At 46.5% G+C, this 111,018-nt stretch carries 124 protein-coding genes and 2 tRNA genes (1 of these 126 cut by a window edge); 23 read left to right on the top strand and 103 right to left on the bottom strand.

Annotated elements, in window-relative coordinates:
* The 9 genes from KNO76_RS04945 to KNO76_RS04985 all read right to left on the bottom strand — a co-directional run.
* Window positions 1-387, bottom strand: the start of a protein-coding gene (locus KNO76_RS04945; protein WP_214883180.1) for an NAD(P)/FAD-dependent oxidoreductase. 540 nt of this gene lie to the left of the window's left edge; the window shows 387 of its 927 coding nt (coding positions 1-387); the start codon lies at window positions 385-387; its stop codon lies beyond the left edge, outside the window.
* The gene (locus KNO76_RS04950) at window positions 384-965 is read right to left on the bottom strand and encodes a CDP-alcohol phosphatidyltransferase family protein (RefSeq protein ID WP_026825803.1); all 582 of its coding nucleotides are present in this window, start codon (window positions 963-965) and stop codon (window positions 384-386) included. Before KNO76_RS04950 ends, KNO76_RS04945 begins: the two co-directional genes overlap by 4 nt.
* Window position 966: 1 nt before the next feature.
* The gene (locus tag KNO76_RS04955) at window positions 967-1,845 is read right to left on the bottom strand and encodes an ABC transporter ATP-binding protein (RefSeq protein ID WP_214701905.1); all 879 of its coding nucleotides are present in this window, start codon (window positions 1,843-1,845) and stop codon (window positions 967-969) included.
* Window positions 1,842-2,549, bottom strand: coding sequence for an ABC transporter permease subunit (locus KNO76_RS04960; RefSeq protein ID WP_214883183.1), 708 nt, complete (start codon window positions 2,547-2,549; stop codon window positions 1,842-1,844). Before KNO76_RS04960 ends, KNO76_RS04955 begins: the two co-directional genes overlap by 4 nt.
* The gene (locus tag KNO76_RS04965) at window positions 2,546-3,319 is read right to left on the bottom strand and encodes an ABC transporter permease (RefSeq protein ID WP_214883186.1); all 774 of its coding nucleotides are present in this window, start codon (window positions 3,317-3,319) and stop codon (window positions 2,546-2,548) included. Before KNO76_RS04965 ends, KNO76_RS04960 begins: the two co-directional genes overlap by 4 nt.
* On the bottom strand, window positions 3,306-4,481 hold the full coding sequence (locus tag KNO76_RS04970; protein ID WP_214883187.1) for an ABC transporter substrate-binding protein: 1,176 nt from the start codon (window positions 4,479-4,481) through the stop codon (window positions 3,306-3,308). The genes KNO76_RS04965 and KNO76_RS04970 overlap by 14 nt, the downstream gene beginning before the upstream one ends.
* Before the next feature lie 14 nt (window positions 4,482-4,495).
* Window positions 4,496-5,239, bottom strand: coding sequence for an SDR family NAD(P)-dependent oxidoreductase (locus tag KNO76_RS04975; RefSeq protein WP_214883189.1), 744 nt, complete (start codon window positions 5,237-5,239; stop codon window positions 4,496-4,498).
* Window positions 5,236-6,210 carry an MBL fold metallo-hydrolase gene (locus KNO76_RS04980; RefSeq protein WP_214883193.1) on the bottom strand — a complete coding sequence of 325 codons (975 nt, stop codon included), beginning with the start codon at window positions 6,208-6,210 and terminating at the stop codon, window positions 5,236-5,238. Before KNO76_RS04980 ends, KNO76_RS04975 begins: the two co-directional genes overlap by 4 nt.
* A gap of 108 nt (window positions 6,211-6,318) precedes the next feature.
* Window positions 6,319-7,755 (bottom strand): NADP-dependent glyceraldehyde-3-phosphate dehydrogenase, encoded by a 1,437-nt coding sequence (locus KNO76_RS04985; protein WP_214883194.1) that lies wholly within the window; start codon window positions 7,753-7,755, stop codon window positions 6,319-6,321.
* 222 nt (window positions 7,756-7,977) lie between these two features.
* On the opposite strand from KNO76_RS04985, the gene KNO76_RS04990 reads away from it, so the two are divergent.
* Window positions 7,978-8,859, top strand: coding sequence for a chemotaxis protein CheV (locus KNO76_RS04990; RefSeq protein WP_214883196.1), 882 nt, complete (start codon window positions 7,978-7,980; stop codon window positions 8,857-8,859).
* A gap of 38 nt (window positions 8,860-8,897) precedes the next feature.
* On the opposite strand, the gene KNO76_RS04995 is transcribed toward KNO76_RS04990, so the two are convergent.
* Window positions 8,898-9,260 (bottom strand): Hpt domain-containing protein, encoded by a 363-nt coding sequence (locus tag KNO76_RS04995; protein ID WP_214883396.1) that lies wholly within the window; start codon window positions 9,258-9,260, stop codon window positions 8,898-8,900.
* A gap of 156 nt (window positions 9,261-9,416) precedes the next feature.
* On the opposite strand from KNO76_RS04995, the gene KNO76_RS05000 reads away from it, so the two are divergent.
* Window positions 9,417-10,352 (top strand): magnesium transporter CorA family protein, encoded by a 936-nt coding sequence (locus KNO76_RS05000; RefSeq protein ID WP_214883199.1) that lies wholly within the window; start codon window positions 9,417-9,419, stop codon window positions 10,350-10,352.
* A 37-nt stretch (window positions 10,353-10,389) separates the two neighbouring features.
* Here KNO76_RS05000 and KNO76_RS05005 read toward each other — a convergent pair whose 3' ends face one another.
* Window positions 10,390-11,502: a PP2C family protein-serine/threonine phosphatase gene (locus KNO76_RS05005; protein WP_214883201.1), complete on the bottom strand. Its 1,113-nt coding sequence runs from the start codon at window positions 11,500-11,502 to the stop codon at window positions 10,390-10,392.
* A gap of 144 nt (window positions 11,503-11,646) precedes the next feature.
* Between KNO76_RS05005 and ytzI the strand changes: the two genes are divergently transcribed.
* A complete protein-coding gene (gene ytzI / locus KNO76_RS05010; RefSeq protein WP_214883204.1) occupies window positions 11,647-11,838 on the top strand; it encodes a YtzI protein in 192 nt (63 codons plus the stop codon).
* A gap of 66 nt (window positions 11,839-11,904) precedes the next feature.
* Here ytzI and KNO76_RS05015 read toward each other — a convergent pair whose 3' ends face one another.
* From KNO76_RS05015 to KNO76_RS05025, 3 genes are all read right to left on the bottom strand, one after another.
* Window positions 11,905-14,031 carry a DNA topoisomerase III gene (locus KNO76_RS05015; RefSeq protein ID WP_214883207.1) on the bottom strand — a complete coding sequence of 709 codons (2,127 nt, stop codon included), beginning with the start codon at window positions 14,029-14,031 and terminating at the stop codon, window positions 11,905-11,907.
* Window positions 14,032-14,342: 311 nt separating this feature from the next.
* Window positions 14,343-14,816: a hypothetical protein gene (locus KNO76_RS05020; protein WP_214883210.1), complete on the bottom strand. Its 474-nt coding sequence runs from the start codon at window positions 14,814-14,816 to the stop codon at window positions 14,343-14,345.
* 123 nt (window positions 14,817-14,939) lie between these two features.
* Window positions 14,940-15,353, bottom strand: coding sequence for a hypothetical protein (locus KNO76_RS05025; protein WP_214883213.1), 414 nt, complete (start codon window positions 15,351-15,353; stop codon window positions 14,940-14,942).
* A 196-nt stretch (window positions 15,354-15,549) separates the two neighbouring features.
* On the opposite strand from KNO76_RS05025, the gene KNO76_RS05030 reads away from it, so the two are divergent.
* Window positions 15,550-16,413, top strand: coding sequence for a DMT family transporter (locus KNO76_RS05030; protein ID WP_214883215.1), 864 nt, complete (start codon window positions 15,550-15,552; stop codon window positions 16,411-16,413).
* On the opposite strand, the gene KNO76_RS05035 is transcribed toward KNO76_RS05030, so the two are convergent.
* The 3 genes from KNO76_RS05035 to KNO76_RS05045 form a co-directional block, all read right to left on the bottom strand.
* Window positions 16,414-17,811 (bottom strand): MATE family efflux transporter, encoded by a 1,398-nt coding sequence (locus KNO76_RS05035; protein WP_214698898.1) that lies wholly within the window; start codon window positions 17,809-17,811, stop codon window positions 16,414-16,416.
* A gap of 78 nt (window positions 17,812-17,889) precedes the next feature.
* Entirely contained in the window at window positions 17,890-19,131 is a 1,242-nt protein-coding gene (locus KNO76_RS05040; protein WP_214698900.1) for a peptidase U32 family protein, read from the bottom strand.
* A gap of 9 nt (window positions 19,132-19,140) precedes the next feature.
* Window positions 19,141-20,037 carry a peptidase U32 family protein gene (locus KNO76_RS05045; protein ID WP_353047875.1) on the bottom strand — a complete coding sequence of 299 codons (897 nt, stop codon included), beginning with the start codon at window positions 20,035-20,037 and terminating at the stop codon, window positions 19,141-19,143.
* Window positions 20,038-20,188: 151 nt separating this feature from the next.
* On the opposite strand from KNO76_RS05045, the gene KNO76_RS05050 reads away from it, so the two are divergent.
* On the top strand, window positions 20,189-20,983 hold the full coding sequence (locus tag KNO76_RS05050) for an SDR family NAD(P)-dependent oxidoreductase (RefSeq protein ID WP_214883221.1): 795 nt from the start codon (window positions 20,189-20,191) through the stop codon (window positions 20,981-20,983).
* A 30-nt stretch (window positions 20,984-21,013) separates the two neighbouring features.
* Here the strand turns inward: KNO76_RS05050 and KNO76_RS05055 are convergent, their stop codons facing one another.
* Genes KNO76_RS05055 through rnz form a run of 7 tightly spaced genes read right to left on the bottom strand, consistent with a single transcriptional unit; the run spans window position 21,014 to window position 25,675 of the window.
* Window positions 21,014-21,346 (bottom strand): hypothetical protein, encoded by a 333-nt coding sequence (locus KNO76_RS05055; protein WP_026825782.1) that lies wholly within the window; start codon window positions 21,344-21,346, stop codon window positions 21,014-21,016.
* A 41-nt stretch (window positions 21,347-21,387) separates the two neighbouring features.
* Window positions 21,388-21,933, bottom strand: coding sequence for a hypothetical protein (locus KNO76_RS05060; RefSeq protein WP_214883224.1), 546 nt, complete (start codon window positions 21,931-21,933; stop codon window positions 21,388-21,390).
* Window positions 21,906-22,862 carry an ATP-binding cassette domain-containing protein gene (locus KNO76_RS05065; RefSeq protein ID WP_214883227.1) on the bottom strand — a complete coding sequence of 319 codons (957 nt, stop codon included), beginning with the start codon at window positions 22,860-22,862 and terminating at the stop codon, window positions 21,906-21,908. Before KNO76_RS05065 ends, KNO76_RS05060 begins: the two co-directional genes overlap by 28 nt.
* Window positions 22,840-23,526 carry a hypothetical protein gene (locus KNO76_RS05070; protein ID WP_251127894.1) on the bottom strand — a complete coding sequence of 229 codons (687 nt, stop codon included), beginning with the start codon at window positions 23,524-23,526 and terminating at the stop codon, window positions 22,840-22,842. The genes KNO76_RS05065 and KNO76_RS05070 overlap by 23 nt, the downstream gene beginning before the upstream one ends.
* Window positions 23,477-23,887, bottom strand: a complete 411-nt coding sequence (locus tag KNO76_RS05075) for a DUF4430 domain-containing protein (RefSeq protein ID WP_026825778.1) — start codon at window positions 23,885-23,887, stop codon at window positions 23,477-23,479. The genes KNO76_RS05070 and KNO76_RS05075 overlap by 50 nt, the downstream gene beginning before the upstream one ends.
* Window positions 23,884-24,768, bottom strand: a complete 885-nt coding sequence (locus tag KNO76_RS05080) for a hypothetical protein (protein WP_214883229.1) — start codon at window positions 24,766-24,768, stop codon at window positions 23,884-23,886. Before KNO76_RS05080 ends, KNO76_RS05075 begins: the two co-directional genes overlap by 4 nt.
* 1 nt (window position 24,769) lies before the next feature.
* A complete protein-coding gene (rnz, locus tag KNO76_RS05085; protein ID WP_214883231.1) occupies window positions 24,770-25,675 on the bottom strand; it encodes a ribonuclease Z in 906 nt (301 codons plus the stop codon).
* 72 nt (window positions 25,676-25,747) lie between these two features.
* Here rnz and KNO76_RS05090 point away from each other — a divergent pair, with 72 nt between their 5' ends.
* Entirely contained in the window at window positions 25,748-25,921 is a 174-nt protein-coding gene (locus tag KNO76_RS05090) for a hypothetical protein (RefSeq protein ID WP_167330581.1), read from the top strand.
* A 45-nt stretch (window positions 25,922-25,966) separates the two neighbouring features.
* On the opposite strand, the gene KNO76_RS05095 is transcribed toward KNO76_RS05090, so the two are convergent.
* Together KNO76_RS05095 and KNO76_RS05100 are read right to left on the bottom strand one after the other, a co-directional pair.
* Window positions 25,967-27,094 (bottom strand): M20/M25/M40 family metallo-hydrolase, encoded by a 1,128-nt coding sequence (locus KNO76_RS05095; RefSeq protein WP_214883403.1) that lies wholly within the window; start codon window positions 27,092-27,094, stop codon window positions 25,967-25,969.
* 173 nt (window positions 27,095-27,267) lie between these two features.
* Window positions 27,268-28,266, bottom strand: a complete 999-nt coding sequence (locus KNO76_RS05100; RefSeq protein ID WP_214883233.1) for an aromatic acid exporter family protein — start codon at window positions 28,264-28,266, stop codon at window positions 27,268-27,270.
* Window positions 28,267-28,343: 77 nt separating this feature from the next.
* Here KNO76_RS05100 and KNO76_RS05105 point away from each other — a divergent pair, with 77 nt between their 5' ends.
* Entirely contained in the window at window positions 28,344-29,414 is a 1,071-nt protein-coding gene (locus KNO76_RS05105) for an N-acetylglucosaminidase (RefSeq protein WP_251127895.1), read from the top strand.
* Window positions 29,415-29,461: 47 nt separating this feature from the next.
* Here the strand turns inward: KNO76_RS05105 and KNO76_RS05110 are convergent, their stop codons facing one another.
* Window positions 29,462-30,091, bottom strand: coding sequence for a hypothetical protein (locus KNO76_RS05110; protein WP_214883235.1), 630 nt, complete (start codon window positions 30,089-30,091; stop codon window positions 29,462-29,464).
* A 180-nt stretch (window positions 30,092-30,271) separates the two neighbouring features.
* Here KNO76_RS05110 and fadH point away from each other — a divergent pair, with 180 nt between their 5' ends.
* On the top strand, window positions 30,272-31,036 hold the full coding sequence (gene fadH, locus KNO76_RS05115) for a 2,4-dienoyl-CoA reductase (protein ID WP_214883237.1): 765 nt from the start codon (window positions 30,272-30,274) through the stop codon (window positions 31,034-31,036).
* Window positions 31,037-31,074: 38 nt separating this feature from the next.
* Here fadH and KNO76_RS05120 read toward each other — a convergent pair whose 3' ends face one another.
* The 8 genes from KNO76_RS05120 to KNO76_RS05155 form a co-directional block, all read right to left on the bottom strand.
* Window positions 31,075-31,650 (bottom strand): HD domain-containing protein, encoded by a 576-nt coding sequence (locus tag KNO76_RS05120; protein WP_214883239.1) that lies wholly within the window; start codon window positions 31,648-31,650, stop codon window positions 31,075-31,077.
* A gap of 2 nt (window positions 31,651-31,652) precedes the next feature.
* Window positions 31,653-32,327, bottom strand: coding sequence for a metal-dependent hydrolase (locus KNO76_RS05125; RefSeq protein ID WP_214883242.1), 675 nt, complete (start codon window positions 32,325-32,327; stop codon window positions 31,653-31,655).
* A 30-nt stretch (window positions 32,328-32,357) separates the two neighbouring features.
* Window positions 32,358-33,080, bottom strand: a complete 723-nt coding sequence (locus tag KNO76_RS05130) for an amino acid ABC transporter ATP-binding protein (RefSeq protein ID WP_026825768.1) — start codon at window positions 33,078-33,080, stop codon at window positions 32,358-32,360.
* Window positions 33,077-33,736: an amino acid ABC transporter permease gene (locus KNO76_RS05135; RefSeq protein ID WP_026825767.1), complete on the bottom strand. Its 660-nt coding sequence runs from the start codon at window positions 33,734-33,736 to the stop codon at window positions 33,077-33,079. The genes KNO76_RS05130 and KNO76_RS05135 overlap by 4 nt, the downstream gene beginning before the upstream one ends.
* Window positions 33,737-33,795: 59 nt before the next feature.
* Window positions 33,796-34,587: a transporter substrate-binding domain-containing protein gene (locus KNO76_RS05140; protein ID WP_026825766.1), complete on the bottom strand. Its 792-nt coding sequence runs from the start codon at window positions 34,585-34,587 to the stop codon at window positions 33,796-33,798.
* Window positions 34,588-34,771: 184 nt separating this feature from the next.
* Window positions 34,772-35,113, bottom strand: coding sequence for a DUF952 domain-containing protein (locus tag KNO76_RS05145; protein WP_214883244.1), 342 nt, complete (start codon window positions 35,111-35,113; stop codon window positions 34,772-34,774).
* A 56-nt stretch (window positions 35,114-35,169) separates the two neighbouring features.
* Window positions 35,170-35,598, bottom strand: coding sequence for a BrxA/BrxB family bacilliredoxin (locus KNO76_RS05150; RefSeq protein ID WP_026825764.1), 429 nt, complete (start codon window positions 35,596-35,598; stop codon window positions 35,170-35,172).
* A 34-nt stretch (window positions 35,599-35,632) separates the two neighbouring features.
* The gene (locus KNO76_RS05155; protein WP_214883246.1) at window positions 35,633-36,817 is read right to left on the bottom strand and encodes a class I SAM-dependent methyltransferase; all 1,185 of its coding nucleotides are present in this window, start codon (window positions 36,815-36,817) and stop codon (window positions 35,633-35,635) included.
* A gap of 99 nt (window positions 36,818-36,916) precedes the next feature.
* On the opposite strand from KNO76_RS05155, the gene KNO76_RS05160 reads away from it, so the two are divergent.
* The 3 genes from KNO76_RS05160 to KNO76_RS05170 all read left to right on the top strand — a co-directional run bounded on the left by KNO76_RS05160 (window position 36,917) and on the right by KNO76_RS05170 (window position 38,422).
* Window positions 36,917-37,690 (top strand): sporulation protein, encoded by a 774-nt coding sequence (locus KNO76_RS05160; protein WP_214883248.1) that lies wholly within the window; start codon window positions 36,917-36,919, stop codon window positions 37,688-37,690.
* A gap of 119 nt (window positions 37,691-37,809) precedes the next feature.
* Entirely contained in the window at window positions 37,810-38,190 is a 381-nt protein-coding gene (locus KNO76_RS05165) for a hypothetical protein (RefSeq protein WP_214883250.1), read from the top strand.
* A gap of 16 nt (window positions 38,191-38,206) precedes the next feature.
* Window positions 38,207-38,422 (top strand): hypothetical protein, encoded by a 216-nt coding sequence (locus tag KNO76_RS05170; protein ID WP_214883251.1) that lies wholly within the window; start codon window positions 38,207-38,209, stop codon window positions 38,420-38,422.
* Window positions 38,423-38,462: 40 nt separating this feature from the next.
* On the opposite strand, the gene KNO76_RS05175 is transcribed toward KNO76_RS05170, so the two are convergent.
* The 8 genes from KNO76_RS05175 to KNO76_RS05210 form a co-directional block, all read right to left on the bottom strand.
* Window positions 38,463-39,782, bottom strand: coding sequence for a dihydrolipoamide acetyltransferase family protein (locus KNO76_RS05175; RefSeq protein WP_251127896.1), 1,320 nt, complete (start codon window positions 39,780-39,782; stop codon window positions 38,463-38,465).
* Window positions 39,783-39,794: 12 nt separating this feature from the next.
* Window positions 39,795-40,772 carry an alpha-ketoacid dehydrogenase subunit beta gene (locus KNO76_RS05180; protein WP_214698947.1) on the bottom strand — a complete coding sequence of 326 codons (978 nt, stop codon included), beginning with the start codon at window positions 40,770-40,772 and terminating at the stop codon, window positions 39,795-39,797.
* Window positions 40,772-41,779: a thiamine pyrophosphate-dependent dehydrogenase E1 component subunit alpha gene (locus tag KNO76_RS05185; protein ID WP_483297385.1), complete on the bottom strand. Its 1,008-nt coding sequence runs from the start codon at window positions 41,777-41,779 to the stop codon at window positions 40,772-40,774. The genes KNO76_RS05180 and KNO76_RS05185 overlap by 1 nt, the downstream gene beginning before the upstream one ends.
* Before the next feature lie 12 nt (window positions 41,780-41,791).
* Window positions 41,792-43,201, bottom strand: a complete 1,410-nt coding sequence (gene lpdA / locus KNO76_RS05190) for a dihydrolipoyl dehydrogenase (RefSeq protein WP_214883253.1) — start codon at window positions 43,199-43,201, stop codon at window positions 41,792-41,794.
* Complete coding sequence (gene buk, locus KNO76_RS05195) at window positions 43,185-44,276, bottom strand: butyrate kinase (protein ID WP_214883255.1); 1,092 nt, start codon at window positions 44,274-44,276, stop codon at window positions 43,185-43,187. Before buk ends, lpdA begins: the two co-directional genes overlap by 17 nt.
* 1 nt (window position 44,277) lies before the next feature.
* Window positions 44,278-45,399: a Glu/Leu/Phe/Val family dehydrogenase gene (locus KNO76_RS05200; RefSeq protein ID WP_026825754.1), complete on the bottom strand. Its 1,122-nt coding sequence runs from the start codon at window positions 45,397-45,399 to the stop codon at window positions 44,278-44,280.
* 25 nt (window positions 45,400-45,424) lie between these two features.
* Entirely contained in the window at window positions 45,425-46,321 is an 897-nt protein-coding gene (gene yqiS, locus KNO76_RS05205) for a phosphate butyryltransferase (RefSeq protein ID WP_214883257.1), read from the bottom strand.
* A 121-nt stretch (window positions 46,322-46,442) separates the two neighbouring features.
* Window positions 46,443-48,080: a sigma 54-interacting transcriptional regulator gene (locus KNO76_RS05210; RefSeq protein ID WP_214883260.1), complete on the bottom strand. Its 1,638-nt coding sequence runs from the start codon at window positions 48,078-48,080 to the stop codon at window positions 46,443-46,445.
* Between the two features lie 134 nt (window positions 48,081-48,214).
* Between KNO76_RS05210 and KNO76_RS05215 the strand changes: the two genes are divergently transcribed.
* Complete coding sequence (locus tag KNO76_RS05215) at window positions 48,215-48,463, top strand: DUF2627 family protein (RefSeq protein WP_026825751.1); 249 nt, start codon at window positions 48,215-48,217, stop codon at window positions 48,461-48,463.
* 631 nt (window positions 48,464-49,094) lie between these two features.
* Here the strand turns inward: KNO76_RS05215 and spo0A are convergent.
* The 15 genes from spo0A to aroQ all read right to left on the bottom strand — a co-directional run bounded on the left by spo0A (window position 49,095) and on the right by aroQ (window position 62,798).
* The gene (gene spo0A / locus KNO76_RS05220) at window positions 49,095-49,826 is read right to left on the bottom strand and encodes a sporulation transcription factor Spo0A (RefSeq protein ID WP_214883263.1); all 732 of its coding nucleotides are present in this window, start codon (window positions 49,824-49,826) and stop codon (window positions 49,095-49,097) included.
* The gene (recN, locus tag KNO76_RS05225; protein WP_214883266.1) at window positions 49,827-51,524 is read right to left on the bottom strand and encodes a DNA repair protein RecN; all 1,698 of its coding nucleotides are present in this window, start codon (window positions 51,522-51,524) and stop codon (window positions 49,827-49,829) included. It abuts the gene before it with no gap.
* A gap of 13 nt (window positions 51,525-51,537) precedes the next feature.
* The gene (ahrC, locus tag KNO76_RS05230) at window positions 51,538-51,987 is read right to left on the bottom strand and encodes a transcriptional regulator AhrC/ArgR (protein WP_026825748.1); all 450 of its coding nucleotides are present in this window, start codon (window positions 51,985-51,987) and stop codon (window positions 51,538-51,540) included.
* A gap of 155 nt (window positions 51,988-52,142) precedes the next feature.
* Window positions 52,143-52,958 carry a TlyA family RNA methyltransferase gene (locus KNO76_RS05235; protein ID WP_214883269.1) on the bottom strand — a complete coding sequence of 272 codons (816 nt, stop codon included), beginning with the start codon at window positions 52,956-52,958 and terminating at the stop codon, window positions 52,143-52,145.
* Window positions 52,959-52,964: 6 nt separating this feature from the next.
* Window positions 52,965-54,857, bottom strand: coding sequence for a 1-deoxy-D-xylulose-5-phosphate synthase (dxs, locus tag KNO76_RS05240; RefSeq protein ID WP_214883272.1), 1,893 nt, complete (start codon window positions 54,855-54,857; stop codon window positions 52,965-52,967).
* A gap of 123 nt (window positions 54,858-54,980) precedes the next feature.
* Window positions 54,981-55,859, bottom strand: coding sequence for a polyprenyl synthetase family protein (locus tag KNO76_RS05245; protein WP_214883274.1), 879 nt, complete (start codon window positions 55,857-55,859; stop codon window positions 54,981-54,983).
* A complete protein-coding gene (gene xseB / locus KNO76_RS05250; RefSeq protein ID WP_026825744.1) occupies window positions 55,856-56,080 on the bottom strand; it encodes an exodeoxyribonuclease VII small subunit in 225 nt (74 codons plus the stop codon). Before xseB ends, KNO76_RS05245 begins: the two co-directional genes overlap by 4 nt.
* Entirely contained in the window at window positions 56,055-57,401 is a 1,347-nt protein-coding gene (gene xseA / locus KNO76_RS05255) for an exodeoxyribonuclease VII large subunit (protein ID WP_214883277.1), read from the bottom strand. The genes xseB and xseA overlap by 26 nt, the downstream gene beginning before the upstream one ends.
* Window positions 57,394-58,230 carry a bifunctional methylenetetrahydrofolate dehydrogenase/methenyltetrahydrofolate cyclohydrolase FolD gene (gene folD / locus KNO76_RS05260; RefSeq protein WP_214883280.1) on the bottom strand — a complete coding sequence of 279 codons (837 nt, stop codon included), beginning with the start codon at window positions 58,228-58,230 and terminating at the stop codon, window positions 57,394-57,396. The genes xseA and folD overlap by 8 nt, the downstream gene beginning before the upstream one ends.
* Before the next feature lie 61 nt (window positions 58,231-58,291).
* A complete protein-coding gene (gene nusB / locus KNO76_RS05265) occupies window positions 58,292-58,678 on the bottom strand; it encodes a transcription antitermination factor NusB (protein ID WP_214883293.1) in 387 nt (128 codons plus the stop codon).
* 112 nt (window positions 58,679-58,790) lie between these two features.
* The gene (gene accC, locus KNO76_RS05270; protein ID WP_214883295.1) at window positions 58,791-60,134 is read right to left on the bottom strand and encodes an acetyl-CoA carboxylase biotin carboxylase subunit; all 1,344 of its coding nucleotides are present in this window, start codon (window positions 60,132-60,134) and stop codon (window positions 58,791-58,793) included.
* A gap of 7 nt (window positions 60,135-60,141) precedes the next feature.
* Window positions 60,142-60,585: an acetyl-CoA carboxylase biotin carboxyl carrier protein gene (gene accB, locus KNO76_RS05275; protein ID WP_214883298.1), complete on the bottom strand. Its 444-nt coding sequence runs from the start codon at window positions 60,583-60,585 to the stop codon at window positions 60,142-60,144.
* A gap of 116 nt (window positions 60,586-60,701) precedes the next feature.
* Window positions 60,702-61,268 carry an elongation factor P gene (gene efp / locus KNO76_RS05280; RefSeq protein ID WP_026825738.1) on the bottom strand — a complete coding sequence of 189 codons (567 nt, stop codon included), beginning with the start codon at window positions 61,266-61,268 and terminating at the stop codon, window positions 60,702-60,704.
* A gap of 29 nt (window positions 61,269-61,297) precedes the next feature.
* The gene (locus KNO76_RS05285) at window positions 61,298-62,365 is read right to left on the bottom strand and encodes a M24 family metallopeptidase (protein ID WP_026825737.1); all 1,068 of its coding nucleotides are present in this window, start codon (window positions 62,363-62,365) and stop codon (window positions 61,298-61,300) included.
* Window positions 62,361-62,798 carry a type II 3-dehydroquinate dehydratase gene (gene aroQ / locus KNO76_RS05290; RefSeq protein ID WP_214698972.1) on the bottom strand — a complete coding sequence of 146 codons (438 nt, stop codon included), beginning with the start codon at window positions 62,796-62,798 and terminating at the stop codon, window positions 62,361-62,363. The genes KNO76_RS05285 and aroQ overlap by 5 nt, the downstream gene beginning before the upstream one ends.
* A gap of 141 nt (window positions 62,799-62,939) precedes the next feature.
* Here aroQ and KNO76_RS05295 point away from each other — a divergent pair, with 141 nt between their 5' ends.
* Both KNO76_RS05295 and KNO76_RS05300 read left to right on the top strand, forming a co-directional pair.
* Window positions 62,940-63,881: a DUF1385 domain-containing protein gene (locus KNO76_RS05295; protein WP_214883300.1), complete on the top strand. Its 942-nt coding sequence runs from the start codon at window positions 62,940-62,942 to the stop codon at window positions 63,879-63,881.
* A 14-nt stretch (window positions 63,882-63,895) separates the two neighbouring features.
* Entirely contained in the window at window positions 63,896-64,306 is a 411-nt protein-coding gene (locus KNO76_RS05300; RefSeq protein WP_026825734.1) for an SA1362 family protein, read from the top strand.
* 23 nt (window positions 64,307-64,329) lie between these two features.
* On the opposite strand, the gene hpt is transcribed toward KNO76_RS05300, so the two are convergent.
* Both hpt and mntR read right to left on the bottom strand, forming a co-directional pair.
* Window positions 64,330-64,857 (bottom strand): hypoxanthine phosphoribosyltransferase, encoded by a 528-nt coding sequence (hpt, locus tag KNO76_RS05305; RefSeq protein ID WP_026825733.1) that lies wholly within the window; start codon window positions 64,855-64,857, stop codon window positions 64,330-64,332.
* Between the two features lie 172 nt (window positions 64,858-65,029).
* Window positions 65,030-65,458 carry a transcriptional regulator MntR gene (gene mntR, locus KNO76_RS05310; RefSeq protein WP_026825732.1) on the bottom strand — a complete coding sequence of 143 codons (429 nt, stop codon included), beginning with the start codon at window positions 65,456-65,458 and terminating at the stop codon, window positions 65,030-65,032.
* Between the two features lie 163 nt (window positions 65,459-65,621).
* Between mntR and KNO76_RS05315 the strand changes: the two genes are divergently transcribed.
* Window positions 65,622-66,002, top strand: a complete 381-nt coding sequence (locus KNO76_RS05315) for a rhodanese-like domain-containing protein (protein ID WP_026825731.1) — start codon at window positions 65,622-65,624, stop codon at window positions 66,000-66,002.
* A gap of 35 nt (window positions 66,003-66,037) precedes the next feature.
* On the opposite strand, the gene gcvPB is transcribed toward KNO76_RS05315, so the two are convergent.
* From gcvPB to KNO76_RS05375, 12 genes are all read right to left on the bottom strand, one after another.
* Window positions 66,038-67,513, bottom strand: coding sequence for an aminomethyl-transferring glycine dehydrogenase subunit GcvPB (gene gcvPB, locus KNO76_RS05320; RefSeq protein WP_371742741.1), 1,476 nt, complete (start codon window positions 67,511-67,513; stop codon window positions 66,038-66,040).
* Window positions 67,513-68,850 (bottom strand): aminomethyl-transferring glycine dehydrogenase subunit GcvPA, encoded by a 1,338-nt coding sequence (gcvPA, locus tag KNO76_RS05325; protein WP_214883417.1) that lies wholly within the window; start codon window positions 68,848-68,850, stop codon window positions 67,513-67,515. Before gcvPA ends, gcvPB begins: the two co-directional genes overlap by 1 nt.
* Before the next feature lie 25 nt (window positions 68,851-68,875).
* The gene (gcvT, locus tag KNO76_RS05330) at window positions 68,876-69,952 is read right to left on the bottom strand and encodes a glycine cleavage system aminomethyltransferase GcvT (RefSeq protein WP_214883304.1); all 1,077 of its coding nucleotides are present in this window, start codon (window positions 69,950-69,952) and stop codon (window positions 68,876-68,878) included.
* Between the two features lie 147 nt (window positions 69,953-70,099).
* On the bottom strand, window positions 70,100-70,438 hold the full coding sequence (locus tag KNO76_RS05335) for a hypothetical protein (protein WP_214883307.1): 339 nt from the start codon (window positions 70,436-70,438) through the stop codon (window positions 70,100-70,102).
* Window positions 70,435-70,923, bottom strand: a complete 489-nt coding sequence (locus tag KNO76_RS05340; RefSeq protein WP_214883310.1) for a shikimate kinase — start codon at window positions 70,921-70,923, stop codon at window positions 70,435-70,437. The genes KNO76_RS05335 and KNO76_RS05340 overlap by 4 nt, the downstream gene beginning before the upstream one ends.
* Window positions 70,916-71,215 (bottom strand): hypothetical protein, encoded by a 300-nt coding sequence (locus tag KNO76_RS05345; RefSeq protein ID WP_214797933.1) that lies wholly within the window; start codon window positions 71,213-71,215, stop codon window positions 70,916-70,918. Before KNO76_RS05345 ends, KNO76_RS05340 begins: the two co-directional genes overlap by 8 nt.
* Window positions 71,179-71,640 carry a prepilin-type N-terminal cleavage/methylation domain-containing protein gene (locus KNO76_RS05350; protein WP_353047876.1) on the bottom strand — a complete coding sequence of 154 codons (462 nt, stop codon included), beginning with the start codon at window positions 71,638-71,640 and terminating at the stop codon, window positions 71,179-71,181. Before KNO76_RS05350 ends, KNO76_RS05345 begins: the two co-directional genes overlap by 37 nt.
* Window positions 71,609-71,845, bottom strand: a complete 237-nt coding sequence (locus KNO76_RS05355) for a hypothetical protein (protein WP_214883316.1) — start codon at window positions 71,843-71,845, stop codon at window positions 71,609-71,611. The genes KNO76_RS05350 and KNO76_RS05355 overlap by 32 nt, the downstream gene beginning before the upstream one ends.
* Window positions 71,846-72,259: 414 nt before the next feature.
* Window positions 72,260-72,562, bottom strand: coding sequence for a prepilin-type N-terminal cleavage/methylation domain-containing protein (locus KNO76_RS05360; RefSeq protein ID WP_034770995.1), 303 nt, complete (start codon window positions 72,560-72,562; stop codon window positions 72,260-72,262).
* Between the two features lie 14 nt (window positions 72,563-72,576).
* Window positions 72,577-73,554 carry a type II secretion system F family protein gene (locus KNO76_RS05365; RefSeq protein WP_214883319.1) on the bottom strand — a complete coding sequence of 326 codons (978 nt, stop codon included), beginning with the start codon at window positions 73,552-73,554 and terminating at the stop codon, window positions 72,577-72,579.
* Window positions 73,536-74,348: an ATPase, T2SS/T4P/T4SS family gene (locus KNO76_RS05370; RefSeq protein WP_214883322.1), complete on the bottom strand. Its 813-nt coding sequence runs from the start codon at window positions 74,346-74,348 to the stop codon at window positions 73,536-73,538. Before KNO76_RS05370 ends, KNO76_RS05365 begins: the two co-directional genes overlap by 19 nt.
* Before the next feature lie 59 nt (window positions 74,349-74,407).
* Window positions 74,408-74,794, bottom strand: coding sequence for a Spx/MgsR family RNA polymerase-binding regulatory protein (locus tag KNO76_RS05375; RefSeq protein ID WP_034770992.1), 387 nt, complete (start codon window positions 74,792-74,794; stop codon window positions 74,408-74,410).
* A gap of 248 nt (window positions 74,795-75,042) precedes the next feature.
* Between KNO76_RS05375 and KNO76_RS05380 the strand changes: the two genes are divergently transcribed.
* Window positions 75,043-75,306, top strand: a complete 264-nt coding sequence (locus KNO76_RS05380; protein WP_012726597.1) for a DUF2626 domain-containing protein — start codon at window positions 75,043-75,045, stop codon at window positions 75,304-75,306.
* Window positions 75,307-75,338: 32 nt separating this feature from the next.
* On the opposite strand, the gene KNO76_RS05385 is transcribed toward KNO76_RS05380, so the two are convergent.
* Window positions 75,339-75,959 carry an MBL fold metallo-hydrolase gene (locus tag KNO76_RS05385; RefSeq protein WP_214883325.1) on the bottom strand — a complete coding sequence of 207 codons (621 nt, stop codon included), beginning with the start codon at window positions 75,957-75,959 and terminating at the stop codon, window positions 75,339-75,341.
* 157 nt (window positions 75,960-76,116) lie between these two features.
* On the opposite strand from KNO76_RS05385, the gene KNO76_RS05390 reads away from it, so the two are divergent.
* Window positions 76,117-76,296, top strand: coding sequence for a DUF2759 domain-containing protein (locus KNO76_RS05390; RefSeq protein ID WP_026825717.1), 180 nt, complete (start codon window positions 76,117-76,119; stop codon window positions 76,294-76,296).
* 181 nt (window positions 76,297-76,477) lie between these two features.
* Here KNO76_RS05390 and KNO76_RS05395 read toward each other — a convergent pair whose 3' ends face one another.
* The 22 genes from KNO76_RS05395 to KNO76_RS05500 all read right to left on the bottom strand — a co-directional run bounded on the left by KNO76_RS05395 (window position 76,478) and on the right by KNO76_RS05500 (window position 98,890).
* A complete protein-coding gene (locus KNO76_RS05395; protein ID WP_214883328.1) occupies window positions 76,478-78,394 on the bottom strand; it encodes an LTA synthase family protein in 1,917 nt (638 codons plus the stop codon).
* A 226-nt stretch (window positions 78,395-78,620) separates the two neighbouring features.
* Window positions 78,621-79,583, bottom strand: a complete 963-nt coding sequence (locus tag KNO76_RS05400) for an ROK family glucokinase (protein ID WP_214883331.1) — start codon at window positions 79,581-79,583, stop codon at window positions 78,621-78,623.
* Window positions 79,584-79,676: 93 nt separating this feature from the next.
* Window positions 79,677-79,871, bottom strand: a complete 195-nt coding sequence (locus KNO76_RS05405) for a YqgQ family protein (RefSeq protein WP_026825714.1) — start codon at window positions 79,869-79,871, stop codon at window positions 79,677-79,679.
* A complete protein-coding gene (locus tag KNO76_RS05410) occupies window positions 79,868-80,890 on the bottom strand; it encodes a M42 family metallopeptidase (RefSeq protein ID WP_214883334.1) in 1,023 nt (340 codons plus the stop codon). The genes KNO76_RS05405 and KNO76_RS05410 overlap by 4 nt, the downstream gene beginning before the upstream one ends.
* A 12-nt stretch (window positions 80,891-80,902) precedes the next feature.
* On the bottom strand, window positions 80,903-81,955 hold the full coding sequence (locus tag KNO76_RS05415; protein WP_214883350.1) for a rhomboid family intramembrane serine protease: 1,053 nt from the start codon (window positions 81,953-81,955) through the stop codon (window positions 80,903-80,905).
* 132 nt (window positions 81,956-82,087) lie between these two features.
* The gene (locus tag KNO76_RS05420; protein WP_214883353.1) at window positions 82,088-83,044 is read right to left on the bottom strand and encodes an L-lactate dehydrogenase; all 957 of its coding nucleotides are present in this window, start codon (window positions 83,042-83,044) and stop codon (window positions 82,088-82,090) included.
* Window positions 83,045-83,213: 169 nt separating this feature from the next.
* Window positions 83,214-83,984: a DUF92 domain-containing protein gene (locus KNO76_RS05425; RefSeq protein ID WP_214883355.1), complete on the bottom strand. Its 771-nt coding sequence runs from the start codon at window positions 83,982-83,984 to the stop codon at window positions 83,214-83,216.
* Window positions 83,963-84,517: a 5-formyltetrahydrofolate cyclo-ligase gene (locus KNO76_RS05430; RefSeq protein ID WP_026825709.1), complete on the bottom strand. Its 555-nt coding sequence runs from the start codon at window positions 84,515-84,517 to the stop codon at window positions 83,963-83,965. Before KNO76_RS05430 ends, KNO76_RS05425 begins: the two co-directional genes overlap by 22 nt.
* A 54-nt stretch (window positions 84,518-84,571) precedes the next feature.
* The gene (rpmG, locus tag KNO76_RS05435; protein ID WP_255313299.1) at window positions 84,572-84,736 is read right to left on the bottom strand and encodes a 50S ribosomal protein L33; all 165 of its coding nucleotides are present in this window, start codon (window positions 84,734-84,736) and stop codon (window positions 84,572-84,574) included.
* An 84-nt stretch (window positions 84,737-84,820) separates the two neighbouring features.
* Window positions 84,821-87,022, bottom strand: coding sequence for a 1,4-alpha-glucan branching protein domain-containing protein (locus tag KNO76_RS05440; protein WP_214701851.1), 2,202 nt, complete (start codon window positions 87,020-87,022; stop codon window positions 84,821-84,823).
* A 14-nt stretch (window positions 87,023-87,036) separates the two neighbouring features.
* Window positions 87,037-87,786 carry a DUF4912 domain-containing protein gene (locus KNO76_RS05445; RefSeq protein WP_214883358.1) on the bottom strand — a complete coding sequence of 250 codons (750 nt, stop codon included), beginning with the start codon at window positions 87,784-87,786 and terminating at the stop codon, window positions 87,037-87,039.
* Window positions 87,787-87,901: 115 nt separating this feature from the next.
* Window positions 87,902-88,564, bottom strand: a complete 663-nt coding sequence (gene phoU / locus KNO76_RS05450) for a phosphate signaling complex protein PhoU (protein ID WP_034770988.1) — start codon at window positions 88,562-88,564, stop codon at window positions 87,902-87,904.
* 16 nt (window positions 88,565-88,580) lie between these two features.
* Window positions 88,581-89,351 (bottom strand): phosphate ABC transporter ATP-binding protein PstB, encoded by a 771-nt coding sequence (gene pstB / locus KNO76_RS05455; protein ID WP_235181876.1) that lies wholly within the window; start codon window positions 89,349-89,351, stop codon window positions 88,581-88,583.
* A gap of 101 nt (window positions 89,352-89,452) precedes the next feature.
* Window positions 89,453-90,364 carry a phosphate ABC transporter permease PstA gene (pstA, locus tag KNO76_RS05460; protein ID WP_034770985.1) on the bottom strand — a complete coding sequence of 304 codons (912 nt, stop codon included), beginning with the start codon at window positions 90,362-90,364 and terminating at the stop codon, window positions 89,453-89,455.
* Between the two features lies 1 nt (window position 90,365).
* Entirely contained in the window at window positions 90,366-91,310 is a 945-nt protein-coding gene (pstC, locus tag KNO76_RS05465; RefSeq protein WP_214699012.1) for a phosphate ABC transporter permease subunit PstC, read from the bottom strand.
* An 84-nt stretch (window positions 91,311-91,394) separates the two neighbouring features.
* Entirely contained in the window at window positions 91,395-92,330 is a 936-nt protein-coding gene (locus KNO76_RS05470) for a PstS family phosphate ABC transporter substrate-binding protein (protein ID WP_034770981.1), read from the bottom strand.
* Between the two features lie 153 nt (window positions 92,331-92,483).
* Window positions 92,484-94,547, bottom strand: a complete 2,064-nt coding sequence (locus KNO76_RS05475) for a peptidoglycan D,D-transpeptidase FtsI family protein (protein WP_214883361.1) — start codon at window positions 94,545-94,547, stop codon at window positions 92,484-92,486.
* Between the two features lie 157 nt (window positions 94,548-94,704).
* The gene (locus KNO76_RS05480) at window positions 94,705-95,313 is read right to left on the bottom strand and encodes a superoxide dismutase (protein ID WP_026825700.1); all 609 of its coding nucleotides are present in this window, start codon (window positions 95,311-95,313) and stop codon (window positions 94,705-94,707) included.
* Window positions 95,314-95,397: 84 nt separating this feature from the next.
* Window positions 95,398-96,870: an alpha-amylase gene (locus KNO76_RS05485; protein ID WP_214883365.1), complete on the bottom strand. Its 1,473-nt coding sequence runs from the start codon at window positions 96,868-96,870 to the stop codon at window positions 95,398-95,400.
* A gap of 114 nt (window positions 96,871-96,984) precedes the next feature.
* A tRNA-Ile gene (locus KNO76_RS05490) sits at window positions 96,985-97,058 on the bottom strand.
* Window positions 97,059-97,065: 7 nt separating this feature from the next.
* Window positions 97,066-97,139, bottom strand: a tRNA-Met gene (locus KNO76_RS05495).
* 107 nt (window positions 97,140-97,246) lie between these two features.
* Complete coding sequence (locus KNO76_RS05500) at window positions 97,247-98,890, bottom strand: Na/Pi cotransporter family protein (RefSeq protein ID WP_214701844.1); 1,644 nt, start codon at window positions 98,888-98,890, stop codon at window positions 97,247-97,249.
* Window positions 98,891-99,069: 179 nt separating this feature from the next.
* On the opposite strand from KNO76_RS05500, the gene KNO76_RS05505 reads away from it, so the two are divergent.
* Window positions 99,070-99,528: a hypothetical protein gene (locus KNO76_RS05505; protein WP_214701842.1), complete on the top strand. Its 459-nt coding sequence runs from the start codon at window positions 99,070-99,072 to the stop codon at window positions 99,526-99,528.
* Window positions 99,529-99,542: 14 nt separating this feature from the next.
* On the opposite strand, the gene KNO76_RS14000 is transcribed toward KNO76_RS05505, so the two are convergent.
* The 4 genes from KNO76_RS14000 to KNO76_RS14015 all read right to left on the bottom strand — a co-directional run bounded on the left by KNO76_RS14000 (window position 99,543) and on the right by KNO76_RS14015 (window position 101,200).
* Window positions 99,543-99,722 (bottom strand): hypothetical protein, encoded by a 180-nt coding sequence (locus KNO76_RS14000; protein WP_251129035.1) that lies wholly within the window; start codon window positions 99,720-99,722, stop codon window positions 99,543-99,545.
* Window positions 99,722-100,516: a methyl-accepting chemotaxis protein gene (locus KNO76_RS14005; RefSeq protein WP_251127899.1), complete on the bottom strand. Its 795-nt coding sequence runs from the start codon at window positions 100,514-100,516 to the stop codon at window positions 99,722-99,724. The genes KNO76_RS14000 and KNO76_RS14005 overlap by 1 nt, the downstream gene beginning before the upstream one ends.
* 48 nt (window positions 100,517-100,564) lie before the next feature.
* On the bottom strand, window positions 100,565-100,951 hold the full coding sequence (locus tag KNO76_RS14010; RefSeq protein ID WP_251127900.1) for a hypothetical protein: 387 nt from the start codon (window positions 100,949-100,951) through the stop codon (window positions 100,565-100,567).
* 63 nt (window positions 100,952-101,014) lie between these two features.
* Window positions 101,015-101,200, bottom strand: a complete 186-nt coding sequence (locus tag KNO76_RS14015) for a hypothetical protein (RefSeq protein ID WP_251127901.1) — start codon at window positions 101,198-101,200, stop codon at window positions 101,015-101,017.
* Between the two features lie 255 nt (window positions 101,201-101,455).
* Here KNO76_RS14015 and ispG point away from each other — a divergent pair, with 255 nt between their 5' ends.
* Together ispG and KNO76_RS05520 are read left to right on the top strand one after the other, a co-directional pair.
* Window positions 101,456-102,577: a flavodoxin-dependent (E)-4-hydroxy-3-methylbut-2-enyl-diphosphate synthase gene (ispG, locus tag KNO76_RS05515; protein ID WP_026825695.1), complete on the top strand. Its 1,122-nt coding sequence runs from the start codon at window positions 101,456-101,458 to the stop codon at window positions 102,575-102,577.
* Between the two features lie 75 nt (window positions 102,578-102,652).
* On the top strand, window positions 102,653-103,237 hold the full coding sequence (locus tag KNO76_RS05520; protein WP_026825694.1) for a hypothetical protein: 585 nt from the start codon (window positions 102,653-102,655) through the stop codon (window positions 103,235-103,237).
* Window positions 103,238-103,269: 32 nt separating this feature from the next.
* Here KNO76_RS05520 and KNO76_RS05525 read toward each other — a convergent pair whose 3' ends face one another.
* Genes KNO76_RS05525 through KNO76_RS05540 form a run of 4 tightly spaced genes read right to left on the bottom strand, consistent with a single transcriptional unit; the run spans window position 103,270 to window position 106,728 of the window.
* Window positions 103,270-104,658: an NAD(P)H-hydrate dehydratase gene (locus KNO76_RS05525; RefSeq protein ID WP_214883368.1), complete on the bottom strand. Its 1,389-nt coding sequence runs from the start codon at window positions 104,656-104,658 to the stop codon at window positions 103,270-103,272.
* A gap of 36 nt (window positions 104,659-104,694) precedes the next feature.
* Window positions 104,695-105,120, bottom strand: coding sequence for a Fur family transcriptional regulator (locus KNO76_RS05530; protein WP_214883371.1), 426 nt, complete (start codon window positions 105,118-105,120; stop codon window positions 104,695-104,697).
* A complete protein-coding gene (locus KNO76_RS05535; RefSeq protein WP_214883374.1) occupies window positions 105,113-105,970 on the bottom strand; it encodes a metal ABC transporter permease in 858 nt (285 codons plus the stop codon). The genes KNO76_RS05530 and KNO76_RS05535 overlap by 8 nt, the downstream gene beginning before the upstream one ends.
* Window positions 105,967-106,728, bottom strand: a complete 762-nt coding sequence (locus tag KNO76_RS05540) for a metal ABC transporter ATP-binding protein (RefSeq protein ID WP_026825690.1) — start codon at window positions 106,726-106,728, stop codon at window positions 105,967-105,969. The genes KNO76_RS05535 and KNO76_RS05540 overlap by 4 nt, the downstream gene beginning before the upstream one ends.
* 187 nt (window positions 106,729-106,915) lie before the next feature.
* Between KNO76_RS05540 and KNO76_RS05545 the strand changes: the two genes are divergently transcribed.
* From KNO76_RS05545 to KNO76_RS05555, 3 genes are all read left to right on the top strand, one after another.
* A complete protein-coding gene (locus KNO76_RS05545) occupies window positions 106,916-108,445 on the top strand; it encodes a Ppx/GppA family phosphatase (RefSeq protein WP_214883377.1) in 1,530 nt (509 codons plus the stop codon).
* Window positions 108,446-108,447: 2 nt separating this feature from the next.
* Window positions 108,448-110,613, top strand: a complete 2,166-nt coding sequence (locus KNO76_RS05550; RefSeq protein ID WP_214883380.1) for an RNA degradosome polyphosphate kinase — start codon at window positions 108,448-108,450, stop codon at window positions 110,611-110,613.
* A gap of 93 nt (window positions 110,614-110,706) precedes the next feature.
* Window positions 110,707-110,877: a DUF1427 family protein gene (locus tag KNO76_RS05555; RefSeq protein WP_034770979.1), complete on the top strand. Its 171-nt coding sequence runs from the start codon at window positions 110,707-110,709 to the stop codon at window positions 110,875-110,877.
* Window positions 110,878-111,018: the final 141 nt, after the last annotated feature.

A 111,018-nucleotide genomic window follows, 5' to 3' on the forward strand; every position in this document is an offset into this window, starting at 1 on the left:
TCCACCGCCGACGATGGTTACTTGTGAACTCGAATCGATGCGGTCAAGTAAAGCTTGTGACATCGGTTTAAGCGGGGTCCCGATTCCTCGGCTCACTGCACCAGTTGCCAGCACAAGTCGGTCGTAATGAAACGGTCCCTTTTCTGTTTGAACGGTCTGTAAATGAGGATCGATCGCGAGAATCCGTTCTGCGGCCGGTTCAAGTTGAGGCAGTCGGACCGTTGCGGAATTCATGAGTCCGGCGACCACTTGCGGAAACGCTCCTGTGTACACCGTCTGACATTTTCCAATAAAGAGAACTTCATAATGTTCACGAATCTCCTCAATCCGATCGAGAATTTCAAGCTGACCATGACCGAGCCCGGCCAATACCAATGTCGGTTTCATCGCAAAATCCTCCGCGCCTCAATGAATCGTTGTGTAATCGTCATCACTTCGAGTAGGAGAAAAATGAGGGCAATCCCACCGACCCAGTTCGGGAAGAGAATCATCAAGGTAAATAGGATGAAACATTCCGTCCGTTCAATGATTCCAGGTTGGTAATAAAACGTCTTTTCCGACCGCCTCGAACTACTCGCTCCTACTGCGAGGAATAGCGTCATTGCGATCACAAAAGAAGCGATCAGAATGAGAAAGATCGGCATATATTCCGGATATCGAAGTGCAAGCGCAATCACTACAGACAACTCGACGAATCGATCGAGCACAAGATCAAGCACTGTCCCAAACCCACTCGTTTTCGACTTTCTAGCCATCGTTCCATCTAAGACGTCAAATAGTCCGGAAATCCACAGTAGAATCACGGCTGTCCAGTGCATATCGTTGTAAATAAAGATGCCTGTTGAAATTCCAATAATTCCCCCTAGTATTGTTACTTCGTTCGGTGTGAAATTCCACTTGAGCAATCGGTCTGCTCCTCGTTCAATGACCGGTTTGACGTATCGACTTCCATAAGTATCGAGCATGTTATCCCTCCTTTCGTTTAATTCGGTACATCGTCCCGACTTGGAATGATTCGTGCGTCGGTAACATGACCGAACGTCCATCCTCGAAATGATATTCACCAAAACTTTGACCGAACCGATAGATTTTTTTCATCAATCGTACGGGCTCACCGACCGCTTCTGACACCATGACGTCGGACAGTGGCCGCAATTCCCCATCAATCATGAGAAAGTCACCAAACCCTGGCGCGCTTTCATACAACTCTTTCGCCGTCCCTGTTGATGTTACTTTACCTGACTCAAGTAGTGTCACTCGGTCAGCCATCAGCATCGCCTCTTCACGGTCATGTGTGACCAAAACCGCCGTGAGGTCGAGCTCCTTGACCAAATCACGAATGAACCGTTGCAGGTCGAACTTCAGGTTTGGATCGAGGTTCGTGAACGGTTCGTCCAATAAAAGGACTTCCGGCTCAGCAGCCAGCGCACGTGCGAGACTGACGCGTTGTTGCTCACCACCTGATAATTCGTGAACTTCCGCATCGTAACGGTCACCGAGACGGACAACGTTCAACCACCTCTCTGCCTGTTCCCGGGAACGCGAACGGGTCGCGAGTGTGACATTCTCACCCACTGTCAAATGCGGAAACAATAAAGCGGACTGGGACAACATCGTCACACGCCGCTTGTGTGCAGGAACCTTTAACAAAGAACGGTGATTCCAGAACACTTCTCCTTCATCACTCGTATCAAGTCCTGCAATGATTCGTAGAATGGTTGACTTCCCAGAGCCGCTGACTCCAACGATGGCGTGGATGTCATGTGGAATGACTTCAAAATCAATACCATCTAACACTTGTCTCGTTCCATACCGTTTACGTAATGCTTGTACTTTCAAACTCATTGAAGACGTCCTTTCAGGAAGCGCACCGTCCACTGACTCAATCCTGAGAGCAGGAAATAGAGGAGAACAGGGATAATGATGAGCATCCAAGTGTTCGAGAGCGCGAGGTTTCGGTTATTCCCCGCATAAGATTGATACAGTTCAGTCGTTACCGTCGGAATCAATCCTGCACCAATCAATTGGACTAACGCGAATTGACTGAGCAGAATGACCGTCGTAAATAATACGATAGTTCGCATCGTTTGTGAGAAAAGCGGAAATAGTACATAAACGAGACGACGCTTTACCGTCAAAAGCCGCGCCTGTTCTAAGAGTGGACGACCGATGACCGCCATCCCGTTATAAGCGAGACGGATTGAATACGGCAATGTCGCGATAAGTAAGGCAATCACGACACCGATATACGTCCCAATCAAATCCGCTTCCGCCAAGATCAAGTAAAGACCGAACAGCATCGCGAGCATTGGGATGAACAGTGGTAAAAAAACGAGCCACTCTAGAACGTGACGCCATCTCGATTCTGTCCAAAGAAGCCACCAGGCGAATGCCATTGATAACCACACGTTGACCGCGGATAAGATGACCGTCAACCCGATCGTATTTAGCATCGTCATATCGTTCCCGATTTCATCTGTCGGTACCGCTTGGAATAGGGTGATGAACGGAATCAAGATGAAACAGATGATGATAAGCTGACGAATCATCGTTTCACCCCGCGTTCAATTCGACGACGAATGGAAGAGGTCAGCCAATATGAAACACACACACCGCATCCGACAACCCATGTCCAGACAAGCGCCACAGCATACGGGTCACTCGCTTCCAGATAGAGCCCTGTCGACAGCCGTTCATATGCGAGTACTCCAAGTAGTTTTGGATAGGTCACTCCGAGGAGGGCAGGTACTTCATACGCGAACGAAACGAACGCAATCATAATCCAAGTCGCATCAAGCAGTGGTTTAATCAAAAATGGAAATTCTGCATGCTTGAATTGTTCGACTGGGGAGAGTTGGAGCGTCTTCGCCGTCTCTAAATATCCCCGATTCAATTGTTCATACGTACCGAGCATCATCAAAAAGACAAACGGGGTCTCCTTCCATATGTATGTCAGGATGACCGTCACATAGTCTCTTTCATTCGCCTCGATCCAGCCACTGCCGAACGGTCCACTGAATAATAATAAGATCAAATAGGCAGCGGCAATATGCGGGACGAACATCGGGATTCGGATGACCGACGACGTGATGCGCCACTTCTGTTGAACGGCGGTCCTCGCTAGCCATGTCCCGATGATGAGCGACAGGATGGTCGATACACTGACGACGTATAGCGTCATGAACAGACTATCCCGCCACGTCTCATCCGTCAGAAGCGATGCCCAATCTGTACCAACCGCTTCCATTCCCAAAAAGACGATGGATACGAGTGATAAAAGTGATAGGACAATCGTCAATGCGACACTACTTCGCAACACGTGACCATTCCTCACGTACGGCATCAATCACGTCCGGTCCATAGTCTGGAATGGAACGTTCCTGTAACTGCTCTGTGTCCGGATACGTCTTGCCATCTCCAAGTGCTTCGAATGCTTGTTGGTCCGCTTCATCCAATTTGGTCAAGTCAAGCGATGTCCCGTCTCCCCAATAGTCAGGCCCTTGTTTCACGAGTTGAGCTTCCGGTGATAGCAGTTCTTCGATGAGGACGATCGCTCCGTCCGGATTCGGCGCATTGAACGGTATCGCTAAGAAGTGTGTCGATGCGATCGAGTGATCGAGGACGAGGGCACGTGTCTCTTTTGGGAAGATGCCATTAGCCACCTCTGCTTCGGCTCGGCGTTCATTAAATCCCATCGTCATCCACACATCCCCCGAAGCGTAGAGCTGATCGAGCTGCTCAAGCGTTTTTGGATATGTCTGTCCTTCTTTCCATAAATTCGGGGACCACGTTTTCAAGTCGTCCCAGAACGACTCTTCAATGGTCACATTCTCTTCTAATTCAGCACCGTAGCGTTCAAATAAAAGATGACGAATAAATGCATTACCGGTGAAATCAGTGACTTCAGGATACGTGAAACGACCCGGATTGTCTTCGGTCCAGCGACGTAATTCCTCAAACGATTGTGGGGGATTGTCGACTTTCGCTGCGTCGTAATGCAAGATGAATTGAACATTTCCCCAAGCAAGTTCCATATCATCCGTAGGGGTGCCGGCATCTGATTGTTGAGCCGTCTCATTCAACAACTTGGCGTTCGGGATACGTTCCATCAATCCATTACGGAGTAATTCAGCTTCTTTTGCATTTCGGAAATTGTCACCATTGATCCAAACGACATCAATCGTCCCAACTTGTCTATCTGCTTTTTGATCGAGTGACAGCTGGCGCACGAATTCGGCCGCATCCATGGCGACCCGGTTCAACTCAACCTCGTACGATTCCTCGAGTCGTGGTGCCACATAGTCATCAATATAGCTGTTGATCCCCTCGTCTCCACCCCACATATATAGGTTGACGGTCGATCCTTTTGCCGACTCAGTCGCAGCATCGAATGAATCCGAGAACTCAACCGCCTGTTCGTTCCCACATGCTGCAACAAAGATCAGTAAAGCTGTCGTTATAAATAGTTTGATTGCCTTCATCGTTCTCCCCCTTTTTACTTTTTCTCAAATCCCCGTTTCGCGAGCATCTCGAACATGTTTGGACAGATTGCATACACATTCGCCCCGATATTCATCCACCATGGGGCATTGATTTCTCGTTTACGCTTGTGACTTCCTTTGACAATCGCGTCAGCCAATCGCTTCGGGTCAAGCATAATTCCCTGAACACTTTCGGCATATGTACCACTTTTATCGGCCCGATCGAAGAATGGTGTAGCAATCGGTCCCGGATTGACCGTCATGACGTGGATCCCACGTGGTTTCAACTCTAATCGTAGAGCATTCGAGAACTGTAAGAGCGCTGCCTTTGACCCCGCATAGACGGCAGTCTTCGGTGTCGGTACTTTAGCTGCTTGCGAACATATATTGACGATGACATCTCCTTGTTTCATGATGCGGGCACAATCTCTTGATAAAAGCATCGGGGCGACTGCATTTATCTGCATCGTCTCTTCCATCACATCAGTCGATTGATCGGTGACCGAGTCGAATTCGGCCATGCCGGCATTATTGATCCATATGTCAAACGTCCCAAATTGCTTCAACACATTTTCAACTAGGATATCTGAATTCGCAACATCCGCGCACATCCAGTCGCCACCGCACGTTTCCGCAATCTTCTTCAATCGTTCTTCATTTCGTCCAATCAACAATACGTTGTAACCAGATTCATAAAAAGAATGCGCCAATGCGGCCCCGAGCCCACTTGACGCACCTGTAATGACTACCCGTTTCATAACATCGCTTCTTTCTTTACGTAGATCCATTTATTGTCATCGCGGCGTCTCTCGATTTCGCCTCGCTCTTCGAGTAAGCTGAGGCGCGCAAACACCTCACTGAAGACGAGCGGCATCCCTCGTCGCATCTTTCTTCCATATAACTTCATCGACCAATCAAACACGCTAAGTCCGTCTTCCCAATCCACGAGCAATTGCTCACTACGCTCATACCGTTGACGAATCCGGCTCTCAATTAAATCGTTCGGGTGGTGAATTGGTTCACCGTGTCCACTGACGACAAGTTTCAAATCGACACCCTGCAATTTTTTGAGCGAGTCGATATAGAGAATGACGGGTGAGGCGAAACCTTCATCTTCATACGGTTGCTCGATAAGAGGATTTGGTTCAACTTTGTCAATCAAATGATCACCCGCAATCAAGACACCCCCAGGTCCAATCAATCCAAGTTGATCACTCGCATGTCCAGGCAGATGAATTGTCTGCCACGCCCCATCCGACGTCAAATCTTGCCCGTCATCGAACGTCATCGTGACAGTCGTCGGTCCAATCCAGCGAAGTGCTTCGCGATAGTCTGGTAATTTTTCCACAAGTGGAGCCGGTGCCCCGAACGAGACGGCCAATTCATGCAAAAAGTGGTTGCCCCGCTTCAAAAAGTTTGGGGTTTGCTCTAAGTAGCGAACGAGCTTTTCATGTCCGTACACAGGAATGGATGCGTCGCGAAGACGCCATGCTTGTCCGGCATGATCCGCATGATGATGCGTCAAAAATAAAAAGTCGATGTCAGACAACGAGAGTTCAAGCTCTTCAAGTTGCAGATTCAACGCGGTCCATGCTTCTTCTGTATCCGGTCCACAGTCGACCATGAAAAATCGGTTCATATGTTCGACGATATAGACGTTCACGTTCCCTACTTCGAACGGTGTCGGAATATCGAGTCTTGCCAGTTGACTTGAAATCCAGTCTGCCACGTCATCACCACCCCTTCTTCCTGTCTTTCTCCATTATACCCGTCTGAAAGATTCGTTTTCAATCAAACAAAAAAAGAGGGGGACATCTCCCCCTCACAAAAATGATTCTTATAAGTTGATGACCGTCACTTTATCTCGCGTCATCGTCTCGAGGCTACGTCCGATTCCTTGAACGCCGAGCCCTGATTGTTTAACTCCGATGAACGGGAAGTGGTCTGGACCACGTTCCGTACGTCCATTCACTTGAACCGTACCGACTTCTAACTTGTCAGCGACTGTGAAGGCGCTATTCACGTTTTGTGTGAATACGCTCGCTTGGAGACCAAACTCTGATTCATTCGTGAGCGCGACCATCTCGTCGAGCGATTTCACACGAATCACTGGAAGGACTGGTCCGAACGGTTCCTCCCATGCGACGCGCATGTCTGTCGTCACGTTGTCAAGTAGCGTCGGGTGAATCAAGTTTCCGACACGTTTATTGCCGTTTATGACGGTTGCGTTTTTGCTGACCGCATCGTCAATCAAACCTTGGACATAATCCGCTGATTTTTCGTCGACCAACGGCACGATGAAACTGTTGTCTTCCGGTGAGCCGACTGAGAGTTTCTCGACACGTTCTTTCAACATGCCAACGAGCTCATCTGCTTGGTCTTCGAGCACGAAGACGCGCTTGATTGCCGTACAACGTTGACCCGAGTATGAGAATGCACCACTGATGATTTGCTCTGCAGCCAACGTCAAATCCGCATCCTCTAAGACTAGGGCTGGGTCTTTCCCACCAAGTTCGAGCACGACCGGTACCATCGACGCTTGTTGCGACAAGTGTTGACCCGTACCTGTCCCACCTGTGAACGTGATCATGTCGATACCAGGGTGTGAAGTCAAGTAATCTCCAATGACCGAACCACGTCCTGTCACAAGGTTCAAGAGACCTTTCGGAAGACCTGCATCATGTAATGCCTCGACCATCTTGATTCCACTGATTGCACCTTGAGTCGCTGGTTTGAAGACGACCGCATTTCCTGTGACGAGCGCAGGTGCAATCTTCGCAGCCGCTAAGTTCACCGGATAGTTGAACGGTGAAATCGCGAGAACGACACCGAGTGCCTCTTTTTTGATGATGGCCATCTTGTTTTTCGAGCCACCAGGGAATGAATCCCCTTGCATGAATCCACCGTTGAAGCGAATTCCTTCTTCTGCCGTGTAACGAATGATTTCAGCTGTACGAACGACTTCTTTCTTCGCGTCGTTCAAGTTTTTCCCGACCTCCTGCATGATGATTTGACCGATCTCATCAACGCGTTCTTCGAGTTTTTCTGCCCATGCATACAACAGTTCAGCGCGCTTGTTGACCGGAAGCGCAGCCCATTCCTGTTGTGCGCGTTTGGCGCCATGGATGGCTTCGTCTACTTCGTCACGTGACATCGCTTGAACGCGACCTACGACTTCATCTTTATATGGTGAAACGAGTTCAATCGTTTCCTGACTTGAAGATTCCTGCCATTGACCATTCAATAAATAAGGATACGTGTTCATACTCATCATCTCTATCTGCCTCCTGAGTAAGCTGTAATATCTCGTTGCCAACCTCATTGTATGCAGATTTTTTTGCGTTGGACAACTATAACGATTCAGTTTATAAGATGTAAACGGTTACTATGAAACTTTTTGTGAATTCTGACGTGAGTTCGACATATTTTTACTGTAGATTTGATGATTCGAAACCGATAGTAAAGAAGAGAGTACGTGAAATAGGAGGGACTACCATTGAACAATGATCATAATATTTTACTTGAAGCAGGAACGAACGAACTTGAGATCGTGATTTTCCAAGCTGGCCCATTCTTATTCGGCATCAATGTCATGAAAGTACGCGAAATCATTACGATGCTCCCACTGACTCCGCTCCCAGGTACACCGGAGGCCATTATGGGTCTCATCGAGTTACGTGGAGAAGTCATGACCGTCATCGACCTTCCCATGGTCATCAGTCATCCGCGTGAAGTCGGCAGTGACGACCGCTTGATTGTCTGCGAGTTCAACGGTGAGAAATCGGTTCTTCGAGTCGACCAAGTGACCGAGATTAAACGCATCTCATGGGAACAGATTGACACGCCTTCAGATCTCGCCCGCGGTGTCCAAGGTATCACGAACGGTGTCGTCAAAACAGGTGATCAGATGATTATCTTACTTGACTATGAGCGCATCGCGTTAGAACTTTCTCGTAAAGACATCATGGCGCGTGAGTCAGTGAAACGTCTCGGTGCTCGTGAACGTTCGAACAAAAACATCTGGATTGCCGAGGATTCGGAGATGCTTCGGACACTTATTCTCGAAACGTTAGATGATGCAGGCTACTTCAACACGACCGTTTTTAATAACGGTAAAGAGGCGCTTGATGCATTTGAACAGGATGGTGTCGAATGTGATCTTCTCATCACGGATATTGAGATGCCACAGATGGACGGACTCCATTTAACGAAGCGTCTTCGCGAGATGGAGCGCTACGCAACACTTCCGATTATCATCTTCTCGTCACTCATCTCGGACGACTTGAAACATAAAGGTGAAGCGGTCGGAGCGAACGCCCAAATTACGAAACCAGAAATCGGTCTCCTGATTGCGACACTTGACGAATTTGTAGGCTAATAAAAAAAGTTTGCTCCCAAACTGGGTGCAAACTTTTTTTACGTCAACTGTTCGAAGTGGTTGGTCCATTCGGCTAAAAAGCGCTTACTGTGCGACTCAATTGTCGCCAACGTCTCGTCTGCTCCGTCCAGATGGGCGTTCTCGCCTGCGACTTCAAGATCGTGGAAAAGAAGGGCAGTCTGTTCTAAGCCGACCGAATACGAGGCCCCTTTTAATAGGTGGGCGAGCTGTTCGATCCGCTCATAATCCTTCAATTCGACAGCTGCTTTTAGTTCGGGATATTTCGTCTCGAACTGCTGAATATATGTGGTTGCAATTTTATTTAAAAAATCCATGTTTCCATTTGCGATTTGGTGGAGCTCCGTTAACTTATCTTCATTGAACAGAGCGTCCTCGGGCATTCTTGTCAATATAACCCCTCCTCAATAAACGATCATCCAATCATTCCCTCTCACTGTAACACGTTTTCGAGAGAAAACAAAAAAACTCCTGCTTTGGATTGCACTCTAAGTTTTGGCTACCTATAATAAGATTGAGTTAAGGTAGGAGGAAGATGCATGCTGACGATTTACCGTACTGACGCATCGGGCCATGTGGATGAAATCGAAGACTTTGATAAAGGGAGCTGGATTCAACTCGTGAATCCGACAAAAGATGAGGCCGATCAAGTCATCGAGGCGTCCGGCATTCCAGAAGACTTTGTTTATGACCCACTTGATGTCGAAGAAAAACCGCGTTTTGAAAAAGATGATGAAGGGCTTCTCATGATCATCGACGTTCCATATGTAGAAGAAGATGACACAGGTCGTGCCTATAATACAATCCCGCTTGGTATCATCGTGACCGGAAGACATTTCATCACCGTCTGCTCACGTGACCTTGATGTCTTGAATCTATTCGCTAACGGGAAGGCACGGTTGTTCCGAACAAACTATCGGAGCCGTTTCGTCTTTCAGATTTTACACCGGGTGAGTATGACGTATTTGCGCTTCTTGCGCCAAATCGACCGAAGAATGGATGAGCTCGAGCAAGAGTTGCAGCGTTCGATGCGAAACCAAGAGATTTTTCAATTGATGAATCTGCAAAAGTCGCTCGTCTACTTCATGACTTCCTTGAAAGCGAACGACAGTGTCCTTGACCGAATCGTCAAGACGCCGAGTTTGGAGAAACATGAAGAGGACGAGGAGCTATTAGAGGACGTCTTCGTCGAGCATCGGCAGGCGATGGAAATGGCATCGATTTATAATGACATCATCAGCATCAAGATGGAGGCGTTCGGGTCGATCATCTCAAACAACGTCAACTTCGTCATGAAGTTTTTGGCATCGATCACGATCGTCCTGAGCATCCCGACGATGATTTCCGGTATCTTTGGGATGAACGTCCAAATCCCATGGGAAGGGGATCCGTTCGGATTCATCATGGCGATTGCGATGATGATTGGATTTTCCGGTCTCGCCTTTTATATCCTTTGGCGAAAACGATATTTTTAACGAACAAGAGCCTGACGCACGGTGCGTCAGGCTCTTGTCATGTGATTTTGACGGTGACGAGACACAGGTCGTCATCGATTTCAATTTTAGGTACGAGTTGTTCGGCAACATGACGACTATAGTCAAGCCCGTATGTGGCGACATCTTTTTCAAGCCATCGAATCCCGTCATCGATATCTTTGCTGTAACATTCCATAAGCCCATCTGTATACATATGTAGCTTCATATCTCGTGTGATGGCAATCTCTTTCGACTCATAGTTCGGTTCATCGAACATGCCGACCGGCACCCCTGTCGTCTCAAGTCGGCAATTCCCCGCTTCAGACGTCACGATGACCGGCGGATGACCTGCATTCACATATTCGATTCGACGCTTCGTCGTATCGATGTAGCAATAGACCGCCGTAAAGTAGCTATGCATATCGTCACCCGAGAACAGGAACGTCATCTGACGGTTCAACTCGGTCATGACGTCTACCGGATATTGCACGTTTCCGACAAGACCCGGAAGAATCGACCGGATTCCCATCGTGATGAGTGCCGATGAGACCCCGTGTCCCATGACGTCAAAGATGATGACCCCGTAACGGTCCGGGGCGACCTGGAACCAGGCGTACATGTCCCCTGCCAATTTTTTTGATGGCAAATAAAGGGCGCGAACATCAATCTCTTCGTTACTGATTGGAGGGGTGAGCGCACTCTGCTGAATTTTTTGAGCCAAGTCCAAATCATATTGGAGACGGGCCTCGTAAGTCTTCCGCTCGTCGACCGCCGCCTTGTAGCGGAGCGCAGAACGAATTCGGGCCAAGAGCTCCGTCACTTTAATCGGTTTGGTCGTATAGTCAGATGCTCCTGCGTCAAGTCCTTCAGCAATTTGCTTCTCATCTGTACGTCCGGAGACCATGATGACCGGCAACTCTTCATATTCTGCCATCTGTCGAATCCGTTTACACGTCTCAATCCCTGAAATCCCGGGCATCTCAACATCCAATAGGACGAGATCATACAGCGATGCGGCTTGTGGTGCCATCAGTAAATCGAGCGCTTCTTCCCCACTTGAGACCGAAATCGTCTCATAGTCGTGTTGGTGAAGCAGTTGCTCGAGTACGAGCGTATTGACCGGTTCGTCGTCCACAATCAAAATCGCCATAACTATCCCTTCCTTCTCTACGTAGTAATCTATATCGTATTGTACCATATCTTTTCGATGTCACACGACATAACCGTCTATTCATTCCAGTTGATGAACCGGCTCACCTTTTGGCATACTTAAATTAGAAAGTGGGGGATTCTTATGGCCTGGATCTTCGCCGTCAGCGGCTTGATTATTTTACTCGTCCTTATCGCGTCCATCGTCGTCATCCAAAAAGGGTACGCGTATAAAGACAATAAAGATGATATCGTCCTCGACTACGACGAAATCAATCGTCGGATCGAGTCCGAAAAAGCACAAGAAAAGACAGATCAGTCAGAAGGACCACGCTGAACTTCCTCCATAAAAGTTGGATTGTCACGTCCGACTTTTATGGAGTGTTCACTAAGACCCTTCTTTTTATTTGAACTCGAATCGGAGCTCACCTTTTTCTAAATATAACGAAGCGTTAAACGTTTTCTCGCCTTTTTTAAACGTATGGACGTTCGATTGCCCCCCGTTGATCATCTGTCTCAACTCATCCTTGACGAGTCCGACGCCGAGCACCTGCTTCGAGACGGTGAAACGACAGCCTTCACGATATCCACTACAGCCGATGAATTTAGGATGTTCGACAAGTCCTTTGCCACAGCTCGGACAGACCCCGAACGACGCTTTCGGCCGTGCCGCCCCTTTCTTCCCATATCGCTTCGCTTCAATCGTATATCCTTCAGGATTCGCCGCCTCTACCCTTGATTTTGCCTCCTCGACCAAATGAATCGACATTTTTTTGGCTTGTTCAATAAATTCTGCGGCAGATGCGGACGCCTGTCCGATCTCATGGAGTCGCTTCTCCCATTTCGCAGTCATGACGGGCGAGGCCAAAATGCTGTCTCCGAGTACATCGATTAAAAGACGACCCTTGTCTGTCGGGACGAGCTCTTTTTTCTGAAGCTGGACATATCCGCGCTTTTTCAACCCGTCAATGATATTGGCGCGTGTCGCCTCGGTCCCGAGACCCTCTACTTCTTTCATGATGTGAATCAACGCCTCATCATCAAGCTGTTTCCCGGCGACTTTCATCGCCATGATGAGTGCCCCTTCTGTATAGCGTTTGGGCGGTTCCGTCTGTTTCGACAGCACATCGACAGTCTTCTCCTTCAACACTTCCCCGATGGTCAGTAAAGGGAGCTCGACGTCTTTGGATTTCATCTCGACGACATCCCGATAGCCTGGACGTACGACGACGGTCCCTTTCGCCCGATAGAGATCCGTTCCATCTAACAGGTCGACCGTCGTCTTTTCAAGCGTCGCAGCAGGTGCGAACGCCGCGAGGAAACGCCGAATGATGAGATCATACAGTTTTGCCTCATCCCCAGCGAGCCGATTGACATCGCCACATGCTTCCGTCGGGATGATCGCATAGTGGTCACTCACTTTTTTTGAGTTGACGTAACGACGATTTTTGGACGGGTCCTCGGTCAACAGCTCACGGAGTCCGCCGTAGGCATCGGACTTTAACAGCCTCGCCTTCGTTTGAGGGAACAGAGTCGCTTCGTCCTGTGTGACAAATCCAGAATCGGTCCGCGGGTAGCTGATCCATCCTTTTGTATATAACTTTTGCGCGATATCGAGCGTTTTTTTCGCCCCGAAACCGAAGCGTTTCCCCGCTTCTGCCTGCAATCCGGATAGACTGAACCAAAATGGAGGTTGTTCGATTTTTTCTTCTTTGTCGATCGCTTGGACTGTAGCGGTGCCGGAAGCGCGCCTGACGACCGCATCTGCCTCATCGCGCGTCTTCAGTTTCGTCGTCTTTCCGATGGTGTACTTCGCCTTGAACGTGCTTCGACCTTTAAGTAACGTCGCCTCGACTTCGAAGTACGGTTCCGGTACGAACTGTTTGATTTCCCGTTCGCGATTGACGATTAGGGCAAGTGTCGGTGTCTGCACACGACCGAGCGAGAAGACATCTTCGATTCCGATCGTCTTCAATAAGGTCGTATAAGCGCGTGAGGCATTCATCCCGACGAGCCAATCGGCACAGGCGCGGCTCATCGCCTCATGGTAATACGGGACCGTCTGCTCACCCGGCAGTAGTTCCGAGAACCCACGGTCGACCGCTTGTTCCGTCAAGCTTGAAATCCATAGCCGAGCGAGCGGTTTTTTGTTTCCCGCGAGCCTTAAAATCAGACGGACAATCGCCTCCCCTTCACGTTCGGCATCCGAGGCGATGATGACATCTGTGATGGAGCGATCGTGCAACCATTTTTTGATTGCATAAAAAGGCTTTGATTTGCCTTTTGAGATACGGTAGTCGAACCGCTCGGGTACGATCGGGAGCGCATCATATTTCCATGACCTCCACTCCGGTCGATAGTGCGACGGTTCCTGAAGCTCACAAAGGTGACCGACCGCCCATACGACGATCGCCCCTTCAGGAAAACGGGGGCACGGAGAGATTTCGATCTCCTCTTTTCGCTTTTTAGATGGATAGGGAGCGGCCAGTTTTTGTGCTTGTGATGGCTTTTCCGCGATGATTAGTCTCATAATAAGAACTCCTTACTTCGCCTCTTAATTCGAGTCAAGACGTACCTGATTCGATTGCGTCTTCAATATATTTTACTATATCAAGTCATAGATGGACATATCGAGAAAGGATTCGAGCGGATCGAAAACGCGAGACTGACCTACAACATGTCCCGGGTCGGACGTTGTCTCGAGTTCGACTCATTCGAGGCTTTTGAGATACCCTGAAAGTGGAGATGTACAACTTGCTTGAGCTCTAAGCCTCTAGCGGACTCACATCGTCCTTCGAGACCTACGTATCGCTTTACATCCACGACCGTTTCTAGAAATGACTAAACGCCGTAATGGCCGACATAGCGATACGGGTTTTCTTCTGCCACCTCTTGACCGAGAGGCGCCAGACCCTCAAGCGCAATCAAATTCCCCCACTCGTCATAACTGTAGCGGGCAATCACTTCCTGAATCTCGTTCGTGATTGCAACAACGTCACCACGTTGGTTGAAGACGTAGTCGAAAGTCGTCCCTTTATACTCAAAGTTAAGGAGCTTACCACTTGCATCTCGATAGAAATTCATCGTGTTCTCAAGCAAATCGTCTCCCGTTTTGCGTGATACAGAGAAGAGATCCCCGTTTGAATCGTAATAGTAGAACTCAAAACGGTCGCCTTCAGCGTTCGTCACTTTCTTCGAAGAACGATTGTCCTCGCTGTCGTACGTATACTCGATGCGTTCAGTGACTTTACGTCCTTGCTTCGTTGTGACGCTCATCAACAGGTTGAACGAAGAATAGTAATATTCTTTCACCACATCGACCGCAGCCTGTTTCGCGCTACTCGATGTGCTTGACGGTTTACGAATCGTTTCTTTTGCTAATGATCCATTCTCTCTAAAATCACAGCTGATGTGGCGATAAGTGTTCGTCTCTTTGTCCTACTGAATTGAAGTATCGATACGGTTTCCTTGTAGGTACTTATTTTCAGAGATCAATTTGCCGGACTGGTCTTCTGATTTCAGCATATTCCCGCTCAAGTCATACGTATAGTCTATCGTGTCGCTCCCTCGAGTGACAGATTGCAAGAACCCTTCCTTCGTATAGGTATATGTTTTTTGCCCGGAATCATTGTTCGTCGCCTTGATGATTTGCTCATCTTTGTTATATTCATACGTTTCAGAGAAAATGACCGTCTCCGTGTCCTTCTTATTCGTCTGGATCTGGGTCATCTTCTCATTCGGACCATAATTCATCTCATGAGTCAGTCTCGGTCCCCTGATTTTTTTGATTAACTCCGACGTGGTATAGGAGAACTGGAACTCTTCATTGCACGGTGTAATGATTTTCTTCACTAAATCATTTTCATTATAGTATATCGTTGCCTGACCGAGAGCAGATTGAATGATTTCGGCATTCTCGTCATCTTTATACGTTAAGCTAACAATCCTATTTTCATTCTTCTCTCATGTATACGAAATATGAAATTCCCGTATATACTATTTTCCGCTATCATTAGACTAAGAAATACATAAGTGAAGGAGTGTCGCCATGTCTTATCTCATTTTGTTCGCCGCTGTCTTTTTCTTGTCGACGAGCGTCCTATTCGTCAAATGGACGTCCGCTCCTGCCGAGACGGCCGCCTTTTACCGCATGCTGATCACGTGTCTGATGCTGTTGCCATTCGTCGACTTCAAATCACTCATCGGAACACGTCTCATGACCCGGTATGCCTTACTCCTTAGCGGGACGCTTCTCGCGTTTCACTTTTGGCTCTGGTTTTTATCGCTCGATTATACGACAGTCGCCAGTTCGACTCTTTTCGTCACATCGAGCCCAATCTTTGTCTTGATTGGAAATGCCGTCATCTTCAAAAAAAATCCGACCAAACAAGGACTCACTTACGCACTCGTCGCTGTCCTCGGGGGCATGCTCGTCGCCGCAGGGGATGTTCAACTCGGTCGTGAAGCGCTCTTTGGGGACATGCTCGCCTTGCTCGCCGCTCTCCTCATCGCCGGATATTGGCTCGTCGGACAACACGTCCGTACCGAGATGAAGACGAACACGTATTCATTTAGCGTCTACCTCGTCGCGACGGTCGTTCTTTGCTTCATGTTGCTCGTACGCGGCACGTCGTTCACGGCATTCGAATCGGTCAACTGGTGGTACTTCCTCGCACTCGCATTCTTCCCGACGATCCTCGGGCATAATTTGTTCAACTATGCGCTCGCACGGGTCAGTGCGACAGTCGTCAGCATCACGATTCTCGGTGAGGCACTATGGGGAATGCTGTTCGGGTACGCCTTTTTCGGAGAACGGCTCAGTCCGTTGCAGTGGACCGGTGCCATCATCCTCCTCGCAGGGATCTATCTGTTCCTAAAAGAAGACGCCCGCTCGACTCGAGCGGACGTCTGATTATAGATTCGTAGCTTTCGGGTCCCCCGGACGATCTTCTGCATCCTCTTCTGAAGGACGGAACAACAGCTTACGGTCCCAAAACGCCAGAGCGACCGCCGTCAAAAACGTCATCGCATCGGCAATCGGGAATGCGAGCCAGACGCCGAACACCCCGAGAAACGATGGTAGGATGAAGACGAGCGGAATCGTATAGAGCGTCTGACGGGAAAGCGAGAGGAACATGGCGACTCGCGCCTTTCCGAGCGACTGATAAATCCCGTTGACGAGCATCTGCACGCTCGGTAAGAAGGAGACCGCGAACAGGATGTGAATCGCGGTCACGCCTCCTGCGATTAATGCATCATCCGTCGAGAACCATCCCATGAGCGTATGCGGGAACAACTGCAAGACGAGCCAGATGACCACGGCGATTGCAATTCCGGCACGCATTGCCGTCCAAATCGTCTCACGCATGCGATCAAACTGGGCGGCTCCATAGTTGTACCCGACGATCGGTTGCATCCCTTGGACAATACCCATGATCGGCATACCGACGAGCGCCATGAACTTATTGATGATGGCGAAAGTCGCCAACTCATCCGTCCCACCGTACGTCCCAAGCATCACGTTGACGCCGACGAACAGAATCGATTGGGATACCATCATGATGAACGAGGACGAACCGATTGCCATGATTTCCTTGATCTCATCAAACCGAATCCGGAACTGTCGCCATTTGAAGCGCAGTTCCGTTTTTGGTTTACGGGCAAAAAAGAAGCGAAGCATCAATATGGAACCGACGACTTGTGCGAGTGCCGTCGAAATGGCTGCCCCGTACATTCCCCACCCAAAGGTGAAGATAAAAAGAGGGGTCGTCACAAGATTGACGAGGACGGTCGTCAACATGACCTTCATTTGATACGGCGCCTGTCCTTCAGCACGTACCATCGCACTTGAAGCAAGCGTGAACATAAAGAAGGGTGAACTGATCAATACGACCGATAAGTATTGTCGGCTAAGTTCCATGATTTCGGATGTCGCCCCGAACACCATTAATATCTCATCTAGCATAAAGAAGGCAGAACTGACCGCGAACGCCGCAAACAGACCGACGAGGACGAGCACGTTTAAAAACGTGACAGCCGCACCGGCATCGTCCCCGCGCCCGAGCTTCCTCGAACTGATGGACGCCCCGCCGAGCCCGACCGCACTGGACACGGCCATCAAGATCATCTGAATCGGAAACGCAATCCCGATGGCGGCGACGGCTGACGCGCCGATCCCACGGGCGACAAAAATCGTATCAATGATGTTATAGAGCGCCGTCACGAGCATCCCAATCATCGCCGGAAGCGATAATTTGAAGAGGAGTCGGCCGATGGGCTCAGTCCGTAATTGCTCTGTGTTTTGGTTCATCCTTCCATCCCTCCGTCTCTACCTCTTAGGGTAGCAGGAATGGACGATCCGGGCGACTATGTTGGCTCGAAGGATGTGTCAGACGACTACGCGTGCGGGTACGCTTTTTCGCTTGCGCATAATAAAATCGGTCGCGACCGGTTCATCTACTTTCACGCGAATCGTCATCATCGCTTGATTAGCTGACTCGAGCGGCTGTCCGTCCACATTTTCAATCGACTCGATGACTTGCGAGAAGCGTTTAAATCCGGGCCCAAAAAATTCGACCTCTTCCCCGACCGAGAAATGGTTTCGTTGCTCTAGTGTCGCCATCCCGCTCGTCGGGTCGTATGAGATGACCCGTGCGGCAAAGGCGTACTGCGGAATCGAACGCGGTTTCCCGAACAACTGCTCTTTTTCGGTTGGAATGCCATAATAGAATCCACTCGCCAGTTCACGTTGGGCCGCTTTCCAAATCTCTTCTTCCCATGCCGGGTCGAAGACAAAATTCTCCGGGTCCTCACAGTACGCGTCAATCACTTGACGATAGACGTTACATACGGTCGCGACGTAATGAATCGACTTCATCCGCCCCTCGACTTTCAAACTGTCGACTCCCGCGTCCACGAGGTCAGGAATATGCCGCACCATCGATAAGTCGACCGAACTCATTGTGAACGGTTCTTCGTCGCGCGCTTCCATCTCTTCTGTCAACAGTTCACCCTCTTCGAAGAATCCATATTTCCAGCGGCATGATTGGGCGCAGCCTCCACGATTGGCATCACGTAGTGTCATGTGGTTAGACAACGTACAGCGACCGGAATAAGAGATGCACATCGCTCCATGGACGAACGTCTCAATCTCGACATCGACTTCCTGTTTCATTTTCACGATTTCATCCATCGATACTTCACGAGCCAAGACGACCCGTTCAAGGCCTTCGTCTTTCCAAAAGCGAAGTGTCTCATAATTGGTCGCCGAGGCTTGAGTCGATAGATGGACCGGCAGTCCTTCAGCTTCCGTGAGACATGTCTCGATCATCGCCGGATCGGAGACGATGACCGCGTCAATCCCGATATCACGCAGTGTCTGAAAGAATTCACCGGCACCTTCGATATCGCCTTCATGCGTCACCATGTTCGCGGCGACGTATACTTTCGCATTACGAGCATGGGCGAACGCCACACCTTCTCGCATCTCCTCATAACTAAAGTTACCGGCACGTGAACGCAGACCAAATTGCTGTCCGCCGATATAGACCGCGTCGGCCCCGTAGTGAATCGCCATCTTCAATTTTTCTAAGTTACCTGCTGGCGCTAATAATTCTGGACGTCGTTTCATGTTTATCCCTCACTTGATTTCTTCTGGCTTGCGTAGCAACAATCCCGTTCCGAGACGGAATCCTTCCGGTTGCAGGTCGTTGAGACGAGCTTCCATCTCAACACGGTCAAATCGACCGTTCAATAGATTCGCACGGGCGAACGTAAACAATTTAACGATTTCGACAAACTGGTCGCCCGCATGCCATCCGTCAAGTTTCCACGTATGAAGCCCGTGTTTGACTAGCGTTGGCAGCTGCCCCATGAGTGTCAGATCTTCAGAGAAAATATGCGTCCCGTTCTCGTCTTCATAAATCGGGTACCGGCTAGATGCATCAGCAGGCTCGCTCATGTAAAACTCGCGTTGTTTCGCCTCTTCAGATGGGCGACCGAGTTCGTTGAAATAGTTCGTCACGAGCGGACGCTTGGAGTGATGGATACAAGTCGGACCATACACCTGTACTTCTACCGGCAGTCCGATTTGTTGCTGGATGAGAGCGAGTTCCTCGAGCGTCACTTCGCGTGCGACGACCGCTCCGATTGCCTCCCGTTTGCCCCAAAACTGAATTTGTTTGGCGGACGTGACGAGCGTTTGGGCATCGTACCAATAAGGAATCTTCGCTTGTCGAATCAGACGGATCGCTCCAGGGTCTCCAGCCGTCACATCATCGACTCCGATCGCCCTCAGTTCCTGTAAATATTCGGGCAACTCATCAATCTGGTCGTTATGCATCAAATTATTGACGGCCACCGTCACTTCTTTCCCGTATCGATGGGCAAGTTGTGTGACTTCCCTCACAGCATCGATAGTCCACTCTCCTTTTTGTCGTAACCCGAACCGTGAATTCCCGATATACAGTCGGTCAGCGCCCGCTTTAATTAACGCTTCTGCTTGATCGACGCTTTGTGCCGTAGTGACGAGCTGAATCATCATGATTGTTTTTCTCCTTACTTTGTGAGTCTAATCACATTTTCTTGCTATACTTTAGCATACGTTTCAATGTGTAAACGAGGCAGGATTTTAACAACTCGTGAAGAATTAAGTAACAATGTATGACTTTTCATCAAAGGAGTGGATCATGTTGTCAAAGACAGCTTTAATCACCGGTGCCTCGATGGGCATCGGTTTAGACTTGGCCGTACTCGCCGCACGAGATGGTTACGACTGTATCCTCGTATCTCGAAACGAGCCGCGCTTACACGAATTGAAAAAAGTACTGGAGACGAGATATCGCATCAACGTCCATGTCTTCGCGCTTGATTTGGCAAAGCATGATGCCGCAGCCCGATTGACTAGTATGATCGCCGAGGCGGGACTTTCCGTCGACTTTTTAATCAACAATGCCGGTTTTGGTACATCCGGCGCATTCGCCGACCTCGATGCCGAGACGGAGGCGGACGAGGTCCGATTGAACGTCAACACGTTGACCGAACTGACGAAAGCCTATCTACCTGGCATGCTCGAGCGTGACCACGGTCATGTATTAAATGTCGCCTCCGTCGCCGCGTTCCAACCAGGACCGTATATGGCCGTCTATTACGCGACGAAGGCATACGTCCTTTCCTTCACCGAGGCGATCCATGCCGAAGTGAAAGGAAGCGGTGTTCACGTCAGTGTCCTCTGCCCTGGTCCGACTGACACGAACTTCTTCGATCGCGCCGGAAGTGAATTATCATTCTCAAAAATGCCATCTCACCTCGTCGCCTTTTTCGGATATAAAGGTGTCATGAACAACAAACGGGTGATTGTACCTGGCCTCTCGAACCAGCTGTTGGTCGGTTTGGCTAAGTTGATGCCACGGGCTCTCAGTCTCGAAGTATTACGTCGTGTTCAAAAGCCAACAGACGGTAAAGCCGCTGAATCGACGACATGAAAAAGGAGCGACCCGCGTAGGTCGCTCCTTTTATAATTCAGAATGCAATCGAGACACAGTCACAAGCCGATGAAGAAAGACTCCTGCTGGAATCATCGTCATGAGCGCAGTCGAGAGGACGACCGCCCACGCGATCACAGCGTTTAACGTCCATTCTCCCGAAGTGAGTTGATCCATCACATTCAGTTGATTTACCGAAAGAACAATCATGAGTGCCGGCCACACGCTTGTTGCCAGAATACTTAGCATTGCAAAACGGGCTCTCGTGTAACGCTTCGCTAAAAGAACAAGGTTTAACACGATAAACAATAACCCTACGAGTAGAAACATACCGACTTCCGTGACATTGACATAAGCATCCATCCGTCGTTCACCTCACTCAATATGATAGGAATATTGTATATTTACCCGAGTTGACGAAGGAATATGCGCTCAAATAACGGACGAATCAATAGGAGGAAGACGACGTTAGAAATGCCGTGGACGAAATCAAATGGGAAACTAAGCAAAAGTAATTTCAAAAAGTCTGCACCAATCACTTCGATAAACGCGACGTTCGTCGTCCATCCGTATAAAAAACCAGATAGAAATCCTAGTACGAGGAAGAGTACGGACGACTTTAATAAAAGCGGTCGAAACAGGCTGACGAGCAATACGACAAGGAGCCACCCTAAAAATTGATAAAGGACGAACGGTCCAATCCCAAGCAAGAGTCCTGACAAGATCGGCACGAAGAGCGCAAGGATGGCTGCACCGTTCAAGCTGACGAGTAGAGCGGTCAACATCAAAATCGCCGTCGTCGGTTGAACGTTCGGGATTGTCATAAAGAGCCAACGACCAATCACCGCGAGCGCTAAAAGTTGGACAAGTGGTTGAATCGGAATCGAGGATTTCTCGAATCGATACAAGACGGCGATGGCAATCAAAATGGCGAGGACGTAAGTGACCATAACGTACTCCGTTCTTGGAAGAGTGAACGTGTCCCTTGAAAGACGATCTGACCGCTCGCAAGGTAAATAACATCTGTCGATCGGTCAATCAGCTCCATGTCGTGCGTCGCACAAACGACCCTTGCCGTCTCAGCCTTCTGTCGTACTGCTTCAACGAATGCTTCACGTTCCTGCCCCGTTAAATCTACAGTCGGTTCATCGAGCAAAAGGACGCTCGACGGATCATGAAGCACGCCTTGCAGTTGCGCGACCCGTCGTCTTTCTTCCTTCTGGCTTGGACCGTATTTTGGTTCGGCAGAAAGATAGACGGCTCGTTCGCCTCGCTTCACCCGTCCTTTGAGCGGTCGTCTGCTTCGGGCCAACAATTCGAGCAAGGTCGACTTCCCGCTCCCGTTCGTCCCGATACAGACCGTGAGTCCTGGCTTATTCAACTGGATGGTCACATCCTCGATCGCATACACCGCTTGAAGCGGATGCCGATAGGATACATCTTGCGCATCGATTATTGGTGCTCTATTCGATTCGGTGAATGTGAACGTCACGTCTCCTGACTGCTCACGCGCCCTTTCCGTATAGCCAATTTGAACACCGAGCCCGGAGATACGGCGGAGCAACATCTCAAGGTGTTCTTTACGAAATTGATCAAGATGCCGAAACGGTTCGATGAGAACGATTGATTCTGGTCGGTCCACTAGTGCAAAGGCAACACGAACAATCTGTTGTTCACCACTCGAACATGTGTCGAACCGCTTCGGATAGAGTGCATCGATTTGTAACAGTGTAGCAAGCTCTGCCCCTCGAAACGGGTCCCCATTCGATAATAAATGCCCGACTTTCCCTGAGAACGGTTGGTTCATCTCGATGACGCGTGGTCGGTAGCGTTCGACATATTCTTCGAACGTCCCGTCAGCGGTAGAGAGCCATTGCATCACGCAAACCTCCTTTCGTAACATACGGATAAATGAGCCAAAGTATAATTGTCCACTGGAGCGCTACCCAGCAAGTCATTACAATCAAGATAATCTGAAGAGCATCCTCTACTCGAAAGTGACGCATCGGTTCAGAGGCAAATCTCGGCTCCTGTTGCTGACTCTCGATTCCAATCCGTACCCCTTCTCGCCATAATTTTTTCGGATGACTCCTAATCGATTGGCGCACTGCTTGTTCCATCGATGGGATGAGTGCCCACGCTCCATACAATAGCGACGATGATCTAGGCCACTTGGATAACAGTGGAAGCAGGCGCTCCAGACGAATAATGCGAGCGATCCACAACATGCCTAGTAAAAAGGCGGCCAAGCTCACTAGTTGACGCCATATGTACGAGAGTGAAATGTCCCATCCGAATAATCCAGGCAGTACCGAGACCAATCCGAAAGCAATCAATACCCCTAACATCGCCCAAGGAAAACGGCGTTCGAGAATAAGTAGAATGACAAGGGCGATGACAAAAATAATGATGTCATCGACATTCGTCAGCACGTATAGGTGGCTAAGGAGAAAGAAAAAGAGCGTGACAGGATGTCTCCGCTCCCAATCTGCCTCATTCGAAGAAAGCAATCGCATCTTCTTCGAACCGCCACTGAATGACATCGGTCGATTCTACTTCTTTCGCACCGGCACCTTCATCTCCCGGAGCACCGTTAAAAGCAAATACCCATCCTGACGATTGTCCTTCTGATTTTTCTTCGATTCCCTCGATTGCCGTCACGTATGACATGTCACCGCTTCCTGTCACTTCGAGGTCAAGTCCAGTCGCCTTCAACGCATCGAGCACGGTCGCGTCCTCTTCAAGGCAGACGCTTTTTTCTTGATAGATCGTCTCTTCGGTCGCTGCATTGTATACTGAGATGGTCGGACTTACATCACATGCCTCACGTTGCGCTTCTTCACCGCCACATCCGACAAGGAGTGCAGTCGTTAATAGAGAAATGCTTATATATGGTTTTATCATTCTGTCAAATCCTCTCGTTGATGTATCGAATAATTATATAGAATAGCATAACGTTCCCCAGAACTACGCCCTTCTTGTGTCAGTCCAACGAGTTGAATGCTGTTGGCAAGGACTGGTTCCCGCTGTAGCCAGAACTTGACGAGCTCATCGTCCCGATTGAGCATGAGCATCGACTCGTTTTCGAACGTGTACATATCGTACAATCCATCATAAGAGAGTTGTAAGATTGGCGCAACTACAACTTCAGTGTATTCCTCCCATGACGGTTCTCGTAAAGTCGACAACATATGGTCAAATTCCACGAGTTTTTCAAAGAACGCCTGTCCAGATTCTTTTCGTAGTTCATCAACCTGCTCATAGGCGAGTTGTCCAGACTCGTATGTCACACGAATCTGTTGGAACGACTCGGCTCTCTCCACCATCAGTAAGTATTCAATGGACTTGACGTTTCCTACCCGGTCAATTTGTAGCTTGCCCCGGTCTAATTTAATCGAATCACTGTTGATCCGCTGCAATAATTTCTCTGTCATGTCGTCAAATGATTCGTCCGCGACGGAGACGGCACCAATCTGTTGAGATTCGGCTCGGAATCCAGATTGATCAAACAACGGGACAAAGAGTAAGACGATAAAGAAGAAGAAGCCTATTAGCGCCCCATACCATTTATAGCGGCTGTTCTGCTTTGGAAAGAATAAAAAAGACAATAAGAATCCGATCGGGATGTGAAAACCGCCGATTGGAAAGGAGACGATTCCAAGCAAAGAATAAAACAAGAACTTCGGAAAGAAATTGGCTTCCGGTTCTTTTAACTGATTCAATCGAATCCCTAACAGAATGCTGATTGCTAAAAACGCGGCCCATACATAGAGTTGAATGGTCACATCAATCCCCCACTGTATATTCTAAAAAGTCGGTCGCAACTAAACTCGACGGAAAATCCGATACGACTTCTCGTTCAAACTCTTCTTCTCGTCCGACGTAGCGAGCGGAGATGTGCGTGACGATCAGCTTGCCGACGGAACACGCTTTCGCGAGCGCTGTCGCTTCACGTGTCGTCGAGTGCCCATATTTGCGTGCGAGCGGCTGTTCATTTTCCATAAATGTCGCCTCATGAACGAGAAGGTCCGCACCTTCTGCTAAGATTCGAGCGTTCTCACAAGGGGTCGTATCACCGAGAATTGCAACGACTTTACCCAGAATCGGTTCAGTGACATATTCTTTAGAATCATACCATTTTCCTTCATATTCAAACCGTTCTTCTTCTTTGATTGTTTTATAGATGGGTCCACTCGGGATTCCAAGCTCCCTCACCTTGTCAACGCGTAACGTTCCACGTTTTTCTGGACCGTTGATGCGAAAGCCGTATGATGGAAAACGATGCTCTAATTTTCTCACAGTGACGAGATGACCGTCTTGTTCGAATGTATCTCCATCCGTGAACTCGACAACGTTTAACTCATAACCGAGATGAGAACCCGTGATACGAAATGTCGCTTCAAGCCATTTTTTCAATCCTTTCGGCCCATAAACAGTCACAGCGTCCGTTCCATCTAAGGCAGAGCGGGTCGATAAGAATCCAGGTAAGCCGAAAACATGGTCTCCGTGGAGATGGGTCACCCATACCGCCGTCACTTTCCTCGGTTTGATCTTCGTATAGAGCATTTGATGTTGTGTCCCTTCACCACAGTCAATCAACCAGGTGACTTTTGGAAGGTCGATCGCGAGTCCCGACACATTGCGTTGTTTCGATGGCATCCCTGAACCAGTTCCTAAAAACTGTAACTTCATAAATATTTTAGTCCTTTCTCCAAGCCGTTCCATGCTATAATAAAGTAATCGCTGAAAAGGATGTGATTTGTGATGACCAAGGCAGAACAAACCGAATCGATCTATGAAACGATTCGAGAACGTGCAGCTTTGATGAATCGCTTGCACCAAAAAGAACAAGGCACCTCTATCCGCATTCACGACATAGCGATCGAACTTCATTGCACAGACGAATTGATTTTAGAATCATTGGAGTTCGCAGCATAACGAGTACGAACACATGCGAAGAGCCGACGAATGGTCGGCTCTTTTTTATTGCTCGGTTGATGCGACTTCTTCGACGATTGTCACGACATATTCGATAAGTTTGTACAACTCTTCGAGCGGCATCCGTTCGTTCGTCGTATGAATCTCTTCATAGCCGACCGCTAAGTTGACCGTTGGGATTCCGCCACCCGCAATCACGTTGGCATCCGATCCGCCACCTGAATGTAAGATACGTGTCGGGCGTCCGATTGCTTGAGCCGCGCGTTTCGCGACTTCAACGACCTCGTCGCCTTCTTCAAACTTGAATCCAGGATACATGATGTGGATGTCGACCTCAGCACGAGCACCAAACGACTCAGCGACTTCAATGTAGGCCTGCTTCATCGTTTCTGCCTGCTTCTCCATCTTCTCGTGGATGAGCGAGCGTGCCTCTGCGAGTACTTCGACGTAGTCACACACGATGTTTGTCGCGCGTCCGCCTTCGAAGCGTCCGATATTCGCAGTCGTCTCTTCATCGATTCGGCCGAGAGGCATCTTCGCGATGGCTTTAGCTGCGATTTGAATCGCCGAGATGCCTTTCTCTGGCGCGACACCCGCATGAGCCGTTTTTCCGTAAATCTTCGCGTTTACTTTCGCTTGTGTCGGTGCCGCAACGATGATGTCACCGACCGGGCCATCCGAGTCAAGCGCAAAGCCGAACTTCGCCTCGATCTTCGACAAGTCCAACACTTTCGCACCGACGAGACCTGATTCTTCTCCGACCGTAATCACGAATTGGATTTGGCCATGTGGAATCTGTTTTTCTTTCAACACACGAACGAGTTCAATCATTGCCGTGAGTCCCGTCTTATCATCTGCTCCGAGAATGGTCGTGCCATCTGTGACGACATACCCATCTTTAATACTCGTCTTGATTCCTTTACCTGGTGTCACAGTGTCCATGTGAGCCGTGAAGTAAATCGGATCGATATTTTCTTTCGTTGCAGGCAACGTGATGATCAAGTTATTACCAGAGTGCGCCGTCTTCGTTGATGCGTCATCCTCATAGACGTCGCAACCAAGCTCAGTGAAGACACCTTTCAAGTGTTCACAGATGACCGCTTCTTCCTTCGTTTCTGAATCGATGCCGACCAACCCTAAGAAAGTGTCGAGCACACGTGTCTCGTTTACCATAAACAACATCCCTCCATCCAAACATTTCTTGACCATTATAACAAACTCCCTTAGATTGCACGAATCTTTTCCATTCTGTACAATGATGGCAAACACGTTTATGGAGGCAAGCCATGAAGAAAAAACAGAAAAAACGACAACGCATCATTCAAATCGGCGTCGTCGTCATCGTCTCAATCTTTTTGATCAGCACGTTTCTCTCGAGCATGACCATGTTCTTTTAAGAGCAGGATATATCGCTCTTTTAAGATTAAGTAACTTTTCACATCAGATAAAATATTCAATAAGGATGAGCGTACCTCAAATTCCTCACGAGTCGTGGGGAGGGGTACGTTTTTTCGATAGTGCTCAATCATCTCTTCAAGTTCTTGCAGGAAGACCGAGGCGTCCGCCTGTTCGTTCACGTGGTCTCCGACCCGACGCAAAAACGTCGCAACTGGTTTTGCTTCATTGACGACCATCGTGATCTCTCTTGCGTTATCGGCGACGCGCTTCAAAATATCATATTGTCGCTCACGCATCCGGAAGTATAAATAATCCATGTCTTCGTTACGCTTCCCAATCGAGTTACCCATACGTCGAAGGGATAAGTCCTTCCCTTCCTTCAGATAATCTCGCGTCTTGATGAGCATCATCGAATGATGGTTATACACACCGGTTTCGACACACGCCGCCACATCGTAAAACAGTACCGCGAGCGAGCGGTCGATACTATCTTTGATGCGCTCGATTTCCTGGTCGAGCGTCGGCATATACATGTTGACGACGAGCCCGACACCGACACCGATGACGATCAGTAAAAGCTCGTTAATGAACAGCTCTACTGAAAATTGTGCTTCGGTATAAAGATGCGTCAAGATGACGACACTCGTGATCAATCCGTCCTGCAGTTTCAATTGTTGTACGAGCGGAATGAAGATGACAAAATAAAGAGTAAGTGTTACTGGCGAATAACCAAGTAATGTGAACATCGCCGCGCCCATTCCGATAGCGAGGAGACTCGCCATGACGCGCTCATAGGAGGCTCGAATCGATTTTTTTCGTGTTTCTTGAATACTCAAGATGGCAATAATGGCTGCGAATACAAAAAAATCAAGATGGATCGTCTCGGAAATGAGCATCGCGATACCCGCTGCGACCGCGGTCTTCAACGTCCGCGTTCCAATTTTCATATTCATTTCCCCCTTCTTCATCAAATTGTTGACTAAATTAACTCGTTTGGCAATTCAAAAGTTTGGAAGTGATCTAATTGAAACGAAAGAGAAAACGTACAATATGGCCGATGGTCGCGACACTAAGTCTCGTAGTCGCCGCATTTTTATGGATTCAATCCGGACATGAAGACATGTATACCGTCGAGACCATGACGAATGGCGATCGCGTCACGCGGTCATTCGAATCTCTCGATGAAGCGAAACGATACATGACTTCTGGTAAGAACCGCACCCTGTTCTCTCCTTCCGGTGAAGTCCTCGATTTCACGGGTACCGGGATCGTCGTCACCCCAAGTGATGCGATCACAAATTTATATGAAGATGAGGCGTTTAAAAAGCGACAATCATATGTCGCCGGCGGCACACGACTTCAGTTAATCGAACGAGGAAACGGTCATTTAAAAGTTCGCATCTCAGGAGCTGACGTCTATGTCAAACCTGATCAAATGACATTGTTTCCTGAAGCTGTGGTCGAAAGACGGGGATATTATGAAATTCAAGATGGGGACGTCTACCATTCGGTCGAAGCGAACGGTCATCTCGCCGGCAAGTTCCTCGTCGGACCAACGAAAAAGCGCTCGGATGATCGTTACTATACGGAACGCGTCCAAGACGTCTTCGACTCTCCTTATCAATTTGCATCGATTCGTTCGTCCTCTCCGTATACCACGAAAGAGTTTGATCAATATTTACGGTCCATCGATTCTCCGCTCGCAGGGGAAGGAAAGGCCTTTAAACGGGCAGAGGATACTTACGGAATCAATGCTCTGTTCTTACTTGCGGTTGCCGGGCATGAGTCAAGATTTGGAACGTCCGACATCGCACGGGAAAAACGAAACCTATTTGGATTCCGGGCGACGGACGACAACCCGAGTGAGAATGCCACAATGTTTAAAACAATCGATGCAAGCGTTCAGGCTGCTGCAGAACTGTTTGCGACTAAATATGTCAAAGGTCCATACGCTCGCGGAGATTACCCCGGTAACAAACAGGAAGGCATCAATATCTTCTATGCTTCGGACCCATACTGGGGCGAGAAGGTCGCCGGTACGATGTATACGATTGATCGTGAGCTCGGTTTGAAACAGTTGAAGCAAATCCAATGAATAGTAGCCCGGCTCATATGAGTCGGGCTACTTGACGTTTCGTTCGATTATAACGTGTTTTCCACCTCTTGCTCGTACAATTCGATGAGTTGATTGTTGTCGAGCACTTGCTCACTTGACGCTTCGTACCGTTCTGTGACGAGCGGAATCAAATCTTCCCATACGACCCATTTGACGTATTGATCGCGATAATAATCATGATTGAGCTCATACACGCTCATCTCTTTTGCCTCGGCATATCGTCTTTGTGACTCGACTACCGTCGCATCCGGTCCTTTTTCAATCCATTCATCGACTTCGTCACCCGTTACGGCGATGCCATAGTCACTTTTCGCATGGTCCAACCATGCACGTTCAAAATTAGCTTGGTCTTTAGCGCGGATTAGAAGTTGCTTCACATCGATGGTTTCATCAAACATCTTCATCTCCACGTACATCCGTTCTGCCAACTTTCGTTCGAAATCGTTATTGATTCGCGGAGCCACATCGTTTTGAAACGCAGCAAGCATCTCCTTCAGTTCTTCGACCGTCGACTCAGGATAAACCTTCGTCTCCGTTTGGGTGAACATCTTATTTTCGATCTGTTCAGATATTTTCTTTGAATCAGACCGATCGATGAGTACAAATATTCCGACAATGATAAGAATGAATAGGGTCAATCCTGTAATGGGCTTCATATTCCATCATCTCCTATTGTAGATACACGTCATGGTTTTGAATATCAATCGTTACATCTTGTGTATACGTCTCGAGTTAAAAGAATGTTTCAACATCGAATGACACTTTATTGAAGGAGTTTTACATCATTAGACGAATATGTAAAATGAACGACCATTCATTTTTGAGGGGGGAACAGGATGAAAACGATTTGGATTACCGGGGGATCGTCCGGTATGGGGAAAGCCATGGCATTGAAATTTAAACAAGAAGGGTGGAGCGTGGCCATCAGCGGTCGAAACGAGGAGCGACTGAAAGATGCGATGAACGACCTGAACGCCATCGACGCGGGTCAGGCGATGAGTGTTCAACATGATGTTCGTGATTATGAAGGATGCGCGCAAGCACTCGCTGACATCGTGTCCGCATACGGTCCAGTCCACGCGCTCGTTAACAACGCTGCCGGCAACTTCGTCTGCCCGACACTCGATTTGTCTCCAAACGGTTGGGCGAGCGTGATCGATATCGTCTTGAACGGGACGTTCAACTGCACCCATGTTCTCGGGAAACATTGGGAAGCAAAAGAACTCCGTGGCGGGTCAATCATCAACATGGTCGCCTCGTATGCGTGGCAGGCCGGCCCCGGTGTCGCACCGAGTGCTGCAGCGAAAGCGGGGGTCTTGAACTTAACACGAACGCTCGCAGTCGAATGGGGCTATCAGTTCGGCGCGCGCGTTAACGCGATCAGTCCTGGACCGATTGAACGGACAGGCGGTGCCGAAAAACTCGTCTCCCACGTGAAAGAAGTGGAGCGCATTCGCCGTAACGTCCCACTCGGACGGTTTGGAACACCGGAAGAAATCGCGGACCTGGCTTATTGGATGGCATCAGACGAGATGCGCTATTTAAACGGGGATTGCATCTCTCTTGACGGTGGACATTGGCTCAACAAACATCCATTCTAATCAAAAGGACGACCGAGACATTTATCTCGGTCGTCCTTTTATTGATCGATTCCATCCCACTCTTCGTGAAACTGTTCTAAAAACTGCTCCATGAACGCATGACGGGACATCGCCAATTGTTGTGCTTTAGCGGTATGCATACTAGACGACAGCTTCAACAACTTATCTTGAAAATGTTGGACGGCACTCGTCTCTGCCAAATCAAGCGGCGTACCGAGAGAACCTGCGTATTGGAATGTCCTCGCAATTCCGATAGCACCAATCGCATCAAGACGGTCGGCGTCTTGCAAGATTTCGCTTTCCCGGGTCGTCGGCGTCTTTCCTTTTGAGAATGAGACCTCATCAATCACCGCCATCACTAAATTCGCTTGCTCCTCAGTGATATCAATTGAGGACAGATGCTGTTTGACGAGACCCTTCGGACGACCGAGCTTATGATCTTCCACGTCGTGTAAATATGCCGAGAGGAGGAGAACTGTCCGATTGACCGGTTCATTCTCCATTAAACGCTCCACCAATCGAACGACACGCTCAACGTGAGCGACGTCATGACCCGAAGAATCACTTGCATGAATCGTTTCGATGAACTGCTTCGTCTCTTGAATCACATTCATGATTAAATCTCGATGGTCGTATTCGGTTCAATCAAGAGACCGCGACGGTGCAGTTGGTCACAAAACGCCTGAGCATCCTGTTTAATCGGTGGAAACGTATCAAAGTGGATCGGGACGACACGTTTCGCTTGTAGCCACTGTGCCGCATCTAATGCGTCTATAGGTCCCATTGTGAAATTATCCCCGATCGGAAGGAAGGCGACATCGATTTCAAAACGTTCACCATACATCTTCATATCTGAGAAGAGACTCGTGTCTCCTGCGTGATAAAGCGTCAACCCATTCGTTTCGATGATGAATCCAGCTGGCATCCCCATGTAGACCGGCGTGTCTCCCATATCCAAACTTGAACTGTGGAAGGCTTGAGTCATCGTGACGCGGCCGAACGGGAAATCGTGTCCGCCGCCGATATTCATACCGTGTACAGAATACCCTTTCTTCTCATAGTAGCTCGCAAGCTCATGCGTCGCCACAATCGTCGCACCCGTCTCTTTCGCAATCAATTCGACATCTTCGATATGATCAAAATGAGCATGCGTGAGCAACAAATAATCGGGCCGCAGTGTAGAAGGGTCTACTTCGGTATGAGGATTACTCGTCAAGAATGGGTCAATCAACACGTTCACACCATCTATCTCAAATCCTACTGTCGCATGTCCATAATACGTGATTTTCATGTGCATTCATCCTTCCCTCGTGAGATCAGATTACAACACTTTCTCCAAGAAGCGTTTTGCCCGGTCTGTTTGCGGGTTTAACAACAGGTCAGCCGGCTTGCCCTCTTCCATGAGGATCCCTTCGTCGAGGAAGAGCACGCGGTCCGCCACTTCACGAGCGAAGCCCATTTCATGTGTGACGACGACCATCGTCATTCCCGTCTCAACCAAGCCTTTCATGACATCGAGTACTTCGTTAACCATTTCCGGGTCAAGTGCTGACGTCGGTTCATCGAACAACATGACGTTCGGTTCCATCGCCAAGGCACGAGCAATCGCGACACGTTGTTTTTGTCCACCTGAAAGTTGGCTCGGATAGGCATCGATTTTCTCAGAAAGTCCGACGCGTTCAAGTAATTTTTTCGCACGTTCGAGTGCTTCAGCTTTACTCACCTTCAACACATTGACCGGCGCATACGTCAAATTATCCAATACGCTCATATGTGGGAACAGGTTGAATTGTTGAAACACCATCCCGATATTTTGACGAGCCTTGGCGACGTTCGCACCTTTTTTCGTTAGCTCGAACCCGTCGACACTGACCGTCCCGCTCGTTGGAATCTCAAGCATGTTCAAGCAACGTAGAAATGTCGATTTACCAGACCCGGACGGTCCGATGACAGCGACCACTTCACCACGTTCGATTGTCGTCGTGATTCCTTTCAATACTTCTAAGTCACCAAATTGTTTGTATAGGTCTTTTACCTCAATCATCTTCCATCACTCTTTCTTAACCGTTTTTCAAGACGTTGTCCAAGATACGTCAAGATCATCACTATTGTAAAGTATATCACACCGGCAAATAGAAGCGGTTCGAAGTAGATTGCCTTCTGCCCACCGACGATTTGTGCGCGGCGCATGATGTCAAGCACTCCGACCGTCGAGACGAGGGCAGACTCTTTCGTCAACGTGATCATCTCGTTCACTAAAGCAGGCAAGATATTCTTGAATGCCTGCGGCAAGATGATGGAACGTAATTGTTTCACATAAGGGACACCGAGGGCATCCGATGCTTCCCATTGACCTTTGTCGACTGCTTGGATACCGGCACGGATGATTTCTGAAATATACGCCCCCGAGTTCAGTGAGAAGGCGATAACCGCCGACTGATAAGGTGTCGTGATATAGCCGGTCAGTTGCGGCAATCCGAAGTGGATGATGGCGAGTTGTAAGATGAGCGGTGTTCCACGAAACACGGCCGTATAAGCATGACCGAGGAAGTTAATCAAGCGGTTCGGCACAATCTTCAACGTAGCAACAACAATCCCAAGCGTGATCCCGATCAATGCCGAGACGATGACGACTTGGAACATGACTGGAATCCCTTCGAGTATGTAAGGGATAGAATCATAAATCCGACTAAAATCCATTGTAAGTTCCTCCTAAAAAAGGCTGACCGAGTTCTCTTCAGTCAGCCCCGTACGATTCATTATTCGGCTGGTGCAGCCTCTTCTTCAAACCATTTTTGTGCTAACTCGTCAATGTCTCCATTGTCGATCATCTTCTTCAACTCTTCATTGAATTGATCACGGAGCTCATCGTCTTTACGGAAGGCAGCAGCAGAACCCGCTTCTTCTTCGTCCACGATTTCAAATGTTGTCAACTCACTGTCTTGATCGAGGTATTTCTTCGCGACCGTGTCTTCAATGACCATCGCGTCAATACGTCCCGTCTTGATTTCTTGAATAATCTCAGGAATCTTGTTCAACGATACGATTTCTGCGTCTTGAATCTGGTCTTGTGCGATTCCTTCTTGAATCGAACCGAGTTGGACACCAATCTTTTTGCCTTTCAAGTCTTCAAGAGATTGAAGTGAGTCATCTTTCGATAAGATTAAGTTCACCGCAGTGAAATAAATATCCGAGAAATCAGCATTCTCTTTACGCTCTTCAGTCGGTGTCATCCCAGCCATGACGAAATCGACACGCCCTGCATTGAGTGCTCCAAGTAAACTACCAAAATCCATATCTTCAATTTTCAATTCATATCCCATGTTTTCCGCCACTTTTTTGGCAATATCGATATCAAATCCAACGATGTCGTCGCCATTCGCCGTATCGACGAACTCATATGGGAAGTAATCGGCACTCGTTCCCATGACAATGACTTTGTCATCTTCCCCATCGGTCGATGACGATCCTCCTTCGTTCTCGTCTGTCCCACATGCGACCGAAAACGCGGCTAGTCCTGCTAAACATAATGCTAGAAAACCTTTTTTCATCTCCATCTTCCTTTCGTAGTTAAATGACAATTATCAGAACTTTAAAAAAATTATGACATATGTGTCATTGCAGCTCAACTGTTTAATGACACATCAGTTGTCCAACTTGTATCTTCAACCACTATATACACATAATTATTAATTGTAAAGTATATTCATGCATTTTATTTTAAAAAAAAGAAGGTCACATCCGCTCGAAAGCGAAATATGTGACCGTTCCATTGTCGCGAGACCCGTATGGTTGAACCTGTTTAACAGAAGACATAGGGATGGCACTATACACGTGCGGATAGCGCTCCCCGTCTTCATCTAGTTCATAATGTAACAGCTGTCCTAGTCGGTTAACGTGGAGCGAGACGAGCACGATCGACTCTCCAAAAAAAGATTGTTTTACCACTTTTCCTATTTGCTGCGGTGTACAACATTTGATTGTCCCTTCGGATTGAAGTGATGGTTCATTGATTTCACCGCGTGACAGGGCAATCATATATTCTGCCTCCGTCATGATTTTGATGACTGGTTCCATATGCATTGCCCCTTTTTGCAAAAACGCAAAGGCAGGGCCTTTGCGCCGATGTGTGATTATGAGAAATAGATGTCAAACAATGTTTGCAACTGATCGACGAGTTCTTCAGCAGTAGCTGACTCGATTTCACTGCGTTCTACCATCGTCACGATGTTGCCATCCTCAAGAAGAGCAATTGACGGTGAAGACGGTGCATATCCTTCAAAATACTCCCGTGCACGGTCAGTCGCTTCACGGTCTTGACCGGCAAACACAGTAACGAAGTGGTCAGGTTTTACACCTTCCATCTTGTTCACGTACGCAGCGGCCGGACGCGCGATGCCGCCTGCACAGCCACATACCGAGTTGACGAGGACGAGTGTCTTCCCTTCTTTTTTGAGTGCCCCGTCCACCTCTTCCGGTGTCGTGAGCTCTGTGTATCCTGCAGCACGTACTTCGTTACGCGCTTGTTCGACTACATCTTGAAAATATAATTGAAAATCCATGTTGTTTCCCCTTTCGACATTCGTCTATACTCTCCTATTTTACGTCTTGTTCCACCTCGAGGACAAGTCTATCGCTCAATTCTCGTTCTAAGAACGGATCGGCATGTATCATTTGCTTGAAGGCGAGATAACGCGCTTTCGTTTCAGCGGTTGCCACGCGGTTCGTCAAGTAAGCACGAATCATAATATTTTTTGGTGTGTGTTCGAGATCGATAAATTCGAGCAGTTGTGCATCATACCCGACAAGTCCAAGCAGTTCTGCCCGAATCGAATCTGTCGCGAGGGAGGCGAACCGTTCTTTGATCAATCCATGTTGGAGCATCACGTCCAAGTTCGGTGCTTGAATTTGACGATTCAATTCTTTTTGACAACAAGGGACGCTCAAGATGACTTTCGCGCCCCAACGGACAGCACGTGCCAATGCCATATCGGTCGCCACGTCACATGCATGAAGGGTCACGACCATGTCAACAGCTGTTTCCCCTTCATATTCATTAATGTCTCCGACTAAAAACTCCAGCCGTTCATAGCCAAGATCTTTCGCGATGGATGCACACTCTTCGATGACTTCTTTCTTCAAATCGAGTCCCGTGATGTGGATGTCATACCCTTTCATCTCATGTAAGAAGTGATAGAGAGCGAACGTCAAATACGATTTGCCCGAACCGAAATCGAGAATACGGACAGTGCGATCCGTAGGTAAATGTTTGAGTGAATCCTCGATGAACTCGAGGAAGCGGTTGATTTGTTTGAACTTGTCGTACTTTTGACGCTTCACTTTCCCGTCCGCTGACTGAATGCCGAGTCGTATGAGAAACGGAACCGGCTCGTCGAGCGGGAGCACATATTGCTTTTCCCGATTGTGACTCAGTTGAACTTCTTTTTGAGCCGTCTGCTTTTCTTTTAATGTCACTTTGAACTTTTTCGATAATTGGAACTGGAGATCGGAATCTTTTAACTGAAACTGTCCTTGTCGGAACGTTTCGAGAAGCTCGATCATTTCCGATACGGCCTCATCTGGTGTCAAGTTTTTATGGTTCATCACCCGCTCATACTGATACTCGAACTGGATATGATATGCATTCCGAATCAGGACCGGTTTCAATTTGACCCGTCTTAAATCACTTGATTTTTGGCGGGGTTGACTGATGGTCGCTGACACGAGATGATTTGATTGAATAACGTCTTCGAGACGTTCTAATAATGCTGTATATTCCAATGGATTCAATCCTTTTTAAGAAATTTTGAAACATATCGTTTCACCTGTCCGTACATACTATTACACGAAGACGGCGTTACGTCAAAGGAGGACACACATATGTTTAAAAAGATTTTATCTTCAATCGGAATCGGTGCCGCAAAAGTTGATACGCGCCTGAATGAAAGCCACTGTACGCCCGGCGGGGAATTGAACGGGGTCGTCCATATCGAAGGCGGTTCTGTCGAACAATCGGTTGATAGTATCTATCTGTTTTTCAACACGTTATATAAACATGAAGTGAACGACAAAATCACACACTCGACGTTTACGATTGAAAAGATTTTATTGAATGAGGCGCCGTTTATGATTGGACCAGGGGAAGTGAAAGAAATCCAATTCACAGTCAACGTCCCGTTCAACACACCTCTTTCTGTCAGCCAATCGAAATCATGGATTGAGACGGGGCTAGATATCGCCCAAGCCGTCGATCCGAAAGATGAGGATGCGATCACCGTACAACCGAATGCGGCTCAACAAGTCATTTTAGATGCGATGGACGAGCTCGGATTCCGTTTGAAAAAAGCCGACACGGAAATGCTTCCGGCACGCCATCGTTCAGGGCGCCTCCCGATTGCACAAGAACTCGAGTATTCAGCGAACGGTTCGCGTTTCGGTCGCCAGCTAGATGAAGTAGAAATTGTGATTTTACAAGACGAGGACACGATTGAACTTCTCATTCAAGTCGACCGCAGTGTCCACGACCTCGGAAGCCTTTTCGCCGATTTGACGGGTTCAGACGAATCAACGCACCGTGTACGATATGACGTCGCACATTTATCAGTAGCCGAAGTCCGTCGCGACATCGAATCGATGATTGAACAATCGATTTAAGGAACTAGCCGACACGTCATTCATAGGAATGGCGTGTTTTTTTAGTGGGACGTTGAGTTTTTACATCCAATATCTTACAATTATTATAAGGAGTCAAATTTTCAGGAGGTGACTACATCTTGTTCGCTTTAATAATGATTGGGAGTTTCGGCCTTGCGCCATTTGCCTTACCCATTCTAGAGACTAGTTTCACTGATTCACTCGCTTTCTTCACGCTTGGTGGGCTCGAAGTGCTGATTGGTTTGATTGCGATGGTTTTAATGCGTAATCCGTCGACAAATGCCTTATCATTCCTGAAGTTCGTACCTTATCTTGTACTCTTCCTCCATTTCCCGGCCTCACTCGTTCTTCTTTGGATTTCCTCAGTCAGACATGATGGGATTCCTGCGTTTGCAATAAACTATATATTCGTATATTGGGTGCTCCTTCTCATTTTAGTTCTGATTACCAGATTAACGTACCGTGTCCATCAACGACGATTTCAGAAGGCGCTTGATTAGAAAGGATGATTCAACGTTGCATTTACTTCAGTTACTAAAAGACCGAGCAATCCCGCTTACACTATTCGCGACGTTCGTCATATTCAGTCTCGTGTTTGCGTTCGCACTCTATAAATCCAAACCACGACTCTCCAAAGGACTCGTCACAATGGGCATGTCCTTGTCGTTCCTTCTCTTACTGATCTCAGCCGCAAGCTTCGTCTTCACGGTATTCCTTGGCTATAACTCATGAAAAATGGAGGCGCCCCACTGGGAGCGCCTCCATTTTTTAATCAATATACGGTATATGTGTTCGGATCGATCGACTCGAGCGATTGTTTGATTGCTTGCAAGAACTGACCTGCGACGAGACCGTCAAGGACGCGATGGTCGACCGACATGCAAAGGTTGACCATATCGCGTGCCGCAAACATTCCATTCATCCATACCGGACGCTTCACGATCGACTCGACTGATAGGATGGCAGCTTGTGGGTAATTCAAAATCGGTGCCGACTGAATTGAGCCGAACGCACCTGTGTTGTTGATGGTGAACGTCCCGCCACGCATCTCTTCTGCCTTCAAACGGTTCTCACGCGCTCGCGTTGCCACGTCTTGAAGTGTAACAGCAAGTCCTTTGATGTTCTTCTCATCCGCTTGACGAATGACCGGTACATAAAGGGCGTTGTTTGCCGCGACGGCCACCGAAAGATGGATGTCTTGGTGAACTTTGATATGATCGCCCGCCCACTCCGAGTTCATCATCGGATATTTCTTCAATGCCTCGATCGCCGCTTTCATGAAGAACGGCATGAATGTCAATTTGACACCTTCCCGTTTCATGAACTCGTCTTTCAGTTTTGCCCGGGCGTCGACGAGATTCGTCACGTCGACTTCAATCATGAGCCATGCGTGCGGCGCCTCGTGTTTTGAGCGGACCATATTGTTCGCAATCGCTTGACGTACACCTGCTGTCGGAATGGATTCATAGCGTCCAGAAGAAGGGGATGTCGATGCGACCGGTTGCGACGGTTCGACGACAGGACGTGGTGCCTCAGTCGGAACGTCCATCTTTGTTTGTACCATCGTCTCTTGGACAGGTGCTTGTGTCGCTTTCTCAGGAGTCGATGCCGGACGTCCTTCTGATAAGTAACGAAGAATATCTTTCCGCGTGATCCGACCGCCTAAACCGCTTCCGCTCAGTTCACTCAAATCGATATCATTCTCGTTGGCGAGTCGGATGACAGCAGGTGAGTATCGACCGTTTCCACTCTGTTTTTTCGGAGTAGTGGCGACCGCTTGCTTAGAGACGGGTTCTGCAGGTGTCGTTTCTGCAATCGGTTCGGTCTTCGTCTCAACTACAGCTTCCTCCGCACTTTCAACTTCCATCGTCAATACCGGTGTCCCGACGCTGACCGTCTCCCCTTCTGGAATGAGGAATTCTTTCACGACTCCCGCACTAGTCGCCGGAATCTCGGCCGTCACTTTATCCGTCATGACTTCCGCGAGTGGTTCATACTCTTCCACACGGTCGCCCGGTTTGACGAGATAAGTCGTGATCGTGCCTTCTGTCACACTCTCCCCAAGTTGGGGCATGGTAATCGTTTGTTCCATGGAGATGCCTCCTTAAAACGCCGCGAGCTGACGCGCCCGCTCGGCAATTTTTTCTGGGGATACGATAAAGAATTTTTCCATCGGTGGTGCATACGGCATTGCCGGCACATCAGGGCCAGCCAAACGCTCAATCGGCGCATCGAGTTCGAAGAGCGCCTTCTCCGCGATAATCGCCGCTACTTCTCCGATGATACTTCCTTCTTTGTTGTCCTCTGTCACGAGTAGCACTTTACCTGTCTTCTTGACTGACTCGATGATCGCTTCTTGGTCGAGCGGGTAGACGGTACGAAGATCGAGGATGTGCGTGCTGATCCCTTCTTCTTCGAGCGTTTTCGCTGCTTCTTGTGCCATGTGTACACAGAGACCGTATGTGATGATTGTGATGTCATCGCCTTCACGTTTGACTGCCGCCTTACCGATTTCGACCGTATATTCGTCCGTCGGCAAATCTGCCTTCAAAAGACGATAGGCACGCTTATGTTCAAAGAAGAGCACCGGGTCGTTTGAACGAATCGCCTCTTTCAATAATCCTTTCGCATCGACCGGGTCTGATGGAATGACGACTTTAAGACCTGGCGTCGAACTAAACATCGCCTCGACCGATTGCGAATGATAGAGGGCCCCGTGGATCCCTCCACCAAAAGGCGCACGGATGACCATCGGACATGTCCAATCGTTATTCGAGCGGTAACGAATTTTCGCAGCTTCCGATACGATTTGGTTCACTGCTGGCATGATGAAGTCTGCAAACTGCATTTCTGCGATCGGTCGCATCCCATACATCGCAGCTCCGACACCGACACCCGCAATCGCACTCTCGGCGAGCGGTGCATCGATGACACGACCTTCCCCGTACTTCTCAATCAACCCTTGTGTGGCACGGAATACCCCGCCGCGAACGCCGACGTCTTCTCCGACGACGAAGACGTTTTCGTCGCGCTCCATTTCCTCATGAATCGCTTCATTGATCGCTTCGATAAACGTTTTCATCATTTTTCCTCCTCGTAGACGTAATCCATTGCAGATTCAGGCGCAGCGTACGGTGCCTTATCCGCATATGTCGTCGCTTCGTTCACTTCTAAATCAATCTTCTCGTCAATTTCCGAGAGCGCATCAGACGTAGCGACCTCCTCGTTAATGAGTCGTTGACGGAACAGTTTTATGCCGTCCCGTTCTTTCAATCCAGCCAATTCTTCCGCTGAGCGGTAGGCTTTGTCATCGTCATCTGATGAGTGAGGTACGAGGCGTTCCACTTCTGCTTCGATGAGTGTCGGTCCCTCTCCGCGCAGAGCACGTTCACGCGCTTCTTTCACGACCGCATAAACGGCAATCGGGTCGGTCCCGTCGACTGTCACGCCTGGCATCCCGTAACCTTTCGCCCGGTCAGATACTCTTTTACATGCCAACTGCTTCGTGAGTGGTACCGAGATTGCATATTTGTTGTTCTCACAGAATAAGATGACCGGAAGTTTGTGGACACCGGCAAAGTTTGCACCTTCGTGGAAATCTCCTTGGTTGGAAGACCCTTCACCGAACGAGACAAACGTGACGAGCTCTTCTTTTTTCATCTTCGCTGCGAGTGCGATTCCGACAGCATGAGGGACTTGTGTCGTGACCGGAGATGAACCCGTCACGATGCGATGCTCTTTCGAGCCGAAGTGTCCAGGCATCTGACGACCGCCCGAGTTCGGATCTTCCGCTTTCGCGAACGCCGACAGCATCAAGTCTCTTGAAGTTTGACCGAAGTGTAGGACGACCGCCACATCACGATAGTAAGGGAGGACATAGTCGATTCCTTTTTCGAGTGCGAACGCCGCCCCGACCTGCGCTGCCTCTTGACCTTGACACGAAACGACGAACGGGATTTTCCCGGCGCGGTTCAACTTCCACATCCGTTCATCAATTTTACGCGCACGCACCATCGTTTCGTACATCGCCAATAAATCTTGTTTTGTTAAGCCGAGCTCTTCATATGAGTTTACAGTCATCTGTTCCATCCTTGTTCCTCCTTAGGCGTGAATCGGTAATCCATCGACGGCGAGCGCCGCTTCCTGGAAGGCCTCACTTAGTGCAGGGTGTGGGTGAACGAGTTGCCCCATTTCCCAAGCGGTCGCGTTCAAGACGAGTGCGAGCCCGCCTTCAGTGATGAGTTCAGTCGCTTTCGGTCCGACGATATGGACACCGAGCAGGTCATCTGTCTCTTTGTCCGAAACGAGTTTGACGAATCCGTCGGCTTGCCCTTCAATGCGCGCTTTCCCGAGGCCGTTGAAGCGATACGTCCCTGTCTTCACGTCATGTCCCGCATCTTTTGCTGCTTCTTCTGTCAGACCGACCGAGGCGACTTCAGGGACACTGTATACACAGCGTGGGATGAGCATATAATCGAGTGGTGTCGGCTCAAGACCAAGAATCGTCTCGACGGCCTTCACTCCTTCTGCTGAAGCGACGTGGGCGAGTTGTAGCTTCCCGATACAGTCACCGATTGCGAAGATATGACGTTCTTTCGTCCGATACTGGCTATCGACTTGAATGATCCCGTTCTCGACGACGATGGACGTATTTTGTAGCCCCAGGTCTTCTGTATTAGCGACACGACCCACTGAGACGAGGACACAGTCAACGTTCAACATGTCTTCCCCAACAGCAAGCTCCACCGCTTCTTCATGAATCAATGTCCGTTCCGCATCGACTGTCACACTTTTCTTCACACGAACACCGCGCTTCTTCAATAACCGCTCCACTTCACGAGAGACCGCCTTGTCCTCGAGCGGGAGTAAACGATCGCCTACTTCAATCAACGTCACATTCACATCCAAATCGACGAGCATCGATGCCCATTCGACTCCGATCACACCGCCACCGACAATCGCAATCGATTCAGGTAGTGTCTCGAAATTGAGCAAGTCGTCTGAGTTTAAAATACGCTCGTGATCGAACGGTAACCCAGGAAGCTCACGTGGAATCGATCCTGTGGCGATAATCAATTGGTTCGGCAAGATGAGCTCCGACTCACCGCTTTCATCTTCAACCGATACGGTCCCTGGTTGTGGTGAGAAGATACTTGGTCCAAGAATGGAGGCTTTCCCCCGAAACACTTCAATCTTTCCTTGTTTCATCAAATGCTCGATTCCCTTTTCTAGGCCAGCGACGAGATCGCGCTTATACGTTTGGGCCCGTTCCATGTTGAACGTCACGTCTCCCGTTTCCACACCATACGTCGCACTCTGTTTCGCCGTTTGATAAACGTGTGCCGCTTTTAAGAGCGCCTTCGTCGGGATGCATCCTCTATGTAAGCAGGTTCCGCCTAACTTCTTCGCCTCGACGATTGCGACAGATTTTCCTGCCTGGGCCGCTTTAATCGCGGCCACATATCCTCCTGGTCCTCCACCGATGACGACAACATCAAATTCTTGTGCCATGTGTATCCCCCTCATAAACTCGTGCGGTCTCTTCCTTCTCGATGATGCGAAGCGCACCTTCAGCCAACGCTTTTAGTTCATCTTCACCCGGATAAATATGTACCGGCGCGAGATAAGTGACACGCTCCTTAATCTTGTCAGTCAGCCAGTCGGAATATGCGATCCCGCCCGTCAGTAAGATGGCATCTACACGACCACATAATGTCGCCCCATGTTTAGAAATCTCTTGAGCGACGCGATAAGCCATCGTCTCATACAAAAGTCTCGCCTCATCGTCACCTGTTTCTAAGCGTTGTTCAATCTCAATCGCATCGTATGTTCCGAGGTGAGCGAACAGTCCGCCCTGACCAACAATTTTCTTCTTCATTTCCGATTCTTTATACCTGGTACTATAACATAGTTCTACTACCTGTCCAACAGGAATTGAACCAGCACGCTCTGGTGCAAGCGGACCGTCCCCGTCCAGTCCATTGTTCACATCAATGACGCGGCCAGCCACATGTGCACCGACAGTGATTCCGCCACCGAGATGCGCAACAATGAGATTCAGATCGTTGTAATCGCTTCCAATTTCAGATGCGAATCGCTTCGCAACGGCCTTTTGGTTAAGAGCATGGAAAATACTCCGACGATCAATCTCTGATATACCCGTCTTACGGGCCAACTCATGCATCTCATCGACGACGACTGGATCGACAATGAAACTCGGGACTCCTTCGTGCTCACCAATTTTAGAAGCAATCAATCCACCAAGGTTGGATGCGTGCATACCGAAACGACCGCTCGTCAAATCCTCACGCATGAGTTCATTGACGGTATATGTTCCCGATGTCATTGGCGCAAGTAAGCCACCACGACCGACGACCGCGGTCAAATCGTTGACCGCGATGCCAGTCTCTTCTAACAAGGCACGTACTTCTTGCTCACGATGAGGCAATTGCTCCGGAAGAGTGAGGCCGGTCACGTCAATCTCATGACGAACCGTGCGAGTCATCACTTCTTCCTTCCCATCAAACAATCCAACTTTCGTCGAGGTCGACCCTGGGTTGATTGCAAGAATTAGCCGTTTCGTCATCTTAGCGTCTCCCTAGAATGCTTTTTTCGACTTTTAGGAATTGACTGCGTGAACGCGACATCATCTGAATACGTTCTTCAGCCATCTTATCGGCCGCGACGTGTGTCGGTACACCGTCACGTTCTGCGATTTCAAAGACGCGCATCATGTTGTCATAAATGAGTTCGACTTTTTTCATCGCGCGTTCTCGGTTGTATCCTTCGAGTTCGTCGGCGACGTTGATGACACCTCCAGCGTTGATGACGAAATCTGGTGAATAGAGGATACCGTTCTCGTCGAGCACATCACCGTGACGATCTTCTGCCAATTGGTTGTTCGCAGCACCTGCGACGATTTGAGCTTTTAACTGTGGAATCGTTTGATCGTTGATGACCGCACCGAGTGCACATGGGGCAAAAATGTCACATTCGACAGAGTAAATTTCATCCGGCTTGACGACAGTCGCACCAAAGTCAGTCTCCGCACGTTTGAGTGCTTCCTCGTTAATATCTGTCACGATCAAATGCGCACCTTCTTCGTGGAGGTGGCGGCATAAATTATAGGCGACGTTTCCGACACCTTGTACAGCAACCGTCTTCCCAGCGAGCGAGTCGGTACCAAACTTCCATTTAGCAGCCGCTTTCATCCCACGATACACACCGTATGCTGTTACAGGTGAAGGGTTACCACTCGAGCCGAATGCTGGGCTAACGCCTGTTACGTAGTCTGTCTCCATATGAATGAAATCCATATCTGAAACTGTCGTGTTGACATCTTCAGCCGTGATGTAGCGTCCGCTAAGTGACTGTACGTAACGACCGAACGCACGGAAGAGCGCTTCTGACTTATCCGTCTTCGCATTTCCGATGATGACAGCTTTTCCGCCTCCAAGGTTGAGACCGGCTGCCGCATTTTTATACGTCATTCCTTTTGCAAGGCGCAAGACGTCTGTGAGTGCTTCTTGTTCTGATTCATAGTTCCACATGCGAAGTCCACCGAGCGCTGGACCGAGTGTCGTATCGTGAATCGCGATGATTGCTTTTAGTCCTGAAGTTTGGTCCTGACAAAATACGATTTGTTCATAGTCCTCAGATTGTAAAACATCAAAAATACGGAAGCGTGGTTCTGTGTTTGTTTCCATCATGGTTAATTCCTCCTATTAAATATGATTAATTTTTGGCATGTAACAAAGCGAATGCGAGTGAATATAGTTTCGCTTCTGCAGTATCGGCACGACTCGTCAACACGACAGGGGCTGATGCGCCGACGACAATCGCCGCTACGCTCGCCTCTGCAAAATACATGATTGATTTATAAAGGACGTTGCCGACCTCTATGTATGGTACGACTAATAAGTCAGCTTTACCGGCTACTTCACTGTTGATTCCTTTTTGCTTGGCCGCAATCATATCGACCGCATTATCGAGTGCGAGTGGTCCGTCTACGATACAGCCTTTGATTTGACCCCTACGATTCATTTGACTGAGTAACGCGGCATCGAGTGTCGCATTCATCTGTGGATTGACAACTTCGACCGCTCCGATTGCTGCAACTTTTGGTGATGCGTAACCAATGTCATGCATCGCCTCGACAGCATTGTGGATGATTTCAACTTTTTCTTCAAGCGTCGGCGCAATATGAATCGCAGCATCAGTCACACCGATCAGCTTCTCTCGATTCGGAATTTGAAATAAAGCCACATGACTGAGCGTTCGTTTCGTCCGAAGACCAGCCTCTCGATTGAGGACGGCTTTCATGAAAGTAGATGTCGACACCATTCCTTTCATGAGTACATCCGCTTCTTTGTTTTTCACGGCTAGCGCGGCGCGGCGTGCAATCTCTACATCACCTTTCGCATGTAAAATATCGACGTTTGACTCATCGATCTCATGCTGCTCACATAACTTCCGGATTTCTCTAGCTTCGCCGAACAAAATGAAGCGAGACAAGCCATGATCCGTAGCAAGTTTTACGGCCCGAATAACTTCTTCGTCCGCTGCACCCGCAATGGACACGGTACAACCTTCTAGTTGTTTCGCGTTCGTCAGCATCCGTTCAAAATTCATCATTGTCCCCCCTTGACCTCTACACTATATCATAAGCAAGTTTAATTCCAAAAATGTAAGCGCTTTATAATGCGGGTGACCATGCATATTGATGCTTACCATGCAGAAATATTCATGCAGATTAATGCGTGGTGTCTAGTTTGTTATATAATGTTCGAATCGAAATCTTTAATCGGCGGGCTGCTTCTGATTTGTTCCCACCGGCTTCTTCAATCGTTCGTTCAATCAAATCTCGCTCATATTTCGCTACGGCCTCATGGAATGTCCCGGACTCAACTACTTTTTGACTTGTAGACCGATTTGATAATTGTAAGTGGTGAGGCGCGATCCACTGGTCGGTGCTCGCCATGTAAATCATCGCCCGCCCAATCACGTTCTCAAGTTCTCGGACGTTCCCTTTCCAATGCTGACTTTTCAGTAGAATCAACGCATCTTCGTCTACCCCACGTACACTACGACCATATTCCTGATTCAACTTCCGTACGATTCGGTCACACAGTGCTTCGAGTTCATTCAACCGTTCACGTAAAGGTGGTATGTGGATTGGCATACGATTGATCCGGTAATACAAATCTTCACGGAAGGACCCATCCCCCACTTTTTGCTCAAGATCGGCATTCGTTGCGGCAATGATGCGGACATCGATTGGGATCGCCGTTGTCCCTCCAACTCGCACGATTTCATTTTCCTGTAGGACACGTAACAGTTTCACTTGGACATCGAGCGGCAATTCACCAATTTCGTCTAAAAAGAGTGAACCACCGTCCGCTTCCTCGAAATAACCCGTTTTCCCGCCTCGTTTGGCACCGCTGAACGCGCCATCCTCATAGCCGAACAACTCACTCTCAAGAAGCGTTGGCGAGATGGCGGCACAGTTGACCCGAATGAACTTCTTATATTTCCGGGGGGACTCCCCGTGAATGGCATGGGCGAACAATTCTTTCCCAGTTCCCGATTCTCCACGAATCAATACTGTCACAGGGGTCACCGCAGCAAGTTTTGCCTGCTCAATGACAAATCGCATCGCATCACTCGTCGCGATGATATCGGCAAACTGATACTTCGCCTCTAGATTCCGAATGCGTGTTTTCGCTTCCTGTAATTCATCTCGAAGCGCACGGATTTGAGACACATCTCGGATGACCCCGACCGAGCCGCGTAATTTACCTTCCACGATGATTGGTTCCGCGTTCACGAGAATGTCCCGTCGAGTCGCACCGATTTGCATTCTGATGTCCCTGACGCCTTGTCCGGTAGACAATACTTTCAAATGGACACTTTCTTGCATTCCAATGTCAGCCGTTGCCGGCTTATCGACAACGTCTTCTTTTTTAAATCCCGTCAAACGAGTGTATGATGGGTTGATCAATATCGTGTTCCCATGATGGTCGGCTACCGAAATGGCTTCACTCGTACATTCAATGATTGCTTCAAGCATTTGTTGATTCTGCTTCAACCGCTCGACAACGATACGAATAAACTCTCCTGGTAACACGACCGCCTCTTTAAAATGGTCTTTCAACTCTTCGAACGTTTGATGCTGTCCGGTTGTTTCGATGACAAAGTCTAGCTTAGCTTCAGCATATTTTGTCCAATCATCTGTCACAGCGATGCCGTAACTTTTCGCAAGAGCGATTCCTTCAGCCGATACATCAGAGTCAACGACTGCCACAATAGTCGCAAGTGGTGAATCCATCAACATATGAAGGACCTCTGACCCGCCTTTTCCGGCCCCGACAATCATCAATCGTTTATTCATACTTATTCCCCCATCATCTCTCTTCTCTTCTTCATGCTACTGAATCCTATGTTGATTCGCAAGTCGCCTAAAAATAGACAGTGTCGAGCGAAATGATTTCTGTTAAAATAATGTATGGTAAAGGAGGAGATTGCATGCGTTTCATCGCACTTCTAATCTTAATCATCCCCGGACTACTAGGTGTCTACGGAATCAAATTGCTCCGCGACAGCTTCTTTTTGAAGACGAGCACACCCTTCACATGGATTGATTCACTCGCTGCCGCCTCTATGTTGCAGGGGACCTTTGGACTTCTGCTCGCCATGGGTGGGATCGGATTTGTAGCTGGCTATATTTTTAACCGCGACAAGAAATCAGGAAAAGTTCAACGATTCGACTCATAAGTACACAAAAAAAAGGTTCCCTAACTTGACTTCATTTCAAGTGCGGAACCTTTTATTCGTATTGAATTGTGATCACTACGGATGATCTCCTTTCTAACTACTTTGCTTGCTTTGACATGATATCCAACGTCTTCTTAATGAAGAAGTATGAAAGAATTTTAGTAACTGCCGTCTTGCGTGAACGGAACGCTTCCATTCGAGTTACTAACTTTTTGATTATCGGATCATGTCCAACCATCCATTGTGAAGTCGAGCGCTTGCCATAAACTGTTCAACGGTTGACAACACTCCTTTTGGTTAACTGAACGATTCGTTTTCCCTATACCAACCCCTAGCTTCGAGCTGATGATAGAATCGCCTCGCAAATGAGCGACTGTCGCGACCTCACGTCGGGACATTAACGACTTGAGGTGTCGTCCCCACCTCTGAGCTATAATCGGATAGCGAACCGAGATGATTATATTTCTTCAAACATGCTCCGGAACAAGTTTGAAAAGCGTTCATCTGACGCTTGTCCAAGTAACTTGGTACACATTTATTATAACAAAGAACGAGTATTTTGCAAGCGCTTTCTTTCTTAAACTGAATAAAAAAGGACTAAGCCGATCATGACTCAGTCCAAATCGAGTTTTTAATTGTTCTTAAACGATAAATACGTGACGAAGTAAGAGATGAACTCCGAGTTTTTCGGGCTTCGCTCACGCTCCGGTCGTCCTTCAAACATTTCATGGTCCTGCATCCCGTTACCCCAGGCCGTCTTAATCGCGTGGCGCATAGCCCGCTCCACACGCGACGAAGTCGTCTCATGTTCTTTCGCAACCATTGGATATAACTCTTTCGTGATTAGACCGAGCAAGTCTTGACGCTCCTTCACATAGATGACCGCTTGACGGATGTACTTGAATCCTTTGATTCGTGGAGAAATGCCCATTTGTTGCAGTAAGAGTGAAATCTCGATCTCTTCGGGTGTCATCCCTTCAAACTCCCGATTCGTCCCATCCGACAATTCTCGAATCTTCGTTAACAACTGTTGGATATTGAATGGCTTGACGAGAAAATAAGAGGCACCGAGTTGAACCGCTTGTTTCGTCACTTCATCTTTCCCGAACGCACTGAGCATGATCACTTCCGGCTTCTCGTCACCGAACTCTTCATTAAGACGTTGCAATACTCCAATTCCATCCAAATGCGGCATGATAATATCGAGTAAGAGTACATCCGGTTGGTGTGTCTTGACGACATCCAAGCACGTTTCACCATCGTGCGCCGTTCCCACGACACGAAGATCAGGCTCAGATTCTAGTTGTCGGCTCAACAAATCGACGATTTCTCGATTGTCGTCCGCAATACATAATGTAATCACTTATGACACTCCTTTGATGAACTTCTGTTTTACTTGCTGTGACATCTCAAGTAACTCTTCAACGTGTTGTTTCGTCAAGTTCGTCATTTGAGCTCCAGCAATCATTCGACCCAATTCGTCGATTCGGCTCTCATGATTGAGAGAGTCGACATTCGTTTTCGTTCGGTCATCCGTTTCTGTTTTCGTAATGTAAAGGTGTTGATCTGCCATCGCGGCGACTTGTGCCAAGTGAGTGATACACAGCACCTGTGACCCGACAGATAGACGGAAAATCTTCTCCCCCATCGCTTGGGCGACACGGCCGGACACACCTGTATCGACTTCATCAAAAATAATCGAGGCCACTCCGACGGTTCTCGAAAAGATGGACTTGAGTGCGAGCATAACGCGGGAAAGCTCACCGCCTGAAGCGACTTTCGCAAGCGGTTTAAACGGTTCACCGACATTTGTCATCATGTAAAACTCTACATCATCTAATCCGTCTTGTTTTAGAGACGTTGAGCGGAAACGAACTTCAAATGCTGTTTTTTCCATGTACAGTTCTTTTAATTCACGATGTATCGCCTGCTCCAGCGACTTTGCTGCAACTTTGCGGGCTGTAGACAGTTTTATTCCAGTCTCTTTTGCAGCCTTCTCTAATCGAACAAGCACATCTGACAACGTCTGCAAATGTTCTTCTCGATTCGTCATCGATTTAAGTTCCTCGGAAGCTCGTTCCCCATATGCGATGACTTCTTCGATTGTCGTTCCATACTTTCGTTTTAGCTGCTGGAAAAGGGCTAATCTCGACTCGATCTCATCCAATCGAATCGGATCAAACTCTAGCGAATCTAATTGATCGCGCAATTGAAATTTCGCGTCTTCTAGCAGATAGTATGCGTTGGAGATTGTCTCGGATACAGAAGCAAGAGAGGTGGAAAGCTGTGATGCCTCGCCCATTTCACGCATCGCAACGCCAATTTGGTCAAGTCCGTTCGAGTCCTCGGCAACCGCCTCATAAGAAAGACGGATATGTTGATGGATGCGCTCAAAGTTGGCTAATTCATCACGTTCTTCCGTCAGCGCCTGTTCTTCACCCGGCTTTAATTCTGCCGCCTCGATCTCTTTTGTCTGGAACGACAACAAATCCATCCGCTGCGCGAGTTCTTGCTCACTTTGGCTGAGGCGCTTCAGTTCATCGGCGATTTTTTTCCAAGCTGCATATGCTGCTTGATATTCCTCTAATAGAGGGCCTACTTCCTTCTCGGCAAAGTGATCGAGAATTCCTAAGTGAAATTCCGCTTCCATCAGATGTTGATGCTCATGTTGCCCATGAATATCGACGAGAAGTCGCCCGAATTCACGCAACGTCGAGAGCGTCATCATTTTCCCGTTCACCCGACAGACACTTTTTCCACTACTATGTAAGTCTCGACGTAGTATGACAGTCCCGTCCTCAACATCAATTCCATATTGATTGGCCGCTTCAATGACGGGATGATTTGGTTCAATCATGAATAACCCTTCGATTTCGGCCTTGTCCTGACCGTAGCGAACAAACTCACTAGAGCCTCGTCCTCCAACAAGCAACCCAATCGCATCTAACAAAATTGATTTACCGGCACCCGTTTCACCCGTGAGAACGGTCATACCTCGATTAAACGTAATGTTTAACTCGTCGATAATCGCAAACTGTTTGATTGATAGTTCTGCTAACATACGTACTTTCACCTCATAACATTCCGATTAATCGATCGATAATCTGCTTCGCTTTATCTTCATCGCGCGCAATCATTAAAATCGTATCGTCGCCACAAACCGTCCCAATCAATTCATCCCATGACAAATGGTCGATTAAGACGCCGATTGCATCAGCATTTCCCGGAAGCACTTTCATGACGACCAAATTTTGAGCAGAATCGACCGAGACGAAGCTGTCGCTAAGGATTCGCTTCATTTTACCGTATGGGTTAAAGCGCTGATCCGCAGGCAAGCTGTATTTATATCGTCCGTCGTTTAACGGCACTTTGACTAAATGTAACTCCTTAATATCCCGAGACACAGTTGCCTGTGTGACCGGATATCCGGAGCGACGTAGTTCATCTACCAGTTCATCTTGCGTTTCGATTTCACGATTCGTCACGATGTCTCGAATTTTAATCAATCGCTGTCCTTTGTTCATAAGCGCTGACACCTCATTTTTCGTTTCACATACACATTATCATTCTAAAGTATTGTCGAAAAAAGGTCTAGCATTCCAGTGGGTATTTCCACCATTCCCCATCTCTTCTTCATCGATAAGAAAAAGCTACAGACAAATCTGTCTGTAGCCATTGCTTATCCCTTTAGTTTGGTACGTGCCGCATCCACCACGTCTTCGACTCGTAGGGATGGTTCGACTCCACCTATCCCCGTATAACGGGCGAATAAGAGGAATTCAATATTTCCGTCTCCACCCGTGATTGGGGAGTAATCCAATCCTTCGACGAAGAACCCTTCCGATGCAAAATAGTGAACCATATCGCTCGCCACACGCTCATGTACGTCACGGTCTCGTACAATCCCTTTTTTCCCGACATCGGCTTTACCGGCTTCAAATTGAGGTTTAACGAGTGCCATAACGACACCGTCCTGCTTTAAAATAGTTTTGAGCGGCGGCACCATAAGGCGTAGTGAGATGAACGAGACATCAATCGTCGCAAAGTCTGGTTTGATCGGGAATTGATCGGCCGTCGCATGACGAAAATTCATCCGTTCCATGACGACAACGCGATCATCGCTCCGAAGTTTCCAGGCAAGCTGGTTGTACCCGACATCGACCGCATACATTTGGCTCGCACCGTTTTGAAGCGCACAGTCAGTAAACCCTCCCGTTGAAGACCCGATGTCGATTCCGACACGTCCGTTTACGTCAAACGGGAATACTTCGAGCGCTTTCTCGAGCTTCAAGCCCCCCCGGCCGACATACGGTAGGGCTTGTCCCTTCAGTTCGAGAGGGATATCATCAAACACTTTATCGCCCGCCTTGTCTAGGCGTTCGGTCCCACTATAGACGAGACCGGCCATGACAGACCGCTTCGCCTTTTCTCGTGTTTCAGCGAGTCCACGTTCGACGAGCAATACATCTAATCTAGTTTTCGTTCTTTTTTCCATAATCCCTCACACATTCTGTCGATTTGTTTCCATGACGAAGCGTTCAATCGATTCCGCCATTTGGATAGGTCGAAGTCCAATCTCTTCTAAGAGTTGGTTGACCCCTCCATGTTCGATATAGCGATCCGGAATACCGAGACGTTGAATCCGCGGGAAAGTTCCAGCTTCATTCGCATGCTCTAACACACTACTTCCAAAACCACCGGCAAGTGCCGCTTCTTCGAGTGTCACGAGCGGGATGCCTTCTGCATATAATGAAGCAAGCATGGCCTCATCGAGCGGTTTAATCGTACGGCAGTTGATGACCCGAACGCTGAGCGTGCCTTCTAACAAAGACCGTACTTCAAGAGCGTCTTGAACTTGTGGACCGAACGTCAAAATCGCGACATCTGTTCCTTCCGCCTCGACTTCCCAATCATCAAGTGAAATCTCCTGAAGCGTGTCACTCATCGGAACACCGATTCCTTCACCACGTGGGAACCGAATCGCAATCGGCCCGCCATCGTAACGAAGAGCAGAATAAACGAGTCGTTGTAACTCTTCTTCGTCTTTAGCCATCAAGATGCGAATGTTTGGGACATGACGCATAAAGGCGATGTCAAACACACCTTGGTGCGTCTCTCCATCCGCCCCTACGAGTCCGGACCGGTCAATCGTGAACACGACGTTCAGGTTTTGACGACAAATGTCATGGACGAGTTGGTCATACGCACGTTGGAAGAACGTCGAATAAATCGAGACGACGGGTTTTAATCCTTGTGTCGCTTGTCCACCAGCGAGCGTGACCGCGTGCTGCTCAGCGATCCCGACATCAAACATGCGTTCCGGGAATTTTTTAGTGAAGCAGTCAAGTTTTGATCCGACGCTCATTGCCGGCGTGATCAACGTGACCCGTTCATCAGACTCCGCAACTTTCGTAATCGTTTCAGCGACCACTTTCGAATAACTTGGTCCTTTCGGCTTCCCTTTGATGACTTCACCAGACTCAATCTTATATGGCCCAAGCCCGTGCCACGTTCCGATACCATCTAGTTCTGCCGGACGGTAACCTTTGCCTTTTTTCGTGATGACATGAACGAGAACCGGACCATCGATCTTCTTCGCATACTCGAGCGTCTCGAGCAAATCTTTCAAATCGTGTCCGTCTGTCGGGCCGAAGTAAGTAAACCCGAGTTCTTCAAAGAAAGTGCCCGGAATAAGTGCAGACTTCAATAAATCCTTCACCCGTTCCCCACTTCGTTCAAGCGAGTTGCCAACGAGAGGAATGTGCTTAATGATGGATTCCATTTCTTCACGCGCATGCTTCAGTTTTCGTGATGCACGAATACGTCCGAGCATGTTGTGCATGGCACCGACGTTCGGTGCAATCGACATCTCATTGTCGTTCAGGATGACGATGACATTTTGCTTTTCGGCACCAATGTGATTCAGCGCTTCAAGTGCCATTCCCCCAGTCAGCGCACCATCCCCGATGATGGCAATGGCACGATCGTTTGCGCGACCTTTCAACTCGTTTGCGATTGCAATCCCCATCGCTGCCGAAAGTGATGTCGAACTGTGGCCTGTTTCCCAAACGTCATGTTCGCTCTCACAACGTTTCGGGAAACCGCATAATCCATTGTACTGTCGCAGGGTATCAAACTGATCCGTACGTCCTGTCAAAATTTTATGAACGTACGCCTGATGACCGACGTCCCATACAAGTTGGTCTTTCGGACTGTCAAATACACGGTGCAAGGCAAGCGTCAACTCTACAACACCTAAGTTTGGCGCCAAATGCCCTCCCGTCACTGCCAATTTTTCAATCAAGAATCGTCTAATGTCAGAACCGAGAAATTCGAGTTCGGTTACAGACAACCTTTTCAGGAATGACGGGTCTTGAATGGATGTCAAGTCCATAATGACCATCCTTTCTCCTCACATTTTACTGATTCGTACCTTACATTTTACAAGAATGTGACGGTAGATGCCACACATTCCCCAAAACAAAGGTGACACGATGTGCTCATCGTGTCACCGAGGTCAATAATTTCGTTTCACTACAAACGTCAACAGGTCAACAAGTAACGGTGCTTGAACCGAAAGTGACTGGATTGCAAAGGTCGCCGCATCTACCTCTGCATCAAGTGCACGCTTCGCCCCATCTAGTCCGAGTAATTTCGGATAAGTCGTTTTTTCATTCTCTTCATCCGAGCCGACGCGTTTCCCGATTGCCTGTTCGTCCCCGATGACATCTAAAATATCATCTTGAATCTGAAAGGCAATACCTAGATGGCGGCCGAACTGTTTGAGTTGAAGCCGGTCTTCTTTAGACACACCTGCAAGAATACTACCTGCTTCAAGTGCATAGACGAGCAGTGCTCCCGTCTTCCGTTCATGAATCGACTGAAGTTCCTGAAGCGTGACATCATCCCGCTTTTCAGCGAGCATATCATCTAATTGTCCACCGACCATGCCCGCACTTCCGGCGGCAAGTCCGAAAGCGCGAATAATCTCGACGATTGCTTCCGCAGGGAGGTTCGCTTCCGAAAGGATGCGAAACGCATCGGTTAATAGCGCGTCCCCCGCCAAAATGGCAGTCGCCTCATCAAACTGACGATGGTTCGTCAGACGACCGCGCCGAAGGTCGTCATCATCCATTGCTGGCAAGTCGTCATGAATGAGTGAGTATGTATGAACCATCTCGAGTGTCGAAGCGATTTCCCGCCCGCGCTCGATTGCAATGCCATACGTTTCAAGAACTGCATAAACGAGCGCAGGACGGATTCGCTTCCCTCCCGCCTCTAATGAATACGACATCGCATCACGGAGTCTAGTCGGCATGTCACTTGATTCGATAAGTTCCTGCATCGTTTCTTCAACAGCCAACTTCCACTTGTTCAAATCATCGGTACGATTCATGAGGGGCCTCCTTTTTCACGAAGGGTACCATCGAGTTCCAGGATTTCGTCCATCTTTTTCTCGGCTGCCGAGAGTTTTGTCTGACACAAAGCAGACAAGCGGACACCTTCTTCATAGAGCGTCATGGCTTCCTCTAGCGGCACATCACCGGTTTCGAGCTGAGCGACGATCTGTTCGAGTCGCTCTAGCGCGGCTTCAAACGTCTGTTCTTTTTTTGTCACCGACAACCCTCTCCTTCACTTCAGCGACTGCATGACCGTCCCGAAAACGAATCGAGATGTCTCCATCGCGTAATTGTTTCACATTTTGCACATATGCACCGTCTTGCTCAATGAACGCATAGCCACGTGATAAGACAGCAAGCGGGCTGACCGAATGCAGTCGTCCCACCTGTTGGGCAAACTGTTGTTTTGACTGTTCTAACGGTTTTGTACGACGGAGTCGAGCGGTCATTTGATTGACCTCTTCACCCTGCTGTGTCAACGTTTTTGAAAACCGTTTCAAATCAAGCTGTTGTGAGACTTGATGAAGTTGATGCGTGGCTTGGGTTAGATGGCGTCTCATCCCTTGTTCGAGTCGGATTTCAGATTGCGCGAATCGTTCACGTTTTTGTGAAATGGTATAACGCGGCGATCTTAACCCATAGCTGTTGACCATTCGATTGACTCTGCTCCGCAGATCATCGAGTTGGTTCGAAACCGATTTGTGCAAATGCACGTGAAGGCGCTCCACATCTTTACGTTGCGCATCAATCATTGCTGTAGCGAGTTCTGCTGCAGCCGTTGGAGTAGCTGCTCTTACATCTGCGACAAAGTCGGAAAGTGTATAGTCCGTTTCATGACCGACAGCAGAAATGATCGGAATCGTGGACGAATAAATCGCCTCCACCACAACATCCTCATTAAATGCCCACAGTTCTTCGATGGAACCGCCACCTCGTCCGACAATCAGTACATCACAATCAGTGCGCTCATTCATCCATTGAATGGCAGATGCAACTTGCGGGGCTGCCATCTCACCTTGCACGGCAACCGGAGCGAACGTAATGGCCACGTGAGGTGCACGACGTCGAAGGGTTGTCGCGATATCGTGGAGTGCAGCACCTTTAGGAGACGTCACAATCCCGATTCGCTCTGGAAATGTGGGTAGTGCTTGCTTGCTTTCCGAATCGAACCAACCCTTTTCCTCGAGTTCACGCTTTCTCGCCTCATACCGCTCAAACAACAGACCAACGCCATCTTGACGCATCAATTCGACATACAGCTGAACATCACCCGTCGCCTCATACATTGTCACTCTCGAGACAGCGATAACTTTCATCCCGTCTTTCGGTTCAAATTGAAGTTGTTTGGCATCACGAGAAAACATGACGGCTTTCATACGAGACGCGTCATCCTTCAACGTGAAATAACAATGACCCGAGGAATATCGTTTAAAATTTGAGATTTCACCGATGACTGCGACTTGTCGAAGCAATATATCATCATCGAGTTGTCGCTTCACATACCGAACGACCTCTGAAACCGGAAGGGGGTTAGCCACGTGATGCAACCTCGATCGTATTATGCATGAGCATCGTAATAGTCATCGGACCGACACCACCTGGAACAGGCGTGATCGCACTCGCCTTTTCTTTCACGGCCGTGTAATCCACGTCCCCGACGAGGCGACCTTCGACCCGGTTGACACCGACATCGATGACGACTGCCCCTGGTTTGACCATATCTGCAGTGACGAGACTTGCGCGCCCTACCGCGACAATCAAAATATCGGCCTGCCGCGTCATCGCACCGAGATCAGCCGTTTTTGAGTGACAATATGTGACCGTAGCAGATTCATTCAAAAACAACATCCCGACCGGTTTGCCGACGATTTGACTGCGACCGACGACGACAACGTGTTTTCCGGAAATCTCGGTTTGTGTCTTCGCGAGATGTAAGATGCCGTGAGGCGTACATGGGAGCAATGTGTCTAGACCGAGCATCATCTTCCCGACGTTCTCGGGATGGAATCCGTCTACATCCTTTTTAGGAGAGATGCGCATGATGACTCGCGACTCGTCGATGTGTTTCGGTAAAGGGAGCTGCACGAGAATACCATGGACTTCCTCATCCTCATTCATCAAGTCAATCAAGTTGAGCAATTCTGTTTCGCTAATTGTTTCATCAAAACGGAGCACTTGAGAATCGATTCCGATTTCCTCTGCCGCCCGTTCCTTCCCGCGTACATAGCTATGACTTGCTGGGTCATCCCCAATCAACACTACTTTCAATTTCGGTACGATGCCGCGTGCACGAAGTTCCGTTACACGCTCTTTTAACGTTGCTCGATATGATGCTGCCACTTGTTTCCCGTCGATCACTACTGCCATCTCTCATCCCCCGCTGTCTTTAGGTTTTTCTGTAGTTGGTCTGGTGTCTTATCTCTATTTTTTAGTCTTCTTTAATGATATTGCCGAGTACGCCATTCACAAGTTTACCGGCCTCTTCATCCGCGAACGATTTCGCGAGTTCGACCGCTTCGTTAATTGTGACGTTCTCTGGAATCGTTTCGACATATAACAATTCATACGTTGCCATTCGTAGAATCGTACGCTCGACATTTCCAAGACGATCCAAGCGCCAGTTTTTTAAGTTTTCGACGAGTAAGGCGTCGATATCCTCAATATGTTCTAGCGTCCCTGTGACGAGTTGTTCGTAAAACGGATCAGATTCCTCTCCATCCAATGTGAACTCGATTGCTTCATCAACCTCTAATTTTGATACTTCGATTTGAAAAAGCGTTTGAATCGCTTTCTCTCGTGCTTCATGACGTTTCATTCAGTTACTCTCCTTTTACATGCTTTCATTGTGATAGTTTAGCATAAAGCACTCATAAATTCAGTACAAAAAACCAGGAAGCCGAAATAATGTTCGGGCTTCCTGGTTGTTGTTATTTCGCCAATGACATTTCTTTTTCGACGAATTTCGTATCAAATGTACCGATTCGGAATTGTTCATGGGCCATGACTTGCTGATGGAACGGAATCGTCGTTTTGACCCCTGAAACCGTGAACTCATCCAATGCACGCAACATCTTCAAGATTGCCTCGTCACGTGTTGGCGCATGAACAATTAATTTAGCTACCATCGAGTCGTAGAATGGCGGGATCATCGCACCAGCGTATAGCCCGCTATCGACACGGACACCCATTCCTCCCGGGACGATGTATTGGTCAATCTTCCCTGCCATCGGACGGAAGTCCATAAACGGATCTTCTGCATTGATTCGGCATTCGATTGAATGTCCTGAGAAGGTGATGTCTTCTTGGGAGATGGCTAACGGGTGTCCGAGCGCCACTTCTAGTTGCGCTTGGACGAGGTCGAATCCTGTAATCATCTCCGTGACCGGGTGCTCGACTTGAATCCGTGTGTTCATCTCCATGAAGTAGAACTCGTTCGATTCAGGGACATAGATGAACTCGATCGTTCCCGCTCCTGAATACTGAATGGCTTTTGCCGCTTTGACGGCCGCATCTCCCATCTTTTGACGGGTCGTTTCATCAATCGCAGGTGATGGTGCCTCTTCGACTAGTTTTTGCATACGTCGTTGAATCGTACAGTCGCGTTCACCTAAGTGGATGACGTTACCGAATTGGTCGGCAAGGACTTGCACTTCAACATGACGGAACGACTCGATGAACTTCTCGAGATAAACGTCTCCGTTACCGAAAGCCTGCTTCGCTTCTTTACGTGTCGCAATCAACCCTTGAGTCAGTTCTTCTTCATCACGGGCGACACGAATACCGCGTCCCCCTCCACCTGCCGTCGCTTTGATAATAACCGGATAGCCCATCTCACATGCGAGTTCGGTAGCTTCTTCGTCGGTGACGACACCACTCGAACCTGGAACGACCGGGACACCGGACTCGATCATTGTTCGTTTTGCCTCGTCTTTGATCCCCATCTTCCGAATCGCATAGCTACTCGGTCCAACGAATTGAATGCCACACGCCTCACACATCTCGGCGAACTCTGCATTTTCAGCTAAAAAACCGTATCCCGGGTGCACCATCGTCGCATCAACAGCACATGCGACAGATAAAATATTCGGGATGTTCAAATAAGAGTCTTTCGAAGGATTCGGACCGATACAATAGGCTTCATCGGCCAAATGAACATGTAATGCCTCACGATCCGCCTCAGAAAAGACGGCGACCGTCGGAATATTCAATTCTTTTGCAGCACGTATGATTCGAACCGCGATTTCACCACGGTTAGCGATTAATAATTTCATAACGACCTCACTTCACGCTGAAGAGCGGTTGACCGAACTCGACGAGATCGCCATCGGTGACTAGCACTTCTACGATTTCGCCACTGATTTCCGCTTCGACATCGTTAAACAATTTCATCGCTTCTAAAATACAGACAACTTGCCCAGACTCTATGCGTTCTCCAACGTTGACAAAAGCCTCTTTATCCGGGGCAGGACGCGAATAAAATGTTCCGACCATCGGTGATGTGATTGTACGATAAGACGCTTTTTCTGGCACCAATTGTTCTATATTTTCATCTACTTGAGGCGCAGGTGATGCAATTGCTTGTGTCTGCATGACTGGCACGCTTCCAGTTTGTTGCGTTTCTTTCTTCAATGACAGTTTGAAATCAGATGTTTCAAGCTCCATTTCATGGACAGATGATTGATCTAATAATTGAATGAGCTCTTTAATTTGATCGATTTGCATCTTTCTTACCCCCTGTTTATACCTGGTACTAATCTCTACTTCACTATAACTGGTCAGACCAATGAATGCAACGAGAAAAAAGAGCGTTCATTCATTCGAATGAACACTCTCTTTGATTAACCGTTGTAACGACCCATGAAATCTCCAGTACGTGTATCAACCGTTACTTTTTCACCTGGTTCGATGAAAAGTGGTACTTGGATCACATGTCCTGTTTCCACTGTCGCATTTTTCTTCACGTTTGATGCCGTGTCCCCTTTAACGCCCGGGTCCGCTTCGACAATTGTCAAGACAACACTTGTAGGAAGTTCGATTCCAAGAATCTCACCCTCATAGTCTGCGATGCTAACTTCCATGTTTTCAAGCATGTAAGGAAGAGCCGCTTTAACTTGTTCGCTTGTCAATTCAAGTTGCTCGTATGATTCGTTGTCCATGAATACATACGTGTCACCCATTGGATAGAGATATTGCATACGTTTACGTTCGATATGCGCTCGTTCGATTTTTTCTCCACCACGGAACGTTGTTTCCTGAATCGCACCGTTACGCAAGTTGCGCATCTTCGTACGTACGAACGCCGCACCTTTGCCCGGTTTTACATGTTGGAATTCGATGACTTGCCAAATCGAACCGTCAGACGTTTTGACTGTCAATCCTGTTTTTAAATCGTTAACTGATACCATGTTAATTTCCTCCTAAATTCAGACGAGACTCACGCCTCAATCGTAATTAACTCTTTTGGCGACTGCGTTAGACGGTAGCATCCATCTTCCGTAATGACGACATCGTCTTCAATTCGACAACCGCCGACACCGTTAATGTAAATACCCGGTTCGATTGTGACGACCATCCCAGGTTCTAGCACCGTTTCAGAACGGAATGATAACCCTGGTGCCTCGTGCACTTCCATGCCGAGACCATGACCCGTCGAGTGACCGAAGTATTCACCGTATCCAGCTTCTTTAATGATGTCTCGTGTCAACGCGTCAGCTTCAATGCCTGTGATACCGGCACGAGTACCTTCTACACCAGCGAGTTGAGCGCGAAGAACCGTATCGTAAATTTGATGCAACTCATCTGAGATTTCTCCGACCGCGAGTGTACGCGTGATATCAGAGCAGTACCCTTTATAGTATGCTCCAAAATCAAGTGTGACAAGTTCACCTGATTCGATGACTTTATCGCTTGCGACTCCGTGCGGAAGTGCCGAACGGAGACCTGAAGCGACAATCATATCAAATGATGACGAGTCAGCCCCTTTTGAACGCATAAACATCTCGAGTTCGTTCGCAACTTCTCTTTCGGTACGACCAGGACGGATGAACGTCTGGATATGGGCATAAGCTGCATCAGCGATTGCCGCAGCTTCCTTCATAATCTTAATCTCTGATTCATCCTTAATCAAGCGCAGTTTTTCTACGATTCCTGCCGTCTCGATGAGATGTGCATCTACTTCTTTTTCATATGTCCGATACTGACCGATCGTCATTGCGTCTTGCTCGATTCCAAGACGTGTGATCGAGTCACGTGATACAACGTCAGCGACCGATTTAATAAGCGATGTATCCAATTCAACGATGTCGTATCCTTTTACTTGATCGTTCGCTTGTTCCGTATAACGGAAATCCGTGATAAAGCTTGCGGTTTTCGACGTGATGACGATAACGCCACTCGATCCGGTGAAACCAGATAAGTAGCGAATGTTTTCACGTTTTGTGACGAGCAATGCGTCAATCTCGTTTGCTTCTAACTGTGCTTGCAGTTTGTTTACGCGTTCAATCATGTCGATTCCTCCAATGTTCGATTAGTGCATGCAATGCTAACGTATAGCTAGTGAGCCCAAATCCGGTGATTACTCCTAAGCAAACGCCTGCGAGTTTTGACTCGTGACGAAACACCTCACGGGCATGCACGTTCGAGATATGTACTTCAACGACCGGGGCAGCGATAGCGGAGATGGCATCTCGAATCGCGATTGACGTATGCGTGTAGGCTCCCGCATTCAATACAACACCTTCGAAATCGTAGGCGTCGTGAAGGGCGTCAATCAACTCTCCCTCGTGATTCGATTGTTTGAACGTGAGTTCGACGCCCTCCGGTGCGACGAGCATTAATTCGGCAGCTAAGCCTTTTAACGACACGTTCCCATACACGTCTGGTTCACGGCGACCTAACAAATTTAAATTCGGCCCATTCAATACTAAAATCCGCAATCTTCTTCCCCCTCGTTCGTCAAGTCTTATCTATTGTAACAAATTTATCGAAAGAACGTGAATCGAGCCTTCTGCCCTTTCGTTTTTTTGATAAATCACGGTATAATTCAAGTACAACACTGTAAGAATCGAGGAAAGTGAATGAATTCTAAACAAACTATCCCTGTCGGGGGACAGGCACTTGTGGAAGGGGTCATGTTTCAAGGCCGTTCCGAGAGCGCATCTGCCATTCGACGAAAGGATGGGTCCATCGAAACGTTCGAGCAAGCACGCATCCTCGTCCCATGGGTTCAATCCTTAAAAAAAGTACCGTTTCTAAGAGGAATCGTCGCGCTCTACGAGTCGTTAAAGAATGGGTCTGCCCATATGAATTTTGCAAGTGATCGGTATGACGTTGATCCAAGTGAAGACTCGAGCCCGAACGATGAACAAAAGCAGAGCATTTGGATGATTGCCTTAGTTGCCATCATCGGCGTCATTTCATACATGTTCGGCAAATTGATTTTTAACGTGACACCAGCACTGCTCGCCGCAATGTTTCAAGACGTACCGATATTTTCTGGACACGTGATTCAAAACCTCCTTGAAGGGGGAATAAAATTAGTATTGTTGCTTAGTTACCTCTACTTGATTTCATTGACGCCACTCATCAAACGTGTCTTTCAATATCATGGGGCTGAGCATAAGGTCATCAACTGTTATGAGTCCGGACGACAGGTCACAGTCGAACATGTTCGTCAAAGCTCACGTCTTCATTATCGCTGTGGATCAAGCTTTATTTTGTTCACTGTCTTCGTGGGGATTGGCGTGTATATGATTGTGCCAATCGATCCGCTTTGGCTGCGACTCGTCAGCCGAATCGCACTCTTGCCAGTCGTCATCGGAATCTCGTTTGAAGTCCTTCAATTCACCAATCGCTTCCGCGATCATCGCTTTTTGTCATTCCTCGGAAAACCAGGTCTTTCGCTTCAGTTATTGACGACCCGGGAACCAAATGATGAACAGATTCAAGTTGCGATTGAAGCATTCGAAACGTGGGAACAAAAAGAGTTAGGAGAATCGGTCGTTCAGAGAGAGGGATAAGAGGAGGAAGCACCATGATCAGACAAAGAATTGGTTCGACCGCAGCAACCATCGTGTTTATCCTTGGCTTCATCGGGGTCGGACATATGCTCGCCACCGATCCAGGTCGCTTGTTTAGACAGTTGTTGTTCATCGGAATATTCGGGTTAGTCTTTTATGTGATCTATCGTTTCTTCATCGGTCGACGTATGTCTCCAGAGGATATGCGTTACCGTAAAACCGCACAAGCCTCTAAGAAACGGATGCAAGGAAACCGCGGCCCTCAAGTCAAACCTTCCGCATCTGCAAAAATCAAAAAAAGCAAAAAACCAGGTTCGAACGTTACAAAGTTGTCGAAACGCCCGAACGTACATCGAAGCAATCCTCCACACTTGACGGTAATCGAAGGGAAGAAAGGCAAGAAGAAAAAGAAAGCGAACATGTAAAAGGAGCGCCGCGGCGCTCCTTTTTAGGTTGTTTCTACATACCCGATATAAGGTAAGTTGCGATACTGCTCCGCATAATCGATGCCATAACCGATGACAAATTCATCCGGAATCTCAAAGCCAACATAGTCTGCGTCTAATTGCACGAGACGGCGAGCCGGTTTATCGAGAAGCGTACAGATTTTCAACTGTTTCGGTTGATGGAGTTCCATATGTTTGCACAGAAATTTCAACGTCTGCCCCGTATCGATGATATCTTCGATGATGACGACATACTTTCCTTCGACATCTAAATCAAGATCTTTCCGAAGTTGTACACTGCCACTCGAAACGGTCTTTTTCCCGTATGAAGATGTTGCGACTGTATCGAGTTGCACACTGCCTTTCATGTAGCGCATCAAATCGGCAGCAAAGACCATCGACCCTTTCAACACGGCAACGATGACAATCGGTGTCCCATTGGCATCTTTCTCAATTTCTTCTGCCAATTCTTTTACCCGGTCTCGAATTTGTTGTTCGTCAAATAACTTCCCTTTAATTTGAATCTCCATAATATCGGCGAATGTTCGCCGCCACCCCCTCAATATTCAATCCACGATTTATCTTAACATATTCCTAACCAAAATATATACATTCATTCGCAAATAACAATAATTCGTTCGTGTTTTGAAGAAACGAAGCGATAAAAAAACGCCAATCGATTAAAATTGGCGTTTTTTTAAATTATTCTTCCGCAGCCCGCTCTTGTTCACGAAACTCTTTAAATTGATTCATGAGCTCCGGTTTATCCTCAAAGAATTCCACAAACTGAGTCATGCAATCGAGTGTATTTGAACTGAGGTGGTGTTCGATTCCTTCAACATCTTCATAGACGTCTGCCTCATCCACTCCGATGAGACGTAAAAAAGACTCGAGCATCGCATGACGCTCGACCAATCGCTTCCCTACTTTTTGACCTTTTTTCGTAAGCATAAGTCCACGATATTTTTCGTATACGAGATACTCTTCACGATCCAACTTTTGAACCATTTTCGTGACAGAGGAGGGATGTACTCCTAAATGTTCGGCAATGTCAGATACTCGCGCATATCCTTTTTCTGACATCAATAAGTAAATACGTTCTAAATAATCTTCCATACTCGGTGTCGGCATGGGCACGACCTCCCCTAATGTTCCGGTTTCCACTTTTTATTTTATCCTAACTAGAATGAAATCGAAAGGGAAAGCATTGATTGATTGAGTCAATCATTGTCTCATGACCTCAAATTCATTATAATGAGAGATGGTAACTTTGAAAGAGAAGGGAAGAACATCTATGGGACTCGAAACAATCCTCGTCATCCTCCTATGGGTTGCCTTGATCGCCTACATCGTATGGCGCTTCATGCCAGCTCGCGGGTTGAAAAAAATGAAACAAGAAGAATTCCGCGCTTCACTCCGTAAAGGACAATTGATCGACGTACGTGAACCGAAAGAATATAAAGCTGGTCATATCGTCGGCGCACGAAACATCCCGGTCGGACAAATGAAAATGCGTATGAAAGAATTGCGTAAAGATCAACCGATCCTTATTTATTGTCAAGGAAGCTCACGGTCTAACCAAGCAGCCAAGCTTCTCATGAAGAACGGATACAACAACATCTACATGCTCGAAGGTGGATTCAAAAACTGGAAAGGCAAAATTAAAAAAGCATAAAAATGAGCGGGACGACTGAGTCGACCCGCTCATTTTTATTTAACTGACGATGCTTCGCGACGTTCGTATTTTAAAATCGGTTTCCGAGCAGCGAGCGTCTCATCCATACGTTTGACGACCGTCGTATGCGGAGCCGTCTGAACGATTTCCGGATTTTCTTCCGCTTCTTTTGCAATTTGAAGCATCGCATCACAGAAAGCATCGAGTGTCTCTTTTGATTCGGTTTCAGTCGGTTCCACCATGATACACTCTTCGACATTCAACGGGAAATAGATGGTTGGTGGGTGATAGCCGAAATCAAGAAGACGTTTTGCGATATCGAGCGTACGAACTCCGAGTGCTTTTTGTCGTTTGCCTGACAAAACGAACTCGTGTTTGCAATACGTATCGTACGGTACGTCAAACGCATCTTTTAATCGAGCGAACATATAGTTGGCGTTAAGTACAGCTTCTCGCGAAACACGCGTCAACCCTTCGGCACCCATCGTCTTGATATAGCTGTAAGCCCGAACATTGATTCCAAAGTTCCCATAGAACGGTTTGATTCGACCGATCGAGTGTGGACGGTCGTAATCTAGACCATATCCATTTTCCGTCTTAGTTACGATCGGGGTCGGCAAGAATGGAATCAAATCGCGTTTGACACCGACAGGACCTGAACCTGGTCCACCTCCACCGTGTGGACCTGTGAACGTCTTATGCAAGTTTAAGTGGACGACATCAAAGCCCATGTCTCCCGGACGCGCGATACCTAGGATTGCGTTCGAGTTCGCGCCGTCATAATACAATTTTCCACCAGCTTCATGGACCACTTTTGAAATCTCAAGGATGTCTGCTTCAAATAGTCCAAGTGTGTTCGGATTCGTAAGCATGAGCGCCGCTGTATCCGCTCCGACCTTCGCTTTTAAATCATCCAAATCAACGAGTCCACGATTGTCCGATTTGACCGTCACTGTCTCGAATCCAGCAACTACTGCAGAGGCCGGATTCGTTCCATGGGCAGAATCTGGGACGAGAACTTTCGTACGAGCCGTATCCCCGTTGCGCTCGTGGAATGCTTTAATCAACATGAGACCCGTCCATTCACCATGCGCTCCAGCTGCGGGTTGCAACGTGACCTCGTCCATACCTGTGATTTCAGCGAGTTGCTCCTGTAAGTCCACCATGAGTTCAAGTGCACCTTGAATCGTTTCCGCCGGTTGCAAAGGATGAATATGCGCAAACCCAGAAAGGCGGGCCATGTCTTCATTCACTTTTGGATTATATTTCATCGTACACGAACCGAGCGGATAAAATCCTGAATCCACACCATGGTTTCGAGTAGACAGAGAGGTATAATGGCGGACAACATCGAGTTCAGATACTTCCGGAAGTTCCGCTGCCTCTTTTCGAATCATCGTAGCCGGTAACAGTGTCTCGAGGTCAACCTCAGGGACAGTTGGTGTCGGCAAGTTATATCCTGTCCGTCCTTCACGTGACACTTCAAAAATTAGCGTTTGTTCGTGTTGCATCATTTCATCCCCCTAACCACTTCGACAAACTGATCAATCTCTTCTTTTGTACGTAATTCCGTCGCGCAAACCAACATTTGTGTCTGACGTTCCGCTTCGTACGTCCCAAGCGGTAGACCACCGATTATCCCATGATTGAGTAACTGACGAGATACTTCATCTGCGTCATGTGCGAAATCAACAACAAACTCATTGAACATTGGACCTTCATCAATGATTGAATACCCTGCCGACTTCAACGTTTCTTTCATATAATGAGCGGTTTGAATGTTACGAACGGCCATGTCACGAATTCCATACTTTCCTAAAGCAGACATCGTAATCGATGCAGCCAATGCATTAAGTGCTTGGTTCGAACAGATGTTAGACGTCGCTTTGTCACGACGGATGTGCTGTTCACGCGCCTGAAGCGTCAAGACGAAACCGCGTTTCCCGTCCTCGTCGACGGTTTGACCGACGAGTCGTCCTGGTAGTTTACGCATCAACGACTTTTTCACCGCGAAGTAACCACATGACGGACCACCAAAACTTTGCGGAATACCGAATGGTTGTGCATCTCCGACTGTAATATCCGCACCGAGTGCACCTGGTGATTCTAAAATGCCAAGTGCGAGCGGGTTACTCGATACAACGAAGAGGGCACCTGCCTCGTGTGCCTGTTCCGCTAATTTCTCTAAGTCTTCAATTCGACCGTAGAAGTTTGGGTATTGCACGACGAGACATGACGCATCCGTCAAATCGAAATCAGATAGATCCGTTACACCATTCACTACGTCTGTGTATTCGACTGAAAGACCAGGCCCATCAGCGTACGTGCGAATAACATCTTTGGCTTCAGGATGAACTGCTCCTGAAACGACGACACGTTTTTTCTTCGTTTGAGCACTAGCTAAATACGTAGCCTCGGCAAGCGCAGTGATTCCATCATACATCGATGAGTTTGCGACATCCATACCTGTCAATTCACAGATCATCGTCTGAAACTCAAACATTGCTTGCAGTTCACCTTGTGAAATCTCAGGTTGATATGGTGTATATGCTGTATAGAATTCAGAACGCAAAAGCATATGGTTCATTACGGTCGGCGAAAGGTGATCATACATCCCTGCTCCAAGGAAGCTCGGGTATGATTTCGTATGCTTGTTTTTGTCAGCCAATTTCGTCATATGACGTACGAGATCAACCTCAGGAAGTGGTGAGCCGATTGCCGCAAGTGATGCTTTTTCACGAAGCGATTCTGGGATATCCGCAAGTAGTGTCTCAATTGAATCGACTCCGATTGTCTGCAACATGTCTCGCTCGTCTTGTTCAGTCATCGGTAAATAACGAAATTCCATTCTATTCATTCTGAATCCCCCTGTTTCATTTCGTCCGTTTATAGAAAGGTGTCGGTACACGTTCCGCTTCAATCTTCTTGCCACGAATATCAATCACGAATCGTTCTTCATCTTTATAGCGTGCATCGACTCGTGCCCACGCAATCGATTCATTGACCGTCGGAGGCATCGTACCGGTCGTGACGAAACCTACCACATCCCCATCGACTTCGACTTGCGCTCCTTGACGAGCGATCCCTCGACCGAGTAATCTCAACCCTACTAATTGAGTCGGAATGTTCTCTTTTTGAGAGACAAGCGCATCTTTCCCGATAAAATCCGTGTCTAACTTAACAGCAAAGTTGAGATTCGCCTCAAACGGTGTAACCGACTCATCTAGCTCATGTCCATAGAGCGGTAAGCACGCCTCAAAACGAAGTGTATCTCGTGAACCTAGTCCACAAGGGATCACGCCTTCTGATTCAAGAGCTTCCCAAACGGCAGAGATTCCTTCAGCCCGAGCATAGATTTCGAAACCATCCTCCCCTGTATATCCACTACGTGAGATAATAGACGGGACGCCTGCCACATCACCGTTTATAAACTTGAAGAACCCGATTTCCTTGAGTTTTACATTTGTGATTTTTTGAAGAATTGTTTCTGCGTTCGGTCCTTGGATAGCAATTTGACCGTACCCGTCAGACTCATTTGTCACAGTCACGTCACTATTGACGTACCTACGAATATGCGCTTCATCTTTTTCGATATTCGAGGCGTTGACGACGAGCCAATAGGCGTCCTCATCTAAGCGATAGACAAGCAAATCATCCACCACTCCACCATCTTCAAGGCACAGAAGGTTGTACTGAGCTTGACCAACTTTAATTTTCGAGACGTCATTCGTCACGAGGTTCTGTACTTGTTCAAGTGCATCTGGCCCCTCAATCCGAATCTCTCCCATGTGAGATACATCAAACATCCCCACGTTTTGACGCACAGCCAGATGTTCTTCCTTAATCGAAGAGAACAAAATCGGCATTTCGAATCCCGCAAAATCAACCATCTTCGCCTTCGGTTCAATCAATTCAAATAAAGGCGTACGTTTCAAAGTAACCCTTTCCATAATATCCCCCAATCCCGAACATAAATGATATTTTATTTGAAATCTTTCGCTTTCCATTTCACTTTAACAATTTTTAATCTTTCTGCATAGTTAAAAAAGAGAAAAAGAAAAAGGATGAAAAACGAAAACGTTTTCATCCTCATTATTTCATATTTTTGTCTCGGTGGAAACGTCAGAGCGTTCGATTCCCGCCGTTCGTTTGATTTCATGCGTCAGCCCAACCGCCGCCTGCTTCAACTCGATAGATTCGTCTTTTGCCTTAACTCCGAAGTCCTTTATTTGAGTAATAGATCGGTTGACCGCATCCACATGTCCTTTAATCTCATTGACTTGCTGTCCAATCACGTCTGCTCGAATGTTAAACCGTTCCGTCAATCGATTCAACCGACCGATTTCTGACTTCATATGCTTTTTGAACAAGAGATAACCATAGATGCCAAGACCGATTAATGACAGTACAATAATTGCGAGATTGATCCAAATCATGCCTTTCCCTCCTTCAAACGGATAATGTGTTCAGCGATGTCTTGAGGTGTACGTGACGCATCGACCGACTCGTCCGCTTCCCGATACAACGCGTCACGTCGTGTATATAATGATTGAACTTCTACTTGTCCTTTTTTCACGAGTGGTCGATTAGAATCCTTGATGCGTTCCCAGCAGTCTTCAAACGGCAGATTCAAATGAATCATCGTGCCACGTTCGCGCATCCAACTTATGTTTTCAGGACGTTCAACTACTCCGCCACCTGTCAAAACGTAATCAGCATCAACTCGTTGCAGTGCCTCTGTTTCGACATCACGAAACGCCTTCTCACCATATCGGTCAAAATATGTAGCGATGTCCATCCCAGTCATGGCTTCGATTACCGAATCAAGGTCCGCCACTTCACCAGATTCTTTGAAAAAAGAAAGCAAGGTAGACTTACCTGTACCCATAAACCCTACAATGTAAAACGGTTTGTCATTCATAAGCCATCACCTCTTTGTGCCGTTCACCGGATATCAATACCATCTCCACTTCCGTTCGATTCGGTGCAATCGGACGACATGTCACCGTCCCCGTAGGTTTAGTGAGTGTTACTGGTTGATTGCCACAACGTTCTTTTGCCAACAACAAGTGGGATTCAAAACGTATGGCCAATATCTCATCTGAGATTCGTCTCGTCGTTCGTTCAATATCAGTATACCAAAATAACGCGGCCCCAAGTAGCCATACAACGATTGTCAAGGTGACAATGAGGAAGAATCCCCGTTCATACACATCACGTACCGCTCTCTTTTGAACGACGAATCGGTCCATGAAATTCGAAATCCTTTTCCAATCGATTCGACATGGTACTGAGCGATTCCTCTTAAAAATAGCAAGTTCCCCCCTCCGTCTCCAACCATGACCAAATTCCCATTCAACTGTTTAATCGTCCATGGCCATACCTCATCATCCGACTTAACAAATTCTCCTCGTAAGCGACCGGCGTCTACACGGCAATTTTCACTGTTTATCAAACGTCGTACAATCAGTTGCGGTGTCGTATGATGATTCCATTTAGGCTGTTCGTAAAGCTTTTGACCAAGCAGCATCAATTCCGCTAACAATAAGATAAATATCGGAAGAATCAGCAATACTGCCGTCATCTCAATCATAGTAAATCCTTGTTCACAACGTCGGCAAACAGAATCCTTTTTCACACACTTGCTCGCGACCAGACGGTTCAGCAGCTTCAAGTAGCACCTCTCCTTGTAAACGTTCATAGGTGAACAACGTTTCACTCATTCGGTCGATCCGCTCGTTCCCCTGCACGACAAATGATGTCAAAATGAAAATCCATCCCATTATCACTGCTAGACTTACACTCAATTCCCATAAAGAAAAACCCGCTTCATTCTTCCTCACGAATAATCACCTCCGGCTCATACGTTCCGATTCGAAATTTGAGCGTCACAGACGTCTTTCCACTTACAAACTTCCATTGCCCTGCATAGGAAGCCGTTGCTTGTGAAAATGTCAAAGTATTATACGTCGGGAGATATAGAGTTATTCCCGATGGTACGTCTACCTCTCTAATTAACGTCAGACCACACACGATCAGATAGGTTTGCTGTTGTGATATCCAAATCAACTTCGGAACACAACTCCCATTTTCAGAAATATAGGGGTACTGCCCCGCTTCTTGAATATTGGCAACTAAGGAATCTGTGAAATCATAGAGCTCTAGTCGCTCAAACGGTTTTGCTACCGGGATACTGATTAGTAGGAGAAACGATAATATAACAAGGACCCATGTTATTTCGACGAGTGTATATCCTTTCATCGCTTTATGAGAGAACCATCAAGAGGTGAATATGTATACTCTGACGATTGACAGCTGTATACGAGTGGGTCTGTTGAGGAGTCGCGTTTTATCACTTCTAATGTTGCAGGGTAAGATTTATGCTCGGCATAGTATAAGTTGATTTCTGACTCGACGATACGTACACTGCCTTCACAACTAACTTGGTCTGCCCGCGATTTCCCTTCTGTTAGGGATGGGACGAGTAATAAGAGCAGAACCGATATAATCAAAAGGACAGCCGCCATCTCAACTAGTGTGAATCCATGTTCTTCCTTCATTTCCTTTTCCCCCTTCATAATTGAGCCATGATGAGCTTGACCGGTAAATACAATGTATAAAATAAAACTGCAATCATCATACTAATTACGCCATACAATATCGGCTCCACTTTTTCAATCAAACTACGACTGTACAGTTCCATTTCTTCGAATACAAGTTCTCGGTGAAGCGACATGAGTTCACCAAGTTCACCACTCATCGCTCCTACCCCTAACAGACCGACGACCTCATAATCAATAAACGGCTCACATTTCACGGCGGCTTCAAGACCTTCTCCGTCTGACATGCGACAATGGATTCGTTTAGCCATCTTAGCCATCTCCCCATCTTCATCTGCTAGACGACTGATGATTTGCCTGATGTTCGTTTCAGTATTTTGGAGTAGTGATAACTCACTAACAAATACATACGTCAAATACAGCGTCTTTCCATGGCTCCATGTGTAAAAGGGAAGCTCAATCCCTCGTCGATACATTCCGAACATTAGTGCCCCAGACGTTAAAACTACACAAAATAGTGTTGGGAAGAACCACCGTGACAATAGAATCGAAGCTACACCATTTTGCAACGAGACGTCGACCATTCCCAACAGTTTCGGAAAAATATATAGCGCGTAAATCATCCCTAGAGAAAGGAGAATAAAAAAAATGATCAATGGATAGCGAATCAATCTTTTTAATTCTTCTTTCAGTCGTTGACGCATCTCCAACACTAAGACGACTTGATGTAACCCATCAATAAACCGACCACTTCGCTCTGCCGTGTTCAAAATCTCTCGCATTTGCGGATTAGTGATGATTACCGAGAACACTTCAGCCAAATTCGTACCTGTTTCAAGTAACGCCCTCATATCCCGAACCTTGTCTTTTTTCGCTCCTTTTTCATGGTATTCGAGTGTTTCCATCGTCACTTTCAGTGACACACCTCGGGATTGCAATCGCAGAAAGCGGTGAATCAATTGAATCGGAGGATTCATTGATGAGTTGCCCATTCACAAGTCACCCCCTGATTTCGGGTCAGCACACACCAATGTCTCTGGATGGAAGTCTTCCCAAGTAATTGTTCAATTCTTCTCTCTCCATCTTGAATGGACGCTGTATGAAAAGTGGTGATTGTCAAATGTCCACTTAGTGCCGCATCGTATGCGACAGTCAACTCTTCAACGGTTCGTACTTCCCCAATCACGATAATGTCCGGATCCGCCCTCAATGTTTCTTTCAATAATTGTCGATGGCTTAGTCCTGCTTTAGTATTCACTTCCAATTGAATCACCCCGTCGACCATTTGTTCAGGAGGGTTTTCAATGGTAACAATCCGTTCTTGTTTTAAATAATTTAACAATGCATACATCACTGTCGTCTTACCCGCTCCTGTAGAGCCACCAATAAATAAAAGTCCGTTTCGTTCTCGTGAAGCAGTCATTTTTTGTAAACGTTCCACATCTTGTGATTGCAATAATTGAGGGAGATTGAACGCCTGATGTGGAATCCTCCATGACATCAACGTTTGCTCAAATGAAGGAAGAAAAGTCACACGAATTACTTCTTGATTTAATTCGTATACGCCTGACTGCGGAAGCCGTTGATTCGTTTCAGGTAATGAACACCAATAGCGCATATGCCACGTGAGTCGATTGTATTGACCTAAGTCCATTGACTGAAATTCGACTAATCTCATGGCCGATCGGACTTGAACCTTCACCCGATGAGCATCCGGTAAAAAATGAAGATCGGTCGCACCAGCTTGCCGGGCTGCGACCATCAGTTCTTCAATGAATTCTTTCATCTCGTTCACCTCGGTTCAAGCATAAAAAAAAAACCCACTATGTCGAAAGTGGGCTTGTCTTAAGAAACTTGAACCGAAACCGTATTATGGCGACGCGCATATGTTTCGATTGAAACCTTGTCATATCCGACAATCACTTCTTTTCCATCCGTTAGAATCGGACGTTTCAACAATTTCGGATTTTCGCTCATCAATTTGAGTAGTTCGCTTAACTTCAAATCTTCTACATCAACGTCGAGTTGCTTGAAGGCCTGACTTCTCGTCGCTAAGAGGGAATCAACACCTTCTTCACTAATTGCAAGTAATTGCAACAACTCATCAACAGTCGGTGCATCTCTGAAAATATGACGTTCACTCACTTGAAGCTCTTGATCCTGTAAAAACGCTTTCGTTTTTCTACAAGAAGTACAGCTTGGATACGTATAAAACATTAGTTCTGATGACATTTTTATAATCCTCCCTCATTCAACTTTTTACTTCGTTCAGTTTGTATAAGTTGATTATACACTTATATACCCACTTTGTATATGTTTTGTACAACTTTATTAAAAATTTGTACAACTTTTTTATCAGAATGATTTCACATATTTTTCACGATTATTTTGCGCAATTCTCACGTTTCCATAGCATTTTTTCGAATGTGTTGGTAAAATAGTGAATGAGAATGGAATAATGCACGCATGGGGGGATTAACATGGCAAGAATGTTTCGTGTCCTAGGCTTTTGGACTGGGCTAGTGGCGGCACTTGCTTTCGTAGGCGCACTTGGCGGCGACCAAAGTAGTAGTGAACATACTGGTGACTTTATCGTTATGGGACTTGTCTTCTTAGCACAAACGATTTTCTTTGTCGCTCTAGGTTACTTAAAGTTAACTGAAAAAACGTATGTATATGTCTTTGGGGCGTATTTGACAATTTTCTTCGTTGTCTTTACGTATTGGAGCAACTTCCAAATGTAAAAAAAGATTGTCTCACCGGAGACAATCTTTTTTTACTGTTTGAAGAACGGGTTTGTCCGCTTCTCATCTTCTAACGTTGTCCGAGGACCATGTCCAGAGTAGAGAACTGTCGAATCAGGGAGCAATTGCTTCATCCGATCGATTGATCCCATTAACGCCTTTTGATCCCCCCCGAACAAGTCGGTTCGTCCAGCAGACTGTTTAAATATCAAATCACCACAAAATGCAACTTCTTCATCCTTCATGTACAAGACAACACTTCCCGGGGAGTGACCCGGCGTATGATAGAGCCGGAATGCGAGGCTCCCAACGACCAACATATCGCCTTCGTATGTCTTTTCTGCCGGTTTCATTGCCGGAACTGGTAGATTGAATGCGGCCGCCCCATTCTTTTCTCCATCCGTCAACCAACTTGTTTCAAAACGGTGCACGTATACGGGTACTTGATAGCGCTCACGAAGTGCATCAATTCCACCGATATGATCAAAATGCGCATGAGTTAATAAAATCGCAGAAGGTTTACCGAAATGTTCGATCACTTCAAAATACCTTGGATCATCTGTTCCTGGATCGATTACAATGACAGTTCCGTCTTTTTCAAGAACATATCCATTCTCTTGTGCTAAGCCAGACGTAATCTTCTTAATTTGCATTTGATTCATCCCCTTCTTGTTCAAAACAATATTGTGGCAAAATTGTATCGATGTCAACCTTTGCTCGACAGCGCCCCAATAATCGGATAAAATAATAATGATATTTCAGTGAAATTTTTATGAATTTCATGACGTATAATTAAAGGGGGAACTCGTCATGCATTTGTATGAACCGTTCGGATGGATTTCCGTCATCGTCGCCATTGTGGCTGTATGGGGAATGCTTCGTTCATTCCAAAAACGCCAATTCTTTCCGCTCGTATTTGCAGCTTTAACTGTACTCGTATTCGGATTCTTTGGGATCGCCACATTGATTTACGGCGGAATTCCAGGTTAATGATTTACAGCAAGAAATCAGCAAGCGACTTCGGTCGCTTTTTTTGTGTCAAAAATCAACCTGATGTACAGTTTTCGATTGACTCACCTGATTCATTTTTAAGAAAAGGATAGAAACACTGTCCTCTACAAAAAAAGAACCAAATCACATAAAGTGATTCGGTTCTTCATCAACTAATCGCTTATTCTTTCGTCTGCTCTTTAAATCGGAGTAAGTCAGAATAGATTAAATCATCGTTCATCTGTAATATCTTTTCCGCTTCCTCTGTGATCGGACCACATAGTGACGTGTCTTCTACAACTTCACCAGATGTAGCATTATAACATGTCGATTGTGTCCAGACATATTCATCCGTCACGACCGTACCATCACGGAAGATTGCACGACTGTTTCGGTTTTCTGAGAATAAATCATTCCCGAAACCGATTGTGTCCGACGTATCGATTCCAAGTAAATGCAAGATTGTCGGTTTCATGTCAACATGACTACCGATTGTTTCATGCACTTCACCATTCTTCTGATCCGGTAAATGAATAGCGAATGGTACTTGTTGTAATTTCGCAACATCGAAAGGTGTTAATTCTTCTTTTCCAAGCAACTCTGCCATTGCACTATTGTGGTTTGTTGAGATTCCATAATGATCACCATAGACGACAAAAATCGTGTCATCCCACATATCGTTCTCTTTTAATTGTTCAATAAAGAGACCGAGTGCATAATCTTGGTACGCAAGTGCTTGCGGGAAATTGTTCAATGTTGTCGAACTTGTTTCAAACTTTGGAACGAGCTCATAGTCTTCACTTGGCATCGTATATGGGAAGTGGTTCGTTAATGTGATGAACTTCGCATAATACGGCTCTGGTAGTTCTTGGAGCATTGGAATAGATTGCTCGAAGAAACTATCATCCAAAAGACCCCATTCTGTCATATTTTCTGGATTCCCAAGGTCATAACTCTTCTCATCAAAGAACTGATCGACCCCGACGTTTTTATACATTTGATCACGGTTCCAAAACGATTTATTGTTCGCGTGGAACACAGCTGAATAATAATTATCTTCTTTGATCATCTCAGAAAGTGCTTGGTATTCATTATCGGCATTTGTAAAGTATACGGCACCACGTGGAAGACCGTATAGCGAGTTATCGAGTGCAAACTCAGCGTCCGAAGTCTTCCCTTGACCAACTGTGTGGTAATAGTTCGGCCAGTAGTGAGACTCCTCAATCAGTTTGTTTAAGTTTGGGGTGATATACTCTCCGTTTGGCGCCTTCATGTTATGTGTGAAGTTCTGTGCCGATTCGAACGAAACGACAATGACATTCTTCCCTTTATACTTACCGAACAAATCTGGATTCGGTGCAGCATAATTTTGACGTGTGAACTGTTCAATCGTCGCAAGCTCTGATTCATCAGCCATCGCTTTTTGAGCCGATGTTTTCGTTTGGAGCATCGCATCGTATACATGGAAGTTGAAAGTACCGATGTTTTTCACGAGTAGTTCACGGTCAAATGAACGAGTCAACAATTCAGGACGTTCTGTTTCTGCGAGCGAAAGGTTGAACAAGAATACTGACACAGCTACAACGAATGTGACGAGCGCACGTCGGTGTGAGGCAGCGTTCTCTTTCATGTTCATCCGCCATAAGATGAATGGTAAGACGAACACATCACCAAGAACGATTAAATCTTTCCATTCAAGAAGTGAAGTGAACGAAGTCGATAACGTTTCCATGTTCGAAGGTTGCATAATGACAGGCATCGTCAAGTAGTCCGTGAATTCCCGATAATACACGGCATCTGCAAACAAGATAAACGATGCAATTGCGTAAAGCGTGTAAAGCACCCATTTTTGTTTGTTCCCTTTAAAAAAGAAGTGGAAGGCAAACAAGAATAGTGTCGAACTGATTGGGCTAATCAGTAAGATAAAAGCTTGTGCAGTGTTTTCGATCGGAATGATGAAGAAAAATTGATAGACGATATACGTCTTCGTCCAAAGCAATAACGTAAAAATCCAAAATAGACGATATTCTTGAAACGAAGCGCGGACCGTGTCGTTCAGTCTCGTTGATAGCTTCGAGAAGCGTTGAGATGAATTCATCTGACGGTCTCCTCCTCTTTTCAGTTTTCGGCATGGGTTTATTTAGCCATTATTTTTTATATTTGTTTACATATTGTACAATTCGGATTGAATAGTACAGATCCAGTATCAAGTTCAAATCTTACTCCTTTTTTAATAAAAAATCAACTGTGGCGTTACAAATTTTACAATTTACCACACCCTTTTCCATAATAAAACACGCCTGCAAAGTGCAGACGTGCTCGTGTTATACGCGTGTTGGAAGGAAGTGTTTCCGTGCTAGCCAAGCACATCCGATCACACCGGCATCATTTTCAAGTTCTGCAATTTTAAACGACGTCGATTCGTATACGCGTTCGAGCGCGAAACGTTTGAATTGAGCATCAAGTGGTTCGAGTAACGCGTGACCCGCTTTAGAAACGCCACCACCGATGACAATCATTTTCGGGTTGAGTGTGTTTGCGATATTTGAGATGGTCAATCCGAGATATTCGGTCATCTCATCGATTACTTCTGTCGCAATCGAGTCACCGGCTTTATATGCCTCAAACACGTCACGCGCTGTTACGTCTTTCAATTCATTCAACGTGGTGTCTTGATTTTTTCGCTTCTGTAGGGCTAAACGTGAAATACCGGTCGCAGAGGCAATCGTTTCAATACATCCAAGACGACCACAACCACACTTAACAGCCTTATTTTCATCTCGCTCCACTGTAATATGTCCGATTTCTCCAGCCATGCCCGCTATTCCGTGAACAATATTTCCATTTGTGATTACGCCACCACCGACACCCGTTCCGAGCGTGATTGCCAATAGTTCAGATGCACCTTCACCGGCACCTTTCCACATTTCACCGAGGGCTGCTGCGTTTGCATCGTTTTCGAGAACAGCCGGAAGTCCAACCGCTTGTTCGAACTCACTGACAAGGGCGAAATCTTTCCACCCGATGTTCGGCGAGTATTCGACAACTCCTTCCGAGAAGTTAATGAATCCAGGCGCTCCAATCCCCGCACCCGCGAAATCCTCTTTTTTCTTCCCGGATGTCTCAAGATATGTTTTAAAAGACGTTGCGATGTCCTTTGGAATATGTACACCATTCTCCCGAATATCCGTTTTGACTTCCCACTTATCAGAAATGATGCCGTTCATGTCTAAAACAGCCATCTTCACCGTTGTACCACCGATGTCGATACCTAATAACCATTTCATACCGTTCACTCCTCATCTCAACTAAATCGCTTTCATTGACTAGTGTACACTATTATCCCCTTAGTGCAACCCTTTGCACTAAGGGGATTTCTGTCAATCTATTGAATTTTTCAATTCGTGAGTCAAAATGATTTTGGCCGTATCATAAACGCGTTGTTCGATGATGCCCCCTTCATACATTTCGTCTAGTTCCATCATCATAAGTGAGATTTCAGCATCCCGCTCCCCAATATAAATAATGGTCCCGAACGATTTTAAAAACTGTTGGACATCATAAAAATTTTTCATGCTTCTTCCTCCATCGTTGTCAATACATAACGATATAACAAATCACGTGTCGCTTCCATTGATGACGTGTGTGTCCGTTCATAACTATGACTTGATTCGATCCCTGGGCCAATCAATGCATGTTTCACATCATAGCCTGCACGAATAGCAGCGGACGCATCTGAGCCGTAGTACGGATAAATATCTACTTTATAAGCGATTTCATGTTTTTTACAGAGAGACGTAAATGTTCTTCGAAGTTCGATATCGTATGGTCCCGAAGAGTCTTTGGCACAAATCGAGACAGTATACTCATCTGAATGTTGTCCATCCCCAAGCGCACCCATATCAACGGCAATATATTCTACTACGTCTTCCGGGATGCCCGCGTTGCCTCCAAACCCGACTTCTTCATAATTGGAAATCAAGAAGTGTACGGTGTGCGGTAAGTCATAACGGACCAGGTCTTTTGCGAGATCCAATAAAATGGAGACAGATGCTTTATCATCCAAATGGCGTGATTTCACGTATCCTGAAGACGTCACCTTGAAGCGGGGGTCAAACGATACAAAGTCACCCACTTCGACTCCGAGTGCTGTCACGTCTTCCCGCGAATGCACCTTTTCATCCAATCGAACTTCAATATTCGAAGCAGAACGTTCAGCTGAGTTCGTGTCCTTATAAACATGTACACTCGACTGATGGATGAGGATCGTTCCCTCAATCGCATCGCCTTCTTCTCGATGAATGAGACAATTCTCACCTTCAATCGCTGTCCAAGCGTATCCTCCAACTTGCGTCAAACGCAAGCGTCCACTCGGCAAGATATCTTTAACCATCGCACCTAACGTATCAACGTGCGCCGTCAAGAGCCGCGCCTCTTTTGAACGCCCAGGAAATGTTGCAAGTAATGCCCCTTTATGTAGCCGAGACGTGCTGACATTGAGTGCTTGTAATTCTCGCTCTGCGAATCGAATGGCCTCTTCCGTCATCCCAGACGGACTCGGAATGTTTACTAATGTTTTTAGTGTATCAATCATTGAAATCTCTCCTCACCAAGATCCGTACCCGTATAGTAGACCAAATAAAATGATCGTGAGCACGGAAAATATAATTCGTTGTGCGCGATTATCTTCATCTGGTAATCCTACGACTCCAGAGACGACAAATCCACCAACTAGTCCACCAGCGTGCGCAAAATGATCCAAACTTGCCCCTAAAAGAAACGCTAGTCCCACATTTAATCCTAACATAATAAAGAGCGGAGGTCCGAGCGTCTTCATAAAGAGAGAACGATCTCGTAGTCCAAAATAAAATAAAGCACCGACAAGCCCAAATAACGCACCCGAGGCACCCGCAGAAATTGATTCACTGAATGCATATGATGCTGTCGTCGCCAAAAACCCACCAATCACATAGATAATCAGGAACCGAATCGAACCATACATTCGTTCGACGAGTGGACCGAGTGACCAAAGGGCAAACATATTGATCGAAAAGTGGAACCATCCGATATGCAGAAACATCGGTGTGATCAAGCGCCACCATTCTCCCTGCTCAATGAGTAGATTCACTTTTGCACCGAATGCGATCAACGTATTCGGGTCAAGAGTTGAGCCGACAGATTCAGCTAACCACATGACTAAAAATGTGATAAACATTAGACCGTATACTACTTGCGGTTTACCAAATGAGAACCGCTTTTTTAACTCAGACTTTTTTTCGCGGTCAAGGGAGACAGCAAGCATTCGAAACCGTTCTTCTTCCATAGCGGGCGTGCAGATAGATCGAGATATTGTTACTTTTGCCGGGATTGGAAATGTTAGTGAATCAATCCTCTCCTCATCTACGAGACGTTCGCCATACAAATGAATCGTCAATCGCTTCCGTCCGATCCGAGATAGGCGAAATGCGTTTAGGATAGCATGAATATCGGTCCCGACATGATTTGCCCATGCTTTTTCGGACTGAATGTACAGATCATAGCTATCTCCCGCTTTCGTGTCGAACAAAATGACCGCGCGTGAAGGCTCTAATATCCCTTCAATTCGCCCGCCGCTTTCAACCGCCCGATAGATATCTTCCCAAAAACAAGTCGTAGCCAATGGAACTCCCTCCTTTCAAGTATTCTCTCCATTCTATTGTAAATCACTGAGCACCTCACGACAAAATCAGGACTTGTTCTGGATGCACAAATACCCGTAACCAGATGGTTACGGGTCATCACTGTATAGAGGTTACAAGACAGGTTCCATTGTTTTCATGAGCACGTTCGCAGAGTGTTGCATTTTTTGATGCTCTTCTTCTGACAATTCGATCTCAACGACTTCCCGCACTCCTTGACGATTGATGATGGCTGGTACACCGATATGGATATCATGTAGGCCATATTGCCCGTCGAGATGAGCACCGACTGTCAACAATGTGTTTTCGTTACGAAGGACGGCTTTGACCAAACGAAGTAATCCGAGACCAATTGCGTAGTATGTCGCACCTTTACGCTCAATGATATGATATGCCGCGTCACGAACGTTCACATAAATATCTTCGAGATCTTGCCAGTTATATTCGTCATGCTCTTCAAGCAATTGCTCGACCGATTTTCCGTAAATGCGGGCGTTGCTCCAAGCAGCGAATTCTGTATCTCCATGTTCGCCCATGATGTATGCGTGGCAGTTGCGCGGATCTACATTAAAGTAGTCACCAAGCATATAACGTAAGCGAGATGTATCTAGTACTGTACCTGAACCAAAGACTCGATGTTTCGGAAGACCCGAATATTTCCATGCGAGATGTGTCATGATGTCAACCGGGTTTGAGGCAATAATAATGATTCCATCAAAACCAGAGTCCATAATCTCTGAAATCATAGATTTCATAATCTTCGCATTTTTTTCGACGAGGTCAAGACGTGTTTCACCTGGACGTTGTGGCGCACCGGCAGTGATGACGACAATATCAGCTACTCCACAATCCGTGTAATCCCCTGCCCAGACACGCATTGGTGATGAAGCAAATGAGACGCCATGGTTCAAGTCCATCGCTTCCCCTTCTGCTTTTGCTTTATTGATATCAATAATGACGAGTTCTTCACATAGACTTGCTGTTGTTAATTGATAAGCGAAGCTCGCACCTACCGCACCTGCACCCACGAGTGCGACACGTGTTACTTTAGCATGATTTAATGTTTCCATATTGATTCTCCACCCTTCGAACAATCTGTTTCATGTTTTTGTTATCTCTGTTACAACATGATTGTAACATCATTCACAAACCCTAACTACAATAGAAACCGTTTTCACTTTGGCGATATTGTGACAATATTCACATTCAAATGGAACATCTTCATTTCCTGTACTACCCTCATCCGAGCACAAAAAAACAAATCAAAGTCGCTCCGAATATAGAGATGAAATTGACCGCATCGTTACCGAGCAGGCGCCATCCAGACACGTATGTCGTCGAGACCTGGTGATGAACTTTTTTTTCAGTCAATTTGCCACAGACAGTACAACGAAACTTGCGTTGCAGAGTCGCTCCAAGTAACGTGTCGATAACGCTACCGCTTAGCCCGATCCCCCATAACATGAGGAGCAGTGCCACATCCTTTTGGACAAATAAGATAGAAGAGATCACGATTACGAAAGCCCCTATAATCGACATGAATGTGCCGAATGTGGAAACTGCACCGCTTGTCCCCGGTTCGACTTGCTTAAACGTGAACATGGATCGCGGCTTATTTTTTGAGAGCACACCAAACTCCGACCCCCACGTATCGCTTGTCGCCGCGGCAATAGACACAATGTACATATAAACGTAGACAAAATTTTCTGTGAGCAGATACCCGAGTGCACAAAGAATACCGACTCCACCGTTGGCCAATACCTGTATGGCGTCGCGAGCGCCTGTTTTTTCGACGATATCATCCACTCCTTCTTTATCGCGTGAACGATATTTCGAGGCGAGCGACGAGGTCGAGAAAAACACACCTAGCAAATATAGCCCAAACCACCCAAACGATAGTCCAATCAACGTCCCTGTCAGCACTGTCAAGATGGCTCCTAAAAACGTTAATGACTGCAACCGATAACCGAGATAGGCGACGATACAAGTTACAACAAATATGGCGAACATTGGATCATCTCCTTTTCTGTCACGATCCATTCAACAGGCAGATCATGTGGTTCAGTCGGCACATGACTTACAAGCTGATTCGTGTAAGCCAAAGCAATTGTTGTTCCTTTATATGTTTTTAGAAAACGGTCATAATATCCTCCACCCCAGCCAATTCGATATCCCGCCCGATCAAATACCCTTCCTGGCACAACACAGAGGTCGATTGGCCTCGTCGTCGGTAGAGTCGTCGGCTCTAAAATATTCATGACTCCCGCCTCGAGATCATCGACCGAATGAATGATGTGAAATGTAAGTCCTTGCCTCGTTACTTTCGGGACACAAACCGTTTTTCCTGCTTCAAATGCCTCGTGAATGATTGGAGAAGTATCAATTTCAAGCGGAAGTGAAGATGTCACTGCGATTGTCTGACTTTCTTTCCATATATAGGATGAAAACAGTCGTTGGTGTATCGCTCGATCGACGAGTTGCCGATTCGTCATTTGCTTGATGGATTGATGCACGATGCGTCTTAATGTCGCTTTTTCTTCCACAACTCGTCCCTCCTTATAAAAAAAGCCGCCACATATGTGACGGCCGGTCTCTCATTATTTCACTTCGCGGTAAAGCGTGTGACGACGGAGACGTGGGTTGTATTTGCGCAACTCGAGGCGCTCAGGGTTGTTACGTTTGTTTTTCTTCGTGATGTACGTGCGATCGCCTGTTTCTGTGCAAGCTAATGTAATTTTAACGCGCATTTCTTTCACTCCCATCTCAATGATGTTGTATCAAGTGCTTTTGCTTTACAGTCTAAGCATACTCAATTATCCTACCAAGTTTCTTTTGAAAAAGCAAGGTTATTTCACGTTCTTTTTCATTGGTTTCTGTCCATACGGAGAAGATTCAAGAGGCAGGCAAGTATTGACATTCTCACTCACCTTGTACCATTGCTTCAAGTCATGGATTGAAATCTCTTCACCGACATAAACGCACTCCGCTTCAGGGAACACACTGTTCTCAATGCGATGAATCGCATCGAATAAACCACCATGCCCGTGTGGATTGCGTGTCGCTTCGAAGGACAACATAGTTGAGTATAACGGAAGCGAAAGGGATTGCGCAAGTTCTCTTGCCGCAGGAATCGTCATCCAATCAAAGTGATGAACCACTTTGAAAGAGATCCGTTTCGCCAATTCATGAACTAGTTTGACATACGCAATATTTTGCGTGGCCACCTGATTCATGACATGTTCTAAAAATGTACTAGTCGGGCTCACTCGATACACATGTATGTTCCCATGCCGCTCATACGCCGGTAACTCATCGTGGTATGGTGTCAACACGTATACGATTTCACCTTCGTTCGCTCTCGCTTCGACCTCATCAACGACCCGCTTTCCAAGTCCTCCGACGATATGACCGTGATATTCGGGAGTAAGCAGCAGGATTGCCGGCTTCTCTTGTTCACGCTCTGTCGTCACGTAATAATCATGGGGTGACAAGAATGAGTCGATGTCGATATCACCGTCTTGAAGGAACGGGTAGGCCGCGAAGTGTTCATTTAGCAATTGATCCGAGAGCTCATCCTGATAGAGCGCCGTTTCAAGTTCGGCAAACAGTCGTGTATGTTCTCGGAAGCGTTCAGCAGCGTACTGTGCCGTCGTTTGTCCATCTAAAATAAATGCCCAGTCACTCGACACAGCCAACACATAATGGCGAATCAATTGTTTCAATGCACGATTTGTTAAATCAGATTTTCCGCGATAATCAGCCACATCTTTTACGAGTTGCATCTCCATCATATGAAGGTGGCGAAGCATCCATTCATTTCGTTCATTGATCCACACTTCACCGTATCCTTTGCGCCCCCACGTATTCATCGACACGTGAACTGTCTGTAAATCTTTGAAGTGACGTTCGAGGAACATCGCCGGTGTGATGGTCTCAATCCCAAATTCCACAAGGCGCTCTGCCACTTTCCCTAGAAATTCCGGTCCTTCGAACCACCAATGACCGAACAACTCCGCATCGAACGGTGCTGTCACTAAAAATGGTGGGAACGTTTGAGCACCATGGGCTTCAAGATGTGATTCGAGTGTTTTCGCAAAATCCATCGCATGATTCTCAATTTGATGTTCCGCCCAGTCGCGGACATAGAAATCTTTTTGATCCGTGTCGCCCGTGATTCGATGCATTTTTAATCCCGTATCAAACCGAATACCTTCAGGGTGCATGAATGATTGAATATAGTCCCAATCTCGATCATAGGCCAAATCACGATAAAATTCACGATAGTCTGGATGACCCGGGTATCCAATCATCGAACTCCAAATTTTACCCGAGATGATTTGATCTCGTGGGAACAATGCGACCCCATGCGGAGAATAAACAGGCGCGCCAATCCCTTTGTCAGGAGTCGGATCAGCCTCTAGTAAGGCATGCTCATCGACGAACGTGTACCGCACCCCTTCTTCATATAGAATCCGGTCTACTCCTGGTGTATAGGCACACTCCGGCAACCAAATACCTGTAGGGCGGAACCCATAATGACGTTCGAAACAATTAAGGCCAGTCCGGATTTCTGCTCGGGCAGCCTGCTCCGTAAACAGATGCGGGTTGAATCCATGAGTCGCTGTACACGTGACCATATCAATATAGCCCGCCTCACGATATGTACGGAACGCCTCATTCAAGTTTTTATTCCAATGAAGGAACGTGTTTTTCAAGTCTTGATAACGTTGTCTATAAAACTGAAGCGTTGCCGTCTCTGCATCCGTTCTTCCTTCTGAGAGCTCTAAAGCAATCAAATCAAGCATTTCATCCAAATGCTCGGCGTAGCGGTCTTGAATGAGTGGGTCAGCAAGCATTTCTACTACAGGCGGTGAAATACTAACTGTCCAATGTAACGGACGCTTCAATCGATCGACTTGCCAAAGGATTGGGATATAAGTCTCTGATATGGCCTCGTACACCCATCTTTCCTCTAAACGGTGTTTTTCTTCATGCCTAACGTACGGTAAATGAGCATGAAGGACGAGTGAAAAGTATCCTGGTTTCATGTATAGAGTCCTCCTTAACGTACGAAACGGTATGCCGCATATTTTGGTAATGTATTCAATAACTCTGGAGAATCAACTTCTCTGTATTGCCAACGCCTTACTGGTTCTGCGAATCGTCCAACACCGGCTGGTTCTGCCCGTGGCGTATCAAGCGGTGTCGATGCCGTAATCGGTAAAAACTCCCCTTCCATCGTGCGGATTCCAAATTCGAACACATATGTCGTATTTGGATCGAGAGGACGAACGAACCAACTATTCGTCATCTCAGGGAGGTCAAACGTGTAGGACCGGTTCGTGTGCCCGCTAGCGTAATCAAGCAACGTCACATCTAATATACGGAACGCTTTCGGCAATTCTTCCCATCGTCTCATGAACTGAAGCTCTAACGTTTTTTTCACCAAATCAGATACTTCCCAGCACACATATACTGAGTTCGGAGACTGGACGACTGCATGTAAAAAGTCTACATTATATCGGTCTGGTAACTGCCAGTATCCTTCAGGACCTTTCTCAAGGAGTGGTGAAGCCTTCACATCAACCGATTCTTTCGCTGATGCTACTTGTTTGTGTGATGCCGTTACGGACGTCTTTTCTTTTTTCTTGTCGCTTTTTTGTTTCACAGGGATAACGTCCTCCGATTCTTGGTGCTGATTTCTCCATTTTCGCCATGCGTATTGGACTTTGCCAATGGGGACGTCTAGTTCTGCCGCAATCTGTTTTAACGTAAAACCTTGTTGTTTCAAGGATACGATTTTCTCTTCCATCTCTGTTAGGCTCCCTTCATGTAAAAATCCATGTAGACTATTATTCGCTTTTTGGATTGCTTTTCCTGCCCAAAAAAATAAAGAACAACAGTCTTGTTGTTCTTTACCACTAATCTTATTGGTTCAAATCATAATGTTTCCCTTTTTCAAGGAAAATCAAATGCTCTCCGAAGTTTGTCACATGATCGCCCATGCGTTCGAGGTATCGAGCGATGTTCGAGAATTCATACACATCATTCGTACCGACCGTCATAGCCGGAAGAGAACCGATGTATTGTTTGATCACCGTCAAATTGATTTCGTCAATCACACGGTCCATTTCATTGAGTTCACGAACACGACTCACTTCACCCTTCCGATATGCACGAGTCGCAAGTTCAAGCATGTCGATCAACTGTTCAGCCATCTGCTTAAGCGGTTGGATGTCATGTACATACGGAACATGCTCGATTCGTGTCACTGCTTTAGCAATATTCGTCGCATAATCCGCAATTCGCTCCAAATCAGTGGCTGACTTCATCGTTACAATTAGACGGCGTAAGTCAGTTGCAACTGGTTGTTGCTTTGCAATCAATAGAATCGCTTCGTCGTTGATTGCTAACTCTAAATCGTCTAGCTCGTTATCATTGTCGATTACGGTTTTTGCCAATTCAAGATCATGTTTTTCTAACACTTCGATTGCCGTTGCCGTTTGGCGCATCGTCAAGTTCGCCAAATGAACTACTTTATCTTCTAACTCTGTTAACTTTATATCAAAAAATGTACGATTTTGTGCCATCAATCTAGTCTCCTCCTTAACCGAAACGGCCAGAAATATAGTCTTCCGTCCGTTTGTCAGATGGATTCGAGAAAATCTTATCTGTTATATCGAACTCGACAACTTCTCCATTCAAGAAGAATGCCGTTTTATCTGAAACACGGGCAGCTTGTTGCATGTTATGCGTCACGATAATGATGGAATATTGCTCTTTTAACTCCTGAACTAACTCTTCTACTTTTAACGTAGAGATCGGATCAAGGGCTGACGTTGGCTCGTCCATCAAAATAACGTCAGGCTCAATCGCCAACGTACGAGCAATACAGAGACGTTGCTGTTGTCCACCAGAAAGACCGTACGCATTCTCATTCAAACGGTCTTTTACTTCATCCCAAATGGCAGCACCGCGAAGCGAACGTTCGACAATTTCATCTAGCACTTTCTTATTTTTGATTCCGTGCGTACGGGGACCATATGCCACGTTGTCATAAACGGATTTTGGGAACGGGTTCGGTTGTTGAAACACCATCCCGACAGATGTACGCAAATCTTCCACTCTGTAGCCGCGGTCAAAAATGTTTTTCCCGTGATACAGAATCTCACCATTTGTTCGAACCGACGGGACGAGCTCGACCATACGGTTCAACGTTTTAATGAATGTCGATTTCCCACATCCAGACGGTCCGATGATTGCCGTAACTTCATTCTGTTTAATGTCGAGGTTGACGTCAATCAATGCTTGGTCTTCTCCGTACCACAAGTTCAAATTGTTGACGACATAAGCGCTATCTTTTTTCATCTCAGTCATTGTCGGTTCTGTCGTAGTTGTGTTCACGTTTTGATCTCCTTTATTGAGCTCTTGTTGTTTCATCATCTCGAGCTTCCTCCTCATTCATCTGCAAAAACGACTCAATGTCGATTCGTATATTTGTTTCGGATATAAATTGCAACCGAGTTCATCGCAATGAGCATTGTCATCAGTACGATGATTCCAGCTGCGGCCAAGTTTTGGAATTCCGCTTGCGGTCGGCTCGTCCAGTTATAAATCTGAATCGGTAACGCTGTGAAGTCAGAGAAAATGCCACTAGGTGTTGTTGAAATAAACGTGGCAGCACCGACCATGATCAATGGTGCCGTCTCACCAATCGCACGAGATACAGCTAGGATAATCCCTGTAATGATTCCTGGTAGCGCCGATGGTAAGACGACATTGAACGTCGTCTGCCATTTTGATGCTCCAAGTGCTAAAGAAGCGTGGCGTAACTCCATTTTGACTGATCGAAGCGCTTCCTGTGATGCCACGATGACGATTGGCAAACTCATGAGACCTAGGGTAAGGGCACCAGCGATAACAGAGTTACCCAATTCCATGACGCGGACGAAAATCGTCAAACCGAGCAATCCGAAGACGATCGAAGGTACACCAGCCAGATTCGAGATGTTGACTTCAATAAATGAAGTCATACGATTTTTTGGTGCGTACTCTTCGAGGTAGATTGCCGCACCGACGCCGATGATAAACACCATCGGTACGATGAGAAACATCAACCATAATGAGCCAATCAATGCGGGGTATAGCCCAGCCTGTTCGGGACGACGTGACGGGAAGTTACGTAAGAAGTCGAGGTCGACCCACCCCGCCCCTTTCGAAACGATGTCATAAATCAAAGTCGACAGAACGACTAACGCAAAGACGAGCCCTGCCAAAAAGATATACTTAAATATTTCATTCAGTTGTAAACGACGCTTGATTCGCTCAGACACCGTTTCACGATTCATCAGGTTCTTTTTATTCTTGAACTCACTATTCGGTAAAGCCATCTTAATACTCCTCTCTGAAGCGGCGCGTCACCCAGTTTGCGAGCAAGTTCATCAAGAGAGTGAAGACGAACAACAACGCACCGACCGCATAGATACTGTAATATTCAATTGTGCCGTACCCTGCATCACCTTTAGCGATTTGAACGATGTAAGCTGTCATCGTTTGAATCGCATTGAGCGGATTGAACTCAAAGTTTGGCTGCGAACCACCAGCAATGGTCACAATCATCGTCTCACCAATCGCACGACTCATTCCAAGAACGATCGAGGCAATGATTCCTGACGTCGCTGCAGGCATGACGACTTTCGTCGCCACTTCAAGACGTGTCGCACCTAAACCGAGCGCACCATCTCGAATTTTCTTCGGAACAGCACTCATCGCATCTTCAGAGATGGAAGCAATCATCGGAATAATCATGATTCCGACTACAATCCCCGGGCTTAGAGCGTTGTAAATTTGAAGTCCTGGAATAAGTGATTGCAAAATTGGTGTGATGAATGATAAGGCGAAGAAGCCGAAGACGATGGTCGGTACACCGGCCAACACTTCTAAAATCGGCTTTAACACCCGGCGTGCTCGCTCTGAGGCGTACTCACTTAAATAAATCGCTGACGCCAATCCGAGCGGGACCGCAACAAGCATCGCAATTACAGTAATTTGGAGTGTCCCCATCACAAGTGCCCATACCCCGAAGCGCTGATCTGCACTAAGCGGGTACCACTCTGTCGTCCCTAAAAATTCAGCGACAGGCACTCGTTCAAAGAACTTGAACAGTTCAAAACCAAGCGTGAACGCTATACCGATTGTCGTGACGACTGATACGAATGCGCTCAAGAATAATAAGAACGGCATGATTTTATCAAACACGTTCGTCGTACTGAATTTCTTTTGTTTATTTTGTTGTATCATCTCTCGAATCGAGAGCTCTTTGTTTTGTTCGTTCATCTCGTGTATCGCTCCCTACCTCTTCATACTAGAAAGCATGGCGAGAAGGCGAGAGTAGCTCTCACCTTCTGCCATCTGTCAATATCATTCACCAGCAATCTCATCAATCATTTTCATATTCTCATCGTAACGTTCTTGCTCCATTTTCACGTAACCAACTTCTTCAGATAGATCAGCAGCGTTTTCGTTCATGAAGCGTGCGAAATCAGCCACTTGCTCTTTATCTTTCAATGATGCGTTGTTGACGTACGTGAAGATTTCACGTGAGAGCGGGTATGACAAATCGTTGATTGTATCGTGTGTCGGTTCTACACCTTCAACTTTCAATGCACGGAGTGTATCTTGGTTTTCAAGGTAGTAAGCGAATCCGAAGAATCCGATTGCACCTTCCGTGCCTGCGACACCCGTTACGAGTACGTTGTCATCTTCCGACAATTGTGCGTCTTGGCGAATATCGACTTCATCAAGAACTTTTTCGTCGAAGAAATCATACGTACCTGAATCCTTACCTGGTGCGAAGAATGAAATCTCTTCATCTGGCCAGTCAGAGCGAACATCTTTCCACGTTTTCACGCTTGTGTCTGTCCACATTTTTTTCAATTCTTCAATCGTGATATCTTGTGCCCAATCGTTTGCCGGGTTTACAACGAGTGATAGACCATCAAGCGCGACTGAAAGTTGTGTGAATTCCACACCATTTTTCTCAGCTTCAGCTGCTTCTTCATCTTTGATTTCACGTGATGCGTTTGAGAAGTCTGTCTCTCCCGTCACGAAACGTTTGAAGCCCCCACCTGTACCAGAGACACCGACCGTCACTTCAACTTCCGGTTGTTCGGCTGAATATTCTTCTGCGACTGCTTCCATGATTGGGAATACAGTTGACGATCCGTCCATGACGACTTTTCCTGAGAGCGCATCGCCTTCAGCAGCTCCACCTTCTTCATTATTCCCACAGGCAGCACCTACGAGTGCGACCGAAGTGATTGAAGCGAGTACAGCTGATTTTTTCATCCAAGACATTTGTGACGTCCTCCTTGAGTTTGCTTTGATTTTTGTTGTGGATCTGTTGTTATGTCCTACAATTAATATCCTAATGAACTTCTATTAACGAGAAATAAACGGAACGTAAAAGAATTGTAAAGACAAAAAAAGAAGTCACCGAAGTGACCCCTTTCATTGAAGCATTGCATTCACATCTTCTAAATCAAAGTAAGCTTTCATGATGTCATGAGCGACACGCGTGTTGATTCCCTCTGCCTCAAGTCCAGGCATGATGATGGCCCAAGCAATTTCTGGGTCATCAAACGGTGCCCAACCAACATGGTTGGAGTTCAGCGTCTTAATCGGCTCCCCGCTGGCGTTTCGTTTCGCCTGACCGTCTTCACCTTCAGCGATGGCCTGGGCTGTACCTGTTTTACCTGCAGCCGTCATACCTGTCTGCTGCAAGATACGAGATGAACCTGATGAAGATTCAACACCTTGACGAAATCCTTCGCGAACTCGCTGAATGTACTCATCTTGAATATCGACTTTATTTAACGCATTTGGTTGGAACGTGCTGACGACTTGCTTGTTATTTTCATCAAGCGAACCAGGCTCAATGATTTCTTTAAGCAAGTGCGGTTGTACACGATAACCACCATTTGCTAGAGCGGACGTATACTGTGCCAATTGAATCGGCGTGTAGGAAATATACTGCCCGATCGACATATCCATAAGAAGTGTGACACGGTCCGGGATGCTACGAAATCCGGTAGATTCAAACGGTAAGTCAATTCCAGTCTCGACTCCGAGGCCAAACTGTTTATAATAATGTTCCATCGTTTCAAATGCTTGTGTGACATTTTCTCCGACGATTTGACCTGTCGAGTAATAGTCAGCCAAACGTAATGCAATTTGGAACATATAGATGTTCGATGACATTGCGAGTGCATCTAAGTCGTTGATGTTCCCCATGTTCCGATATGAGGCTTTGACGGACGATCCGATTCGAATCGGAGCATCATAAATATATTCACCTGGTTTGACGACACCTTCTTCAAATCCATAGGCGACCGTCGCCCCTTTAATAGTTGACCCAATTTGGCTGGCACGCAGCACCGTTCCGGTCGAAACGTCCTTAAATTCGTTCGTCTCTAAATCAAGTTCCTGTCCTGACAATGCAAGAAGTGCTCCAGTTTTAGGATTCATGACAACAGCAAAAGCCCGATCAAAGTGAGGACTTCCAGAACGTCCTGCTCGAATAGCCTTCTTCAAAATCTCGTCGATTTCTTTTTGGAATTCGATGTCAGTTGATAACACGATATCTTTCCCTGGGTTTCCGCTGACTCGTGTCGGTTCACCGACTGGTTCCCCTTTGTAAGTCGTGAACACATCGTATGCTGGCGTTCCACGAAGGACGTCTTCATATCGTTGTTCCAAATAAGATGTTCCGACCCGATCATTCAACCCATAACCTTTCGCTTGGTAGGAAGCACGTTGCTCAGCCGGTATTTGACGGTAACTTCCTAAAAAGCTCTTGAACGTCTCATCGAACGGATAGTCACGTTGATAATATGGCTCAACGCTAACACCTGGCAATCGTTCTAGGTTTTCTTCGATGACCGCCATCTCTTTCGGACTTGCTCCGATTTTGATGACCTGTGGGTCTAATGCATAGCCGCTTTCCATATTGTGCTTGATGGCGATGATTTCTTCTATCGCATCATCAAACGTGATTTCTTCTTCTGTGATCGAGTCAAGCAAAAGGCGATCCACGTCTTGGTTAGACAATGCCGCCCGTTCCTCTTCCGATAACGCCTCCAACAAGGATTGAGTGCGCTCTTGCGCTAACTCCGGATTCGTTGCAATCCAGTAGTCTTTGCGGTCACGCTCGGTCATTTTACGATCTTCTTTCGGAATATCGACAATCTCTGCCAATTTTTTTGCAACATCTAACCGTTCATCCGTTTTCGTCACTTGCGAGCGGCGATACATGACCGAGTAATTCGAAATCGTATCCGCAAGCACTTGACCGTTACGGTCGTAAATCTTTCCTCGCGGTACCTCATACTTGATTTTACTCGACTCCGTTTTCTGTACTTCTCGAGCAATCAATTCCCCGTTCACGATTTGAACGACCCCTAACCGAAAAATAAGGGTCGCAAATAGAATGAAGACGATAAAAAATAGTAAATTCAAGCGTAACGGTAAGTGGTTTCGCCGTTTCTTCAGCACTTTCACACGATTTTTAGCCAAGTCCGTTAACTCCTTCCACAATCGATTCCTTCTATATTATAGAGAACAGTATAATCTGTCATTTTGTCCGATTTTCACTATATCATAATTTGTTTACAAAATAATGAAAAGCACAAAAAAACCCGGGACTCATGTAAGAGTCCCAGGTAAGAACAACTTATTTTGCGTCAGCGTACAATTTCGCGACATAATCCCAGTCGATGACATGGAAGAATGCATTGATGTAGTCAGGACGACGGTTTTGATAGTTCAAGTAGTAAGCGTGTTCCCAAACGTCAAGGCCAAGAATTGGCGAGACGCCTTCCATGATCGGTGAGTCTTGGTTAGGTGTAGACGTCACTTCAAGTTTCCCGTTTTTCACGACGAGCCATGCCCAGCCTGAACCGAAGCGAGTTGTTGCAGCTTTTGTGAACTCATCTTTGAATGCGTCAAAGCTACCGAACGACTCGTCGATTGCAGAAGCCAGGTCTCCAGACGGCGTACCATTCTCATTTTTCTTCAAGAGCTTCCAGAAAAATGAATGGTTCCAATGACCGCCACCGTTGTTACGGACAGCAGTTTGAATGTCAGCAGGAAGTGAATCGATTTTTTGGAGTAAGTCTTCGAGTGAAGAGTACTCTACATCTTTCCCTTCGAGTGCATTGTTTACGTTTGTGACGTAAGTGTTGTGATGTTTTGTGTGGTGGATTTCCATCGTGCGAGCATCAATGTGTGGTTCGAGTGCATCATATGCGTAATCAAGTTTTGGTAATTCAAATTTAGCCATTACTAAAATCCCCCTTAAAAGTGTTTTGAACAACGTTCGTCTTAAATGTAACAGATATGTGACGGTCTACTCAATTCTAATGCTTCACTCGACATCTTCTTCCGGTAACGCCCAGACAGAAATAGACCCCGCCGCCACTTTAAATACCCCAAATCCTTCATCATCAATCTCAATTTTGTCCTCTAAGGTATTCGTCAAATCGACCCATGTTTCTCCAGAGCGCTCTTCACCAACGAACATTCTCTTTTCAGCCTCATCGGAATTTGAAATGAGAACGGCGCATCCTGAACGTTCAATCTCTTCTGCCCCATGGCGAACCCATCCAATGACATTCGACTCATCGAAGTAATCGTCCTGATCGCCGTAAGCTTTTTCACGACGAGCATATAAGAGCGTGTTAATAGCAAGTTTCATGCCATCAGTCGGGTGTGGTCCGTCAATACCGTAGTAATCTCCATAGAAGACACAAGGATATCCATCTTTACGAAGCAAGACGAGACCATAAGCGATTTGTTTAAACCATTCTTCTACCCACGATTCAAGCGCCTCCTCAGGCTGGGAATCGTGATTATCCACGAATGTCACCGCATGAAGGGGGTGTGACTGAACGAGTGTGTCATCAAAAATCGTTCGCATATCAAATGAAGCCCCTTCTTGCGATGCGCGATGCAAATTGTAATGAAGGGGAACATCGAACAAGTCGACGTGATAATCGATGTTATCAAGGAATGCTCGACACGCATCGAGGTCTGATTTCCAAAACTCCCCGACTAAATAGAATTCATCCCCCTTCTCTTCTCGCATCGTTTGGCTGAACTCTTTCACAAAATCATAGTTGATATGCTTAATTGCGTCCAAACGGAATCCGTCACATTTTGTTTCCTCGATGAACCATTTACCCCAGTTCAACACTTCCTCACGCACATCTGGGTGGTGATAATCGATATTTGCGAACATGAGATAATCATAAACACCGAATTCGTCATCAACGTTATCATTCCACCGCTTATTCTCTCCAACGATGAAGTAAATACCAGAACGGTCAGTCGCCGCATCATAATCAGTTCCGTTAAAATGAGTGTAGTCCCATTTGAAATTCGAATATTTCCCGTCTCGGGCTTCATAATCAAACTTCGTCCAACCTTCAATTTCAAACGGCTCATCTGACAATACTTTTGTTCGGTCGTTCGAATCGACTTCTAATACTTCAAAGTTCTCGGTTGCATCCGCGCCTGCTTTATGGTTCATGACCACATCCATATAAATTTGCATACCTAACTCTTGTTGACAATACGCTGTTGCTTCGAGTAGTTCTTGTTTCGTTCCATATTTCGTGGCGATTGACCCTTTTTGATTAAATTCTCCTAAATCGTATAAGTCATAAACACCATAACCAGTGTCCTCACCACTTTGTCCCTTCGTAACAGGTGGTAACCAAAGGGCCGTGATTCCAGCTTTATTTAAGTCTTCTGCTCTCTCTTTTAATCGCTTCCAATGTTTTTGGTCTGCCTCAACATGCCATTCAAAAAACTGCATCATGGTGTGATTTCGTTCCATTTTGTTCGCCTCATTTCATATTTTTCAAAAAACAAAATGCTAACGAGTATTTACCCACGATTTTTAGATTGAAAACAAAAAAACAACTTTCACAAAATGAAAGTTGTTGGAAAATGGACCCTGTAGGACTTGAACCTACGACCGGACGGTTATGAGCCGTCTGCTCTAACCAGCTGAGCTAAGGGTCCTTATAAATAGCGGCGGAGGGAGTCGAACCCACGACCTCACGGGTATGAACCGTACGCTCTAGCCAGCTGAGCTACACCGCCATGTTGTTATACAGTAATAATATACTGAATATATTTTAGAGTGTCAAGGGAAATTCCTTACCGAACAGAAAAAAGCACTCCAAAAATTCATTTGGAGTGCCCAGTTCTTATACGGTTACTTCGTTTGCATCTTCTAGTGTGATTTCTGTGATATTCATCGCATGGTCACCGATTCGCTCAAGGTTTGAGAGCATATCAACGAAGAACATACCTGCTTGTCCATCACAAGTCCCTTTGTTCAAGCGGACGACGTGGTTTTTACGGAATTGACGCTCGAGCATATCAAGCTTCGCTTCCATTTCAATGACTTTACGTGCCTCGACCATATCACTGCTCGCCAACGTTTGAAGTGATTTCTCTAACGTTTCACGTGTAAGGTCATACATTTCAGTCAATTCTTTTTGAGCATCAGCCGACAGTGTGACTTTCGTAGCTGTCTTATAATCGATTAACTCAATGATGTTTTCAACATGATCACCAATGCGTTCGATGTCGTTGATTGCATGCATGAGTGTCTTGTGCTCTTGTGATTCTTGTTCTGTCAAATCAACTGCGGCCAATTTCACGAGATAATCAGTAATTTTGGCATTTAACGAATTTAACGCTTCTTCGATATGAGCTGACTTTTCAGAGTGTTTTTTGTCGCCTGTAGTCAAATAGTTACGCGCTTCATCAAGACCAAGTTTTGCGAAATCTCCCATGCGGATGACTTCATATTTTGCTTGTTCTACGGCAATCGATGGTGACTGTTGAATGAAGATTGGATCTAAGTGTTGCGCTTTCGTGTCAACGATTGAATCTTCGCCAGGAACCATTTTCGTCACAAGCCAAGCAATCGAACCAATGAACCAGAACTGAATGAATGTATTGGCAAAGTTGAACGTACCGTGTGCGAATGCAATTTGCATCTTGTCTTCAATTGCTAAGAAGTCTGTAATCCAATAAATATAATTTGTAAAAGGAATTAACAAAATCATGAAGATTGTCGTACCAATCAAGTTGAAGATGACGTGCGCTGCTGCTGCACGTCGTGCGGCAACTGACGCACCGATTGATGCGAGAATCGCTGTGATTGTTGTTCCGATGTTATCACCGAACAATACTGGAAGTGCAGCGTCTAAGTCGATTGACCCTCCAGCATATAGCTCTTGTAAGATACCAATTGTTGCGGAAGATGATTGTACAATGAAAGTAAATACTGTACCGACGATGACTCCGAGGAACGGATTGTCACTCATAGATTGTGTCAAGTCGATGAAATACTCACTTGAACGAAGTGGACGCATCCCGTCTCCCATCAACTCAAGACCGTAGAAAAGTGCCCCAAGACCAAAGATGACTTGTCCAAGGTGTTGAAAACGTTCTTTCTTAAAGAAGAAGAGCAGGACTGCACCGATTGCAATCATCGGAAGCGAATATTCACCGACATCGAATCCGATAATGAATGCCGTGACCGTTGTACCGATGTTTGCACCCATGATGACTCCAATTGCTTGACGAAGCGTCATGAAGCCAGCACTGACCAGCCCGACCGTAATAACGGTAGTACCTGAAGAAGATTGAATCAATACTGTAACGATAATCCCGGCGAGTACACCGAGGAAAGGATTCGTTGTATACTTATCAAGGATGTCTCGCAGGCGATTCCCTGCAGACTTTTGGAGTCCGTCTCCCATCGATTTGATCCCGAAGAGGAAGATCCCTAGACCTCCAAAAAACATGAATAACATTTCTTGCAAATTGTATTCCACGATTTTTGTACTCCTTTTAATTAAGAATTGGTTGGATTTGCTTGGTTTTTAATGCCCTACTCATTATGCCTTCATCGGCAACTTCATGTAAACACGTTTTATGTAAAAGTTTTATTAAAACGCTGTACCAAAATTGTCTATTTATGAGTCTTTGTAATATAACAGATTGGAGTTTTTATATGTTATCCACGATTTTCACGTTTCTCCGCTCAAGTCTAGTCCCTTCAAAACAAGTGTTACGACTTCGTCTTGCGCCACTACATGCTTATATGGGCGCAGCTTTTATTCTGACGCTTGTCATCACTACGTTAGATTTTTTAGTAATTCGTCCTGACTTTTTTATTCCGATGTGGCTATTTTTACACGGCTTCGCAATCTTCTTTTTCTATTTGATTTGGGTATCCATCACTGCTTTATTCGTCCAATTGTTTACGAAAATCTATTCAAAAAATATGTTACCCTATCGTCAATCTTGGCCATATGCCGTGTCGACGACTCTTGTGCCGACTGTTCTGTTAGTCACGTTGTATCATATCAATTCAAATTTCATAGTTATTGGTTTGATTATTGGATTAGGGTATGTTATCTATCCTCTGACGAAAGTGCCACAAAAAAAACAACGTCGGGCGTCCTCTTGAACGCTCGACGTTGTTTATGTCGGTGACAATTCCTCAAGTGTTTGATTCAGCGCCTCACTTTGGTCTCCTAAGTTCGTGCCAGCATCTTGTAGTGAGCGTTGAACATTCGACCAACGATCTACCCCTTCATTTAAATCACTCAATTTCCGCTCAAGCAATGAACTGATTTCTCGTAACTTCTCATTCGATTCCATCAATTGAACGAGCCGCTCCCCTGTACTAGAGGTATGACAGTAATTTCCTGAAACTCGTCTAGCTGAACTTTAATCTCGTAATCAATCGTCTCGATACCAGTCTCGACATGATCGACGGCATCTTTTAGAAGGTGAATCTCCCCAATGAAGTCATTGACTTCAGATAGCAAGTCTGTTCGTTCTATGTTCAGCGCTTCAATGGCACTGACCGCTAGAAGCGTTGCCTCATTTGTCATTTTGGCCAAGTTGCCCACTTCATTCGCAACGACCGCAAATCCTTTGCCGTGTTCTCCAGCTCGTGCCGCCTCGATTGATGCGTTTAATGACAGCATTTTTGTCGCTGTCGAGACGGAGAGGATACTCTTTAGCGCTTCATCTGCCTTTGAAGAGTTCACTTCACTTTCCATAAGCTTTTGCTGAATAGACTCAACTTGACGCTCGACATAGGCACTGACTTCTTTCACTGCAGAGAATGTTTCAAGCTCTTCATGTAAAATTGATTTTAATCGATTCCCTCGTTCATCCACACTTGTAATTTGTTGTTCGAGCACTTCAATTTGTTGTGTCACTTCTCTCATTTTAGATGAAGACCCGCTCGTCACACATTGATAAGAGTGACTCGTAGACTCTACAGTGGCTGCGATTTCTCTAAACTGTTCCACTTGATGGTGACTGTTCAATAGCTCTTGTTTGAAGACTGGCAAGCTCTTATTAAATGCTATTGCAGTTTTCCCCATCATTGTCATCGATTGATTCCACAGATGAATGAACGCATTGAATTCCGTTTCTAACATATGTATTTCCTTTGACTTTGCTCCAAGCATTACATCGTCGAATCGGCGCTACTCGACAGCGCGACGTAACGAATTGGCTAGAACACTTAATGACTTTACTTCACGGTGAATGAACCGTGTAAACATAAAGGTCATCCCAATCATCGCAATCAATAAGATGTAAACGATATGCCTCCGTAACTCACTCATCGAACCGAGAACAGATTCTTTCGTGACGACAAGAACGTAATCTGCTTTCAGTTCAGGAATCGGTACGGAAGCAATTAATAATCGCTCTGTTTCTATCACTTCCGATTTAGAATTCTCAAAGATATCTTCTATAGAACTGTCTGCCGTTATTCCTTTCTTCCCTGTCAATTGCACGACCGACTGCTCATTCACTAAAAATTGAGCCGCATCCATCTCATCTCCCGATAAGATCGATGCTTGTTGCATATAGGTAGACTTCAGTGAACGATTCAATTGTTTCTCGTTAGCGACATAGGCACTGTATGAGGTCTAAATTGATTCTCGCATAACCGTGACTTCTCGCAGGAGACGTTGCTCAATCTCCGCTGACCACAGTTGTTCAGATTTTAGTGCGAACCAACTAAATGTGACGATGAGGATAAGAAGGACGATTGGCATCAGTGTCCATTGAAGACGGTGTGCCATTTTTAGACGTTTATTTTCTCTTGGTTTCATTTCTGGCTTTTTTGATTAGATGTCGTTTGAAATTCCACTTCACGTGTGCCACCTCTTTTTATAATCTGGCCTATATATCGGTCTTGAGACGGTGGAAAATTATGAAGTAGATGTTAAGATAACGTTATGGTTTGTAAAGAGCACACATCCGTTACGCATCCTAGATGCTTTTTCACATTCTTTTCGTTATGATAATGAAGAAACCTTATCATCTTAAATCGATTGGATTCTTTCCAAAAGAAGGAGATTACGTATATGTCAGAAATTTTGCATCGTTCATTAACACGTCCGATTCGTGTCGGTAACTTGATTATCGGGGGATCTAACGAAGTCATTATCCAATCTATGACCACAACGAAAACACATGACGTCGAGGCGACAGTCGCCGAAATCAAACGTCTTGAAGAAGCTGGTTGCCAAGTCGTTCGCGTGGCATGTCCAGACGAACGTGCAGCTGACGCATTAGCTGAAATCAAGAGCCGCATCAACATCCCGCTCGTCGTCGATATTCACTTCGATTACAAGCTTGCCTTAAAAGCGATTGAAAGTGGCGTCGATAAAATTCGCATCAACCCGGGTAACATTGGTCGCCGTGAGAAAGTAGAAGCTGTCGTAAACGCAGCAAAAGCAAAAGGGATTCCAATTCGGATTGGTGTCAACGCTGGCTCATTAGAAAAACAATTCCTTGAAAAGTATGGTTATCCGACTGCCCAAGGAATGGTTGAAAGTGCCATGCACCACGTCAAGATTCTCGAGGACCTCGGATTCTACAACACGATCATCTCGCTCAAAGCGTCTGACGTGAATCTCGCACTCGAAGCGTACACGCTCGCTGCGAAGACATTCGACTATCCACTCCATGTCGGAATCACAGAGTCTGGCCCGCTCTTCTCTGGCTCACTCAAATCAGCGGCCGGACTCGGCGCTATCCTCTCACTCGGTATCGGCTCAACTGTTCGGGTCTCGCTTTCAGATGATCCAGTAGAAGAGGTAAAAGTTGCAAAAGAAGTACTCAAGTCGTTCGGGCTTGCAGCGAATGCCGCGACTCTAATTTCTTGCCCAACGTGTGGGCGAATTGAAATCGATTTGATTTCGATTGCAAAAGAAGTAGAAGATTACATTCAAAATATTAACGTCAATATTAAAGTGGCCGTTCTCGGATGTGCGGTAAACGGTCCGGGTGAGGCTCGTGAAGCCGATATCGGAATCGCTGGCGCACGTAACGAAGGTCTCCTCTTCCGTCACGGAAAGATTATCCGTAAAGTGCCTGAAGCGACGATGGTCGAAGAATTGAAAAAAGAAATCGATGCCATCGCCGCTGAAAAAATGGCTGAACGTGAGCGCGAAGAACAGGAACTCGCAAATCAATCAAATTAACAAATCTCATTCCCGTACGGTTGCAACCGTACGGGTTTTTGATAGAATAGAGGGCATGTGAGGAGGAGTGATGAGATGCGAATCGGCATTGATTTGGACGGAACCGTTACAGATCCTAAAAGTTGTTTCCTATATATGAATGAATCACTCGGTTATTCGATTGATTATCATCGTGCGACCGAGTACGAGTTGCATACGTATACAACAATGGAGCAACATGAATTTTGGAAGTTTATGATTGAAGAGGGGCATGAAGAAGCGATTTACCGCCGTTCCCTTCCGCACTCCGATGTGCTTAATGTGTTATGGGAGCTAAAGCGACAACATCATCTGCATTACGTCACTGCCAGAAGTGAGGCCGTGCGACCGGTTACGGAAGAATGGATCAAACAGCATCGCCTTCCGCTCGATTCGTTGGTCATGACCGGTTCCCATGATAAAATCAATGTCGTCAAAGACTTGTCACTCGAACTGTTTATGGAAGATCGATATGAAAATGCAATCTCGATTCATGAAGAAACATCAATCCCGGTACTCCTATTCGATGCCCCTTATAATCGTAAGACGTTACCAGAGGGCGTGACCCGCATTTCGACATGGCGCGAGGCGCACCATCATGTCGCACAAATAGAGAAACAAATCGTTCTACAGCAACGTTAAAAGGCAATCCCGACGCAATCGGGATTGCCTTTTTAAATTCGTCCGAGCTCTTCGATTACATCGCTTGCTAGTACACTTGCGGGGTGTATCGTTCGACTAATCGATTTGGCGGCGAGCGCATGCCACAATACAGCTTGCTCACTAGGAGATTGAAGCTCACCTTTTCTTGACCAGAGCGCAAGTAAGATTCCCGTCAATATGTCTCCACTCCCACCTTTCGCTAAAGCAGACGCTTCTACGGTATTGACGGCACCTTTCCCATCAGGTGTGACGATGAGGGTATACGTGCCTTTTAAAATCAAATGAACTCGATGTTGTTTCGCGAACTCGCTGGCCACAGCGAAACGGTCCCCTTCGATTTCTTCAACCGATTGATTGGTCAGTCTGGAAAATTCGCCAGGATGAGGCGTTAAGATGAGCGGACCTCGTGTTTCTAAACGTCTCGTCGAGAGCGCACCCGCATCGACAATAATGGGACAAGACTGGTGCTTCACTTGTTGCCAGATGGTATCCATCCACTCACCTTCCACCATACCGGGACCAATTGCAATCGCATCATATGATTGCTCTAGAACATCCGAATGTTGATTGTACATCGCTTCAGGCAATGTTGAAATGAACGGGCTTGCTTCTCGTGGGATGGAGAGATTTAATAAACCAATCCCCGAACGAATCGCAGCACGACCTCCTAAAAATGGTGCGCCTAACAAATGACGACTTCCACCGATAAGTATACCGTGCCCATAGTCTGTTTTATGACTAAATCGGTCCCGTTCCAATAATGACCGATTGAAATCGGATTCGGTCAACACCCTCCAATCCGATGTATGCGGTAATCCAATATCAATTCGTTCAATCTGTCCGTAATATGTCGACGTACGATTTAAAAACGCAGTACGTTTGTATCCGTGCAAACAATATGTGCGTGTTGCCTGAATCGCCAGACCATCAAACTCACGTGCATGGTCACTCGGTATTCCTGAAGGAAGGTCAATCGATAAGACGGTTGCCATTTGTTGGTTCACCCATTCAATCACGTCTCTTGCTTTTCCAGTCACGGGACCAGACAGTCCGACTCCGAAAAGAGCATCAATGACAATATCCGTTGCTATAGGTTGGTCAATCACACGAACGAGCGAAGACGCATATGCCGCGTGTGTCGAAGCTGCCTCTGATTTACTATCACCAAGTGGTAACCATACACTCACCTCATGTCCTTTTACGGCGAGCTCTCTTGCGACGACCCAACCATCCCCTCCATTGTTTCCGGTACCACACACCACCAATATGGTTGAATGCGATTCGATTGGAAGTTTAGGCACGATTGCCGAGGCCGCCCGTTCCATCAATACCGACTCAGGCATCCCGTTTTGAGTAGCGGTTTGATCAATCTGTTTGATTTCTGCAGCTGTATAAATCATTTGAAGCCCCCCTTTCGATACAAAAAAGGAATTGAATCAATTCAATCCCTTTTGCTTACATTCTTTACAATACCCATATATCTCAAACTTATGGTCGACCACTTCAAATTCAGGATCGAGCGTTTCTACGAATCTCATTGGACACAAATCGAGTAGCTTCGTCTTCCCACAATTTCGACAAATCAAATGATGATGGTGGTAGTTCGCACTACACGTGACACGGAACGACTTTTCCCCGTCTAGCTCTGTCGCTTCGAGTAAACCTTCTTCAACAAACGATTTGAGATTCCGATAGACTGTATCAAAACTCATCGTCGGATGCTTATCCCGCATATATTCAAGCACTTCCTTCGCACTGATATAGCGGTCTTCTTCAGAGAGATAGGCATACATTTCCAGACGTTTCGGTGTGACTTTTAAAGAGGACGAACGAAGTCGGTCCAGTCTTTCTATCTCATTCATGATATACCTCCTTTTTCCTGAAACTTATCACTTTTTCAAGTAACATAACGATGGCAAGAATGCTGACAGCAATCAACACGATTACCCCACCTGGTGCGACATCGAGGTCATAGGCGAGGACAAGTCCACCGATTGTCGCGACCTCTCCAAAGATGACGGACCAAAGAATCGTCTGTTTGAAGCTTGAGGTGAAACGTAACGCAGCTGCGACCGGTAGGGTAATCAAGCTAGAGACGAGGAGCGTACCGACAATTCGCATGCTCACAGCAATGACAAGCGCAACGATGAACATGAACAGCGTGTGGAGCATCGTACTTGGCAGTCCAGAGACTTTTGCTTGCTCTTCATCAAATGACAAAAACAACAGTTGCTTATAAAAGATGATAATGACAACTAAGGTCACAACTGCTACACCAACAATCAATGATATATCAGATTGGCTCACTGCAGAAATCGATCCGAATAAGAGTGATGATAAATCAATAGAGAAGCCTCTAGAGAGCGATATGAAGATTGCACTGAGTCCCATCCCTGCAGACATCATAATTGGAATAGACAGTTCTTGAAAGTGAATATATTTCCCGCGCAACCAATTGAGCCCAAGTGCCGCTAGCACCGAAATTAACGTACCCATATAAAGCGGGTTTAGCCTAGCAAACAAGGCAATATATTGTCCAAGAAATAAGCTAAATGAAATACCGGCAAGGGTTATGTGTGACAGTGCATCGGCAATCAAGCTCATTCGTCTGACCACAACAAATGAACCAATTAAAGGAGCAGTGAAGCCGATGACAAGTGCCGCGATGAACGCATAACGTAAAAAACTATATGTCCAGAGATCTGCAATCATCTTGTACCCTCGTGAATGAGAACTTTGACAGGATATGGTTTGATGGATGATGCCAGTTCACCGAGCTCACTATATTCCCTTAAACCACAATTGCACGCCAATTTTCCATGATCAAGATGGACGACTTTCGTGACGAGGTCCGTCACAACGTTCAAATCGTGTGTGACGAGTACGAATGTACACGTCGTATGTTCTCTGAGCATATGCAATACTTCATAAAAATCCTGTAGATGCTTTTGGTCGACACCAACGGTCGGTTCATCGAGAATCAATAGATCGGGCTGGTTAACCATCGCCCGTGCGATGAAGACCCGTTGTTGCTGCCCACCTGATAATTCTCCAATTTTACGATGGCGAAACTGCCACATATTTACCGTTTCAAGAGCATTTTGAATCGCTGCTTGATCTTCTATTTTGAGACGTTTGAATAAACCAAGGCGACCATATCTTCCCATTGCTACGACCTCTTCCACCGTAACCGGGAATCCCGAGTTAAACGAGGCCGCTTTTTGGGAAACGTAACTGATACGAGACTTGTCTTTAAACTGCGAGATTGGCTTGCCAAAAAGTTCGACAGACCCTTGTTGTGGGTTTAGTAAACCAAGAATGGTTCGAATCAAGGTCGACTTCCCAGAACCGTTTTCTCCAACGATTGCGACAAAGTCCCCTTGTCGAATATCAATCGATACGTGTTGTAAGGCCGGTGTCCCATCATAGAAATAAGACACATCGTTTAATTTGACGACGGATTTTGTCATCTAATCCCTTCTCTCATTTGATAAATCGTAATCATTTCTACTTCCTAGGCGTTTGTATTATACAAAATATTAGACATGTCTTCAAGCAAGACCGGTTTCCCCCTCAGCGAAATGTTAAAATTCACGTAAATCATATGTTCGTTCAAAAGCTTGTCGATTACACTATTAGTATGAAGGGGATGGTTTTATGGAAAAGAAACTTGCAGTCATTGATATCGGGTCCAACTCGATCCGGAACGTCATTTTTGAAGTCAACGAGGAAGGACAATACTTTGAGCGTTTGAACGTGAAAGAGGTCGCTCGTTTATCCAGTCATATTAATGATTCGAATGAAATGACAGATGAAGGAATCGCTGCGCTCATCGATACATTACGTCATTTTAAGGAATTAAACGATTATCACACCGTTACCGATGTAGTCCCTGTGGCGACGGCTGCCATTCGGAACGCTAATAATTCGGATGAAATTTTACAACAAGTAAAGCTATCTACTGACATGACCATCCGTTTGTTAAGTGATTATGAAGAAGCGTATTACGGATACTCAGCCATTGTCAATTCGACCTATGTTGAAGATGGCTACTCGGTCGATATTGGCGGGGGATCAATGGAAGTCACCTATTTTCAGAACCGAGAGCTCGTCTTTTATCACAGCTTCCCGTTCGGTGCCGTCACATTGACAAAACAATTTATGAAAGACGATACAATGACGAAAGACGAACGTAAGGCATTGATTTCATACTTGAAGAAAGCATTTAAAGAAATTGAATGGTTGGAACCTCATGGCGCCCCACTTGTCGGTGTTGGTGGGACAGCTCGAAACTTAGTTCGTGTTGAACAGACCCTATCTCACTTTCCACTTGAAGGAATTCATCAATATACAATCTCTGCTGATCAACTTGAGGAAGTTGTAGACGAGCTCGTCGGAATGTCGAGTAAGCAACTTGGACGCTTGGACGGACTCTCTAAAGACCGCGTCGACATCATCGCACCTGCTGTCACAGCAATCGGAGAACTAGCAAAATATTTGAAAGTTCCTGAATTTACGATGAGTAACAATGGGCTTCGTGAAGGCCTCTTCTATGAAAACTATTTACATGAGCACGACAAAGTCCGTTTCGCCGACGTCAAAGAAGAGAGCTTCCGACATTTTGAAAAACAATATGATGTGAACCCCACCCGCCATCAACACTTGATTCGCTTGGCCCGTCAATTGTATACCGGATTGATTGAAGAGAAAGTGATTAAACCGAAACCGTTCGAACCAGGGCTTCTTGAAGGGTCCTGTCGCCTCGCTTATGTCGGAGAGTATATCGATCATAACAACAAGAGCGACCACACGTTCCATTTAATCACTACAAACGATTTTAAAGGGCTAAACAACGAGGACCGTCTCGCCCTTGCTCTCGTCACATCATTTAAATCAAAACGAGTATTAGAGCAACATATCGAAGCATTTCCGAAGTGGTTTGATCAAAAGTTGTTAAAGAGTCTTGAATTGCTCGGTTCCATTGTAAAGCTCGTCGATGCCTTCGATTTGACCGAACGCCAAATCGTCACCGAACTACATGTTTCTAGGTCAAAAGACGGACTTATACTCTCTCTTGATACGAATGGGTCTGCTCGTTTTGAGTTGCAACGAAGTACACGACATAAAAAGCATTTAGAACGCGCGATCGACCAATCGATTGAGATCGTTATAAGTGAGGAGGAATAAACATGTCCGACTATACGTATGACCATTTCAACAACCGTGAACTCAGCTGGCTCGATTTCAATGAACGTGTTCTAGAAGAGGCGATGGACGAGCGAAATCCGCTAATGGAGCGTTTAAAATTTTTAGCGATCTTCAGCTCAAATCTTGACGAATTTTATATGGTGCGTGTCGGTGGATTAAAGGATGAGGTACTCGCCGGGTTTAACCGTCCAGAAGATAAGACGGGACTTACTCCGAAACAACAAATTAAGTCGATTTCGATGCGAGCACAGGGACTCGTCGAGACCCAATATGCGACCTATAAAAAAATCACGAAACAGCTATCTAACCAGAATGTCCGCTTTTTACGCACGAAACATTTGAACAAGACACAGCAGGAATTTGTGAAAGAGTATTTTCGCACACATGTTTTTCCGGTCCTCACTCCGATTGCAATTGATGCCTATCGGCCGTTTCCAATGCTTTTATCAAAATCGTTGAATATCGCCGTCGAAATCGCTTCAAACAGCGAAGGAAAGAAACGACTCGCCCTCGTTCAAGTTCCATCTGTTCTTCCTCGTTATTTGGAACTGCCTACCGATGATGAGGAACATACAGATTTGGTTTTACTAGAAGATTTAATCATTCAATTTATCGACTCGCTCTTCAAAGGATTCGTCGTCGAATCAACGATGCCATTCCGAATTACCCGTAATGCTGATATGCCGTTCCATGAGGAAGACAGTCGCGACGTCTTGAAACAAATCGAAAAAGAACTGAAAAAACGACGTTATGGGGTTGGCATCCGACTCGAAGTGCAACAACGTTCATTACGAAAAGAATTGTTGTTCATGCTACAAGATGTCCTCGATTTACACGACCGTGACATTTTCATCGTCGATGGTCCAATCGACCTGACCTTTTTATTCGGTATATACAGCCAAATCGGGATGGAATACGATGATATGATCAATGAGACATTGATTCCCTTTATCCCCGAAGGTCTAGAATCCGGAAAAGATTTATTCCAAAGCATCGCCAAACAGGATTATCTGCTTCATCACCCGTATCACTCATTTGATCCGATCGTCCGATTTATCGCTCAAGCTGCAAAAGACCCGAATGTGTTAGCCATCAAACAGACACTATACCGAGTCTCTGGGGACTCCCCAATCATCAAAGCGTTGACCGATGCTGCAGAAAGCGGGAAGCAAGTGACCGTTCTCGTTGAATTGAAGGCGCGCTTCGATGAAGAGAAAAATATTCAATGGGCGAAGCAACTCGAAAAAGCCGGGGCTCACGTGATTTACGGTTATAAAGAACTCAAAACGCATTCTAAAATCACACTCGTCGTTCGAATCTTAGAAGGAGGAGTATTGCAGCGCTTCGTCCACCTCGGAACAGGTAACTATAATGACTCTACAGCAAAATTGTATACCGATGTTGGGCTCCTCACGACAAATGAGGAACTCGCTGAGGATGCCACAAACTTTTTCAACTGGTTGTCCGGTTATGGCGAAAGACCGTCCTGGCATCAATTTGAGACATCTCCCGATGATATGAAAGATTTTTTCCTCAATAAGATTGAAGAAGAGATTAAATTACATGAGAAGTATGGCAATGGACGAATTGTCGCTAAGATGAATTCGATAACAGATCGAGCTATCATCACTAAACTATATGATGCTTCCTCTGCAGGAGTAAAAATCGATTTGATTATACGTGGAATTTGTTGCTTGCGGCCAGGAATCAAAGGTGTCTCTGAAAACATTCGAGTCATTTCCATTATCGATCGCTATCTCGAACACTCACGAATCTTTTATTTCTATCAAAATGGCAAAGAAGACTTGTACTGTTCTTCAGCTGACTGGATGACCCGTAATATGAAGAAGCGGATTGAGATTCTCTTCCCTATCCTGAATACATCGCACAAGACGTATATCAAAGACATGATGGCTCTTCAACTCGTCGATAACGTTAAGGCAAGAAGACAGCGTTCTGACGGACGATATGTATATGTGAAAGGAGAGGCCAAAGAAGAAGAGATCCAGTCACAAATAATCATTCATCAATATACAGGTGGTCGTTGGAATAACATTCCAAGCGTCTTTGAGCGGGAACCTTCAAATTGGGCCGAACGTGAAGTCCTCCGTCTGCGATCTGAAAACGAGAAAATGACAGATGACTGATGTTAGACTTCTCAAAAGAAGAAAGTCATTGTATAATGAATTCGGTTACGTCGTTATAAAGCGCTTTCAATAAAAGAAACGGAGGAATTATACATGCAAGAAATTTTACTATCATTACTCGCTGGTTTGATTTGCGGTGCTATTTTTACAGCACTCAAACTGCCACTTCCGGCACCACCGGTATTACCAGGAGTTGTCGGCATCTTCGGGGTCTTCCTTGGAATGAAAGTCTATCAATTCGCTATGGCAAACTGGCCATTCTAAAAAAAAATGTCCCTCAAAAAGGGACATCAGCTTGTTGACGAACCAGGTCGCGTCTTGCGACCTGGTTCGTCCTTTTTTGTGGTTCCCGGTTTCTTGAGGCGTTCTGCCCCCATAAAATTGAAGAAATGCTATGTAGACAGT

This window comes from Exiguobacterium sp. s101, from assembly GCF_018617835.1.
Classification (GTDB): Bacteria; Bacillota; Bacilli; order Exiguobacteriales; family Exiguobacteriaceae; genus Exiguobacterium; species Exiguobacterium marinum.

What these genes read in the sequence shown, in the direction of transcription:
- KNO76_RS04950 (WP_026825803.1), bottom strand. Translation starts at nt 965, where the DNA reads ATGCTCGATACTTATGGAAGTCGATACGTCAAACCGGTCATTGAACGA.
- KNO76_RS04955 (WP_214701905.1), bottom strand. Translation starts at nt 1,845, where the DNA reads ATGAGTTTGAAAGTACAAGCATTACGTAAACGGTATGGAACGAGACAA.
- KNO76_RS04960 (WP_214883183.1), bottom strand. Translation starts at nt 2,549, where the DNA reads ATGATTCGTCAGCTTATCATCATCTGTTTCATCTTGATTCCGTTCATC.
- KNO76_RS04970 (WP_214883187.1), bottom strand. Translation starts at nt 4,481, where the DNA reads ATGAAGGCAATCAAACTATTTATAACGACAGCTTTACTGATCTTTGTT.
- KNO76_RS04975 (WP_214883189.1), bottom strand. Translation starts at nt 5,239, where the DNA reads ATGAAACGGGTAGTCATTACAGGTGCGTCAAGTGGGCTCGGGGCCGCA.
- KNO76_RS04985 (WP_214883194.1), bottom strand. Translation starts at nt 7,755, where the DNA reads ATGATGAGTATGAACACGTATCCTTATTTATTGAATGGTCAATGGCAG.
- KNO76_RS04995 (WP_214883396.1), bottom strand. Translation starts at nt 9,260, where the DNA reads ATGCCCGAGGACGCTCTGTTCAATGAAGATAAGTTAACGGAGCTCCAC.
- KNO76_RS05000 (WP_214883199.1), top strand. Translation starts at nt 9,417, where the DNA reads ATGCTGACGATTTACCGTACTGACGCATCGGGCCATGTGGATGAAATC.
- KNO76_RS05005 (WP_214883201.1), bottom strand. Translation starts at nt 11,502, where the DNA reads ATGGCGATTTTGATTGTGGACGACGAACCGGTCAATACGCTCGTACTC.
- ytzI (WP_214883204.1), top strand. Translation starts at nt 11,647, where the DNA reads ATGGCCTGGATCTTCGCCGTCAGCGGCTTGATTATTTTACTCGTCCTT.
- KNO76_RS05015 (WP_214883207.1), bottom strand. Translation starts at nt 14,031, where the DNA reads ATGAGACTAATCATCGCGGAAAAGCCATCACAAGCACAAAAACTGGCC.
- KNO76_RS05030 (WP_214883215.1), top strand. Translation starts at nt 15,550, where the DNA reads ATGTCTTATCTCATTTTGTTCGCCGCTGTCTTTTTCTTGTCGACGAGC.
- KNO76_RS05035 (WP_214698898.1), bottom strand. Translation starts at nt 17,811, where the DNA reads ATGAACCAAAACACAGAGCAATTACGGACTGAGCCCATCGGCCGACTC.
- KNO76_RS05040 (WP_214698900.1), bottom strand. Translation starts at nt 19,131, where the DNA reads ATGAAACGACGTCCAGAATTATTAGCGCCAGCAGGTAACTTAGAAAAA.
- KNO76_RS05050 (WP_214883221.1), top strand. Translation starts at nt 20,189, where the DNA reads ATGTTGTCAAAGACAGCTTTAATCACCGGTGCCTCGATGGGCATCGGT.
- KNO76_RS05055 (WP_026825782.1), bottom strand. Translation starts at nt 21,346, where the DNA reads ATGGATGCTTATGTCAATGTCACGGAAGTCGGTATGTTTCTACTCGTA.
- KNO76_RS05060 (WP_214883224.1), bottom strand. Translation starts at nt 21,933, where the DNA reads ATGGTCACTTACGTCCTCGCCATTTTGATTGCCATCGCCGTCTTGTAT.
- KNO76_RS05065 (WP_214883227.1), bottom strand. Translation starts at nt 22,862, where the DNA reads ATGCAATGGCTCTCTACCGCTGACGGGACGTTCGAAGAATATGTCGAA.
- KNO76_RS05070 (WP_251127894.1), bottom strand. Translation starts at nt 23,526, where the DNA reads ATGTCATTCAGTGGCGGTTCGAAGAAGATGCGATTGCTTTCTTCGAAT.
- KNO76_RS05075 (WP_026825778.1), bottom strand. Translation starts at nt 23,887, where the DNA reads ATGATAAAACCATATATAAGCATTTCTCTATTAACGACTGCACTCCTT.
- rnz (WP_214883231.1), bottom strand. Translation starts at nt 25,675, where the DNA reads ATGAAGTTACAGTTTTTAGGAACTGGTTCAGGGATGCCATCGAAACAA.
- KNO76_RS05090 (WP_167330581.1), top strand. Translation starts at nt 25,748, where the DNA reads ATGACCAAGGCAGAACAAACCGAATCGATCTATGAAACGATTCGAGAA.
- KNO76_RS05095 (WP_214883403.1), bottom strand. Translation starts at nt 27,094, where the DNA reads ATGGTAAACGAGACACGTGTGCTCGACACTTTCTTAGGGTTGGTCGGC.
- KNO76_RS05100 (WP_214883233.1), bottom strand. Translation starts at nt 28,266, where the DNA reads ATGAAAATTGGAACGCGGACGTTGAAGACCGCGGTCGCAGCGGGTATC.
- KNO76_RS05110 (WP_214883235.1), bottom strand. Translation starts at nt 30,091, where the DNA reads ATGAAGCCCATTACAGGATTGACCCTATTCATTCTTATCATTGTCGGA.
- fadH (WP_214883237.1), top strand. Translation starts at nt 30,272, where the DNA reads ATGAAAACGATTTGGATTACCGGGGGATCGTCCGGTATGGGGAAAGCC.
- KNO76_RS05120 (WP_214883239.1), bottom strand. Translation starts at nt 31,650, where the DNA reads ATGAATGTGATTCAAGAGACGAAGCAGTTCATCGAAACGATTCATGCA.
- KNO76_RS05125 (WP_214883242.1), bottom strand. Translation starts at nt 32,327, where the DNA reads ATGAAAATCACGTATTATGGACATGCGACAGTAGGATTTGAGATAGAT.
- KNO76_RS05130 (WP_026825768.1), bottom strand. Translation starts at nt 33,080, where the DNA reads ATGATTGAGGTAAAAGACCTATACAAACAATTTGGTGACTTAGAAGTA.
- KNO76_RS05135 (WP_026825767.1), bottom strand. Translation starts at nt 33,736, where the DNA reads ATGGATTTTAGTCGGATTTATGATTCTATCCCTTACATACTCGAAGGG.
- KNO76_RS05140 (WP_026825766.1), bottom strand. Translation starts at nt 34,587, where the DNA reads ATGAAAAAAGGTTTTCTAGCATTATGTTTAGCAGGACTAGCCGCGTTT.
- KNO76_RS05145 (WP_214883244.1), bottom strand. Translation starts at nt 35,113, where the DNA reads ATGGAACCAGTCATCAAAATCATGACGGAGGCAGAATATATGATTGCC.
- KNO76_RS05150 (WP_026825764.1), bottom strand. Translation starts at nt 35,598, where the DNA reads ATGGATTTTCAATTATATTTTCAAGATGTAGTCGAACAAGCGCGTAAC.
- KNO76_RS05160 (WP_214883248.1), top strand. Translation starts at nt 36,917, where the DNA reads ATGTTTAAAAAGATTTTATCTTCAATCGGAATCGGTGCCGCAAAAGTT.
- KNO76_RS05175 (WP_251127896.1), bottom strand. Translation starts at nt 39,782, where the DNA reads ATGGAACAAACGATTACCATGCCCCAACTTGGGGAGAGTGTGACAGAA.
- KNO76_RS05180 (WP_214698947.1), bottom strand. Translation starts at nt 40,772, where the DNA reads ATGAAAACGTTTATCGAAGCGATCAATGAAGCGATTCATGAGGAAATG.
- KNO76_RS05185 (WP_483297385.1), bottom strand. Translation starts at nt 41,779, where the DNA reads ATGGAACAGATGACTGTAAACTCATATGAAGAGCTCGGCTTAACAAAA.
- lpdA (WP_214883253.1), bottom strand. Translation starts at nt 43,201, where the DNA reads ATGGCACAAGAATTTGATGTTGTCGTCATCGGTGGAGGACCAGGAGGA.
- buk (WP_214883255.1), bottom strand. Translation starts at nt 44,276, where the DNA reads ATGACGAAACGGCTAATTCTTGCAATCAACCCAGGGTCGACCTCGACG.
- KNO76_RS05200 (WP_026825754.1), bottom strand. Translation starts at nt 45,399, where the DNA reads ATGATGGAAACAAACACAGAACCACGCTTCCGTATTTTTGATGTTTTA.
- yqiS (WP_214883257.1), bottom strand. Translation starts at nt 46,321, where the DNA reads ATGAATTTTGAACGGATGCTGACGAACGCGAAACAACTAGAAGGTTGT.
- KNO76_RS05210 (WP_214883260.1), bottom strand. Translation starts at nt 48,080, where the DNA reads ATGAATAAACGATTGATGATTGTCGGGGCCGGAAAAGGCGGGTCAGAG.
- KNO76_RS05215 (WP_026825751.1), top strand. Translation starts at nt 48,215, where the DNA reads ATGCGTTTCATCGCACTTCTAATCTTAATCATCCCCGGACTACTAGGT.
- recN (WP_214883266.1), bottom strand. Translation starts at nt 51,524, where the DNA reads ATGTTAGCAGAACTATCAATCAAACAGTTTGCGATTATCGACGAGTTA.
- ahrC (WP_026825748.1), bottom strand. Translation starts at nt 51,987, where the DNA reads ATGAACAAAGGACAGCGATTGATTAAAATTCGAGACATCGTGACGAAT.
- KNO76_RS05235 (WP_214883269.1), bottom strand. Translation starts at nt 52,958, where the DNA reads ATGGAAAAAAGAACGAAAACTAGATTAGATGTATTGCTCGTCGAACGT.
- dxs (WP_214883272.1), bottom strand. Translation starts at nt 54,857, where the DNA reads ATGGACTTGACATCCATTCAAGACCCGTCATTCCTGAAAAGGTTGTCT.
- KNO76_RS05245 (WP_214883274.1), bottom strand. Translation starts at nt 55,859, where the DNA reads ATGAATCGTACCGATGATTTGAACAAGTGGAAGTTGGCTGTTGAAGAA.
- folD (WP_214883280.1), bottom strand. Translation starts at nt 58,230, where the DNA reads ATGGCAGTAGTGATCGACGGGAAACAAGTGGCAGCATCATATCGAGCA.
- nusB (WP_214883293.1), bottom strand. Translation starts at nt 58,678, where the DNA reads ATGAAACGTCATGAAGCACGAGAGAAAGCGATTCAAACGCTTTTTCAA.
- accC (WP_214883295.1), bottom strand. Translation starts at nt 60,134, where the DNA reads ATGAAATTATTAATCGCTAACCGTGGTGAAATCGCGGTTCGAATCATA.
- accB (WP_214883298.1), bottom strand. Translation starts at nt 60,585, where the DNA reads ATGCAAATCGATCAAATTAAAGAGCTCATTCAATTATTAGATCAATCA.
- efp (WP_026825738.1), bottom strand. Translation starts at nt 61,268, where the DNA reads ATGGTATCAGTTAACGATTTAAAAACAGGATTGACAGTCAAAACGTCT.
- KNO76_RS05295 (WP_214883300.1), top strand. Translation starts at nt 62,940, where the DNA reads ATGAATTCTAAACAAACTATCCCTGTCGGGGGACAGGCACTTGTGGAA.
- KNO76_RS05300 (WP_026825734.1), top strand. Translation starts at nt 63,896, where the DNA reads ATGATCAGACAAAGAATTGGTTCGACCGCAGCAACCATCGTGTTTATC.
- hpt (WP_026825733.1), bottom strand. Translation starts at nt 64,857, where the DNA reads ATGGAGATTCAAATTAAAGGGAAGTTATTTGACGAACAACAAATTCGA.
- mntR (WP_026825732.1), bottom strand. Translation starts at nt 65,458, where the DNA reads ATGCCGACACCGAGTATGGAAGATTATTTAGAACGTATTTACTTATTG.
- KNO76_RS05315 (WP_026825731.1), top strand. Translation starts at nt 65,622, where the DNA reads ATGGGACTCGAAACAATCCTCGTCATCCTCCTATGGGTTGCCTTGATC.
- gcvPB (WP_371742741.1), bottom strand. Translation starts at nt 67,513, where the DNA reads ATGCAACACGAACAAACGCTAATTTTTGAAGTGTCACGTGAAGGACGG.
- gcvPA (WP_214883417.1), bottom strand. Translation starts at nt 68,850, where the DNA reads ATGGAATTTCGTTATTTACCGATGACTGAACAAGACGAGCGAGACATG.
- gcvT (WP_214883304.1), bottom strand. Translation starts at nt 69,952, where the DNA reads ATGGAAAGGGTTACTTTGAAACGTACGCCTTTATTTGAATTGATTGAA.
- KNO76_RS05335 (WP_214883307.1), bottom strand. Translation starts at nt 70,438, where the DNA reads ATGATTTGGATCAATCTCGCAATTATTGTACTGTCATTAATCGGTCTT.
- KNO76_RS05340 (WP_214883310.1), bottom strand. Translation starts at nt 70,923, where the DNA reads ATGAATGACAAACCGTTTTACATTGTAGGGTTTATGGGTACAGGTAAG.
- KNO76_RS05360 (WP_034770995.1), bottom strand. Translation starts at nt 72,562, where the DNA reads ATGAAGGAAGAACATGGATTCACACTAGTTGAGATGGCGGCTGTCCTT.
- KNO76_RS05365 (WP_214883319.1), bottom strand. Translation starts at nt 73,554, where the DNA reads ATGGGCAACTCATCAATGAATCCTCCGATTCAATTGATTCACCGCTTT.
- KNO76_RS05370 (WP_214883322.1), bottom strand. Translation starts at nt 74,348, where the DNA reads ATGAAAGAATTCATTGAAGAACTGATGGTCGCAGCCCGGCAAGCTGGT.
- KNO76_RS05375 (WP_034770992.1), bottom strand. Translation starts at nt 74,794, where the DNA reads ATGTCATCAGAACTAATGTTTTATACGTATCCAAGCTGTACTTCTTGT.
- KNO76_RS05380 (WP_012726597.1), top strand. Translation starts at nt 75,043, where the DNA reads ATGGCAAGAATGTTTCGTGTCCTAGGCTTTTGGACTGGGCTAGTGGCG.
- KNO76_RS05385 (WP_214883325.1), bottom strand. Translation starts at nt 75,959, where the DNA reads ATGCAAATTAAGAAGATTACGTCTGGCTTAGCACAAGAGAATGGATAT.
- KNO76_RS05390 (WP_026825717.1), top strand. Translation starts at nt 76,117, where the DNA reads ATGCATTTGTATGAACCGTTCGGATGGATTTCCGTCATCGTCGCCATT.
- KNO76_RS05395 (WP_214883328.1), bottom strand. Translation starts at nt 78,394, where the DNA reads ATGAATTCATCTCAACGCTTCTCGAAGCTATCAACGAGACTGAACGAC.
- KNO76_RS05400 (WP_214883331.1), bottom strand. Translation starts at nt 79,583, where the DNA reads ATGAAATGGTTATTAGGTATCGACATCGGTGGTACAACGGTGAAGATG.
- KNO76_RS05405 (WP_026825714.1), bottom strand. Translation starts at nt 79,871, where the DNA reads ATGAAAAATTTTTATGATGTCCAACAGTTTTTAAAATCGTTCGGGACC.
- KNO76_RS05410 (WP_214883334.1), bottom strand. Translation starts at nt 80,890, where the DNA reads ATGATTGATACACTAAAAACATTAGTAAACATTCCGAGTCCGTCTGGG.
- KNO76_RS05420 (WP_214883353.1), bottom strand. Translation starts at nt 83,044, where the DNA reads ATGGAAACATTAAATCATGCTAAAGTAACACGTGTCGCACTCGTGGGT.
- KNO76_RS05425 (WP_214883355.1), bottom strand. Translation starts at nt 83,984, where the DNA reads ATGTTCGCCATATTTGTTGTAACTTGTATCGTCGCCTATCTCGGTTAT.
- rpmG (WP_255313299.1), bottom strand. Translation starts at nt 84,736, where the DNA reads ATGGGAGTGAAAGAAATGCGCGTTAAAATTACATTAGCTTGCACAGAA.
- KNO76_RS05440 (WP_214701851.1), bottom strand. Translation starts at nt 87,022, where the DNA reads ATGAAACCAGGATACTTTTCACTCGTCCTTCATGCTCATTTACCGTAC.
- KNO76_RS05445 (WP_214883358.1), bottom strand. Translation starts at nt 87,786, where the DNA reads ATGGAAGAGAAAATCGTATCCTTGAAACAACAAGGTTTTACGTTAAAA.
- phoU (WP_034770988.1), bottom strand. Translation starts at nt 88,564, where the DNA reads ATGGCACAAAATCGTACATTTTTTGATATAAAGTTAACAGAGTTAGAA.
- pstB (WP_235181876.1), bottom strand. Translation starts at nt 89,351, where the DNA reads ATGACTGAGATGAAAAAAGATAGCGCTTATGTCGTCAACAATTTGAAC.
- pstA (WP_034770985.1), bottom strand. Translation starts at nt 90,364, where the DNA reads ATGGCTTTACCGAATAGTGAGTTCAAGAATAAAAAGAACCTGATGAAT.
- pstC (WP_214699012.1), bottom strand. Translation starts at nt 91,310, where the DNA reads ATGAACGAACAAAACAAAGAGCTCTCGATTCGAGAGATGATACAACAA.
- KNO76_RS05470 (WP_034770981.1), bottom strand. Translation starts at nt 92,330, where the DNA reads ATGTCTTGGATGAAAAAATCAGCTGTACTCGCTTCAATCACTTCGGTC.
- KNO76_RS05480 (WP_026825700.1), bottom strand. Translation starts at nt 95,313, where the DNA reads ATGGCTAAATTTGAATTACCAAAACTTGATTACGCATATGATGCACTC.
- KNO76_RS05485 (WP_214883365.1), bottom strand. Translation starts at nt 96,870, where the DNA reads ATGGAACGAAATCACACCATGATGCAGTTTTTTGAATGGCATGTTGAG.
- KNO76_RS05505 (WP_214701842.1), top strand. Translation starts at nt 99,070, where the DNA reads ATGTTATCCACGATTTTCACGTTTCTCCGCTCAAGTCTAGTCCCTTCA.
- KNO76_RS14000 (WP_251129035.1), bottom strand. Translation starts at nt 99,722, where the DNA reads ATGGAATCGAATGAGAAGTTACGAGAAATCAGTTCATTGCTTGAGCGG.
- KNO76_RS14005 (WP_251127899.1), bottom strand. Translation starts at nt 100,516, where the DNA reads ATGTTAGAAACGGAATTCAATGCGTTCATTCATCTGTGGAATCAATCG.
- KNO76_RS14010 (WP_251127900.1), bottom strand. Translation starts at nt 100,951, where the DNA reads ATGCAACAAGCATCGATCTTATCGGGAGATGAGATGGATGCGGCTCAA.
- KNO76_RS14015 (WP_251127901.1), bottom strand. Translation starts at nt 101,200, where the DNA reads ATGAAACCAAGAGAAAATAAACGTCTAAAAATGGCACACCGTCTTCAA.
- ispG (WP_026825695.1), top strand. Translation starts at nt 101,456, where the DNA reads ATGTCAGAAATTTTGCATCGTTCATTAACACGTCCGATTCGTGTCGGT.
- KNO76_RS05520 (WP_026825694.1), top strand. Translation starts at nt 102,653, where the DNA reads ATGCGAATCGGCATTGATTTGGACGGAACCGTTACAGATCCTAAAAGT.
- KNO76_RS05525 (WP_214883368.1), bottom strand. Translation starts at nt 104,658, where the DNA reads ATGATTTATACAGCTGCAGAAATCAAACAGATTGATCAAACCGCTACT.
- KNO76_RS05530 (WP_214883371.1), bottom strand. Translation starts at nt 105,120, where the DNA reads ATGAATGAGATAGAAAGACTGGACCGACTTCGTTCGTCCTCTTTAAAA.
- KNO76_RS05535 (WP_214883374.1), bottom strand. Translation starts at nt 105,970, where the DNA reads ATGATTGCAGATCTCTGGACATATAGTTTTTTACGTTATGCGTTCATC.
- KNO76_RS05540 (WP_026825690.1), bottom strand. Translation starts at nt 106,728, where the DNA reads ATGACAAAATCCGTCGTCAAATTAAACGATGTGTCTTATTTCTATGAT.
- KNO76_RS05545 (WP_214883377.1), top strand. Translation starts at nt 106,916, where the DNA reads ATGGAAAAGAAACTTGCAGTCATTGATATCGGGTCCAACTCGATCCGG.
- KNO76_RS05550 (WP_214883380.1), top strand. Translation starts at nt 108,448, where the DNA reads ATGTCCGACTATACGTATGACCATTTCAACAACCGTGAACTCAGCTGG.
- KNO76_RS05555 (WP_034770979.1), top strand. Translation starts at nt 110,707, where the DNA reads ATGCAAGAAATTTTACTATCATTACTCGCTGGTTTGATTTGCGGTGCT.